This window comes from Porticoccaceae bacterium LTM1 (assembly GCA_030252795.1).
In the GTDB taxonomy this organism is placed as follows: domain Bacteria; phylum Pseudomonadota; class Gammaproteobacteria; order Pseudomonadales; family Porticoccaceae; genus SCSIO-12696.
Window position 1 is genome coordinate 1 of the sequence record CP127080.1, and the last position, 115,343, is coordinate 115,343.

Genomic DNA, 115,343 nt, shown 5'->3' on the forward strand with positions numbered 1-115,343 from the left:
TTGTCTCAGGCACTTTGGGATAAATGTCTCGGCTACTTAAGAGATGAGTTGCCAGATCAGCAGTTCAACACCTGGATTCGACCACTGCAGATTGAAGAGTCAACTGATGATGAAGCGATTCGATTGATCGCTCCCAACCGATTCGTTCAGGACTGGGTCTCCGACAAGTTTCTCAACCGTATCCACGAGCTCATCGGCCAATTGGCAGATGACAGTTTTGATGTTGTGGTTGAATCCCGTAATGTCAGGCAGCCGGCATTTTCAAAACCGGCCGTCACTATGCCTGCCAAAAAAGAGTCAGCCAGCCAGGCACCAGCCCAAACATTAAGAGTTGAGACTCAAATGGTTTCAACTCCACAGCCGAGAATTGAAGTTCCCTCCAGCACTATTGTTACACCAACACCCGAGCAGGTTGCCGAGGTGGAAGGTGGCTTGCGTCACCAGAGTAATCTCAACGCTACCTTTACATTCGACTCGTTTGTGGAAGGTAAATCGAACCAGTTGGCTCTGGCCGCTGCTCGTCAGGTTGCTGAAAATCCCGGTGGCTCCTATAACCCGCTGTTCATTTACGGTGGAGTTGGCCTTGGTAAAACCCACTTGATGCACGCCGTGGGTAATGCCTTGCGCCAACAAAAAGCCAATGCCAAGGTTATTTACCTTCATTCCGAGCGATTTGTAGCGGATATGGTGAAGGCATTGCAACTCAACGCTATTAACGATTTCAAGCGCTTCTACCGCTCAGTTGATGCCCTGCTGATTGACGATATTCAATTTTTTGCCGGTAAGGAGCGCTCCCAGGAGGAGTTCTTCCACACGTTCAATGCGCTGTTGGAAGGTGGTCAGCAGATGATTCTCACCTGTGACCGCTACCCGAAAGAGATCGACGGAGTAGAGGAGCGGCTTAAGTCCCGCTTTGGCTGGGGGCTCACTGTGGCAGTTGAGCCACCTGAGCTGGAAACCCGTGTTGCGATTTTGATGAAAAAAGCAGATCAGGCAAAAATGAAATTACCCTCTGAGGCGGCCTTTTTCCTTGCACAAAGAGTGCGTTCAAATGTGCGAGAGTTAGAGGGTGCACTGAAAAGAGTGATAGCGAGCGCTCACTTCACGGGGCGTCCAATCGACATCGAGTTGATCAGGGAATCTCTCAAAGACCTGTTGGCGCTGCAGGATAAGCTGGTTACTATAGACAATATTCAGCGGGTGGTTGCCGAGTACTACAAACTCAAAATGTCCGACCTGTTATCCAAGCGTCGCAGCCGCTCTGTGGCGCGTCCAAGACAGGTGGCCATGGCTCTCGCCAAAGAGCTCACTAACCACAGCCTGCCGGAAATTGGTGAAGCATTCAGTGGTCGTGACCACACTACAGTACTTCACGCTTGCCGCAAGGTGAAAGAGCTGGAAGAGCTGGATAGGGACGTTAAGGAAGATTTGAAAAACCTTCGCCGCTCCCTGTCTACCTGATTGTGATATCGGGGCAGCATAATAAAAAACAGCTGTTGAAGTTAGAAATCAAGACAATAAACAGAATTCACAACTGACTATATATAAAGAAGAACGCCATGAAATTTACCGTATCTCGCGAAACGCTTCTCAAACCTCTGCAATTGGTTTTGGGTGTGGTGGAACGTCGCCAGACTCTGCCGATTCTGTCCAATGTGCTGATGGTGCTGGACAATAATCGTCTCTCCCTGACCGGTACCGACCTGGAAGTTGAAATTGTCGGCCATGTCGAGCTGGAGCAAGCGGGCGAGGGTGGTGAATTGACTGTTCCGGCGCGAAAGCTGATGGATATCGTGCGCTCTTTGCCTGACAACGCAATTATCGACTTCTCGGAAAAAGATGGTCGGGTGGTAGTTAAAAGCGGCCGCAGCCGATTCACCCTGTCTACCTTGCCTGCCAGTGACTTCCCTAATGTGGATGAAGGCCCGGGTCGACTGGAGTTCAATATCGCCCAGCCGGAACTTAAATACCTGATTAACAGCACCGCTTTTGCTATGGCGCAACAAGACGTGCGCTACTACCTGAACGGTATGTTGTGGGAGGCCAGCCAGGGGCAATTGAGAGCGGTTGCTACCGATGGTCACCGTCTGGCAATGTCCACCCGTTCGCTGGCGATCAATGTTGATGAAAAGATTTCTGCCATCATTCCCCGCAAAGGTGTGATGGAGCTGTCCCGCCTGTTGGCAGAAGATGGTGATATCGCGGTTGTATTGGGCAATAACCATATTCGGGTTCTGGGCTCTGACTTCCGCTTCACCTCCAAGTTGGTAGACGGCTCTTACCCAGACTACGAACGTGTACTGCCACGCGGTGGTAACAAAGAGGTGATTGGTGACCGCGCTGAAATGCGTCAAGCCTTCTCCCGTGCTGCTATTCTCTCCAACGAGAAATACCGTGGTGTGCGCCTGACTTTGAGTGATAATCAGCTCAAGATCGTGGCCAACAACCCGGAACAGGAAGAGGCGGAAGAAGAAATCGCAGTTAATTATCAGGGCGAAGGCCTGGAGATTGGCTTTAACGTCAGCTACTTGCTGGATGTTCTGAATGTACTGCCTGGTGAGTCTACCCAGATTACCCTGTCTGATGCTAACAGCTCGGCGCTGGTTACAGACAGCCAGAACAAAGACAGCGTATACGTTGTAATGCCGATGCGCCTCTAAAGGCATGAGTGATTGCTTCGCCCAGTACTTGTCATTATGAGTGCAACGAAGCAATCCAGCGTCTTACTAAGTTAGTCAGTCTATGTATATCAAAAAGCTGGACGTGCACAGGTTACGAAACCTGGAACACGTCCAGCTTTCTTTTTGCCCTTCCGCAAATCTGTTCTATGGAATAAACGGCAGTGGCAAAACATCCCTTCTTGAATCTATCTATCTACTAGGGCGGGGCCGTTCTTTTCGCAGTCGCAATATTCGCAGTGTCATACAACATGAAGCGGGCGACTGTGTTGTGTTTGGGGTGCTGCATGCGCCAGAGGATAAGCGCGATATTCCTGTAGGTGTGCAGCGCACAAGTAAAGGAGAGTTTCGCTTCAAGGTGGATGGTACTCCAGTGGCTTCCGCTTCTGAGTTGGTGGAAGAGTTGCCATTACAGCTGCTCAACAGCGACAGTTTTGGCTTGTTGGAGGGTGGTCCGCTTAATCGGAGGCAGTTTCTCGATTGGGGTGTGTTCCACGTGGAACATACCTATCCGGCACTGTGGAAAGCCTATCAACGCTGCCTAAAACACCGCAACTCCCTGCTGCGACGTGATAGAATAGATGGCTCTGAATTGGCCTTGTGGGACTCGGAATTCGCTAGGCTTGGTGAGCAGGTTCATGAGGCCAGAAAGCGTTATTTAGGGGCCTTTAAGCCGGTTTTCGAGCAGGTGCTCGCACAACTCAGTGATGTGCCGGGGATCAGCTTTGGCTACCAGCCGGGATGGGACCACCAGACACCATTGCTGGATGTGTTGAAGGCTGGAATAGAGCGGGATCAGCGAACCCGCACCAGTAATTACGGTGCTCACCGTGCTGACCTGAGAATAAAGGCCAACGGGCGATCAGCCAGTGAAGTGTTGTCCCGAGGGCAGATAAAAACAGTAGTCTGTGCCATGCGAATTGCGCAGGGCTATCTCTACCACCAGACAACTGGTAAGCAATGTGTCTATCTGTTGGATGATTTGCCATCCGAACTGGATGCTGAACATCGCCGCAGGGTGGGCCAATTGCTACAGGAATTAGGGGCGCAGGTGTTTATCACCGGTGTCTTCCAGGATGACCTTCGGGCGTCCTGGCCAAATGAGGGGGAAGTTGCCATGTTCCACGTGGAACACGGTGTGGTAACACCACAGTAAAACAAACCAAAGGTGTTGCCAACTTCAGCCATAAAGAGCGAGGAATGCGCTCAATAACAAGCCCGTAAGGGCCAATCAGTACGACGCAAGCGAGGCATTCAGCCCACGCAGTGCGATATGGAACACTTGGAAGGTCTACAGATGAGTGAAGAACAGGAATACGGCTCCGACAGTATTAAGGTATTGAAAGGTTTGGATGCAGTTCGCAAGCGCCCGGGCATGTATATCGGTGATACTGACGACGGCACCGGTTTGCACCATATGGTGTTTGAAATTGTCGATAACTCTATTGATGAGGCACTGGCCGGCCACTGCTCCGAGATTCGCGTGGTTATTCACCCCGATGAATCCATCACCGTATCTGACAACGGCCGTGGTATTCCCACCGATGTTCACGAAGAAGGTGTATCCGCAGCTGAAGTGATCATGACCGTACTGCACGCAGGCGGTAAGTTTGACGATAACAGCTACAAAGTATCCGGTGGTCTGCACGGCGTGGGTGTTTCAGTTGTAAATGCCCTGTCAAAGAAACTGCGCCTGACTATCCGTCGCAAAGGTCAGGTACATGAGCAGATCTACCGCCACGGTGTCCCTGATGAGCCGCTGAAAGTGATTGGTGAAACCTCTGATTCCGGTACCGAAGTGCAGTTCTGGGCCTCGGAAGACACCTTCAGCAACATCAATTTCCACTACGACATCCTCGCCAAGCGCCTGCGTGAGCTCTCCTTCCTGAACTCCGGCGTCCGCATTGTGCTAAAAGACGAGCGCAGCGGTAAGGAAGAGGTATATCAGTATGAGGGCGGCCTGAGTGCGTTTGTGGGCTATCTCAACAAGAACAAGAACCAGATCAATGAAGTGTTCCATTTCAACAACCAACGCGAAGACGGCATTGGTGTTGAGGTGGCACTGCAGTGGAATGACAGCTTCCAGGAAAACGTCTACTGCTATACCAATAATATTCCCCAGCGCGATGGTGGCACCCACTTGGCGGGCTTCCGCGCTGCGCTGACCCGGGGACTGAACAACTACATTGAGAAGGAAGGTTTGGGTGCCAAGAGCAAGGTAGCCACAACCGGTGATGACGCTCGTGAAGGCCTCACTGCCATTATCTCCGTGAAAGTTCCAGACCCGAAGTTCAGCTCCCAGACCAAGGACAAACTGGTCAGCTCTGAGGTGAAAACTGCGGTAGAGCAGGAGATGGGTGAGAAATTCTCCGATTATCTGCTGGAAAACCCGGCGGAAGCCAAGTCGGTTGTTACCAAGATGATCGAAGCCGCCCGTGCCCGCGATGCTGCCCGCAAAGCCCGCGAAATGACCCGCCGTAAAGGCGCGCTGGATATTGCCGGCCTGCCCGGTAAACTGGCCGACTGTCAGGAAAAAGACCCGGCACTCTCCGAACTGTACCTGGTGGAGGGTGACTCCGCCGGTGGATCGGCCAAACAAGGCCGTGACCGTCGTACACAGGCGATTTTGCCGTTGAAAGGTAAGATCCTGAACGTTGAAAAAGCCCGTTTTGACAAAATGCTCTCCAGCGCCGAGGTGGGCACCCTGATCACCGCGCTGGGTTGCGGTATTGGTAACCATGATTTCAATCCGGAAAAGATCAGATACCACAACATCGTTATCATGACGGATGCCGACGTGGACGGTTCCCACATTCGAACTCTGCTGCTGACCTTCTTCTTCCGTCAAATGCGCGAATTGATTGAGCGCGGCTATATCTATATTGCCCAACCACCACTCTATAAGGTGACTAAAGGCAAGCAGGAACAATATCTGAAGGATGAAGCGGCATTGCAGGGATTTCTCACCAACTCTGCTCTGGACGGCGCCAGCCTGCATGTAAACACTGATGCGCCAGGTATTTCCGGTACCGCACTGGAAACCATGGTTAACGACTTCCGTCGCGTTATGAACATTATCGACCGCATGTCTCGCGTGTTACCGGAAGAAGTGCTCCATGCAATGGTTGATTTGCCGACCATTTCTGAGGAGATGTTGAAGGATGGCGACTCAATCGCGGCATGGTGTCAGAAGTTGGCAGAGACCCTTGGCGTAGACAACAGTGCAGGTAGCCACCGTTACCGCGTGGAAGCAGTCAAAGATACAGAGCGCCACCTGTTTATCCCGACCATTGAAATCGTTGCCCACGGTGTACCTCACACCTACCGGATCACCCAGGATTTCATCATCTCTGCCGAGTATGCAGCGATTGTAGATCTGGGCACCAAGCTGCAAGGCTTGCTGGAGGACGGGGCTTACATCAAACGCGGTGAACGCACACAGGAAATCAGCAGCTTTGACAATGCCCTGACCTGGTTGATGAAAGAGTCCAGCCGCGGTTACAACATTCAGCGCTATAAAGGTCTGGGTGAAATGAACCCGGAACAGCTCTGGGAAACCACCATGGACAAAGAAAACCGTCGCCTGCTACAGGTCACCATCGAAGACGCCATCGCCGCCGATCAGATGTTTACCTGCCTGATGGGTGATCAGGTAGAACCGCGCAGGGACTTTATTGAAACCAATGCGTTAGCGGTTACTAACCTGGATGTGTAAAGGTTGAATAAAGTAGCGATGGATAGCGGACCTAAATAGCTTGCCATGGATGGTGGCGAATCTAGAAGGCCACCCAGTAGGGTGGCCTTTTTATTTGTTGGGAATTTATGAACAACAGATAAATGGTTAATTAATTAAATAAATAAATAAAAGGTGGCATCCATAAAGTTACGTTAAATCTGAAAAAACTTGCCAGATGTTATTGAGTCCAATTTAACAGGAAAAAGTAAGGAAAAAATCAAAAGTTCTCACTTAGATAGTTAAGCTAACTCTTAGCAAGTTGAGCTGTAAGGTTTAATCTGTATAAGAAGATTAAAAACTTTTAGAGATATAAGAGATTTTTTAATAAATAAAGAATAGTTTTTCAAAAAGTTTAGTAGGCTAATAAAAATTACTAAGTAATGGATGTTTTGAGTTTGGTTTACTAATAAAAGAGAGCGAAAAGTGTTTCGATTAAAAGTTAATACAGAAATTAATCTTATTTTTATACAAGACTCTTTAGCTGATAGATTATTTGAAATAGTAGATAGCAATCGTGATCATCTGGGTAAATGGTTTCCATGGGTTTCTAATACTGATTCTCCTGAGCCTATCCGAAAATTTATAAAGCAAGCTATTGTTGAGTTTTCGGAAGGTGTCTCGATTGTATGTGCTATTGAATATCAGGGAAATGTTATTGGCATTACCAGTCTTCACCGAATAAATCGGGATTTGAAGAAAGCAGAGTTAGGCTATTGGTTGGCGCTGGAGTGTCAAGGTAAGGGAATAATCAACAAAGTAAGTAAGCGATTGGTCAAATATGCATTTGAAGACTTAAATCTTGAGAAGGTGCAAATACACGCTGCCGAGGGAAACACCAGAAGTCGAAAAGTTTGTGAGCGACTGGGCGCAAAGCTGGAAGGCGTGATAACCAATGCGGAAAAGATTGATGATCGAATAGTGGATCATGCTGTATATGGAATACACATTTCTGATAATCAAGATTTCATAAGTAAAGAAAAAATTAAGGATTAATAATGTCCTCTCTTGGTATTAAGCATGACAATAGTAGCCTGGTTCACCTAAAACAAAATCACGTTCTTGGTTGGATTTTCGCCCTGATGGGGGCCGGCCTCTGTTACCTCCCCCAGACCAATATTGAAAGCAATGGCCCTGTCTGGGTAGCTTATGTGGTAGGTGGCATGTTTGCGCTTATCGGGTTGGGTGTGGCGTTTTATCGTCTGGAAGTAAAACTGTTTTTGACTCAGCGTCGCTTCGAGGTTATCAAAGGCTATTGGCCAAATCCAAATAAATACAACGGCTCTTTTGATCAGCTTGAGGGATTGTTTTACGAAAAAAAGTGGCAGTCCAGTGGTGGTAAAAGCAATACCAAATATCTGGTGTGGCGAACCGGCCTTAAGCTGAAAGAACTTAAACGTGCTATTACCCTTTTTGAGAGCAAGGATGAACAACAGGGGCGGGCCTATTTTGAAAAGCGTGCCAAGCAGTTGCGAATCCCGACTTTTGATCACACTGGTGAATCTGTGGTTTCCCGAAACTGGGATCAACTGGATCAGTCTGTAAGTGAGCAGGTACAGGAAAAGGTTTTTGATGTTGTTTCGGATATTTCTCCTCCAGCTGGTTTGGAATATAAGGCATCAAGTCGTGGAATCAGTTACTGGACCAGAGAGCCTGGTTTAAATGCGATCAGTGTGATCGGTACCTTGTTTGGCTTGCCATTTTTTCTGATGGGTATTGCCGCTATGTTAATCGGCCTGGATCTGGATCAGGCATTGGGCTGGAACATACAAAAATCAGGATCGATGACTGCTGCTGTAATCACGGGGGCAGTTTTTACCTTGATTGGTGGATTTATTATCAAGGTATCTATCGGCTATGCATTTACCAGGCACGGTTTTACTTTTGGTTCTCGTGAGTTTATTCACGAGACTTACCAGTACGGAAAGCCAAGTAAAAAAACTTCTTTCAAGCTTTCTGAAATTGAGGATTTTGGTGTTAGAGAGAGCACTGCTAGCCGTGGAAACAATAACATTAAAATTGGTGGCACCGAAGTAAGGCGTCACAATAAACCCAGGAAGCCGGAACTGTTTATTCGCACTGATAAAAAAGTCACTACGATTCGTGATATGGATCTTGAGTGTGCGGAATATATAAACAACCTTTTTTATCAAAGGTTGAGAAAACAGCAATTCTGAAACAAGAAAGAGAGAGAAGTCGTGATTAGCCTGTGGAAAATTATCAATCTCAGGACTTTGCTGGTTACCGGAACTTCCGTTCTGGCGACCTGGTTCTGTATTAAAAATAATATCACTGCAGAATTCCCACTTACATTAGTGGCGACAGCGGTAGTATTCCCTGTGGTGTTTTCGATTAACGGTGCCTACAAACGCCGTGAACGTGCCTTGACCGAATACAGCTCAATCAAGTCCCATGGTCGGGCTATCTTTTTTGCTGCACGCGATTGGCTTGAAAACCCGACCCCGGAAATATTGAGTCATGCCCGTGATCATCTGGAGAGGGTTCTGGTAACCACTCGAGACTTGCTCTCGGATAAAGACAAAAACCTTAGAGTCAACGAAGAGGCTGTATATAAAGCCTTTTCAGATTTATCCAGATTTGTAAAAGAAGAGTTGCGTGGTAACGGTTTGGCCAGCGGAGAAGTGTCCCGCTGCAACCAATATATGAGCAAAATGTTTTTTGCATTTGAAAATATCAAGCACATCTATCAGTACCGAACCCCAAAAACCCTGCGTACATTCAGTGCGGTTTTTATCAGTTTGCTGCCTATTATTTACGGTCCCTATTTCGCCGCAGAAGCAGCCAATTACTCACACTATGTTACCTATGCAATGCCGGTTTTGTTTTCACTGGTATTAGTGAGCTTGGCGAATATCCAGAGTCATCTGGAAAATCCGTTTGACCAGATCGGTGAGGATGATATCCAGTTTAATGTGGATGCTTTTGTGAATCGTTTATACGATTAGGATTAAAATTGTCACCCTGTGAGCAGGGAAGGATCTCTCTGTTAATTTAGGGTATGAGGTCCTTCGCTGCGCTCAGGATGACAAAGGTAATGATCAGGATGACGGTGATAAGAATTAATTTACCGCTAAAGCAGCTTCAATTGCTTTAATCATCTCATCGCTTTCCGGTTTTACCCGACTACCGAATTGGGCGATCAGTTTGCCATCCTTGCCGACCAGATACTTGGTGAAATTCCATTTAGGGGCGCCTTCACCTTCAGCGGCGAGGGTTTTGTAAAGAGGGTGGGCATCGTCGCCTTTCACATCAATCTTTTCAAACATCGGGAATTTGACCCCGTAGGTGGATTCGCAAAATTGCTGAATCTCTGCTTCGGTACCCGGCTCCTGTCCCAGGAACTGGTTGCAGGGAAAGCCAAGTACTTCAAACCCCTGGTCGTGGTATTTCTGGTAGATGTTTTCCAGCCCTTCGTACTGCTTGGTAAAACCACATTTACTGGCGACGTTTACAATCAGCAGTACTTTGCCCTGATAGGTCTGCTTCAGGTTGACTGTTTCTTTGCCAAGTAGTGGGCGAATATCTACATCCAGAAGATCTTCTGTACCTGCTGAAACAGTTGCGGTAGCGAACAGTGAGGCGATTAACGGAATTGATTTCCAAAGTTTCATAGCTGTGTCCTTTCTTTCAGTATTGATTCAAAACGATGTAAACAGTACCCATTTAGGACCAAGTAAACCGGTGCAGAGTTCGAATTATTACTTGCCTAAGTAGCGTTGCTCGTCAAAGCTTCGCATCCAGTGGGGTAAATAGACGGTTATTGCAGTAATTACCATCCCGTTTACAAAACCTTCCGGGAAGGAGATTAACAGCATCCATGGCAAGTAGACGTCCGCGGTATCGGCCAGAGAGATATCCCCAGAGTTGTGCCACAAAAGGTAGATCAGCAGTGTAGTGACCAGCCGGGTGGCAATCGCACCGGCAAAACCGGCCCCAAGCATATAGGCAAACAGGTTTTTTTGCGGCAGACGGGAAATCAGTCCAATGCAGGCAGCGCTAATTGCGGTGGGTAATAAAACACCGATGACAAAATTCACCGCAAAGGCTGCCCAGCCGATGGCGGTAGAGATCAGTGTCTGCAGTATTAACGCGAGGGCACCGGCGATCAGCGCCGGACCGCTGCCAATCAGCATTACCACCGCTGTCATGCCAAACAGGTGCAGTTCAAAATCCAGCCCTTTGAGGTTAGCGGCTATTTTCCAGGTAAGTAGCAGGGCAATGGCTGAGCCCAAAATCAGGTGTTGGCGCAGTGGCACAGCCAGCACCGAACGAAGCGGAAAGCTCCACGTCGCATAAAATAGTGAAAAGATCAGCACGGGCCAGCAGAACCAGTGCCAGGCAGACGGAATCAGATCAACATAAAAAGTCACAGCACACTCGATCACCTGTTCAGTTACCGGTATTGTAGTGGTCGCCGCTCCAAGTGGTAAGCAGGTTAGTTATCAACCTTTATTTAAAGCAGGAAAAAGCTATTAATACGCTGGTTTTACAATCTCATCGCACACCATTGCCATCCCCTTGGCTGGATGCCTGCATCGAGTCCGTTCTTTCGTGGTCCGTGCTAAACGACTTTGAATATCGGTTTATGGGTGACGAATTTTTTGATGTGGTACCAGCGGCTTTGCTGGAGAAAACTGCTCATCTAAAAGTGATAGCCACGGATCTGGCTCGACTTAAGTGGCTGCAGCACTTTCTGGTGCAAGGGTATGACCGGGTGTTGTGGTGCGATGCGGATTTTCTGGTTTTTAATCCGGCCATGTTTCAATTGCCAAACCTGCCCTATGCATTGGGGCGAGAAGTGTGGGTGCAGCAGAAAGCCGATAGTGGGGCGCTAAAAGCCTATAAAAAAGTCCACAACGCTTTTCTGATGTTTCAGCAGGGAAATGCCTTTCTTGATTTTTATGCCGACAGCGCGGAGCGCCTATTGGCCGAAACCACCGGACCGATGCCACCACAATTTATCGGTCCTAAGCTGCTTACAGCCATTCACAACGTGGTGCAGTGCCCTGTTTTAGAGAATGCGGGAATGCTGAGTCCGCTGGTGATTCGTGATTTGGTGGCTGGAGGTGGGCGAGCGCTGGATCTGTTCAGGCAGAAGTCGCCGGAGCGGTTAGCTGCAGCCAACCTTTGTACCTCAATGACGGCGGCAGGGGAGTTGAGTGACGATGAAGTGACGGCGGTGATTGAAGTGCTGGTTACTAACAGGGCTTGTTAGTGTTACGTCACACTCGCGCAGTCGGGAGTCCATTGGTTGTGGATCCCCGCATGCGCGGGGATGACAATTGAAAGTGAGGGATGAAGAGAGACAAAGGTAGTTACCGAAGTATGTTCAAAGCACCAGCATAGCCACACCGGGTACCCCCAGCACTAGTCCAAACCACTGCTTCGGTGACAGTCGCTCACCTTTAAAAGCGGCAATCAAGGCAGCCATTAGCGCACAGGTAACAATCAGGGTCTGGGCGATGCCTGCGGGAAGTAATTTAAAGGATAATTGAAGCGCCCAGATGGCGATAAAGGTGCCTATCACAATGGCGGCAAGCAGCGATCCCCATTGGTATTTGGTCAGGGCGCTTTTGGGTTTCAGGGAGTGCCTGTTAATAATAAGTAAAATCAGTGCCAGGGATAACCCGCCCAAAAGGCGCCACAGGGCGCTGGCTTCGGCGCTGATATCTGAACTGGTAAATACGGCTCTCGAGATAACAGCACCAGTCGCTTGGCAGCAAGCCGCTAGCATTGCCCAGAGCAATCCTTTGTAGTTGAGGCTGTTATTTCGGCGACCACTGCGAAAGCTGATCACCATATCCACAGCAAAAATAATCACCACTACACCAAAAAGCTGTAGCCAACTGAGCTGCTCAGACAGTGCCAGCCAGGCGATAACAACAACCAGTATTGGGGCCAGGGTTTCCGCCACCATCAGGGTACGCGCTTCACCCAGGGTGTTTAGTGCTTTAAAAAGGGAAACATCGCCAATGCCAATACCAATGGCGCCACTGAGTATTAGCCACCAGACGGCCTCGGATGAGCCGCTGACAAAGTCACCACTGGATAAAAAAATCGCCAATCCAAACAGGCCAATCGCGATGAAATTTTTAATAAAGGTAAGTGAAAGCGGCGACCAGAAGGCACCCATGCCGCGATAAATTCGAGTAGCCAATGCCCAACAGAGGGCTGCGGTCAATGCAGCAATTACGCCCATGGATAGAAGTCCGGTCAAGTAGAGAAAGGCGCATTGTAAGGAGCTGAGGAGAGACTGGAAAGTGCGCTTTCAGAGGTTAAGAAATGATGGGAGACAAGAGTAAGTTAGTAAGCACTTACTCTTCGTGCTGCCTCCACAGATCACCGTCAGTTTTGCGGCGCCCTGGGCCTTTGCGGCGATCTTCCTTGCCTGGTTCAAAGCGAATGTCCTGACGGCGGTCACCCCCTTTACGACGCTGCTGGCGGCGGGAGTCAGGGCCGGTGTAAGACTGCTCTTTGTCATCCATAATTTACCCCCATTCAAAAGCGTTATTCTGAACTGAGTGTAGCAGCCTGTTTGTGTCCGGGTTAACAGATCACCGATGTGCGGCTGACAATCAGCGCTGATCGATCTCGGCTTGCTGGGCTTCAATCCACTGTTCCACCTGTTCGGTCAATACCTTGCTATTGCCGTCGGTGGTGTTGATTGGCTCACCGATAACCACCGTAATGGTGCCCGGGAACTTCAGAAACCGGCGACCTGGCCAGTGCAGGCCGGCGTTATGAGCCAGTGGCACGATGGGTACACCGGCTTCAATGGCCAGCGCTGCACCACTGCGGGCGTACTTGCCCTTGGTGCCGGGGTCGACGCGAGTGCCTTCCGGGTAGATCACCACATTGTTACCTTCCGCCAGGCGCTCTTTACCCTGAGTCATGATCTGCTTCATGGCGGCGCGCGGGTTGCTGCGGTCAATGCCGATCGGGTGCAATTTGTTGAGGCCCCAGCCAAATACCGGTATGTCCAGCAGCTCTTTTTTCAGGATAGTGCTCACCGGTCGAAACAGGCGTTGCAGATGGTAGGTTTCCCAAGTGGACTGGTGCTTGGCGAGGATCACCATGGGACCCTCGGGAATGTTTTCCTTGCCAATCACCTTGATTCTGACTCCACACCAGAGCCACAGCCAAAAGTTGGTGGAGCTGGCACCGAGGCTGACGATATCGTGACGGGTTTTGTAGGGCACCAACTGGCCAATGGTAAAACCACAGCTTGAGAAGAACGCCATGCAGGGCACATAGGTTATGTAAAACAGCAATGAGCGAATTGCACAGATGGCTTTGGTCACCGGGTTGAGCTTGGGGTAGGTCATGGTTTGTCTCTTTATTAGTACCAACAGGCCCTAGTTGGCCAACAGGTAGTCGGCCACGGCGGCCAGATCATCAAATACCGGCGCATTGCTGATACGAGGATCACTGTGTGCTTTTAGTTTGGCTTCGGATTTCTCACCCTTGCCGGTACGCACCAGGATCGGTTTGCAGCCGCGGGCAACGCCCGCTTCCAGATCGCGCAGACTGTCGCCGACAATCGGGGCATCGATAACCGACACGCCAAGCGTCTGTTCAATATCGTCAACCAGCCCCGGCAGTGGCTTGCGGCACTGACAGTTGTCTTCCGGTGCATGGGGACAGAAAAAGATGCCCGCCAGTTCTCCGCCAGCACCGGATAGCAGGGACAGAAGCTTATTGTGCATGGCTTCTAAATCCGCAGGCTGAAAATAGCCTCGCCCCAGTCCAGACTGGTTGGTGGCAATGGCTATCTGGTAGCCCGCCTGAGACAGCCGGGCGATAGCCTCGATACTGCCGGGTAGTGGAATCCACTCCTCGACGGATTTTACGTAGGCGTCGGAGTCTTCGTTAATGACGCCGTCGCGGTCGAGAATGATTAGTTTGGTCATGAGCGATCTTTTGTCAGTAGTCTGTCATCCTTCGCTGTGCTCAGGATGACAAATTGCTATTTGGCCGGAACCAGCAGTGAAATGTCGGCAACTTCCAAAAACAGGCTGCGAAGTTGTGACAACAGCGCAATCCTGTTGTTGCGCAATGCTTCATCTTCGGCCATTACCATCACATCGTCAAAGAAGGTATCCACCGGAGCGCGTAGCGCCGCCAGGGCTTTCATGCCAGCTGTGTAGTCGCGTGCCTGAAGTTGCGGGCGCACTGTGCTGTCCAGTTCGTTCAAGGTAGTGGCCAGGGCTTTTTCAGCGGCTTCTTGAAGCAACACATCATTCACCTGCCCGGCCTCGTAGTTTTCATCCAGCTTGGCCAGGATATTGGAAACCCGCTTGTTGGCAGCAGCCAGTGCAGCGGCTTCTTCCAACAGGGTAAAACTCTGCACTGCATTCACACGCTGGTCGATATCCAGCGGGTTGCTGAGCTGTTTGGCGGCTACCGCCATAAACACTTCGGTAGCGATACCCTGATCGGAATACATAGCGCGGAAGCGTTCTGTCATGTAAGTAAGTACTTGCTTAACAACAGTGCTGGCTTGCGGCAGATCTCTATACAGGTTGGCTGCGGTAGTCAGTACGTCACGCAGATCCAAATCGATTTTGTTTTCGATCAGCAGGCGCAGTACGCCGAGGCTGGCGCGACGCAGGGCAAACGGATCTTTGGAGCCGGTCGGTGTCATGCCGATACCGAAGATGCCCACCAGAGTATCTATGCGGTCGGCGAGAGCCAGGGTGGTGCCGGTAGCTGTGGTCGGGAGGCTGTCACCGGCAAAGCGCGGCAGGTATTGCTCGTACATGGCTTGGGCGACTTCGTCGTGCTCGCCATCGTGCTGGGCGTAGTAGCGACCCATCAGGCCCTGCAGGTCGGTAAACTCCAGCACCATTTCCGATACCAGATCGGACTTGCTCAGTTCGCCGGCGCGACGAGCATTAGCCGGTTCGGCGTTGACGTGCGGTGCCAGCCACTCGGCAAGCTTTGCGACGCGCTCGGTTTTATCGAAGATCGTGCCCAATTGCGCCTGGAAGACGATTTTTTGCAACTGTTTACGACGACTTTCCAGAGAGTTCTTTTTGTCGGTTTCGTAGAAGAAGGCGGCATCGGCAAGACGCGGGCGAATCACTTTTTCGTTACCGGCAACAACTTGTGCGGGATCTTTGGACTCGATATTTGCCACGGTAATAAACAGAGGCATCAATTTACCGTTGTCATCGAGAACGTGGAAATACTTCTGGTGCTCCTTCATGGAGGAGATCAGGGCCTCGGCGGGCACATCCAGGAAGCGTTCCTCGAATCGACCCAGCAGCGCGGTTGGCCATTCGTTGAGAGCGGTTACCTCGTCCAGAAGATCGGCATCAATTACCGCGTGGCCACCGGCATCTTTAGCGGCGGCTTCTACCTGCTGGCGAATCAGTTCGCGGCGCTCGGCAAAGTCGGCCATAACATAACCGGATTTGAGTTGTTCCAGATAGCTGGCAGGCGCTGTGATAGTAATGTCACCGGCGCTGTGAATGCGGTGGCCGCGAGTAGTGCGGCCGGATTGAATGCCCATCACATTGGCATCAATGACATTGTCGCCGTGAATTACTACCAGCCAGTGCATCGGGCGCACAAACTCAGTACGTGCCGCACCCCAGCGCATGCGCTTGGCAATAGGCAGAGACTTGAGTGCATCATCGATGATTTTTTCTACACAATCGGCGGCTTTCGCACCCTCTTGGTTGGCGCGATAGCACAATTTGTCCTGTTTGCCGTCATTCTCGACTTTCAGCTCATCTGTAGAAATGCCATTCTTTGCAGCAAAGGCTTCGGCGGCCTTGGCGGGTTTGCCTTCGGCGTCAAAAGCAATCTTGGCGGGTGGACCCCAGGCAACGATTTCCTGGGTGGGCGCCTGTTCAGCGAGGCTGCTGACCAGTACCGCCAAGCGACGTGGAGAGGCATAGGCCTTTGAGCCTTCGAAACTTAGTTGGGCGTCGGCTAAACCTTTGACTACCGCGTCGTGAAATGCTGTGGAGAGTTGCAGCAGGGATTTGGGCGGCAGCTCTTCGGTTCCGATTTCGACCAGAAAATCTGCGCTCATGACCTCTTTATTTGCGCTCATTGCTGCTTCTCCCCAGACTCGGCAGGTTTGTTGGCAGCGATGACTTCGTCCGCCAGAGCTTTTGGCGCCAATGGAAAGCCCAGCGCCATACGTTTGTTGAAGTAACTGGTAGCGGCCTCGCGGGACAGGGTGCGCACACGCAGAATGTAGCCCTGGCGCTCGGTCACCGAAATGGCGTGGCGAGCGTCGAGCAAGTTAAAGATATGCGAGGCCTTCATCACCATCTCGTAGGCTGGCAGTGGCAGGTCGGCGGCTACCAGCTTGGCGCTCTCTTTTTCGTAGTGGTCGAACTGCTGGAACAGGAAGTCCACGTCGGCTTGCTCAAAGTTGTAAGTGGACATCTCCACTTCGTTCTGGTGGAAGATATCACCGTAGGTCACCGGTGTACCGTCCGGTCCATGGGTCCAGATCAGGTCGTAGATGCTGTCCACACCCTGCAGGTACATGGCGATGCGCTCAAGACCGTAGGTGATTTCGCCGGTTACCGGATAGCACTCAAGGCCGCCGGCTTGCTGGAAGTAAGTAAACTGGGTCACTTCCATGCCGTTGAGCCAGACTTCCCAGCCTAGACCCCAGGCACCGAGAGTGGGGGATTCCCAGTTGTCTTCCACAAAACGGATATCGTGAACCTCGGGGTCGACACCCATCGCTTTCAGGGAGCCGAGGTACAGTTCCTGAATGTTGGCTGGTGACGGCTTCATTACTACCTGAAACTGATAGTAGTGCTGCAGGCGGTTGGGGTTTTCCCCGTAGCGACCATCGGTAGGGCGGCGGCAGGGTTGAACGTATGCGGCGTTCCAGGATTCTGGACCGACAGCGCGCAAAAAGGTGGCGGGGTGAAAGGTGCCGGCACCCACTTCCATATCCAGTGGCTGCATAATGACGCAGCCTTGCTCGCTCCAGTAGTTTTGAAGGGCGCTGATCAGGCCCTGGAAGGTCTTGGTATTTGCCACGGGTTCAACCTTAAAGTTACCAATACGTAAGAAACCGGCCATTATACGGGGCGCAAGTGTCGGAAGTAAGTGATTCCTTGGGCATAATGGCCAATTCCGGTAAGCTTCCGGCCAAAATCACCAATTACTTTATTGATTACTAGAGTTTGCATGAAAACAAAACTGGCGTTGGCACTGTTTCGCTGGGTTGGCCGCTGGCCTTTGGGTGTTACCCGCACCGTTGGTTCCGGTCTTGGTCGCCTGATGTGGTGGTGCCAGATTCGTGAAGCCAAAACTACCCGAATCAATATTGAGCACTGCTTTCCGGAACTGTCCGCAGCGGAGCAAAAAGACCTCGCTCGGCGCAGTGTGATTGAACTCGGTAAAGCCTTCTTTGAAGTACCGATGACGATGCAGCGCTCTGCCGAGTGGGTGCATGGCAAAGTGCTGAAGGTACACAATCAGGAGTTGCTGGATCAGGCGCTGGCAGATGAGCGCGGAGTGGTGCTGGTGATTCCGCATCTCGGCAACTGGGAAGTGATTGGAATGGAAGTGGGTCGCCAGACCAAAATGACATCACTATACGAACCTTCCCGCTACCCGGAGATGGATGACATTGTTAAAGAGTCGCGCAGCAAGCTTGGTGCAGATTTGGTACCCACTGACAAGCGCGGCGTCATGGCGCTGATCAAAGCGTTGCGCGCCGGTGGAACTGCGGCGATCTTGCCAGACCAGGAACCAGCGCTGGACAGTGGCGAGTTCGCGCCGTTTTTTGGCATGTCGGCACTGACCATGACTCTGCTCAGTAAACTGTTGCAGCGCTCCGGCGCCCAGGCACTGCTCAATTATGTGGTACGAGTGCCTGGCGGCTTTGAGGTGTTTTACCAAAAACCGGATCAGGCCATTTACGATGCGGATGTCTCAGTCTCACTGGCAGCGCTGAATGGGGATATCGAGAAAATCGTCCGTACCGCACCAGCCCAGTACCAGTGGGAGTACAAACGTTTCAAACGCCGCCCCCAGGGAATGGAGAGGATCTACCCGTAGGGTGCGCCATGCGCACCGCGAGTTGAGGAGCCAACAATGTTGAAGGTAAAACACATTGCACTGATCACTATCTGTGCGCTGTTCGCCGGTTGTGAAACCGCCTACTACAACGCCTGGGAAAAGGTCGGCGTTCATAAGCGCGATATTCTGGTGGATCGAATAGAGGATACCCAGGAGGCTCAGGAAGATACCCAGGAGCAGTTCAAAGATGCGCTGGAGCAGTACCGTGCTGTAGTTAACTTTGACGGTGGCAACCTGGAGCGACTTTACAACAAACTGAATGCAGAGTTTGAAGACAGTGAAGAGGCGGCAGGGGAAATTGCCGAGCGCATAGCTGCGGTGGAGGATGTTGCCGAGGATCTGTTTGATGAGTGGCGAGAGGAGCTGAAGCTCTACAAAAATGAACGTCTGCGCCGCGACAGTGAGCGCAAGCTAAATGCCACCAAAACCCAGTATCGAGAGTTGTTGGCCAGCATGCGCAGGGCAGAGAAAAGTGTTCACCCGGTACTGGATACCCTGCGCGACCAGACGCTTTATTTGAAACACAACCTCAATGCGCGAGCGATAGACAGCCTGAAGGGTGAGCTGACCCGCATCGATGCCGACGTCAATCGCTTGATCGCAGAAATGCAGCGTTCCATTGACGAGGCCAACCGGTTTATCAACAAAATCAAAGAAGGGTGAATTCGACCTGGATCACCGTTTCCACATTAATGGATCTACTACACTGAGCACACCTGAAAACAACTCTTGAGACTAAAAGGGAAGGATCATGAATACACGGGTTTGGGCTTTATCACTGCTGTTATCAGGTTCGGCGTTCGCCGACCATCACGACCAGTTTGCTGACGTCACCATTGAAACCATTCCGGTGGCAGAAGGGATTTACATGATGACCGGCTCCGGGGGAAATCTCGGGGTATCCATTGGTGAGGATGGCACTTTTCTGATCGATGACCAGTTTGCGCCACTGACCGAAAAAATCATGGCGGCGATACACCAGGCTGGCGGTGAAACGCCGCGATTCCTGCTCAACACTCACTGGCACGGCGACCACACTGGCGGGAATGAACACTTTGGCAATGCCGGCGCGATCATTGTCGCTCATGACAATGTCCGCGAGCGGTTGACCAAAGAGCAGTTTGTTAAGGCCTTCAACATGAAGTCAGATCCTCAGCCCAAGGCGGCCCTGCCGGTGATCACTTTTGCCGAGTCGATGACCCTGCACTGGAATAACGATGAACTTAGCCTGCAGCATCAGGCGAATGCCCATACCGATGGTGATGCCTGGGTGCATTTCCAAAAGGCCAATGTGATTCATGCAGGTGATATCTACTTTGCTGGTATGTACCCGTTTATTGATCCTGACAGTGGCGGCTCCATCAAAGGCATGATCGAAGCTGTGGGCGAACTGCTGGCAGTGGCAGACGACGAAACAAAAATCATTCCCGGCCACGGCCCGCTCTCAAACAAACTGTCTTTGAGCAACTACCGGGAGATGCTCAAGCTCGCCTACCAGCGCATCAAAAAAATGAAAGACGACGGCTTGTCACAAGAGCAAGTAGTTGCTGCCAAGCCCACCGCTGATCTGGATGAGGAGTGGGGCAATGGTTTTCTAAAACCTGATCAATGGGTCGGGATCGTTTATCAGGGGATTTAATTGACGGGAGATGGGAGAAGAGATGTGAGACGGAGGAAAACACCGGCACACTAACCATCTCCCATCTCCCATCTCTCATCTCTCGCCCTACACCTCCCGCTTAATATGCACATCCCGTTGCGGGAACGGAATGGTAATTCCTTCGCGATCAAAGGCCAGTTTCACAGCCTCCATAGTGCCAAAATAAACTTTCCAGTAATTCTCTGAAGCGCACCAGGGGCGCACCAGAATATTTATCGAGCTGTCGGCGTGGGCGCTGATAAAAATATCCGGCGTGGGTTCTGGCAAGACCTGGCTATCTGCCGATAGCACATCTGCGATTACCTGCTTGGCCTTGACTAGGTCATCCTCGTAGCTGATACCAAAAGTCATATCCACGCGACGGGTTGGCTCGCAGAAAATGTTCTTTAAGCATCCGTTGGAGAGATTTCCGTTGGGGATCACAATCTTCTCGTTGTCGCGAGTGAGCAGGATGGTGTTGAAGATCTGGATCTCCTGAACTACGCCGCGATAACCCTGGGCCTCAATCTCGTCACCAGCTTTGAATGGTTTGAACAGCAAAATCAGAACACCACCGGCAAAATTCGCCAGACTGCCTTGCAGTGCCAACCCTACAGCCAAACCTGCAGCACCCATGACCGCGATCAGCGAGGTCATTTCCACACCGACCATGGAGGCAAAAATCACCAGCAGAATCAGTTTGAGGGTGATGTTGATGATGCTGTGCAGGAATTTAACCAATGTGGGTTCGGCGTGACTTTTGGCCAACCCCTTGTCTACAACTTTAACGACACGTCCTACCAGCCACCAGCCAACCCAAAGCACGATCAAGGCGAGCAGGAACTTGGGAGCGTATTGCATCGCAAGTTCTGTCGCCGTTTCCAGATATTGCTCACTGTTTTCCATCATCTCGCTCCATTTTTCTAATTAGCCCTAATAACGTTTAGAAGAGAGATATCAGGGGCGTCAAATTAATAGTCCGCTGCCGTGATAGGATAATGGACAAGTTTCTTCTTATATTTGGTACCTCTGATTGATGAAAAAAGTCGCCATCTTTGTCGATGTTCAAAACATCTACTACACCACCCGCGAAGCCCATGGCCGCAATTTCGATTACAACCGCTTCTGGGCTCAGGCGACTGAAAACCGCGAAGTCGTTGCCGCCTATGCATACGCCATTGATCGCGGTGACGAGAAGCAGCGCCAGTTCCAGAATATCCTTCGCGCTATAGGCTTTGAAGTTAAGCTGAAGCCCTTTATTCAGCGGTCTGACGGCTCTGCCAAAGGTGACTGGGATGTGGGGATTACAATTGATGTAATGGAGCAGGCGGCTGATGTGGATACTGTGATTCTGGTGTCCGGTGATGGCGACTTTGCCATATTGATGGATAAAGTCGGGCAGGGTATGGGTAAGCAGACCGAGGTGTACGGCGTACCGGCGTTAACCGCTGATGCGCTGATCAATTCTTCCGGAAAGTTTGTGCCCATTGAAGGAGAGCTGCTGCTATGAGCGAGCAAATGATTACCAGTTCAGGAGGCTGCCACTGTGGAGCGGTTCAGTTTGAGGTGCAGACGCCGGACTCTGTTGTGGTTCACGAATGTAATTGCTCTATGTGCCAGATGGTCGGGTTTCAGCACCTGATTGTCCCCAAGTCCAGATTTAAACTGCTGCAAGGTGAAGCGGATATCACCACCTACACCTTCAATACGGGTGTAGCCAAGCACACCTTTTGCAAACATTGCGGGGTAAAGCCGTTTTATATTCCCCGCTCCAACCCGGATGGTTTCAGCATCAATCTGCGATGTCTGGACCAGAGTGGTTTTCAGAAAATTACGCTTGAGCCTTTTGACGGCCAGAACTGGGAGCAATCGGCGGGCGAGTTGGCGCACTTGTCCAAAGAATCCTGACGTTGCGCACGAAGCCCCACTGTGCAGCATGTAGAGCGTGCCGTGCGCACCACTAAAAAGGATCAACGAACAAACTTGGTTTCCAGAATGACCGAGGAGTTAGTGCGTACAATTCCATCAAGATCACCGATACGGTCGATCACCTGACTCAGCTCCTCAGCTGACTCGGCTCGCACTACGGCGATCATGTCGTACTCTCCGCTGATGGAGTAGAGTGCACTGACCTGGGTAATTTTGTTCAGGGCAACATAGGTAGCACCAGTCAGTTTCTGCTGTACCTGCATCATCACATGGGCCTTAAGCAGGCGCTTTTCGAATTCCTCATTGAATTCGATGGTGTAACCTTTAATGATGTTGTTATCTTCAAGTCGCTTGAGACGGTTTTGAATGGTCGAGCGACTGATATCCAGCTTGCGCGCCAGATCCGAGGTAGACATACGGGCATTAACCCGCAGCAACGACAACAGTTTACGATCCGTATTATCAATCATATTGATGATTCTTTATGTTAATTTGATTAAATCGATGGTGAATTTGTAAATTTTAGCGCTTTATTTTGACGTTGCAAATGGCGACCCTATTAGGCTGTTAGATAATCTACGCAACGCGGGCTCAACCTGAGTCGAATCCACGCAGAATAGAAGACATAGAGAGAGAAGTATGAGCGTTCAAAACCAACTGAACAGTGCCCTGGAAGCGATGGGCATCAATGCCGCTGCAATCAGCGGCGGCGATCTGGATGTATTTTCCCCCACCGACGGCTCCAAGCTGGGCAGTGTTAAACAGGACAACGCCTCAGAAGTTGACGCCAAAATCGCCAGCGCAACCGCAGCGTTCAAAGAGTGGCGCAAGGTTCCGGCTCCGCGTCGCGGTGAGTTGATTCGCCTGTTCGGTGAAGAGCTGCGCACTCACAAAGAAGCGCTCGGCTCTTTGGTGACTCTGGAGTGTGGCAAGATTTATCAGGAAGGTCTGGGTGAAGTCCAGGAGATGATCGACATCTGTGACTTCGCTGTCGGCCTGTCCCGCCAGCTGTACGGCCTGACCATCGCCTCCGAGCGCCCGGGCCATAAAATGAGTGAGTACTGGCACCCGATCGGCCCAGTGGGCATTATCTCCGCCTTTAACTTCCCGGTAGCGGTTTGGGCCTGGAACACCGCGTTGGCACTGGTGTGTGGCGACAGCGTAATCTGGAAACCGTCCGAGAAAACCCCGATCACCGCCATCGCTTGTCAGCAACTGCTGGCTCGCGCTATCGACAAATTTGGCAAAGACGCGCCGCAAGGCCTATCTGAACTGATCATCGGGCACGCCGACATCGGTGAACAGCTGGTAGACGACAAGCGCGTTCCGGTTATCTCTGCTACCGGTTCCTGCGCCATGGGCCGCAAAGTGGGCCCACGTGTTGCACAGCGTTTCGGTCGTTCCATTCTGGAGCTGGGCGGCAACAACGCCATTATCGTTGCACCGAGTGCCGACCTGGATATGGCCGTTCGCGCCATTCTGTTTGGTGCCGTGGGTACCTGTGGCCAGCGCTGCACCTCTACCCGTCGCATCTTTGTACACGATGACATTTACGACACCCTCGTTCCAGCCCTGAAAACCGCTTACGGCAAAATCTCCCTGGGTGACCCGATGGATGCTAAAACCCTGGTTGGTCCGCTGATCGACGAGCAGTCGTTCAACAACATGGAAGCGGCTATCGAGCTGGCCAAGCAGAACGGCGGCGATGTTATCGGTGGTGGTCGCGCCCTGGCCGACCAGTACCCGAAGGCTTACTACGTGAATCCAGCCATCGTTGAGATGAAAGGCGACATGAACAACGTGAAGGAAGAGACCTTCGCGCCAATCCTGTACGTATTCCGCTACAGCGATCTGGAAGATGCCATCGAGCGTCAGAATGACGTACCGCAAGGCCTGTCCTCTGCGATCTTCACCCTGAATGTTCAGGAAGCCGAAACCTTCGTTACTTCCGTTGGTTCTGACTGCGGTATCGCCAACGTCAACATCGGCACCAGCGGTGCGGAAATTGGTGGCGCGTTCGGCGGTGAGAAAGAGACTGGTGGCGGTCGTGAGTCCGGCTCCGATGCCTGGAAGGCGTACATGCGTCGCCAGACCAGCACCGTGAACTACTCCAAAGAGCTGCCGTTGGCCCAGGGTATTGAGTTCAACCTGGACTGATTTGAGGCATGAGACGGGGAGGGAACACAGCCTCTCCGTCATTCCCGCGTAGGCGGGGATCCAGGGTTAGAACTCCATATCCAAATGGATTCCCGCTTGCGCGGGAATGACGATATTTTTGAGTCTCGAATTAAAATAAATGAAAAACCGCGCTGAAATTGTTCACGAGAATTTCCTTAATCGGGTCATGGCCAATGACCTGCCACAACCCACCGTCAATCTGACTCCCGCCGATGTAGGCCTCGCCGATCACGAGGTGGTGGATCTTTTTGAAAGCCAGGCGATGAGCCGACTGCTGGATATTGCCTCGCGCCGATTGCGCGCTCGCGGCGAGACTTACTACACCATTGGCAGTTCCGGTCACGAGGGTAATGCCGCATTTGGCAAGGTGTTCAATGCCACCGATATGGCGTTCCTGCACTATCGCAGTGGTGCCCTGTTGATTCAGCGCATGAAGCAGTTGCCGGGGGAGACCCCGCTGTACGATATGTTGCTTTCCTTTATGGCGTCCAGTGAAGACCCGGTGTCCGGCGGTCGTCACAAGGTGCTGGGCAGCAAGACAACCTTGGTGCCGCCACAGACCAGTACCATTGCCTCGCACCTGCCCAAGGCGATGGGTGCAGGTCACGCCATTGGCCTTGGCAAACATTTGAAAAATCCCGACGCGGTGATGCCGGGCAATGCCGTGGCGATCTGTAATTTCGGCGATGCTTCCGCCAACCACTCCACCACTCAAGGGGCAATCAACACCGCCGCCTGGACCAGTTACCAGGGCGCACAAATGCCGGTGGTGTTTATCTGCGAAGACAACGGCATCGGCATCTCCACCTCGACGCCGAGCGGCTGGACCCGCGCTAACTTTGAACACCGCGCCGGTCTCAAGTACATCTACTGCGACGGTCTCAACCTTCTGGATGCAATGCGCGGTGCCCGCGAGGCTGAAGCTTTTGCCCGGAAGAATCGCCAGCCGGTGTTCCTGCATATGCGCACAGTGCGCCTGATGGGCCATGCCGGTTCCGATGTGGAGACCAGCTACCGCACACTCAAAGAGGTAGAGGCGACTGAAGCCCAGGATCCGCTGCTGCATACTGCGCGCATTCTGATCGATAACGATATTCTCAGCCCGCAGCAGATTTGCGACATCTATCGTGCAGTAGAAGAGCGCATCGAGCGGGTGGCCGAGCAGGCTATTGCCCGCCCGAAGCTGACCACCAACACTGATGTGATGGCGTCGGTTGTGCCGCCGCACTCCGGCAAGCAGATGCCGGCGATTAAGGACGAAGAAGCGCGCTTGGCAATGTTTGGCAAAGAACAGCGCCTGCTGAATCAGCCTCACCATATGGCGCGCCTGATCAACTTCACCCTCGCCGACCTGATGTTGCAGTACCCACAGATTGTGATGTGCGGTGAAGATGTCGGGAAAAAGGGCGGTGTGTACGGTGTAACCGTCGGCCTGCAGGACAAATTCAGCCGCGCCCGCGTTACCGACACTCTACTCGATGAGCAGAGTATTCTCGGCCTCGCTATCGGCATGGCACAGAACGGCTTTATCGCGATGCCGGAGATCCAGTTTCTGGCCTACGTGCACAACGCCGAAGACCAGATCCGCGGCGAAGCGGCGACCCTGTCGTTCTTCTCCAACGGCCAGTTCACCAACCCGATGGTGATTCGTATAGCCGGCCTTGCTTACCAGAAAGGTTTTGGCGGCCACTTCCACAACGACAACTCACTGGCGGTGTTTCGCGATATTCCCGGCGTAGTGATCGCAGTGCCCTCAAACGGTCGTGATGCCAGCAAAATGCTGCGCACCTGCGTGAAGCTGGCTCACGAAGAGCAAAGGGTGGTGGTGTTTATCGAGCCCATCGCGCTCTACATGACCCGCGACTTGCACGAAGAGGGCGATAACCTGTGGACCTCGGTGTACGAGCCGCCCGGTGTAAACGAGATGGAACTCGGTGATATAGGCATCAGCGGTGAGGGCGATGATCTCTGCATTGTCACCTACGGCAACGGCCATTACCTGAGCTTGCAGGCGGCTAAGCAACTGGAAGAAAACCACGGTATCCACTGCAAGGTGGTCGATATCCGCTGGCTGGCTCCACTCAACGAGCAGGCCATTCTCGACGCTGCTACAAATGCCAAACATGTGTTGATCGTCGATGAGTGCCGCCGCACAGGTTCACAGAGTGAGGCGCTGACTACCCTGTTCTACGAACAGGACAGCAAAGTGGCCAGCGGCCAAAAACCGGTTGGCCGAATCACCGCCGATGACTCCTTTATCCCACTGGCCGACGCCGCCAATCTGGTGCTGCCGAGCGTGGAAGGTATTGTCGAAAGCGCCTTGAAACTGGTGAAGAAATAGCCGTTGTCATCCTGAGCGCAGCGAAGGATCTCCATAACTTTCGACTGAGAGATCCTTCGCTGCACTCAGGATGACAGTTAAAAAATATGTGGATAGCTCCAAATAGAAAGCGGACAACCAAAATGACCAAACAACGCGCCATCGTTATCTGCCCGGGCCGTGGCACTTATAACAAAGAGGAACTGGGTTACCTCAAGCGCCACCACAGCGATAAAATCGACTTTATTGCCATGGTTGACGAATACCGCCGCAGTCACAACCAGACACCGGTTTCCGAGCTGGATGGCAGCGAGACCTTTCGCACCGCCACCATGACCAACAGCGAAAACGCATCGCCACTGATTTACAGCTGTGCGCTGGCGGATTTCCAGGCTATTGATCGCGACAAGTACGACATCGTCGCGGTTACCGGCAACTCCATGGGCTGGTATCTGGCGCTTGCCTGTGCCGGAGCGGTTTCTCTGGAAGGTGGAATCGAGATCGTCAACACCATGGGTACCCTAATGCAGAAAGAGGGCGTAGGTGGTCAGGTGATCTACCCGCTGGTGGATGAAAACTGGCACTACAGCCAGGATCTGCAAGACAAGCTGGACGCAACCCTAGTGGCGGCCGACAAAGAGCCGGGCGTGGAAGTGTACGACTCCATCTACCTGGGCGGTATGCGGGTGTTGGCGGCCAATAAACCCGGCATCAAATTCCTGTTGGAAAACTTGCCGCCGGTGCAGGAGCGCTACCCGATGCAGCTCTATAACCACTCAGCTTTCCACAGTCCGTTGCTGGCACAGGTTCCGGCTATGGCACATGGTGTGCTGTCACGTTCGTTATTCAGTGCGCCGACCATTCCCATGGTGGATGGCCGCGGCCATATCTGGCAGCCCTGGGCTACCGGGCTGGATGCCCTGTATGACTACACCTTTGGTCATCAGGTCGCCGAGACTTACGATTTCTCAACTGCCATAGAAGTAGCGATCAAGGAGTTCGCACCGGACAAATTGATAGTGCTAGGTCCCGGAACCACGCTGGGAGCACCGGTCGCGCAGCAGATGATTCGCCAGAACTGGCGAGGAACAGAGAGCAAAAAGACATTTGTTGATCAACAGAAAGCAGATCCACTGGTGTTGGCATTGGGAATAGAATCCCAGCGAGAATTAGCTGTTAAAAAGTAACTGACAGGCCATGGCGTGAAAGGTCGCAACAAAATGGTCACAAAACAGTAGCAAAAACACCGGGTAGTTGATTGCCTTCTGGTGCCGAATAGATTAAAAAAGATGACCCCTTTTTCAGGGGGTAGGTAAATTAAAACTAGAACATTATTAAAACTAGATAGTTATTAAAACATAGCCGTTAGGTACGAATACCTGAGAGTTAAGGCTAGATTGAAATTGCTGGTACTGAATAAAAGAGTGTTAATCACCATATCCAGTACCGTAGATGCAAACCGGATGGGAGCAATCAAGACTATTAATTTCTCAATGGCGGGGATCAAATCCCGTGCCTGGTATTTCCTGGAGCCTTAACGGTAAGCGGTTAGCTATACCGGGGGTTACATGAACTCAGTCATTAAACTGTCCTTTGGACAAGTTTTATTATTAGGCAAAAGCCTGGCTGAAGTTGTGATCGACGAGGGCGTCGAAGTCAATAAACGGATGATTCACAATCTTCATTTAGCGCTAGCCACTCATTTGAAAGCACCTTTTCGTGTTCTTCTCAACAAAGAAAACTCCTATTCATTCAGCTATGAGGCACAGCGGGCATTTGGGAATATGTCACAGTTTCAAAGTATTGCCATGCTTGCAAAAACCAGCTCGGGTGAATTATCAGCAAAAGTGAAATCGCAGGTCAGTGAAAGTTGTGCGGAGTTCGGCATTTTCAAATCCAGGAGTTTAGCGTTGAATTGGCTTCAGCGAGATTATCCCTATACGGGAACTGCTATCGCCAGCTAAAGATGCAATAAAGCCGTGGGGCGGATCGTAATTTCAAAATAAATATAACTAAGCGATCCCGTCACAATAAAAAGCGGTTAAGGGAGTGGGTGATGGAGGCCGATAGGCCTCCAGAGTCCACCGCGACAATCTACAAAACTCCTCAATCGACCCAACTTCCGTTATTCTTGAGTTTTTCCTGAAGGAATCAAGAATGGATTTGAGTAACTTGCCGATTTTTATTCTCTCTTCGTTGGTGCTGATCATGGCGCCGGGACCGGATGTTGTATTCCTGGTTGCCCAGAGTGTACGTCATGGTCGATTGGCAGGTTTGGCAACAGCGCTGGGACTGGCTTTGGGAAACCTGGTGCATACTCTCGCGGCGGCACTGGGTGTGTCGATTATTTTTCAGACATCTGCATTGGCTTTTATGGCGCTCAAAATAATCGGCGCACTCTATCTTCTTTTTCTGGCGTACAAAATCTTTCGGCCTGCATCACAAACAGACAGCGAAGAAATCCAGACCACCCAAATCTCAAGCCGGGGACTGCTTGTTCGTGGGCTGTTGATGAATATCTTCAATCCCAAGGTGGCACTGTTTTTCCTGGCATTTTTGCCTCAGTTTGTTATCTCCCAAGACGGCCCGGTCTGGATTCAAATGGGGTTGTTGGGGGTTGTCTTTACTTTGTTGGTGGTGCTGGTTTTTGGTGGTATCGGAATGCTGGCCGGCACCTTCAGTCAGGCCCTGAAGACAAAACGCTTTGCAAAAGCTGGACAGTGGGCGAATCGCGCCGTGGGATTGGTATTTGTCGGACTGGCAGTCCGGTTGCTGATGGTGGAGCAATAAAGGTCAAATCGTTAAAAAATAATAAGAGCTAAGGAAAGTAATATGCTAAATCGAGTTGTTCAATTATTTTTAATATGTTGTTTTTCATTTGTGGCCCACGGAGTTGAGCTAAAAGATGAAAATGGGAGGTATCGGCATGATGACCCTGAAGTTAGAGCGGAGCTTTTGAGTATTGCTCAAACATACGAAGTAAACATGAAAGCAGATAAGGCCTTAGTGCTTTATAAGTTCTTGTCAGAGAATTGGCAGAAGGAAGGATTGGAGCATTCTTTAAAAGCCGCTTGCCAGAGAATGTTTAATATTTATCTAAGGCAAGACCGTATTGGGAATTATTGGGATGAAATCCAAAGCTGCCCGCAAGATGTAAAGAAAGACATTTTTTTGAATTTTGCCGAAAACAGATTCAAAGATGAAGAAGTATTACTAATCTATAAACATCTTACGGAGCAATGGGGTAATAACGTTCCTAATTTTTCTTCGGACCTATGTAGATCGATAGCAAAAACAAGGCTAATTAGTAAGGAGCCAGAACTCTACACAGATATTATTTCTGGGTGCAAGTTAGAAGATGTTGCAATAGGTGAGCAAAAGGCTATTGACTATCAATTAGGTATTTTAAAAATTAGAAATTACGACTCTAATAAAGTTGTCGAGAAAAAAGTTTTTGGGTTGTCTGACTTTATTGCTAAAGTTGAGAAGGTTAGCCTTCAGAAAAGCAAGCCTGATTTAAGTGCTCACTTGATAATGTCTTACCTGATAAATAATCAAGAAGGAAAAATAGCTGAGCTTGAGTGCTCACGAGAAGAGATGGTAAAAGGGTATCTCGGTTGGGCGCATTTTGCGGTATTGGAAGCTGAGAATTCTCGTGCCCTGCACCGCTATAGAACGCTTATAGATGATTGGAGTGAATCGCCAGATGATCAATTTCGAGCCTGCCAGCATGTCTATTGGTTGCTTAGCCCTCTGGGCGATATAAATAAACTTAAGAAAAACATGGAAGACTGCCCTGACATGGTTTATTCGGAAAAAATATTTGGTGAAGGGCAACCGCCTCTAATGGCAGGATTTATGGAGCTAACTTATGGTGCAGGGCAAGAGAATTCTGAGTACGCTCCAATTAAAAAGGTAAGGGCTCAGTATCCACAGTCTGCATTGAGTAGGGGTGAGGAGGGGTATGTAGTACTGAGGTTTACTATTGATCGCCAAGGACTAACCAAGGATTTTGAAGTGGTTGAGGCAAAATCATTCAAGCAAAGTAAAAAGGAGCCAAACTGGATAACGGAGTTTGAAGAAAATGGATTCCGTTATATTGGTCGTACAGGTAGAGACTCAAAAATATTTAATAAAGCGGCCATAAGCGCGGCAAAACAGATGCGATACATCCCTCGATATGTGAATGGAGAGCCGGTAGAAGTCCCAGGTGTGCTTCATAAATTTACGTTTACCATGAGCAGAGACTAATTAATTATGCTAGATGCACCAGCAGAGTTGGTGCATCAAGCATTTCTTAATTCTCAGGCACCACCCTGGTTTTCCCTTCATCATTAATAGCAACAAAAATAAACTCGCCTTCCGTCACTTTAAACGGCTGATCCGATTCCTGCTCGGTGCACCAGACATCCACCAGAAAACGCATAGAGGTGCGACCCACTTCTTCCAGCTCTGTATAACAGCTGACAGTTGAGCCCACCGGTACCGGTTTCAGGAAGGCCATATTACTTATGGCGACTGTCGCCACACGCCCTTTGGCAATGCGGCGAGCATGAATGCTGGCGGCAAGGTCCATTTGTGACAGTACCCAGCCACCAAAAATATCGCCGTTAGGGTTTGTGTCAGCGGGCATGGCAATGGTTTGCAAGCTCAGTACGCCGGTAGGCGTTGGATCTGTATTTCGGTTGCTCATAGATAATATCCAATAGCTAGATTATTAATGCCCCAAGAGCTGGTCGGGCAGCCAAGTGGCCATTTCTGGCCAGAGCGCCAACATGCCAAGCAAAAGCAATTGAACTATGACAAAGGGTATCACGCCTTTGTAGATGTCGCCGGTTTTCACCGTAGCCGGAGCTACACCTCGCAGGTAAAACAACGCGAAGCCAAATGGTGGAGTCAGGAATGACGTTTGTAAATTGATCGCGATCATGATTCCGAGCCATACCGGGTCAAGACCCATGGCGAGTAGTACCGGCGCGACAATCGGCACCACCACAAAAGTGATTTCGATAAAGTCGAGAATAAACCCGAGCAGAAAGATGATCACCATCACCAGCAGAGTGGCGGCAAAGACTCCGCCGGGCAGGTTCTCAAAAATCTCCGCGACCATTTCCTCACCGCCAAAGCCGCGAAAGACCAATGAAAAGATGGCGGCGCCAATCAGGATCAAAAACACCATGGCGGTGGTATCGGTGGTGTTTCGCATCACTTCGCGCAGTCGGGTCAGGTTGAGCTGACGTCGTAACAGGGCCAGTACGGTAGCGCCCACAGCGCCAACCCCCGCCGCCTCAGTGGGGGTGGCGATTCCATAGAGAATAGAGCCGAGCACCAGCACAATCAAAGCAACAGGTGGCAGTAAGCTCTTCAGCAGTTGTCCACCGGTAATGCCATTTTCGCTGTCTGCAAGCTGCGGGGCTTTATTTGGCCTCACTTTGGCAATAAACAGCAGGTAGACGATATAAAGGACTACCAGAGCCATACCGGGAATGATGGCACCAATAAACAGATCGCCAATGGATACTGTATCCGGGGTAAAGATGCCCATGCTGAGCTGGGCTTGCTGGTAGGCGCTGGTGAGGATATCACCCAGCAATACCAGGGCGATGGAGGGCGGAATAATTTGTCCTAAGGTGCCCGTTGCACAGATGGTGCCGGCGGCAAGCGCCGGGCAGTAACCACGCTTTATCATGGTGGGTAGTGACATCAGTCCCATGGTGACCACAGTGGCGCCGACAATACCGGTGCTGGCCGCCAACAGCATGCCGACTACAATAACGGCAATGCCCAGGCCGCCCGGCAGCTTGCCAAACAGTCGAGACATACTATCCAACAGGTCTTCAGCCAGCTTGGCCTTCTCCAGCATCACGCCCATCAGGATAAACAGCGGCACGGCGATTAGGGTCTGGTTGGAGATGGTGCCAAACAGTCGGTTGGGCAGTGCTTCCAGAAACGCCATATCAAAGTGGCCAAAGGCAGCACCTACGCCGGCAAAAATCAGTGCAGTGCCACCCAGTGTCAACGCCACTGGATAGCCCAGCATCAACAGCCCGCAGACCGCAACAAACATCAGCAGGGGGATATACTCGGCAAAGGTAAGCTCAACCATTACAGTGCCCCCTCATGCCCGGACTCGTGATGACCGCCAAGGCCCAGAAAGAACAGTGTATTGCTGATAATGTCGGCAACCCCTTGCAGGGCCAGGGTTACAGGCATGATCAGAAGAAGTGTTTTCAGCAAATAAATGAACGGCAATCCGCCGGGCTCAGTAGAGACTTCCATTACACTCCAACTGGCCAGCACGTAGTCAAGGCTGAGCCAGAAGATCAAGGCGCACACTGGCAGCAGGAACAATAACCCGCCAAGTGCGTCCACCAGTGCTTGATGTTTGCCACTCATTTGGCGATAGAAGATATCGACCCGGACATGACCAGCGCGTTTGAGGGTAAACGCAGCGCCCAGCATAAACACGATACCGTGCAGGTAGGTGATACTCTCCTGTAGGGCGATGGAGTTAACCTCCAATACATAGCGCATCACCACGACAGTAGTGGTAAGTAGTGCCATGGCCAGTGTGAGCCAGGAAATTGCCCTGCCACAGCGTTCAGTAAATGAGTCGATCCCGCGGGCAAGGCGGTCGGCGGAGGTGGCAACAGTCATAAACAGTCATAGTTATTGGTTATAAAGGGGCGGATCATAGCATGACCTATGGAGACCACCTGCCTGTAATGAACTTGTCACAATCCATTCATATTATTGTCACCCTCGAAATCTAGCATTCCGCTCGAAGTAATTCATAACTACTCCAATGGAGAGACTATCGTGAAAAAGAGCATGAAACTGACACTTGCCGGCTTGGTTGCTGCTGCAACTCTGGCCAGCGTAAATGCTGTAGCCGCTTCTCGTGACTACATCAGCATCGTAGGTTCTTCTACTGTATACCCGTTCGCTACCGTAGTAGCTGAGCGTTTCGGTAAAGCCACCAAATTCGCTACCCCGAAAATCGAATCTACAGGTTCCGGTGGTGGTATGAAGCTGTTCTGTGCTGGCCTGGGTACCGAGCATCCAGACATCACCAACGCTTCACGTCGCATGAAAGCGAAAGAGTTCGAAATGTGCAAAAAGAACGGTGTTACCAACATCGTTGAAGTACTGATCGGTTACGACGGTATCGTTCTGGCCAACTCCAAAAAGTCCAAGACATTTGAGCTGTCTCGCAAGGACATCTACCTGGCGCTGGCTAAAGACGTTCCGAATCCGGATGGATCTGAAACTCTGGTAGCCAACCCATACAAAACCTGGAAAGAAGTAAACCCGGCTCTGCCGAACGTTAAAATCGAGGTTCTGGGTCCTCCTCCGTCTTCTGGTACTCGCGACGCCTTCGCCGAACTGGCTCTGGAAGGTGGCGCCAAGACTTTCTCCTGGATCAAAGACATGAAGAAAGTTGACAAGAAGAAGTACAAAGCGATCGCTCACACCATTCGTGAAGACGGTGCGTACATCGAAGCTGGCGAAAACGACAACCTGATCGTACAAAAGCTAGAAGCTAACCCGAACGCTCTGGGTGTATTCGGTTTCTCCTTCCTGGACCAGAACAGCGACAAGGTTCATGGCTCTATCATTGAAGGCAACGCCCCGACTTTCGACTCCATCGCCGACAAGTCTTACCCGGTTTCCCGTCCGCTGTACTTCTACGTGAAGAAAGACCACGTTGGTGTTATCCCGGGCATTGAGCAGTACCTGGCTGAATTCACCAGCGAGAAAGCCTGGGGCGAAGACGGCTACCTGGCGGAGAAAGGTATGATCCCGATGAACAGCTCTCTGCGTAAGCAAACTGCAGCTGATGTTCGCGGCATGAAAACTCTGAAGTCTCTGTAAGATTCTTCATCACAAGGCGCCTTGCGGAGGGCGCCTTGTAAGAAATGATCAATAAAAACTAATAACACACCGCAAAGAACTTGGCTCAGTGGGAATCTCACTGGGCCCTTTGTTTTATCGGTTATATGGTAAATGCCAGAGAATTTTGTACTGCTGTCTTAATGTCGACACAACCAGCCGACTATGATTGAGATCGCAGTCCCAAGTTTTTTGAAGGAACAGGCCTGAAATGCAAACAGCTAACTTGTTATTTTTGCTGCTAATTATGGCAGCAGTTGCCTACTACATGGGCCGGGGGCGTTCATACGCCATTGCTCGACCTATGGGTGGTATTCGTTACCTCAACTCACTACCGTTCTATTACGGAACCCAAACCGCAATCTGGTGTGCGGTACCCTCATTGATCCTGATGGGGGTCTGGTTGATGTTCGATGCCCCGATTATTGAGCATGTGGTACTGACCGGCCTGCCAGAGGCGTTGCAGCCGCATACTACCGCTGACCACAACCTGATGCTCAGCCGTATCAATAACATTGCCAGTGGAGCCCTGTCTTCTGCAGGTGAAGTGCCGGAAATTATCGCCGCTGCCGAGCGCCTTTCGAAATTGCGCAATACAGCGAGCTGGGTGATGACGGGGGCGGTGTTGTCGCTGGCAATCCTGGGTGGTTTCTGGGGTTGGGCCAAAGTCAGTGCCCAGTTCAAGGCGCGTAATCAGGTTGAAAAGGTGTTCAGTGCATCCCTGATGTTCTGCGCCATGATCGCCATCTTTACTACAGTGGGCATTGTGTTCTCAGTGTTGTTCGAAACCATTCACTTTATCAGTTTTGATGATGTTGAACTGCTCGACTTCCTATTTGGTTCTACCTGGAGCCCCCAGAGTGGTAAATACGGAGCTCTGCCACTCTTTGTCGGCACCCTGTTGATTTCATTTATTGCCATGCTGGTGGCAGTGCCAGTGGGGCTGATGTCAGCTATCTACCTGGCCGAGTATGCCCATCCCAAGCTTCGCAGCTTTATCAAGCCGACCCTGGAAATCCTTGCCGGTATCCCGACCGTTGTGTACGGCTTCTTTGCCGCACTGACTGTGGCCCCGTTCATTCGCGGTCTCGGTGAATCCATGGGTTTGAATGTGGCGTCAGAAAGTGCTCTTGCTGCTGGTGTGGTGATGGGGGTGATGATTATCCCATTTGTTTCATCTCTGTCCGATGATGTGATTCGTGCCGTCCCACAAGCGATGCGCGATGGATCGCTGGGTCTTGGCGCCACCAAGTCGGAAACTATCAAGCGAGTGATTTTCCCTGCCGCATTGCCCGGTATTGTTGGCGGAATTTTGTTGGCAGTTTCCCGCGCGATTGGCGAAACCATGATCGTGGTGATGGCCGCAGGCCTGGCCGCCAATATGACCGCAAACCCGTTGGAAGCGGTAACCACAGTAACGGTTCAAATTGTTCTGGCCCTGGTTGGTGACCAGGAGTTTAACAGTCCACAGACACTGGTGGCTTTTGCCCTCGGTCTGGTGCTGTTTGTGATTACCCTTGGACTGAACATGTTTGCCCAAAGAACGGTTAAGAAATACAGAGAGCAATATGACTGATCAGATGAAAAATTCAGCTGCGACCAGCAATATCGAGAAGGTCAATCGCACACTGGCTCGGCGCTACCGCTCCGAAAAAATGTTCAAGACTTTTGGTATTGCCTCTATTGCACTTGGTCTGTTGGCGGTAGTGGTACTGTTTACCGATATTATCAGCAAGGGTAGTGGCGCCTTTCGTCTCGCCAGCATTCAGTTGGAAGTACAGTACGACAAGGATGTATTGGGCCTGTACAGTACCGACGATGTGCTGGATAGCGAAAAACTGGCGCTGGCCAACTTTGACGGTGTGGTTAAAGATGCCCTGAAAAACCGCTTTCCAGAGGTTACCGGTCGAACCGCCAAGCGCCAGCTGTACTCAATGGCGAGTGTGGATTCCTCGTTTGTTTTGATGCGTCGTCTCGCCGACAATCCCAAACTGCTGGGAAAGAGTGAGACCATCTGGCTGTTGGCGGATGATGATGTAGACACTTACTACAAAAGTCTCGATGGCACACCGTTCACTGGAAAACTGTCTGAAAACCAGCAAGCCTGGGTTCAGGAACTGATAAAAGACGGTGATATCAAGCTGGAGTTCAACAGCAACTTCTTCAGCAATGGTAACTCCAGCGAGCCGGAATTGGCAGGTATCAAGGGTGCAGCACTGGGTTCGTTTTTTACCCTGTTGATTACCTTGGCATTGTCCTTCCCGATTGGTGTAGCAGCGGCGATTTACCTGGAAGAGTTCGCTCCCAAGAACAAGTTGACCGACTTTATCGAGGTAAACATCAACAACCTCGCAGCGGTACCATCGATTATCTTTGGTCTGTTGGGTTTGGCGATCTTTATCGGCTTCTTTGGTGTACCTCGCTCCACAGCAATTGTTGGTGGTCTGGTACTGACCTTGATGACCCTGCCGACCATCATTATTTCCAGCCGTGCGGCGATTAAGGCTGTTCCACCTTCTATTCGCGAAGCGGCAATTGGTATGGGTGCCTCGCCAATGCAGGTGGTGATGCATCACGTACTGCCGCTGGCACTGCCGGGCATGCTCACCGGTTCTATTATCGGTATGGCCCAGGCGCTGGGTGAAACTGCTCCGCTGCTGCTGATTGGCATGGTGGCATTCGTGGTGGATATTCCAGGTAGCTTAACCGACCCGGCTACCGTGCTTCCGGTACAGATCTACCTCTGGGCTGACATGCCAGAGCGGGCATTTATTGAAAAGACCTCAGCCGCCATCATGGTGCTGCTGGGCTTTCTGATTGTGATGAACACACTGGCTGTGGTACTGCGCAAACGCCTTGAGCGTCGCTGGTAAGCAATCATTCGTTTAGATAAGAGATATTCAGGTATAGTGCAATGAATACAGTAGCAACAGAACAGGCAGGCGACATGCTTCTCGATCGTTCCGGGTCTAAAGACGTGCTGAAGGGCCGTGAGGTTAAACACGGCGCCACAGTTGGCCAGGCGCTTGTTGATAACGCCAAGATGTCAGTACGCAACGCCAACGTGTTTTACGGCGAAAAGCAGGCCATTTTTGATGTAAACCTCGACATCGGCAAAAACGAAGTGATTGCCATGATCGGCCCATCCGGTTGTGGTAAATCCACATTCCTGCGCAGCTTGAACCGCATGAACGACACCGTAGAAAGCTGTCGTGTGTCTGGTGATTTGATGCTGGATGGCGAAAATATCTACGACAAGAAGATGGATGTGGTGGCACTGCGCGCCCGAATCGGTATGGTGTTCCAGAAGCCAAACCCGTTCCCGAAATCCATCTACGACAATGTTGCTTACGGACCACGTCTGCACGGTCTCGCCGACCGTCGTGCCGAACTGGACGAGATCGTTGAAACCAGCCTCAAGCGCGCATCTCTGTGGGATGAGGTTAAAGATCGACTGCATGCACCAGGCACAGGCCTGTCCGGTGGTCAGCAGCAGCGTCTGTGTATCGCCCGTGCCATTGCGGTAAGCCCGGAGGTAATCCTGATGGACGAACCCTGTTCAGCACTGGATCCGATTGCCACCGCACGCATTGAAGAGTTGATTGCCGAGCTGCGTGAAAACTACACCATCGCTATTGTGACCCACTCCATGCAGCAGGCCGCACGGGTTTCCCAGCGCACAGCCTACTTCCATCTGGGTCATCTGGTAGAAGTAAACAACACACAGAAAGTATTTACCGCTCCGGAGCATGAGCTGACCGAAGCATACATCACCGGTCGATTCGGTTAAGGGAGACAACCTATGGGTAATATGCATTTCGATACACACATCTCCCAGCAATTCAACGAAGAGCTGGAGAAGATCAAAACCCGCATGTTGGAAATGGGCGGGACAGTACAAAAGCAATTGGAAGACGCCGTTAGCGCTCTGGAAAATGCCGATTCGGAATTGGCTGAACACGTATTGAAGGTGGAAGAGCAGGTAGACGCTGCAGAAATCTCAATCGACGAAGCCTGTATTCTGCTGATCGCCCGTCGCCAGCCAGCCGCCAGTGATTTGCGCATGGTGATGGCAGTAAACAAAACCGTACGCGATCTGGAGCGTATCGGCGACGAAGCCAAGCGTATCGCCAAAATGGCAATAATGCTCAGTGAAGAGGGTTCTGCCCCACGCGGTTATGTGGAAATTCGCCACATCGCCAACGGCGTTCGCCATATGCTGGATCGTTCACTGGATGCCTTCGCACGCTACGATGTCGAATCTGCAGTAGCGACCCTGAAAGCAGATGAACAAGTGGATCTGGACTACAAAACATCACTTCGCGAATTGGTGACCTACATGATGGAAGATCCGCGCAGTATCGGTCGTGTGATGAGCATTATGTGGGCACTGCGCGCATTGGAGCGTGTTGGTGATCACTCCAAAAATATCTGCGAGCAAGTCGTATACCTGGTGAATGGTAAAGACATTCGCCACGGTCAACTGGATAAAATGGACGTTTGATAGTCAATTTACCAGGCATAAAAAAACCCGGCGAACGCCGGGTTTTTTGCTTTTAGAGGCTTTGTGTTATTTCAGCGACAGCGAAATTGCCTGGTTAGAGTGGCTCTATTATTGAGAGAGTAAAGTCATCAACTGTATTTTTTGTCGCTAAAAGTGCCGATCTTGCTCCTAATTTGAAGCTAAATCCGAGTGATGAGAGTTTTATGCCAGTAAGCTGCGTTTTTAAAGGCGACTGGTTGGAATCAGTTTGGATCAAACGAGGGGTGATTACGTAACTAATACGTCTAGCTGGGTGAGTTCTCCTTCCTTCAACTATCTTTGAGTGGTCAGGTAACACATGTCCAAGGGTCTAGGCTCGGTGGTAAAACTTGTGAAAGGCCGGGAGTGGCGAAACAAGAGGCAACTTGAACGACTGTTTGGCGAACACAGTCAGGCCTTGCTGTGCTTTATTCGGCAGAGAGCTGAATTGTGCGGGTTTGATCCTGAAGACTTGGTGCAGGAGGTGTTTACCCGATTGGCTTCAAGTCAGGAGCTGATGGACAAAATAAAGGACGGCTTGGTCAATACCCGTCCCTACCTGTTTCAAATGGCAAACAATTTGTTGGTTGATATGGTTCGCCGCAGTCACTCCCAAGCCCAATATGTTAGTGCGATTAAGCAGGAGGGTGGGGAATCCCATACTGGGGGGACAGAATTGGGCCCCGAAGCGGTGGTGATTGCCCAGAGAGATTTAGAAGTTCTGAAAAAAGTGATTATGGATTTAAAACCTACCTGGCGAGAGGCATTTCTGTTGAATCGGTTTGAAAATTTAAGCTACCCGGAAATAGCAAACCGTATGGGAGTGACCAGAAAACAGGTGGAAAATTTCATGGCTCGCGCACTGATTAGAATTCGACGTGCACAGGAAAAACTGGACAGGAGTCAGTAATGGACAAGGTCAGTGAAAAACTCAATCAATACCGGGTTGCCCGCGATATTTCTCGAGTGATGGCAAGTGAAGATGCTAATGAATGTATGGATTCATTGGCTGCTCGGGGTATCAATGACACTGAGATAAAAGAAGGTCTCGAAGCGACTTACCGTGGTTTGGCCGCCATGGAAAGCTTAAGGAATGACAGTGACATACAGGCGATCCTTAAGCGTTCGGCTGAAAGAAAGGGTGCCAGAGCCAGCCATGCCAGATATTGGATTGCAGCTGCCGCCATGCTGGTATTAACCGTATCAGCTCTATTCTTTGTCGGGCCTGTGGATGAGCAAAACTATAATGTTGATCGCTACCTGACCCGAGTAGGGGAAAGCCATTCCTATCTGTTGTCTGATGGCAGTAATTTACACCTCAATACAGGTACCGAAGTGCTGGTAGATATTAATGACAGCACAAGAGGGCTGACTCTCATTAGGGGAGAGGCTTTCTTTGAGGTTGCCAAAGACCCCGCCAGACCGTTTTATGTAGAAGTTAACGGTATCAGGGTCTCGGTATTGGGAACGGCGTTTAATGTTCGACGGGATAAAATCGGCCTGAGCATTAGCGTTACAGATGGTGAAGTTGCAGTTCACCCATCTGACGATCCTGTAATGACCGGATCAACCTTAATTCAGGATGAAGGTGATATCGTAGGATCTGCATCTGGTCAGTATCGATTGCAGGCGGGCTGGTCGGCGAAATTTGATGAGAAATATCAATTATCGACCAGCTTTACTGAGAATTTGGCGAGTTTAACGTCTTGGCGCACTGGTGTATTGAGCTTTGAGGGCGCAACATTGCTGGACGTTGTCAAAGAACTCAATCGTTACAGTCCAAAGAAAATCCTGATTGAAGATCCAGGCATCGTCGATAAAAAAATCAATGCAATTATTAAGACGGACAGCATCAATGAAGCATTGAAAGCCATCGAAATTGGTAATTCACTGAAGATTATTCACGAGTTTGACGCAATCGTTATTGTTGGCAGCCAGTAATTCAACTGGATGGAGCTGCCAGGCTGCGACGAAATCCAGCCGTTGTTGTCATATACTTTACACTTTGGGCGTAAAGAGTTTGGTGACGATGGTGCAGAGCAAAACTTTGCAACAAAAAGTTTTGACGGTGAGCGTGGCCTCAGCACTCTATTGTGCTTCTACCGGCCTTTGCTTGGGCGCCAAAGAACAAGTCCACTACCTGCAAATTAACCAGCAGAAAATCAATCACTCTTTCCTTCAAATAAGCAAAGCCTTCGATGTGCAGGTTGTGCTTTCAGAGGGCATTTCTGAGCAGATCAACCTTCCCGAGATCAAGGGAAATTACAGTCTTAGAGATGCATTGGAAAGGTTGCTGGTTGATAGCGGTCTTACCTATCAAATCGTTTCAAGTAAAACAGTTCTTATTACCCAAATAGGCAGTGTTGCTGGCCCAAATGAAGACGAGGCAGCAAAGCCGGGAGGGATCGAAGAGGTCATTGTTACCGGTAGCAGGATTCGGAATGCCAAACCAACCTCTCACTTACATGTTATTGATCGGTATGACATTGCCAGGTTGGGTGCTGCGTCAACAGCAGAAATTGTGGCTTCACTGCCTTATAACCTGAACAGCGTAAATCGGCTCTCTACCACAACCCACGGCGGTGACGATAGCACTCCGTTTGGCACATTGGGGGAGTCGGCGGCGAATCTGAGAGGAATGGGCCCGGAAGGTACATTGGTCCTGGTGGACGGGCGACGCCTCTCTTCATCGCCAGGATTTGAAGCGGATGGACGTATTAATCTGGGCACCATCCCGGTAGAGGCCATTGACCGTATAGAGGTTATGTTGGATGGAGCCTCTGCAATATACGGATCCGATGCTATAGCAGGTGTAATTAATATTGTGCTTCGTAAAGATTATGTCGGTGCTACTACAAAAGTGAGGTATGAGGAGAGCTCGCACAATGCAGATAACTTCAGCCTGAGTCAGATCTTTGGCTATTCATGGAGTTCGGGAAATGTTTTAGCGACGTTAGCTTATGCTGAATCCGAAGCCGTGAGAGCCAGGGATGCTGATTGGGAAACCGATGACTTGCGTTCACGAGGTGGGTTGGATTCGCGCTATTTAAGCGGCACTATCAGCGGTTATGTGGAATCAAGCACCGGCACATTTAATCCATTATTCAGTTACCTCAATCCAGAGGTGATAAATAATGACCGTTGGAGTTTGTCAGATTTACGCGAGGTGCCGACAACCAGTGATGAACGAGAGGCACAGAGACTACTGGTTGATGATCCGAAATTGGGGCTACTGGCTACGCCTGTTTCACAGTCGATATCAGCAACATTCGGATTCACGCAAGCGTTAACAGATGCCACTGAATTTTATGGTAATTTCATCTTTGATAAGGTGGAAGATAAGGCCTCCAGAGGGCCCATAAGTGTTTTCGGTGTTGATGTTCCAGCAACAAATCCATTTAACAAATTTGATACCAGCGTACGGGTAAATTATACCTTTTCAGATGAATACCTGAATCAGAATATGCGTGGTGTTGACCAGACCAATCAGCTGATCCGACTAAACGCTGATGCCGGGTTTCGAATTTCTTCAGGGTGGCGGAACTGGATGTTGGATGCCAGCATAGGTTATGGGGAATCTCGCAGTGATTACAATTTTTATGACATAAGTCCGTCAACATTCAATGAAGATTTTGCCAGTGCAGTTGCAGGTATAAAGTTGCAATATATAGCGGGGTCAGCGTCGCAATATCAAGCAGTACTGGATAGTAGTGGTAACCCCATACCCGTACCCGCGATCAATTTTTTTGAGCAAGGAAACAACGACGAGGGATTAAATCTTAATGCGCTGGTGAGAAGCCCTGCGGCAAGGCAGCCAAAAACCATTAATAAATACTATGACATCAGTGCCGATGGTGAACTCTTTGAGCTGCCGGGGGGAACTGTTCGCATGGCAATTAATATCAACTACCGAACTGAAATTCTGGACTGGAGCGATTCCGCAATACGTGTTGCTACGGTCGGAGCGGTTGATGACAAGCCAGGGCGAGATGTACTGGGATTTGGGATAGAATTTTCTATTCCCTTAGTGGGGGCAGAAAACTCACTCCTGTGGACGGAAGAGTTATTGTTATCGGCTGCAGCGCGATATGAAGACTACACATTCGAAGGTCGATTTTCAGGGGTGGACCAGCAAGAGGAAAAGAAATCCTTTAATGCCACCAGCCCGAGAGTGGGAATACATTGGAAAGTGAATCCTAAATGGACTGTAAGAGCGTCGTGGGGAAAATCATTTCGTGCGCCGTCACTCAGGTGGCTTTATGACGATCAACAACCGATTACAAGAACGGTCTCTGATTACTTTCACCCGGATCCGGAAAATGCACCGGGTTTTATATTTGTTCCAAGTATCAATGAAGGGTATGTTCTTACCGAAAATGTTCCGGGATTATTTGGAGGGAATCCCGATTTGAAGGCGGAAGAGGCGACCAATAAAACTGTGGGGATTATCTATCAATCAGAGGAAATAGAAGGGTTGGAAATTTCGGCTACCTGGAGTTCTATTGAATGGAAGAATAGAGTGACATTTTTGGCATTTAATAATCCAGTGGTGGCACAAAACCCACAACAATTTCCCGAGTTGGTGCAGCGTGATCCTGAAACGCAAGTTATTATATTTGCTGCCAACTTGCCCTTAAATATTGCCACGCGAATTAATGAAACACTCGATCTAGATTTTAAATACCGAAAAGAGACCCCAATAGGTGAGATAGATTTTGGCGTTTACGCCATTGAGACATTAACCCAGGAAGATCAATTGGTTCCGGGTGCTGAGCCGAAAGAGTTGGTGGGTTTTCAAAATGGTTCAGATCGATACCGAATACAGGCCTATACAGGCTGGCGCGGAGAAAATTCAGGCGTCACCCTGTGGGCAAATTGGCGCGGAGGATATAAATTGGTAGATATCGGTGGGTTCCCTACCGGGCTACCGAGGATGCCACACTCGACGACCTATGACCTGACCGGCTACGTTGAAGTCCCGAAATACGATCTGACGTGTAACTTCGGGGTAAAGAACCTATTGAACGAAAAGTTTGACTTTGTAAGTAATGTCATCGCTGGTCCATTCAGGGCGCCATGGGATCCTGCCAGGTTTGATCCCCGGGGCAGAATACTCTTCCTCGAACTCAGTAAAGAATTTTCCATTCAGTAATCGAAGGAAAGACAGACAGGCACAATTTCTGGCAACAACTCACCCAGACACGCTATTTCCCTCCAAATCCGCTATCTCCAACAGATCACTCCGCCTGTAAAGAAGCCCATCATGCATACAGTTATAAATTTTTAAAATATAGCGAGGGGTGTTTGAGGGCTGAACCCGTCTAGTGGCCGCATATGAGTAATTTCAATGCGCCAAGAGATTAAAACTAATAGGTGGGTAATATGAGAAAGAATCAGCTATTAACTCGCAAGCTTATGGCAGTAGCGGTGGCTTCCGCGTTGTCAGTAGGGCTTGCCAGCCAGGTTTTGGCAGAAGAGCAGGCTACACTCTCACTGGATATCAAAAAGCAGTCAATCAACAAGTCTCTGATGGACTTGACCAAATCCTCCGGCGTGCAGGTTGTTTTGTCCGAGGGGATCTCAGAAAACAAGGAGCTACATAGCATCAAGGGTGAATACAAACTGACCGATGCTTTGGGGAAAATGCTCGAAGGAACAGGCCTTTCGTACCAATTTATCTCTGACGAAACAGTCCTGATTACAGAAGACGGCGATGGCTCAGGAGATGGCGAGGGTAGTGCCGCTGAAAATAAGGAAGTTGAAGAGCTTGTCGTAACCGGTAGCCGAATCCGCAATACCAAACCCACCTCTCACGTCATTATGATGGATCGTGACTATATCGATCGGCTGGGTGCTGCAACAGCAGCTGACATTATTGCCTCGCTCCCACAGAACTTTAACGGGGTTAACCGCAGCTCGACAACGACTAATGGCGGTGAAAATGCCACCCCATTCGGTACGCTGGGTGAGTCCTCTGCCAACCTGAGGGGTGTTGGTGCTGAAGGTACCCTGGTATTGGTGAATGGCCGACGCACAGCTTCTTCACCGGGTTTTGAGGCCGATGGCCGCGTCAATCTGGGTACCATTCCAGCCGCTGCAATTGAGCGTGTTGAAGTGATGCTGGATGGTGCATCGGCCATTTACGGCTCGGATGCTATTGGTGGCGTGATCAACTTTATTATGCGTAAGGACTACGTAGGCGCTACCACCAAAGTGCGCTATGAAGACAGCGTCAATAATGCCGACAACTACTCATTGAGCCAAACTGTTGGGTTTTCCTGGGATTCCGGCAGCGTGTTGGGTACCCTGACTTACAGAGAAGAGGATGGCGTCAGCAGCTTTGATGCGGGCTGGGATACCAGCGACTGGCGCAGCCGCGGCGGTTATGATAACCGCAGAGTTACCAATCAGTTCTATGCGTATTATGATGCAAATGGTGTATACAACTATCTCGGTAACAGATACTTTGACCCCGCTTCTGCCGGAAAGTCATCCTATGATGTAAATACCGATCTTTTGGCTACCCCTACGGACCGAGATGCCGCTGCAGCACTCGGTTTGGTGCTTGACTATCCCAAGCTTAAACTGCAGGGAACGCCCACCACCAAAACCAAGTCGGCCACCCTCAATGTGCACCAGGACATTACGGATAACCTTGAGGTTTATGCTGATGTTCTCTTCTCCGAAGTGGACAACTATGCCATGAGAGGGCCGTTCGCTACTGGCTTCATTCGCATTCCTTCTACCAACCCGTTCAATAAATTTGGTGTAGATATACAGTCGTCAGGTTATTCATTTATCGATGAATACCTGAATGATGGCATGCGCGGTGCAGACCAATCGACCACTCAAACCCGGAAAGATTTCACGCTTGGCGTTAAATACGATCTCGGCATAAAGGACTGGCAACTGGACGCCTATGTAAGCCGCAGCACAGAGGAAAGTGAATACGTTTCTTATGCTGTCCCAACTCGTGTACCTGGAGAGGCCTGGTTTAGCGCCTTGCACGGTATTCAAATGGAGTTTGTCGGCTATAACGGCAATACTGCTGTGCATCAACCAGTGCTGGATGCCAATGGCAATACCATTGCTGTGCCGGCGTTTGACCCTTTTAACGGCAACCATGATCCGGATCTGAACCTGAATGATCTGCCGGTAAACAATGCCGGGTTTACACCGAAATCCATTACTGAACGCATCGATATCAGCGCAGACGGTGAGCTTTTCGAAATCCCCGGTGGTATTGTGAGGATGTCGGTAAACGCGAGTCATGGCCGGGATACCCTGGACTGGAGTGGTGCGCCAGTTCGAGTGAGTACAACTGGTGCCGTTGATGACAAGATGAAGCGCGATGTAACGGCGTTTGCGACGGAACTGTCCGTACCACTGGTTGGTGAAAACAATGCGCTGCCATTCATGGACTCGCTGGTACTGTCACTTGCCGCTCGTTACGATGATTACACCTTTACCGGCCATTTCTCCGGGGTTGGTCAGCCAGAAGAAGAGCGTTCATACGACAATATCAGTCCTCGAATTGGTCTTGCCTGGGAATTGTCTCCTGAGTTGACATTGCGCGCATCAAAAGGTGAGTCTTTCCTAACGCCATCCATGCGATGGATGTACGATGACCAACAGATATACCCTACAACCGTATATGATTACTTCCATCCGAGCCCCGAAACGGCGCCCAATGGTGTATACGTTGCGTCAATTGATTGGTGGTATGTGATCACCCCGAATGTGCCTATCGTTTTTGGCGGCAACCCGGACCTGAAGGCAGAAACATCGACTAACACCACGATCGGTTTTACTTATGAACCTGCGTTCCTTGAAGGATTGAAAATTTCCGCAAACTGGAACCAGATTGAGTGGGATGGACGTTTACAGCAGTTGCGTTACAACGATGTGGCAGTGGCACGTAACCCGGAATTGTTCCCGGATCTGGTCACCCGTGACCCTATTACCCAGGAAATCACCCGTGGTGCAACCATGCCGATCAATGCATACGCGCGCCTTAACGAGTCAATTGATTTGGATATCAGCTATCAGAGAGATACGGAAATCGGCTTCTTTGACTTCGGGTTGTATGCAGTTGAAACGCTTGTTCAACGAGATCAACTGGTTCCGACAATTGATCCCTACGAGCGTATTGGTCTGCAGAACGGTTCTGACCGCTACAAAGTACAGGGCCGCGCCAGCTGGAGTGGCGATAAGATGGGCTTCACCCTGTGGGCAAATTGGCGCGGTGGCTACAAGCTGGTCAACCGATTTGGTGATCCGGTAACGACCTTGCCAAGAATGCCTCATGCCACGACGTATGACCTGACCGGTCACTACGATATGCCTGAGCATGGCTTGAAGGTTAACTTTGGTGCCAAAAACATCCTCAATAGAGAGTTTGACTTTACCGGTAATGGTCCCTCTCCGTGGGATGGGTATCGCCATGAAACTCGAGGCCGAATGATTTACCTCGAGGCCACCAAGGAGTTTTCTCTGCGTTGATTGAGTCAGAGTGCACTGTTACCACTAACAGTGCACGCTACCCAGTCACAGGTTGAATTTTCCTATGGGCAGGGAAGGGTTTAGTGATCAATTACCGTTTAATTGATAGTAAATCAGCCCAACAAATAGGCCATTTGCGGAAAGCGAATGGCCTTTTTTATCAGTGAATAAAAATTGGAGGGGAGTTATGAGTAGCTGTAAGCAAAAGTGGACGTTGGCAGTAGGTGCGTTAATAATTGTTATTGGATTATTTTCAGCTTCAAGAATGAGTGGTGCCGATCTGGAAATTGAACAGATAACGCAATACTCCAGAAATGCGCCATCTGACTTGAGTCCACTATTCTTTGGAAAGTCGGCATCTACACCATTATTGGAAAAAGGTGAGAATAGCTGGGTAGGTGAAATACAGTTAGGGCTGGGAACAAAAGTTCCCTTTCAGGTAAATCTTGATGAGAGTGACCTTGAAGCAAGCAAATTGATTCTTGATCGGAATTGCGATGGAGAATTTACAGAACAAGTTATCACTTCTTCTTCTGTTCGAGAAAACAATAAAACCAAAAATCAAACAATTTCCTTCAAAACATCAATCAATACCGAATACGCTGATCTTGGGGCTGGTCGAGAGATAGGCATTACTCTTTATGTCAACTTGAGTGCAGATGGCAAAATGGATTCCCAGGCACGATTTGTGGGCGATCTTTTTGTGGCGACACAAGTTGCACTGCAAGGGATCCACCACGATATCATACTGACCGATATGAACCATGATGGCTTGTTCACTGAACAGGATCAATGGCTGGTCAAGAGAAGTAGCGATAAAGGGACAGCAGTACGTAGATTCGGTAGGGCGTTATCGGATTTTTTCTGGGTTGGAGAAAAGGCTTATAAAATCAGTCTCGCTGATGCGTATCCGTCGAAATTATCTGTTACTGAATTTGATCCGGGAATGACAAAAACACAGGATGCGATAAATCGCGATCCTCAATACGCGGATCGAAAGGCTAAAAGAGCTGAGGCCCCACTGGAGTTTTCGCATGATATCGAAACTGCAATTGAGCGCGCAAAAACCAATGGACAGCGCTATTTTCTTGATTTTGAGACAGACTGGTGTGGCCCGTGTAAACAGATGGATAAATGGGTATACAGCGCTGCTGATGTGGTAAAGGCGGCAGAAAGTATTGTCTGTATAAAAGTGGACGGAGATTTGAACGAGGAGCTGGCAGCTCAAAATAAGGTGAATGGCTACCCTACAGGAATCCTTTTTTCTGCAGAAGGTAAGGAGTTAAAGCGATTTGTTGGCTACCAAAGTGTTGAGGAGATGAAGCGTTTTTTTGATACTGACGAGAACGGTAATTGAGTTAAGACATTTCCTGTATAAAAAAAGGCAAGCCACTTGGCTTGCCTTTTTTATAACGCGGAGATCAATTAGATCGCTACGATATTCTCAGCTTGAGGACCTTTCTGGCCTTGAGTTACAGTGAACTCAACGCGCTGGCCTTCGGCCAGAGTTTTAAAGCCTGCACCAGAGATTGCGCTGAAGTGAGCGAAAACGTCCGGGCCAGATTGTTGTTCGATAAAGCCAAAGCCTTTAGCTTCGTTAAACCATTTAACGGTACCAGTAACAGTGTTAGACATAACTAATTATCCTGTAATAAACATAATTTTTGGCCTCTAGAGGCCGATCTAGCTGAAAAAATAGAGACTTAAATTTAGAAACTACAGGACGTGGTACAACTACGAAATGGAGAATTTAAACAGAGACTTACTTTTTTGCTGTCGCCACAGTACATAGGTATAAGGGCTGAGTCAACAAAGATTACACCTAGGCAGGCTACATTTATGACCGGAATGGGAATGACGGATATGTTTTAGCTGGTAAGGCCGTCATCCCCGCGTGACGCGGATGACGGCTTGAAAGGCAAATATCACTACTTTTTACTGACCCGCTTGCGCCATTTGTGCGATTCTGGAGCGCGCTTTATCCGCCAGCTCGCCACTGCCGTTGGCAACCTGCTGGAAATACTTCTGGGCGGTGGAGTAGTCATTGCGCTGGTAAGCCAGCTCACCCAGGTAATACGCTGCGGTCTGGGTTGGCAGGATCTGGTAGCTACGAAGTAGATCCTGTTCTGCTTCACGATGTTGGCCCAGTTCAAATCGCACTAATCCACGCAGGGCGTGTGGCTTGAAGTAGTCCGGATTTTTGGCAATAGCGGTACCGTAGGATTTGGCGGCATTGTCGTAACTTTTTTGCATCTCCCAGGCGTAACCGCGTAACTCCCAGAATTCCGCCTCATCTGGTTGAATCGCTACTGCACGATCGAGCTGCTTGAGTGCACCGGCGGAATCCTTGCTATTCAGCAGTTTGATGGCCTCTTCAGCGGCTTTGTAAGCCGGCGTATCCTTTTTCAGCTGTGCAATAGCGCGTTGGTAACGGTCGCGATAGCGTTGGCCCCCGCTGAGTGATTTGGCGTGTTCACGGTTGGCATTCACCCGGGCTTGCGAAGGTGGGTGGCTGGCAAACAGGGCCGAGATTGGATCGGATTGGCGACCCTGTGACAATTTCACAAAGGTCTCCTGTAATTCGACGGCACCATAGGGATCGTAACCGGCACGAGACATATACTGCATGCCATACTTGTCCGACTCCAATTCATCGTCGCGGCCGTAACGGGCCAGGATCGCCGAAGCACCGACCTGGCCAAATTCACTGATCGCGCCTTCATACCCAGAACCCTGCGTGGCAGCGCCAAGTACGGCAAGAGTGCCACCCAACAGCTGGGTTTTGGTCATCTGCTGGGCGGAGTGACGGGCAGCGGCATGGACAATTTCATGGGCCAGTACAGCGGCCAGTTGTGACTCGTCCTGCAGATACATTAACAGGCCACGATTTACGGCGATTTTGCCACCGGGCAATGCCCAGGCATTGGGCACCGAATTGTTGAGCACCGTGAACTTGTAGGGCAGGCCTGGTCGATCACTGACGCGGGCCAGTTTCTGGCCAACTTCGTTGATATATAACTGCAGATCCGGGTCTACATGGTAGCGGCCCCCCTGGGATTGAATCTGAGGATGGTAGTTTTGCTCGCCCAGCTGTACTTCCTGGGCAGCGCTGACAATAGAGAGCTCTTTTTCCCCGGTGACGGGGTTTACCGCGCAGCCAGCAGCGGTAAGTGCCCCGGCCACAGCCAGTCCCCAAATGGGCTTGAAATGGAGTTGCTTTAACATACAGGCATCCTTTTTCGGTATGACAGTAGAGTTTGCGTATAATCTTATCCCGTTATTAATAACGAAACAGTATCGGGACCGGATTTATGTACTTTGTTATCTCACCTGCTAAAACCCTCGACTTTGATACCCCTCCGATTACTGGTTCATTCACCCAATCAGATTGGCTGGATCAATCCGCACTGCTGATCGACGAGTTACGACTTCTGGCTCCCCACGATATCAGCTCCCTGATGAAGGTAAGCGACAAGATTGGCCAGCTCAATTACGATCGTTTTCAGGCGTGGCAGATACCTTTTGACAGCAACAATGCCAAACAGGCCGTGCTGGCCTTTAAAGGCGATGTCTACACTGGTCTGGACGCGGAATTCCTGAGCGAACAGGATCTGCAATGGGCGCAAAAGCATCTGAGAATTCTCTCCGGGCTGTATGGATTACTGCGACCCCTGGACTTGATTCAGCCATATCGACTCGAAATGGGTACCAAGTTCAAGAACCAGCGCGGCAAGGATCTCTACCAGTTTTGGGGGGATCAACTGACGGAGGTACTTAATGGTGAGTTTGCGAAAGAGAAACAACCTGTACTGATCAATCTCGCCTCCAATGAGTACTTCAAGGCGATCAACAAGAAAAAGCTCGATGCGGAAATTATCACCCCGGTCTTTAAGGATTTTAAAAACGGGCAGTACAAAATCATCAGTTTTTATGCCAAAAAAGCGCGCGGCCTGATGAGTGCCTATATTATTAAAAATCGCCTGACAGACCCTGAGGCGATCAAACATTTTGATACGGCCGGTTATTACTTCAGCCCGGAGCAATCCAGCGCCACGGAGTGGGTGTTCTTGCGAGATGAAGCGGAATAACAAAGAGAAATAACAGATGACAGTGATCAAGCCTTTTTCCCAAGCCTGTGAAAATAACAAGGCACCTATACTCGATATATTAAAAACGGCTTTCGAAAGCAGTACATCAGTATTGGAAATTGGCAGTGGTACCGGGCAGCACGCAGTGCATTTTGCCCCTGCATTGTCACATTTACAGTGGTACACCAGTGATCGCTCTGAAAATCATGCCGGCATCAATTTTTGGCTCAATGAGATGCCGGCTGATAATTTGCATCGCCCGATATTACTGGATGTGGATATGCCGGAGTGGCCAGAGTTGTCGATTGATGGCGTTTTTACGGCAAACACCTGTCACATTATGCCCTGGCATAGCGTTGAAACGATGTTTTCCGGTGTTGGCAGGTTGCTTTCTGCTGGCGGCATCTTTTGTCTGTATGGCCCATTTAATTACGGCGGTAATTTTACCAGTGACAGTAATGCCAGCTTTGATATGAGCTTAAAGTTGGAAGCGCCTCATATGGGTATTCGCGATTTTGAGGCGATTGAACAGTTGGCGTTTGATAACGGTTTTGCGTTAAAGGCAGATAAACATATGCCAGCTAATAATCGATTGTTGGTATTCGGGAAATAATACCCCGGGTTGCCGATTGTCATTGCGGGGTTGCGAAGCAATCGTGGCAATCCGGTGTCTTACACAGTATCAGGCCCTAATCACAGTTTGCTGAGAGGCTTTATGAAACAGCCGACTCAATTTCTTATCGCACTGTTCTTCCTGCTGTTGATGCCAATGTCGGGTTGTCAGCAATTACTGGTCGGTCCGGTGGCCACAGAAATGGGTGAGCTGCGCGCCGGGAAATATAGGCTGGATCCCGATCACACCACAGTGCTGTTTAAGGTTTCTCACTTGGGAATATCTACCTATGTGGGACGGTTTAACCAAATGACAGCCAGCCTGAATTTTGATCCTGGAAATATGGCTGTCTCTACACTGGAGGGGCGTGTCGAGACGGCTAGCGTGGACGTAAACAATTCAAATCTTGAGAAGACGCTGCAGGGTAACGAGTGGTTTGCCTGTGAACAGTTTCCTCAGGCTCAATTTGTCTCTGCGTTGGTAACGCCACTGAGTGAAAACCAGTTTCGCTTTGCAGGAAATTTAACATTACGTGGCGAGACTAAACCCATTAGCTTGATCGGCACTTTTCATGGTGGAGCCAGCAACCGCCTGACCGGATATTACACTTTGGGCTTTTCAGCAGTAGGCACTATTAAGCGCAGTGAATTTGGTATGGATAAATATTCCGGCTTGGTAGGTGATGAAGTGACGCTGGAAATTTATGCTGAATTTCAGAAGCAGTAGGGAGTGTCGTGCGCACTGTGACAACTTAGAGTTGGCAGGATTTTAAGTGTTTATAAGGCAGGTGATTTCGTGCGTCTGCCATATAAAGCTTGTTGAGACGATGCTCCTCCGATAGGAAGGCATCTATGGCCTGGTCGAAGCGGGGGTCAGCCAGCCAGTGATAGGAACAGGTTTCGACCGGTTCAAAGCCCCTTTTGATTTTATGTTCACCCTGCGCGCCCGCATCAAAACGATCCAGCTGTTCCCTGATCGCATACTCAATGCCTAGGTAGTAGCAGAGTTCAAAATGAAGTCCGTCGAACTCCTGCCTTGCACCCCAGTAGCGGCCGTAAAGGTTATCGCGATCACGGAAAAACAACGCCGCTGCTATCAGCTCACCATCTTGTATAGCCGTCGCCATCAATAATTGATCCGCCATGGTTTCGGCAATCTGCTGAAAAAAAGCTCGGTTCAAATAACCTGTGCCACCACTTCGCTTTAAGTACGTGCGGTGATACAACAAATAAAAATCGTCCCAAAATTGTTCACTGAGTTCCGAGCCGGGTTGCATTGTCATGGTAAAGCCTTGGGACTGTGCTCGAGCGCGCTCTTTTTTTATCGCTTTGCGGCGGCGAGAACTCAGTTGCTGCAAAAAGTGGTCGAAACTTTGGTAGCGCTGGTTGTACCAATGAAACTGGGTGCCGGTGCGTCGCTGCAGCGGTTGCTCGCGAAGTAGGGTGTCGTCGTAATGGCTGGGGAATAAAAGGTGCAGGCCGGACGCCTGAATGTCGATGGCGTAGGCCTGTATGGCAGTAATGCTGGCTTGAGCCACTTGATGACGGTCGGCGTGGTCTGCGGTTAACAGACGTGGCCCGCTGGCGGGGGTAAAGGGTACTGCGCTGACCAGTTTTGGGTAGTAGGGCTGGCCAATGCGCTGGTAGGCCTCGGCCCAGCTCCAGTCAAAAACGTATTCGCCCCAGGAGTGGTTTTTCAGGTAGAGCGGTAACCCCGCCTCAAGAATACCCCCCTGCTCCAGAATAAGGTGACAGGGTTGCCAGCCACTTTCGGCACAGACGCTACCGCTCTCTTCCAGTGCCAGCAAAAAAGCGTGTTGCAAAAACGGGTAGTCGCACCCCAGCAAACTGTTCCAATGCTCAGGTGCTATGTCACGAATGGAGGAGAGAAAACGTACGTCCAACCGATGCAGCCTTATCTCAAAAATAGAAGGGTATGACTAAGGATAAGCCCTTTCTGGTCAGACTGCGTTGAATTTATACGGCTCAGTCACTTCATGTACGGATTGAGGCGTTGTGCCGGGCTAATATCAATTAGTGTTATCAGGCCCTAACCCGGCTATTTGGGAATTTGCAGGTAAAGGTTGTGCCCTTGCCGAGAGTGCTCTCGATGTTGAGTGAACCATCGTGGCTGAGCAACACGTGCTTGACGATAGCCAGCCCCAGACCGGTACCGCCGGATTTGGAGGTGCGGCTGCTGTCCACTCGATAAAATCGCTCGGTTAGGCGAGGCACGTGAATTGGGTCGATGCCGATGCCGTCATCGCTTACCTCAATAATGACACCTTCGCCATTGCGGCGGGCATTTACTTCAATGCTCGCCCCTTCCGGGTTGTGCTTGACGGCATTAAACACCAGATTGGAGATGGCACTTTGCAGCTGTGAGGGATTGCCCAACAGGGTCAGCTCTTCCGGTGCTTCGATCATGATATCGTGCTCGCCCTGACTCAGGGCTCGAGCATCAATAGCAATCTGGTCAAGCATCGGCTTGAGTGACACGGGGTCTAAAGGTGCATGCTGTGTAACGGATTCCAGTTTGGAGAGCATGACCAGGTCATTGGCGAGGTTGCTCATCCGGTTGGTCTGCTGGTGCATCTGCTCCAGAGCGCGCTGGAAAGGCATTGGCAGCTGATCAGACATAGCCTCCAATGTTTCGATATAACCGGAAATCACCGTCAGCGGAGTGCGCAATTCGTGGGAGATATTGCCGACAAACTCCTTGCGCATGGTTTCCAGATTGCGCAGGCGGGTAATGTCGCGAACTACCAGAACTATTTCGTCTTTGCCGAAGCGGGCGGCAGTGAACATCAGGGTGACGTTTTTATTGCCTGGAGCGGTGATCTCCAGTGGCTTGGGATAGTCATCCTGAAGGATAAATTCTACAAAGCGTGGATCTCGAATCAGGTTGGTAATCACCTGTTCACGGTCATCGGAACGCAGGGACAGGAGTTGTTCTGCCGCCGGGTTCCACCATTCCAGGGTATTTTCGCTATCCAGAATCAGAATGCCATCGGCCAGGGCGCTGGTGATCTTCTGCACACGCACACTTAAAGACTTAAGGCTCTGCTGGCTGCGCAATGAGCGTTTTTGCAGGCGGTAGAGCTGATCGGAAATGTCGCCCCAGATTCCGGTGGCATCCGGTGGCAGGCCACGAGCGCCACCGTCCAGCCAGCGGTATATCTTGACGATTCGCCGCAGCGTCCAGAGCATGTAAATCAGGCCGCCCAACAGCAGCGTGAGCAGTACATGCCCGTTTAGATAGCCAAAGATCAGCAGGCTGATACCGATGAGCGCAATGCGCTCCAACTCGGTTTGAAAACCCCGTTGCAAGCTGAAATTCCTTGTATAGCGATGTTGTACGACGCTGGGGAATTACTCTTCCGTCAGCTTGGTGGAGAAGCGGTATCCCGCCCCGCGCACAGTTTGAATGAATCGGTCGTGACCATCAACACTCAATGCCTTGCGAAGTCGGCGAATATGCACATCCACAGTGCGCTCTTCCATGTAAACATTACCACCCCACACGTGGTCGAGTATCTGGTCCCTGCTGTAGACACGCTCCTGGTGAGTTAGGAAAAACTCTAAAAGACGATATTCAGTGGGGCCCATCGAAACCGGTTTATCGTTAATGGTCACGCGGTGGCTGATTGGGTCAAATAGCAGATCATTGACCTGAATCGGCTCTTCCGGGGCTTCCGGACCAGCGCGACGCAGCACCGCCTTGATACGGGCCAGCAGTTCACGGGGTGAGAATGGTTTGGTGATGTAATCATCGGCACCGGAATCAAAACCCTGAATCTTGTTGTCTTCATCGGCTTTGGCGGTAAGCATGATTACCGGCACTTTGGCGGTGAGCTCATGGCGCTTCAGGCGGCGAACCAGTTCGATACCGCTGGTACCGGGCATCATCCAGTCCATTAACACCAAGTCCGGGCGTTCGTCGATAATCAGGCTATGTGCATCCTGGGCATTGGCAGCCTGCAGGCATCTGTATCCGGCGACTTCCAGTGCCATCGTGATCATGTCACGAATTGGAGCTTCATCATCTACGACCAAAATATTAGCTTGTTGCATAGCTATACCATCCAGGTTTTATAACTGCTCCACATTAGATGACGGCAATATGACAGTACTATTACAGCAGTTGGGCGGTTTAATGACAACGATTAGAAGTGCAGCAGAGTAAAGAATTGACCGAGCCCGGATACGAAAACGGCTACCCCATAAATAGCGTGCTCCGCCCAACACAGCATAAGCCGTTTGGTATGCAGGTAGGTGGCAGTAAACAGTGCCCCACCTACTAAAGTCAGGGTGATGGCGACCATGTTGCTGTAGGCGATATGCAGAAAGGAGAAAGTAAGTACACTGGAGATGGCCACCCAGCGTTGTGAGCCAAACACTTTTTTATAGCGCCAGAAATAGAATCTGCGATAGAGAAATTCCTGGGGCAGTACCGATATCAGTGGGTAGATCAGCAACAGTGCCAGCCAGGGCAGACTCTGGGTACTGGGGGTGGTGAGAAATGTTTCCGGGTGCGCCCAGAATGCATAACCAAAAATAGCAGCCACCACCACTGGCATTCGCCAGGAGAGCTGAGGGGGGAAACCGCGCATTGCCGAACGGCTTTCAGCGATCAATAGCCGCTTTTTCAAAAGCAACGCCGCGACAATGGAATATAAGAACGGAATCGACAGAACCAACAGGGGGTGAGCAGGAATCAGGCCGCAAAAGGCCAGCAGCGGAAAGCCGAGAAACAGAACTACCCACTCCAGCCAGAGTTTTGCCATTGCCAGAACCTCAGCAAACGGTCACATGCTTGAAAAACCAGTGTCTTTTAGTAGGTATAGGTGACTTATTTGTAAAAGGGAAAATGGTGGAGTGAGAAAATATCAAGGCGCTGGATTGCTCCGTCACCTTTGGCTTCTCGCAATGACTGGGGCGAATTCACGCCATTGCGAGCTCGCGAAGCGAGCGCGGCAATCCAGAGATTGATTGCACAGCTAAACAGTTACCGATTCAGTAAATACGCACGACTGACCAGATAGAGCAACAAAGCGTTGAACAGGTGCCAGAGAAAATGGCTGCCGAAAGGGATTTGCTCGCAAACCGCATTGTCGATAGTGCGAAAGGTCAGTGACAGCAGAAACACGCCGCTGGCGAAAAGCAGTAGATAAGGCGCAGTTGCATGGCTAACCCGGTGATACAGCCCTAACACTAACAATGCCAACAGTGCCGGAGCGTATCCCAATGAGCCGTTGCTGGCTTCGTGTATATGCTCGGGCAGTGCGGCGGCACCGTAAATGGTTACTATAAACAGTATCAGCCCGAAGGCTACCCCATACCAGTGCAGCTCGACAACGCGGTTGAGATAGAGGCCGATAAAACAAATCTGAAACAGCAAAATCGGCAGTTCATCCAGCCACATTGACCAGCTGTTGGCAAAGGTGTGGAACAGCCCGCTGCCAATGCCGATGGCAACCAACAGAGCCGTCAGTGCGAAGCCATCGGTTCCAATACGATCCTGCTGCCTTGCCAGCCGCCATACCATAACGGCCGCGATGATAAATGCCAGATTGGTTAGTGCATTGAGCGGCTCGGCCCATAATCCCGGTTCGGTGCGTTCGCAGTAGAGGTCGATGTAGTCATGCATAAGATTGTTCCCTGAGTCTGGAACACAAACATAGCCTGTGATTTTTGACAAAACCGTGACACTCCAAATTTTGCGAAATCAAAGTTACCAGGCTTTTCCACCGAGCGAATGGATTAACAAAATTGGCCAGCTTAACGGATACAAAAAAACCGGGCCTGAGCCCGGTTTTTGCGTCGATACTGATAAGTAATCAGTGATCGTGACCGCAGCCGCCCGCTACATGGGGGTGACCGTGAGCCAGCTCTTCTTCAGTGGCGTCGCGCAGTTCGGCAACGGTCACGTCAAAGTGCAGGGTCTTGCCAGCCAGCGGGTGATTGGCGTCAACAGAAACAGTTTCGTCGGTTACTTCGGTTACCACAACGGAGATCGGGCCGTTGTCGGTTTGCGCCTGGAAACGCATACCTGGCTGCATGTCCTGGTTGTCACCAAACAGTTCGCGGGGAACCGATTGCACCATGGCATCCTGGTATTCACCGTAGGCATCAGCCGGGGCAATAGTCACTTTCAGCTCATCGCCAACCGCTTTTCCGGACAGGGCATTTTCCAGACCCGGAATGATGTTGCCTGCTCCGTGCAGATACACCAGCGGATCGGCACCTTGGGAGGAATCGATCTGCACACCGTCATCGTCGGTGAGGGTGTAGTGAATGGAGACGACGGAATTTTCTTTAATAGCCATTGCGGGTTCCCAGTGTTGGAGAATTTCAGCAGCGCCGGTGCAAGCCTGAACGCCGCGCAGAGGGGGTCATTATGAAGATGTCAGCGCTATTATCAACCGCTGACAATGACCGGCTTAAGGGTTGGATGACAACGCGTAATCGAGAACAAGCCCGATAAACACAAACATTCCAACCCAGTTGTTGTTCAAAAATGCCTTGAAGCAGCTGTCCCGATCGCGGTCGCGAATCAGCCGTTGTTGGTAGATGAACAGCAGAGCAGCTACTGCCACACCGCCGTAGTAATAGCCTCCGCGCTCGAAGTTGGCACCGGTCATCAGCAGTGCAACGATACACATCACCTGCAGGCTGAAAGTCATCACCCGGTCGTGTTCACCAAATAGTATCGCCGTGGATTTAACGCCTATTTTCAGGTCGTCATCGCGATCCACCATGGCGTAAAAAGTATCGTAAGCCACCGTCCACAATACTACCCCGGCGTAGAGCGCCCAGATGGTGGTGGGTAATTCTCCGGATTGTGCGGCAAAAGCCATGGGAATCGCCCAGGCAAAGGCCGCCCCTAAAAATACTTGGGGTAAGTGGGTGTAGCGCTTCATAAACGGATAGCAGGAGGCCAGAGCCAAACCGCCAAATGACAGCCAGATAGTCAGCTCATTGGTGAGCAGTACCAGCAGGAAAGAGCTGATGCACAATGCGGCAAACAGTAACAGCGCCTGTTGTTTGGATATACGGCCGGTGGCGAGGGGGCGTTGCGCAGTGCGCTTAACATGACCATCGATTTTTCTGTCGGCGAAGTCATTGATCACACAACCGGCGGCGCGCATAAGGGTGACGCCCAGTACAAAAATAATCAGCACGTCCCAATCGGGGAATCCGCCGGCAGCAAACCAAAGCGCCCACAGTGTTGGCCACAGCAGCAGCAGGGTGCCAATGGGGCGATCAAATCGCATCAGGCGGACGAAGTCCATAAGAGAAGCTTGATGGCCTTGGGGGTGTGATACGCGATTTTGGGCGCTGGATTTCATCAAAAACGGTCCGTTACAGCGTTAATAAGCCCTAGCTTAACCGTATTCCGGAAAGCTCGGCAAAAAGATTTCACTAACCAGTAAAGGCTTTTGGTTGAGCCAGAACACGGACCGGCGCCCCCAGAGAGGGTGATTAAACTCGCCCAGCTGTTTTGGAATAGTGGTGTTTTGCGGAGTCAGGCAGGCTAGCTCCATACCAGAACGGGTCATAGACGGGTCTCGAAACAGCAATGCTCCGAGCGGCCGGTTATCCAGCTTGCGCATCGCCCGCAGCCGGCCGGTCAGGCTGCTCATCGGTAATATACTGCGGGCATACACCCAGGGCTGATCATGGCCATACAGCAACACCTCCCTGATCAACGCTTTTTCACGAGTGCCAAGACCAAGCGCACGACATTCCGACAAGCGCGGCAATTCCCAGCACTGCTTTAACACCTCTACCCGAAATTCTCCGCCGCTGGCGATGATCAACCGCTCTGTGAGAGAGCCCTGATTCAATAGCCACGGACGCAAAGGCGCGCTGATCGCCGAACGCGGCACGCGACGATAGTGGCGCCAGGCGGGTTCGCGATGAAACAGGAAGTTGGAAAAACGCGAGGTGGGCATTAAGGCTCCGGCCAGAGGACAAAGCGGCATTCTAACGGGATGACGCAGGGAATATAAGAAGTTATCACGGCTTCGGGTATCAGATATTCCAAATCCGTAATCGCGAGCGCAGCGCTATTTACAACTTTGGGTGTCTGGAGTTGCACCCAGCAACCAGAGCACTCATTATCTGTCTGGTCAACGCTGGCACAATAGCGGCTACTCACAGCAAATAATAAGGAATGGTTTCATCATGAAACTCACAACCAAAATTCTCGTAGGCATGGGACTGGGAATGGGTGTAGGCCTGATCTTAAACTGGATGGGCGACAGCGCACCGGTTCTGGCCACCAAAATCTTTCTGGTCGATGGTGTATTTGACTCAGTGGGTCGAATCTTTGTATCCGCACTGAAACTGTTGATCGTTCCGGTGGTGTTTTTCTCCCTCACCTGCGGTGCCGCTGCCATGGGGGTGGATATCCGCATGGGGAAGATGGCAGTACACACCCTGCTCCTGTACCTGTTCACTACCGCCGTGGCAATTACCATCGCCCTTGTAGTGGCTAACCTGATCAACCCAGGCGCCGGATTTGATCTCGGCAACATGGGTACTTTTGAGCCAAAAGATGTTCCTTCTATAAAAGAGACCCTGATCAATATTGTTCCCACAAACCCGATTGAAGCAATGGTTAGTGGCAATATGCTGCAACTGATTGTTTTTTGCATATTGTTGGGTATCTCGGTTTCACTGGCTGGCGATGCGGGGAAAAAAGCACTGCAAGTGTTGCAGAGTTTTAATGATGTAATCCTGAAAATGGTTACCCTGATTATGCACCTGGCGCCTTATGGGGTGTTTTGTTTGCTGGCGAAGATATTTGCTGGCCTGGGTGCCGATGCATTCAGCGGATTGGTTGGGTATTTCTCTTGTGTGGTACTTGCACTGGCTATTCACTGCTTTGGTATCTATCCGGGGTTGTTACAGGTATTTGCGCGCCTCAACCCGATCACCTTTTTCAAAAATGTTCGTCCGGCGATGTTGTTTGCATTTAGCACAAGCTCAAGCGCAGCCACGATGCCTGTGACCATGAACGTGGCGGAAAAACGCTTAGGTGTGGATAACAAGGTTGCCTCATTAACCGTTCCGGTCGGTGCAACTATCAATATGGACGGCACCGCTATTATGCAGGGTGTCGCTACGGTATTTATTGCCCAGGCGTTTGGTGCTGACCTGGATATCAACAGCTACCTGATGATTATTCTCACCGCTACGCTAGCCTCAGTTGGCACCGCTGCAGTGCCATCAGTAGGGCTGGTGATGCTGACCATGGTATTGCATCAGGTTGGTCTTCCAGCTGAAGGTATCGGACTGATTATCGGCGTAGACCGTCTTCTCGATATGATGCGCACCGCGGTCAATGTGACCGGCGACTGTGCTGTCACCTCTATTGTTGCCAAGCACAACAATATGCTTGATGAGGTAGTGTTTAATGAGGTGTCGGATCGGGATGAGTATGAGGCCGAGCAAAAGGGATAATAAGTAGCAAGCCTTGAGAGAGAATTATGAATGCTTATATCTATGTTATCCGTCCAACTCGATTGGGTATGGTTACTGATGAGCCAACAGCAGCAGAACAAAGCGCGTTGGAACGACACTTCGAATATCTGCAAAACTTGGCTGAACAAGGGATCGCTCTTCATGTTGGTAGAAGCACAAATGAAGACGAAAATATATTTGGGCTGGTTATATTTAGGGCTGAATCAGTGGGAGACGCTCAAAAAATAATGAATACTGATCCCGCAATCAAGGAAGGTATTATGACGGGTGACGTTTTTCCTTATAAGGCTGTATTGGGTTTTTCGGCTCCTTGAATTAATAAGAAGGTAAAAGATATGAAAAAGCTTGTATTAATGGCATTAATCACTTCGCTGATGGCCTGTTCAGGTGATATCAAACTGGAACAGCACAATGGAAAGAACTTCTGTGTTGCAATCAACTCAACCGCTGGTGAAATGGACTTTGAGATTAATGCGGAAAAAGCGCCGGTTACTGCACAAAACTTTCTCGATTACATCAATGCTGGCCACTATGATGGAACGATTTTTCATCGTGTAATTGAAAATTTCGTGATTCAGGGCGGTGGTCATACTGCAGATATGACTGAAAAGTCCACTCGAGAAGCGATTGTTAATGAAGCTAACAATGGTCTTTCCAATAAGCGTGGAACTATTGCCATGGCGCGGGAGATGGCGCCAAATACCGCAACGTCGCAGTTCTACATAAATCATAAGGACAATCCGAGACTGGACTTTGTTAGTGAAAATGATGGTCGTAGCTGGGGATATGCCGTGTTTGGAAGAATTCTGGCAGGTGAAGATGTGTTGGATGCTATAGCAAAGGTTAAAACACATGACCTGGATGCAGAATTTAAAGATGTGCCAGTAGAGCCGGTTGTTGTTGAATCAATTCGAGTGATCCATTGCCCAAATTAATCAAGGGTTTTCGAAAGTGCTGAAATTAAGGCCGCCTAGATGGCGGCCTTAATGTTTGTCGAAGTACATTTGTTGATAACTTCTTCAAGCCATTTGCCACTATTCGTTCAGGTTAAGTTCAGCTTGGCGGGAGTAGGGTAGTCAGTACAAGGGGCAATCCAGGCGGATTTCACCCATACTGACAATCAGGTGGCTCCTATGAAGATTGTATCGTTACTGTTTAGCCTTACATTGCTGTTTACCGCATCAACACTGCTCGCCGAAGAGGCGCAGCCGCCGGAAACCCTGTCTGAGGCTGAGCTGTATCAGTCATTGGCCCCAATAGCGCTATATCCGGACAGTCTGCTCACCCACATATTGATCGCCAGTACCTATCCTCTGGATGTGGTACAAGCCGACCGCTGGTGGGCGGAACACCCCGATGTCGAGCCGCAGGATGCTAGCGACTGGGTCGCAGAACAGCCTTGGGACCCAAGCGTAAAAGCCTTGATGCCTTTCCCGCAGATTCTCGAACGCATGAGTACAGACCTCGAATGGACCGAATCCCTTGGTAGCGCTTTTTTAGAGGATGAACAGCGAGTATTGGCGGCCGTACAGACCCTTCGGCAGCAGGCAGACGAAGAGGGTAGCTTGGCCAAAATGGACAAACTGGAAGTGATTCACGACGAAGACGTAATCATTATCCAGCCAGCCGAGACTAGGGTAGTGTATGTCCCTTACTACGATACCCGAGTGGTATATGGTCATTGGTACTGGTATGACTACCCGCCTATTTACTGGGATTGGCACTGGGGACGTTATCACTATCATCGCAGTGGTATCTATGTTGACCTGTTTGGCTGGTATCCATCGGTTTCACTGCATACTCACCTGTTCTTTGGAGCCGTAAACTGGCACCAACACCATCTGGTGCTACTGGACTGGCATAGCGACCCACGTCGCTGGTTGCACCTCAATCACAGTGGTCGAAATTATTATCGCTACGTTGATAACCGATACGCACACCGCTGGCATTCAAACCGGGTGACCAGACACTACCGTCATCGCGACAGCCACTACAACAGAAATCATACGGATCGCGTTCATAGAATTCAGCGCCAGCTGTCCAGCCAGCGTCATGACAGAAAGCGCAATTATCGTGAGGAGTCGCCGCGCTTTACTGACCAGAGACGGTATGAGTCCGGCAGGGAAAATCGCAGGGAATACAGACAGCGCCACGAAGCCCGCCAATATCGACAAGAAGGGCGAAATCAACAAAACCGCCGGAACCTGCAGCAACATGAAGAACGTGCCACAGCCAATACGGGCAACCGGGCGCTGACCCCTCAATCCAGACGTCTGGTGCAAGAGCGCCTCCCCTCTCGACAGGAGAGAGGGAAGGCGCAGCGGGATTCACGAAACCAGGCTCCCCAGGTTATGACTCCGCGTAAGAGGGGGGATCAGGGGCAAGCTGCTAATAGCGCATCTAACCGCCCGCAAGCGCAAGCGCGAAGAAATAGCGAGTCATCCTCACGAAGGGCGAATAGACAGAGCGAGGGCCGCAGGAATGAAAACCATAGAAGCCATCGCGATAATCATCGTCGCCACAGTGATCGGTAAAGATAAGTAGGGGGATTAAAAAAGCCGTCATTCACATTACTGATGAATGACGGCTTTTTTTTCAGGTTAATCAGCCTCAGCTGAAAATACCCTTGAACAGGAAGAAGAACAGAATGGCCAGGCCGGCACCGGCGGGCAGGGTTACTACCCAGGACATAAAGATCGAGCCGATGGCACCCAGGTTGAGTGCACCAATACCGCGAGCCAGGCCAACACCCAGAACCGCACCCACCAGAATCTGGGTAGTGGAAACAGGCAGGCCTGTGCCAGAGGCAACTACCACAGTACCCGCAGCGCCCAGCTCAGCGGCAAAACCGCGGCTTGGAGTCAGTTCGGTGATCTTCTTGCCGATGGTGGCCATAACCTTGAAGCCAAAGGTCGCCAGACCCACCACGATACCGATACCACCGAGCAACAGAATCCAGCCCGGCATTGCCGCTTTGGCAGCAACCGCACCGGTAGACAGCACTGAGTAAACAGCAGCCAGTGGGCCAACGGCGTTGGCTACATCGTTGGAGCCGTGGGCAAATGCCATGGCACAGGCGGTAAAGACCATCAGAACCGCAAACACCTTCTCGACACTGGCAAAACGGTTTTTTTCATCCGCCTGCTCATCGCGTTTAACGCGGTTCAGCATCAGCTTGCCGAAGATGGCCACGATGATGCCGACGCCGGCGGCGTACAGAGCCGCTTCGCCAAAGCTGAAACTGATGTCGTGGGATTTAAAGACGTGCTTGAGGCCTTTCAGAATTGTCACCATCGCGATCAGGAAGCCAACCCCGAACATGTAAATCGGGATGTACTTTTTCGCTTCGCTGAACGGATCGCGTTTGGTGAGAATCAGTTTCTGAACACTCTTGAACAGAATAAAGGAGATGGTACCCGCCAATACCGGGGCGATAATCCAGCTTGCCACCACGCTGCCAACCTTGCCCCACTTCACCGCTTCCATGCCAATACCAACGGCAGCGAAACCGACGATGGCGCCGATAATGGAGTGAGTGGTAGAGACCGGCCAGCCGCGCATACTGGCCACCAGCAGCCAGGTTCCTGCCGCCAGCAGCGAAGCCATCATACCGAACACCAGCAGTTCCGGATTGGCGACAAACAGATCGGCGTCTACCAGGCCTTTGCGGATGGTTTTGGTCACTTCGCCACCGGCAAGGTAAGCACCGGCAAACTCAAAAATCATCGCGATGATAATGGCTTGCTTAACAGTCAGGGCCTTGGAGCCGACCGAGGTGCCCATGGCGTTGGCAACGTCATTGGCGCCCACGCCCCAGGCCATAAAGAAGCCAAAGCAACAGACCAAAATAAGAAGTATCGAGTTATATTCAGTAATCAGTTCCATGGGAGGGATCTCTTCAGGTTCTTCACTTAACGCGCCAGCAGACGCTGCAGACGACCGCCAATGCTCTCGGCGCGGTCAGCCAGTTCGCCGATGTTGTCGATGGTCTGGTACAAAAACATCACATCGATCGGCGGCAGTTCGCTTTCCAGGGCGAACAGTTGATGGCGAAGATCCCTTTCCAGTTGGTCGGTTTTGCGCTCCAGTTCATCCAGCGCTTCAACCATGTTTTCAATCAGGTCGATTTCGTTGCCTGCGAAACCACTTTCCAGCAATTCGTCGAGCTCATTAATGGCTTTCGACGCCTGCTGAACCACAGCGATTGCGGCACTTACCAGCTCTTTCATCTGAGGCTGCAATTGGGCAGGAACTGCCATTTTGCGGCCCAACATCAGACCGGAGATGTCCTTGGTGCGGTTGGCTACCTTGTCCTGTACTGAAAGAAGCTCCAACAAGTCAGAGCGTGACACAGGCATAAACAGGCTCTTGGGCAGGTGCAGGCGCAGCTGTTTTTTCAGCTCGTCGGCCTGTTGCTCAGTGCTGTGAATCTTGTCGTGAATCTTGGCGGCGGCTTCCCAGTCACCGGACGTAGATGCGTCCATAAACGCACTCAGTTGCTCGGCACACTCCAAAACAACGGACATATGCTCCTGCAACGGTTTGATTGGGGATTTACCAAACAGGCTGGCTAAAGGGTTGTTGATCATAAAGACCTCCATTATTTGGGCGCGAGTATAGGGGGGCAGGTGCTAGTTGTCACATTTTTGCAGTATATCTGTCTCATATTGGCGAAAATTTAGCCTTTTGGGCGAAGCTGGTTTAGACACTACCAAACTGTTCACTGCCAGACAGCCAGCGCTGGATCAGTGCTGGCACCAATTCAGGATTATCGCTACTGAGCTTTTGGGCGCTGAATTTTATCTGGGTGAGCAGTTCGCTATCGCGTTGCAAATCGGCGATACGCAGGTTCATTTCGCCGGTCTGTCGAGTACCGAGTACTTCACCGGGACCGCGCAGTTGAAGGTCTTTTTCGGCGATTTTAAAGCCATCGTTGGTTTCGCGCATGATCTTGAGGCGCTCGACACCAGCGTTGGAGAGCGGGGTGCTGTAGAGCAGTACGCAGTGGCTGGCGATTTTGCCACGGCCAACCCTGCCTCGCAGCTGGTGGAGCTGGGCGAGGCCTAGGCGCTCGGGGTTTTCGATAATCATCAAGCTGGCATTGGGGACATCAACACCCACTTCAATGACGGTAGTGGCCACCAGCAAGTCGATAGATCCAGACTTGAATTCGGCCATTACCTGCTCTTTTTCTTTCGGTTTGAGGCGACCGTGAATCAGGCCGATATTGAGTTCCGGTAATAGCATGTGCAGTTCGTCGGCGGCGGCTTCGGCGGCCTGGGCCTCAAGTAATTCAGACTCCTCAACCAAAGTGCAGACCCAGTAGGCCTGACGCCCCTCCTTACAGGCGTCCCGCACCCGCTGAATCACATCGTTGCGGCGGGTGTTGGCCACTGCGACGGTGTTCACTGGAGTACGACCGGGGGGCAGCTCGTCGATGATTGAGCAATCCAGATCTGCATAGGCGCTCATCGCCAGGGTGCGGGGAATAGGAGTGGCGGTCATGATCAATTGGTGGGGAACTACATTACCGCCGCGACCTTTTTCACGCAGTGCCAGCCGCTGGTGCACACCAAAGCGGTGTTGCTCGTCGATAATCACCAAACCCAGATCGTGAAACTGGACCTCGTCTTGAAACAGCGCGTGAGTACCAATGGCAATCTGGGCACTGCCGTCGGCAATGGCGGCCAGTTGCACCTCGCGGCCTTTGCCTTTCAGTTTGCCCGTCAACCAGGCCAGGCGAATGCCCAATGGCTTGAGCCAGCTTTCGAAATTATTGCGGTGCTGCTCAGCGAGAATCTCGGTAGGCGCCATTACCGCCACCTGTTTGCCGGCGTCGATGGCCGCCAGCGCAGCCAGCGCAGCCACCACAGTTTTACCGGAGCCAACATCGCCCTGCACAAGTCGCAGCATAGGGTATGGCTTGGCGAGATCGGTACAGACTTCATCACGAACCCGCTGTTGGGCACCGGTTAGCTCAAAGGGGAGCTGATCCAGAAAGTCGCCATGCAGTTTATCCGGTGTTTCCAGAACCGGTGCGTGGTGTCTTTGAATTTTGTGGCGCAGGCGCAGCAGACTGAGGTGATGAGTGAGGAGCTCTTCAAAAGCGAGCCGCTGCTGTGCTGGATGTTTACCAGCGGCAAGCAGATCAATAGGTGCATTAACCGGCGGCTGATGGAGATAGCGCAACGCGTCGGCCAAGGCTATGTCACTCTGTGGGCGCAGTTCTTCCGGTACCAGTTCAGCGAGGTTGTGGCCGGTCATCATCGCCAGTGCCTGATTGGCCAGGGAGCGCATCCGCTGTTGGGTCAATCCCTCGGTAGCTGGGTAGATGGCTGTCAGGGACTGCTCAAGCGGGGCCGGCTCGCCCTTGCTGAAGAGGTGGTATTCCGGGTGATAGATTTCAAAGCCGGAACTGCCGCGGCGTACTTCACCGTAGCAGCGAATACGGGTGCCCGGCTTCAGGTTATTTTTCTGGGCGGCGGAAAAATGGAAGAAGCGCAGGGTGACAGTACCGGTGCCGTCCTGAACACGGCACATCAGGCTGCGGCGCTTGCCAAAAACGATATCACTGGCGCGAACTTCACCTTCAATCACTACATCGGTTAGCGGCCGAATTGACCCGATGGGAGTAATACGAGTCCGGTCGATATAACGCAGGGGCAAGTGGAACAGCAGATCCTGAACCGTGCGCAGTGACAACTTGGCCAATTTGTCAGCCAGGGACTGACCGACGCCGTGAAGTTCGATAACCGGGACCTTGTCCAGTGGCTTGCTGAGGGTGATCGCCATATCAGTCCAGTCCAGGCAGCGGGCTCTTTAAAATGGCTTCGCGCAGAGCATCAATCGCCTTGTGGCGAGGAAAGCTGGCGCGCCAGGCCAGCGCAGCGGTGCGCGAAGGAACCGGATCGGCAAATGGTCGGGTTACCAGGGTGCTGCGGTAAGAGTCACTACCCAGTGCGGCTGACATCGGTAGTACACTGATTCCCAGACCGCTGGCGACCATATGTCGCATGGTTTCCAGTGAGCTGCCTTCGGTGTGGGTGCGGATGTTGGTGCTGTCGGGTTTGGGTTCACGCAGATTTGGCAGCGCCTCCAATACCTGATCGCGAAAACAGTGCCCCTCGCCCATCAACAGAACGTTTTCATTGTCTAGGTCCTGGGGTTTGATGAACTCTTGATTGGCCAGCGGGTGTGATTCTGGCATTAACACGACAAAGGGCTCTTCATAGAGCGGTTGGGTAACCACATCCGGTTCAGTAAAGGGCAATGCAATAATGATGACATCCAGCTCACCATTGCGAAGGCGTTTGCGCAAGGTCGCGGTAAAACCCTCTTCCACCACCAGTGGCATTTGTGGGGTCAGTTTGCGCAATTTGGGAATAAAATGCGGGTAAAGGTACGGACCGATGGTAAAGATCGCGCCCACGTGCAAGGGTGTGATCAACTGGTCGTGGCCCTCGCTGGCGATATCATGAATGGCAGAGGTTTCCTCAAGCACCCGCTGCGCCTGGGCGATGACCTTTTCGCCGGTGGGGGTGGGGCGGACACTGTTCTTGGTGCGTTCAAACAGTTCGATACCCAACTCCTGTTCCAGCTTTTTAACAGCAATACTCAGGGTTGGCTGGCTGACATGGCAGCGATCAGCTGCTCGGCCAAAATGCTGCTCCTGAGCCAGGGTTACGATATAGCGCAGTTCTGTTAAGGTCATCGACTTGTCCCGTATTTGATAGGCAAAGGATATTACATTTGAGCAGACGATTAAAAATACTGTTGCTTGGTTTCGGCGATATCGCCACTCGCCTGACGCGCCAACTTTCTCCAGAGCAATACGATGTGGTGGGTGCCCGGCGCAGGCCACCAGAAGATTCCGGAGTGACGGTGCTGGCGGCAGATGCCTGCGATGTCAGTCAGGTAACAGATTTGTTACGAATAGGTTTTGATGCTGTGGTCGTCACCATGACCCCCTCACAGCGCAGCGAACAGGGTTATCGTGATTCCTATTTGCGAAGCATTGAAACGCTGCTGGCGGCCAGTAAAAAGACCGGGGCACAGCCATTTGTGCTCTGGGTATCCAGCACGGGAGTGTATGGCCAGAACAGTGGAGAGTTGGTCGATGAGCAGTCGCCCACCGAGCCGGCGAACTTCAGTGGTCAAGTTTTGTTGCAGGCCGAGAGGTTACTTCAATCCAGTGATCTGCCCAATTGTATAGTGCGCTTTTCCGGTATTTACGGGCCGGGTCGTCAGGCAATGTTGCGGGCAGTGAAAGAGGACAAACCACTGACCAGCCCATTTGGCTGGACCAATCGCATTCATAGTGAGGACTGTGTGGGTGTTTTGGCTCATCTGCTGGATTTATATCGGAGAGGAGAGCCTCTGGCGCAGGTGTATTTGGCTTCAGACGACGAGCCGGTAATGCAGTGGCAACTGAGGGCCTATTTAAAAGAGTTGCTGGGTGTAGAAAGTGAACCGTTTAACAGGGTGACTATCGAGGAGACCGGTAAGCGCTGTAGCAACCGGTTATTGAAAGAATCCGGATACGGTTTGCGTTACCCGGATTATCGCTCGGGGTATACTCACGAAGTTAACAACCAACAAGAGAACTGACAATGGCTGGACAGGGTTCAGGTGGCAATGTGTTGGCCGCCATTTGCAATATTTTTATTCCGGGTTTGGGGCAACTGGTTCAGGGGCGCTTAGGGGCAGCGCTGGGATTTTTCCTGATGGTTACTATTGGTTATGCAATGTACTTTTTGGTGATTCCCTGGATTGTGGGAGCAATTTTCCACCTTTGGGCGATTATTGACGCTGCCAAATTCAAGCCCAGAAATTAAATGACCGCCGTGATTCGAAAAGCCATTCCAGCCGATGCAGACTTTATTGTTGAGTCCAACTGCGCCATGGCACTGGAAACGGAGCAAAAAGAGCTTTCCAGGGATGTGGTCAGCCGCGGTGTACGCACTCTGCTGGACCGACCCGAGTTAGGGTTCTACCTGGTGGCGGTGATTGATGGACAGCCAGTAGCTTCACTGATGATCACAACCGAGTGGAGCGATTGGCGCAATGGCTTGTTCTGGTGGGTACAAAGCGTTTATGTGACGCCAGATTTTCGTCGCCAGGGCATATATCGGCAAATGTACAGGCAGGTGCAAATCCTGGCTGAAGAGCAGGGTGGTGTGTGCGGCTTTCGCCTCTATGTGGAGCGTGAGAATCGCCGCGCCCAGCAGACCTACCAATCACTTGGTATGAGTGAGTGCGATTATCGGCTATACGAACAGTTGAGTTGAGCGGGTTCGGACCTTAATCATTCAGTATCCTAATCATTGGTTATACTTGGATAACATTTGGTGGTTTATTCAGTCAGTTGGCAGGAGGCAAAATGATTTTGCGCAAGGCAGTGGTTTTATCGGCGCTATGTTTGCTGATGGCGTGCAGTACGATCAATGTGCACCAGACAGCTGGGACGGCATATGACTTGAAGGGGTACAGCAACTATCGCTGGAAGTTAGCGCCACTGGATGATCCTGGAAAATATGCCGAACGCGCGGTGATTCTGGATAAAGCCATGCGCGATACCGTCGGCGCAGAGATGAGCAAGCGTGGAATCAGCCGTAAGGCCTTTAATGAACCGGCTGAATTGGTGTTGGACTACAAGGTGCTGTTTCAGCCGGAAAGCTACGCGGACATGGATTCAGACAATTTCGGTTGGGTCTGGCAGCGCGATGACTCCGGTAAGATGCAACGCCATACCGTAAATCCGGCGGATGAAAACGTGGTACTGCAACGGGCAAGATTGGTACTGACTGTGACCGACGCCAGTCAGAAGGAAATTCTATGGGAGGTGGAGGCCGACCGATTGATGGATCAGGGGCGCGAAGTAGATGGAGATGATATGCGCCAATCTCTCGGTAAAGTAGTGGCTAAAATGTTTGAACTGTATCCAAAAGGTGAATAATTGGTGACACGTTTCAACTCTGAAATAAAAAAGCCGCTCACTAAGCGGCTTTTTTATTGGGACTGTCCCGTCCTGAATAACGTTGACACTGGTTAAACGACCGCTATACCGTCCATTTCCACCAGTGACCCTTTGGGTAACTCTTTAACACCTATGGCTGCACGAGCGGGATAGGGTTTGCTGAAGTGTCTCGCCATGGCCTCGTTTACAGCGGCAAAGTTGCTGAGGTCGGTCAAAAAGATATTCAGCTTAACAATTGACTGCAGGTCTCCACCGGAGGCCTGGCACACTGCAGACAGGTTTTTGAACACTTGTTCTACCTGGGCGTCAAAACCACCCTCAACCATCTCCATTGAGACTGGATCCAGCGGAATTTGTCCGGACAAGTAGACGGTGTTATTCACTTTCACCGCTTGTGAATAAGTACCGATAGCGGCGGGTGCGTTATCGGAATGGATAATGGCGCGATTTGGCATGAGGTTTTCCTTTAGGCCTGTAAACCTAGTTGCGACTGCGAACCACCCGTTGTACCGCTTTCATGCTGCGCAGGCGCCGCAAGATATTGGCCAGGTGAACGCGATTTTTTACGCCGATCACAACCTGCACAATACTGGTATGGGCGTTGCGATCGTTAATAGTGATCTGGTCTATGGTGGCTTCCTGCTCGGTGATACGTGAAGCCAGCGTGGCGATAATGCCGCGCTCGGTGGCCACTTCCACTTTGCACTCCACCGGGAATTCACCTTTCACATCTGGTGACCAGTTGACCGGCATGCTTTTCTCGGCATTACCGCGAATATCGGCCAGATTTCGGCAGTTTTCGCGGTGAATCACCAGTCCGCGGCCGGAACTGAGGTGGCCGATAATCAGGTCGCCGGGAATTGGTCGGCAGCACCGAGCATAGCTGATCAGCATGTTTTCGCCAGCATCCACGGTAATTGGCGAATTGCTGTTGGTTGGTTCTTTTTTCCGCATTGACGGCGGTACCATCAGATTGGCGGCGGCAAAGGGCATACGTTCACCAAGGCCAATCTGCTGCAGCACCAACTCAAAGGTATCGGCGCCAGTCTCTTTCAGCAGGCGCTGAATCCAGGATTTGCGCACCTCTTTGTAGTTGGTGCCAAAATTTTGCAGTGCCCGGTCCAGCAAACGCTTGCCGAGTGCAACAGACTCTTCATGCTCCTGGTGTTTCAGGAAGTGACGAATAGCGCTGCGCGCTTTGGCGGTCACCACAAAGTTCAGCCAGGACGGATTGGGCTGGGCGGACTTGGCAGTAATAATGCGAATTTTCTGGCCACTTTGCAGAGGCTCTGAGAGAGATGCCAGCTGACCGTCAACTTCACAGGCAATGCAGGAGTTACCCACCTGGGTGTGCACGGCGTAAGCGAAATCCACCGGTGTAGCGCCTGAGGGCAGATCGATAATCTGGCCTTTGGGAGTGAATACGTAAATCTCGTCGGGGAACAGGTCGGTTTTGACGTGTTCAATAAATTCCAGCGGGTTACCGGCTTTTTGCTGAATCTCCAAAAGTCCCTGAACCCAGCGGTTGGCGCGAGAGTGGGTGCTCAGCGGGGTAAATTCATCACTGGATTTGTACAGCCAATGAGCGGCGATACCATAGTTCGCCATGGCATCCATATCGCGGGTGCGAATCTGTACTTCTATGGGTACGCCGTGCATGCCAACCAGCACAGTATGCAATGATTGATAGCCGTTGGCCTTGGGAATGGCGATGTAATCCTTGAACTCACCCGGTACCGGCTTGAACAGGTTGTGCATCAGGCCGAGAGCCCGGTAACAGTTATCCACGGTGTCTACGGTGATACGAAAGGCGAACACGTCCATGATCTCTTTGAACGATTTTTTCTTCGCCTGCATCTTCAGGTAGATGCTCCACAGGTGTTTTTCCCGGCCGATCACATCGGCGTCAATTTTTTCCCGTTCCAGCTGCAGCTCAATGGCCTGCTTGATTTCCGCCACCAGCTCTTTTCGATGGCCGCGCGCTGCCTTCAGGGCCTCGCGCATGCGTTGGCTGCGCAACGGGTGCAGGGCCTTGAAGCCCAGCTCTTCAAATTCAACGCGAATATCGTTCATGCCCAGTCGCTGGGCAATGGGGGCGTAAATTTCCAGGGTTTCGCGAGCAATGCGGCGCATCTTCCTGGGGTTTAAAACGCCTAGAGTGCGCATGTTGTGAAGACGGTCTGCCAATTTGACCAGCACTACGCGAATATCGCGGGCCATGGCCAGGGTCATTTTCTGGAAGTTTTCCGCCTGCTGCTCGGCTTTGGAGGCAAACTCGATTTCGGTCAGCTTGGAAACACCGTCTACCAGTTCGGCGATGGTGGGGCTGAACAGCTCCGCCACCTGATCTTTGGTGGCGTCGGTATCTTCGATTACATCGTGGAGCAATGCCGCCATCAGGCTCTCATGATCCATGTGCATATCCGCCAGGATATGAGCCACGGCAACCGGATGGGTGATATAGGGATCGCCACTTTGCCGATACTGTCCTTCATGACATTTGTCGGCAAAGTGGTATGCGTCTACGACCTTTTGAACCTGACCAGGATCAAGGTAGGAGGAAAGTTTACTGCGTAGCGGATCTATCAGTGACAACGCCTTCCTCCTAATATACTTCAGGCGTCAGTGATTTCGGTATTTTCGGATCCTGCAACACCTTGCTCAAGAGCATCCAGTGACAGCAGACTGTCGTTGGATTCCTCTTCAACCAGGATGTCCGAAGTCACCAGGCCTTCTTCGATTTCCCGCAGGGCAACAACGGTTGGCTTGTCGTTTTCCAGAGCGACCATAGGCTCCTTGCCGCCTACCGAGATCTGGCGAGCGCGTTTGGCGCCAACCAAAACCAGCTCAAAGCGGTTATCAACGTGGTTCAGACAATCTTCTACCGTAATACGTGCCATAACTGTTTCCGTAACTAAACTAGCCCTGTGGGCGATGTTGGAGATCTGTCGCAACCTGCTTTAACAGGCGGCGGAACTGGCTATTGTATAAAATTTCGCCTCACATGCTCAATCTCGGAGGAGATTATTTTTCGCTGCCATCGCGATTGAGCAGATCCTGTAACAATTGCTGATGGCGAACCTGCTGGCTGGATATCTTCAGGCGCTGGCTGGTTATAAGGGATTCGAGCTGAGCAAGGGCAGTTTGAAAGTCGTCATTGATCACCAGATAGTCCGCTTCCGGATAATGGGACATTTCGTTGTCCGCCTCTGCCATGCGTTTTTCAATCACCGTCTCATCGTCCTGTCCACGACCCGTCAGACGCTCACGCAGAGCAGCACGCGATGGCGGCAAGATAAAAATGCCTACAGTTTCAGGCATCAATCGACGCACCTGGGCAGCACCCTGCCAGTCGATTTCCAGAATCACATCCGTGCCTTGCTCCAGGGTTTCTTCAACCCAGTGCTGTGAGGTGCCGTAATAGTTGCCAAACACCTCGGCGTGTTCCAGAAATGCTCCTTCATTGAGCATTTCAATGAACTGCTCTTTGCTGGCAAAGTGGTAGTTCACGCCATCCTGTTCCCCGGGACGCATTGCCCTGGTGGTGTGGCTAACGGAAACCTGCAGGTGATCACAGCGCTCGATCAGCGCCGCCACCAAGCTGGTTTTCCCCGCCCCGGAAGGCGCGGAAACGGTGTAAAGAGTTCCCCGTGCGGACATTAACTGGATTCCCGAGTTAAAAGGTAATTATTCGATATTTTGAATCTGCTCGCGCATCTGTTCAATGAGTACTTTCAATTCCACCGCCGAATTGGTGGTATCGGTGGCAGTGGATTTTGACGACAGCGTGTTGGCCTCGCGGTTGAGTTCCTGCATCAGGAAATCGAGGCGCCGACCGATAGGGGCAGTTTGACCCAGGGTTCGGCGAATTTCGCTGAGGTGTGCTTCCAGACGATCCAGCTCTTCGTCGACGTCGGCACGCTGGGCCAGGTGTACCAGTTCCTGCTCCAATCGGTCGTTGTCCACTTCGCCTTTCAGCTCAGACAGTTTGTCGCGAATTTTCTGTTGTTGGGCAGCCATCAGCTCCGGAAGTCGCTGGCGTACTTTGACCACTTCTTCGGCGATCCCATCGAGGCGCTGCTCAATGAAAGCTTTCAGTTTTTCGCCTTCGCGCTGGCGCGCTTCGCACAGCTGCAGCAAAGTGGCGCTGAACAAGGTTTGTACTTCTGCTTTCAGCATATCGTTATCTACTTCCGGCTCGGCCAGCACGCCCGGATAGCGAAGTACATCCAGGGGCGATACCGGAGCCGGGTTGGTCATCAATGCACTGACCTGCTCGCTGGCGGTGACGTAGCGTTTGGCCTGCTCGAGATTCACTTCGACATCGGCACCGCCCTTTTCCATTTGCAACTGAAGGTAGCAGCCAACCTTGCCACGATTAAGCTGTTTGCGTGCCTGCTCGCGCAGGACCATCTCCAGCTCTCTGGCGGTTTCCGGCAAGCGCAGATCCAGTTCCAGATAGCGGTGGTTTACGGAGCGCACCTCCCAGGTGATGGTTCCCCAGTCAAACTGTGCTGACTGGCGAGCAAAAGCGGTCATACTGCTTGGCATAATTAATCTCGGCTTTAAATAAATCTATGTTAACAGTTAATTGTGTGTGTGGGGAAAGCAGGGCGTGGGAACAACGGATGGTAATTAGCGCATACACAGCGCTATGGTTGCGTTAGAATGCCCGCCTTTATCGAGTACCGTTGACCAAGGAAATTGCTATGTCACGTCCCAGCGGCCGCCGCCCTGAACAGCTTCGCCCCGTCAAAATCACTCGCAACTATACCAAGCATGCCGAAGGTTCGGTGCTGGTGGAGTTTGGCGACACCAAGGTGATCTGTACCGCCAGCGTTGAATATGGTGTGCCTCGCTTTTTGCGTGGTACCGGACAAGGTTGGGTGACCGCCGAATACGGTATGTTGCCGCGCTCCACCGGAGAACGAATGGGTCGGGAGGCCGCTCGCGGCAAGCAGGGTGGTCGCACTTTGGAAATTCAGCGCCTGATCGGTCGTTCACTGCGAGCTGCAGTGGACCTGAAAGCCATCGGCGAAAACACCATCACCATCGACTGCGATGTGATTCAGGCCGACGGTGGCACGCGCACAGCGTCAATCACTGGTGCCTGTGTTGCGCTGTCGGATGCCATCGAATTTCTTCGCAAGGACGGCAAGATCAAAGCCAAAGCCAGTCCGCTGACGACGTTGATCGGTTCAGTATCTGTGGGTATCTATAAAGGCACGCCGGTTCTGGACCTGGACTACGCTGAAGACTCCAACGCCGAAACCGATATGAATGTGGTGATGAACGCCAATGGCGGCTTTATTGAAGTGCAGGGCACCGCAGAGGCGGCACCGTTCACCGCTGAAGAGATGACCCAGATGATGGAGTTGGCGTCCAAGGGAATCAGCCAGCTGATCAATATCCAGAAGATGGCGCTGGCACAATCGTAAGCTTGTTGTCGCGCGTGCCACGCAAAGAACAAAGCTGTAATTCGGGTATATGCCCGAATTACAGCTCTTCGATATCGTAGTCCACGATCACCGGGGAGTGACTGGAAAAAGTCTTGGCTTTGTACATGACGGCGTATTCGACCTTGGGTGACAACTCTCTGGAGATAACCTGGTAGTCCACGCGCCAGCCATCCCCTTCACCATGTTCGCCGGAAGGCCACCAACTGTACTCGTCAGTATCGCGATTGCCGATTCGAAACGCATCGGCATAACCAAGCCCCCTGAACAGGGTGTCCATCCAGCGTCTTTCACTGACCAAATAACCGGACGTTTCCTGGTTGCTGTCGGGGTTTTGTAAATCAATCTCACTGTGTGCCATGTTCCAGTTGCCACAGATGATGTAGTTGCGACGCTTGTGTGAAATTTTTTCCAAGTGAGCCTGTAAATCCTGGAAAAACTGCCGCTTGATATCTTGCGATGGCTCACCGGTTACACCGGAAGGAGCTAGCAGCGAGCCAATACTGATATCGCCAAAGTCGGCTTGCAGATAGCGGCCCTTCATATCTTCGCCACTGGAAAACCCAAAACCATACATCAGGGCTTTGGGCATGGCTCGAGTATAGATAGCAACTCCATTTGATTGTGGCTCGGAGTCGCCAAAGAAATAGGCAAAGTAGCCGTCCAGTTCAAACTGCGGCTGCCACTCCAATTCATGTTCCTGGGCCTTGAGATTCTGCAGGCAGATAACGTCGGCGTCCTGAGAAGTCAGCCAATCATACAAACCTCTCTGGGCTGCCTGATGAATGCCTTCTAAACACAGACTAATGATGCGCATGGTCGCCCCTTATTTTTAGAGCGTGTATCATACCCGACTCTCTCGATTTCAAAAGAGAGAACTGTGATATGTACCTCGAAACCGCCAGCGAGATAATGTTTGGCATATGTTTCCCGGTGTTTTTTTATTGTGATTAGCATTAAAGGTAGAACAATGCAGTCCTATCAGCAGGAATTCCTCGATCTGGCCATTGCCGAGAAGGCACTTAAATTTGGCGAGTTCACCCTTAAGTCCGGGCGCGTCAGCCCCTATTTCTTTAATGCCGGAGAGTTTCACACCGGCGCTGCACTGGCCGCACTGGGCCGTTTTTATGCGGCCGCGATTGAACGCGCTGGCATTGATTACGACCTGATCTTTGGCCCTGCCTACAAAGGTATTCCGTTGGCCTCCACTACTGCAGTGGCACTGGCGGACAAGTTTGGCAAAGATGTACCCTATTGCTTCAACCGCAAAGAAGCCAAGTCTCACGGCGAAGGCGGCACCCTGGTGGGCGCACCTTTGCAAGGTCGTGCGCTGATTATTGACGACGTGATTACCGCCGGTACCGCGATTCGCGAAGTCATGGAAATTCTCAAGGCTCAGGATGCCAAGCCCGCAGCAGTAGTGGTGGGCCTGGATCGCAAGGAGAAGGGGCGCGGTGATTTGTCTGCAATTCAGGAAGTGGAAGCCGAGTTTGGAATTCCGGTAATCAGTATTGTGTCTATCGACGATATCATCCAATATTTGAAAGAGAACTCAGACAACAGTGACGTTGTCGATAGAATCGTGGAGTATCGCACCAACTACGGGGTGTAAATGGATATGAAACCTTTATTGTTTGTTCCGGGTTTGACGCTGTCGGCGGTGTTGGCTATGGCTTTATTCAGCGAGTCCTATGCTGCTGATAAGCTGTATCGCTATCGCAACTCGGAGGGCGTACTGGTAATCGACTATCAGGTACCTCCGCAGTACGTTTCTAACGGTTACGATGTTCTGAGTCCTACAGGACGGTTGCTTGAGAGGATACCGCCTTATGTCAGTGATGCCGGCGATGCGACTGAAAAGGCAAGAGCTGTGCAGCGAGCGGAGGATAACTTCCTGTTGCGCAGCTACAGCTCGGTTGAAGAGATTATCGAGGCAAGGGATCGCAAACTGAAAACCCTGCAAAGGGAAATCGATAACATTGAGCGCAACATCATTGATACTCAAGGCCAGCGCCGTATCCAGGAACGCAAGGCGGCTGATCAGCAGCGTGCAGGTCGTGAAGTGCCCAAGTCATTACTTGAGCAGATGGAGGGCTTGCGCGAGCGAGAAGAAGATGCGGCTATGATGTTGGGTGTGCGCCGCTCCGAGCTCAAGGAAGCAGAGCTGCGCTTTGCCAACTACATCAGTCGTTACGGGGAGTTGATTGAAGATTTGTCAGTTGACACCGAAACCAGCGAACAGGCCGCCAGCAATCAGTGACCATTGTTCTGACCAGTTTTCGGTCGGGTTTCGCTTAAAGCCGCTACGCACAAACTGACCGATACGCCCCTCTGCCGTTGCCAGCATCAGGTTGGCCGCCATCCCCGGCGGTAGTTGCAGACGTATAGCTTCTGCAATCTCCGCTTCCCGCAGCAGTTGCTTGAGCTGCGTTTCCAGACGATCAAACAGTTGCACCACCCGCTGGTGCAGGCGCGCTGTTTCACCGGTCAGGGCGTCACCGTTCAGGATGCGGGTGATACCCGGATTGCGCTCGGCAAAAGTCAGTAACAGGCTCAAAATACGCTGGCAACGTGATTCGGCACTGGCGGAGTCGGAGACAATTCGGTTTATACGGGAAAACAGCGTCTCCTCGATAAAATCAATAAGCCCCTCATACATCTTGGTTTTGCTGGGAAAGTGACGATACAGGGCAGCTTCTGATACACCTACCTCACGAGCCAATGCAGCGGTGGTGATTCGCGAGCCGGGCGAAGTCTCCAGCATTCGTGCCAGAGATTGGAGAATCTGCTGGCGACGATTTGGTTTATTGTTAGTGTTATCTGTCATGGCTGTCCCCGGCTGATTAATTGGGGTTGGTGATCAATGTACCGACGCCTGCGTCAGTAAATATTTCCAACAGTACGGAGTGTGGCACTCGACCATCAATGATATGGGCTGTTTTCACGCCGTTCATCACTGCTTCCAAAGCACAGCGAATTTTGGGAAGCATGCCGCCGTAGATGGTACCGTCCGCAATCAGTGCTTCTACCTGCTCAGTGGTCAAGCCGGTGAGAATGTTGTCCTGCTTGTCTTTTAGTCCGGAGACATTGGTCAGCAGCATCAATTTTTCGGCGTGGAGTACTTCGGCGAGTTTTCCTGCAACCAGGTCAGCATTGATGTTATAAGAAGCTCCGTCTGCACCTACCCCGATTGGGGCGATCACTGGAATAAAATTGCCCTTGGTAAGCATGTCGATCACATCGGTGTTGATGTTCTCCACCTCGCCAACATGACCGATGTCGATAATTTCCGGCGCGGACATTTCCGGTGTTTGGGCGGTAACCTTGAGCTTTTTGGCTCGAATTAACTGACCATCTTTGCCGGTGACACCTACTGCACTGCCCCCAGCGGTATTGATCAGGCTGACAATCTCTTTATTCACAGCGCCGCCCAGAACCATTTCTACGACGTCCATGGTTTTGCTGTCAGTTACACGCATGCCGTTGATAAATTGCGAGTTGATGTTCAGCTGTTCCAGCAAGGTGCCAATCTGGGGGCCACCGCCATGTACAACAACAGGGTTCATACCAACCAGCTTCATCAGTACGATGTCGTGGGCAAAATTGCGTTTTAAGGCTTCGTCGACCATCGCATTGCCACCGAACTTCACCACAATGGTTTTGCCGGTAAATCGTTGTATGTAAGGCAATGACTCGGTCAGAACTCGAGTAAAATTGACGGCTTCGTCAAGATCCAGGGACATATAGCGTCCTCCGCTCAGTTAATCATTCAAACTTAAATTAAGATCAGGGGCGACTTTTTGCAGTTGTGACATCAGCAGGTCGCGTGCGTTGTTCAGTGCCTCTTTGGTGTCGCCCTCAAAACGCAGCGTCAATGCTGGCGAGGTGTTTGAGGCGCGCACCAGGCCCCAGCTATCGGCAAAGTCGATTCTCAGCCCATCGATCCGGGTGATTTTCGCGTCTGCGAATTCCCCGTTTTCTAATAACTCATCAATCAGGGCAAACTTTCGCTCTTCCGGAACATCCAGCTTGAGCTCGTCGGTGCTGACGCACTCGGGCAGGGTGCTGATTATTTCGTCCAGGGTTTGTTCTCTCAACGAAAGAATTTCAATCAGGCGCGCAGCACTGTAAATGCCATCATCAAAACCAAACCAACGATCCCTGAAAAACATATGGCCGCTGAACTCGCCGCCCAGAGGTGCATTCAGTTCTGTGATTTTACTGCGCATGTGGGAGTGACCGGTTTTCCACATGACAGGGCGACCGCCATAACTGCCGATAACCGCGCCAAGACGACGTGTGCACTTTATATCAAACACAATGTCCGCGCCCGGTTGGCGAGTCAGTACATCCCGGGAAAAGATCATCATCAATTCATCCGGCCAGACTATGCGGCCAGAGCCGGTAACTGCTACCAGACGGTCGCCGTCCCCATCCAGTGCCAGCCCCAGATCGGCCCCCTGATGCTTGACGATATTGATCAAGTCTTGCAGGTTCGCCGCAATGGAGGTATCTGGCAGGTGGTTGGGGAAATTACCGTCCACATCGCAGTACAGTTCCGTCACATCGCAACCCAGTTGTTGGAGAAGCTGCGGAATAATAGGCCCGGCAACGCCATTGGAAGCATCGACCACCACTTTCAGGTCGTGGGCCGGAACGATGTCGTCGGCAATGCGATCAATGTAGCGGTCTACCATATCCAGGGTCTGTTTCTGGCCGCCACCGGGTTGTTCCTGATCGGAAATCATGCGTTCTTTCAGCGCATCCATGTCATCGCCACCAAGAGGATGACCGGCAATTGTCATTTTGAACCCATTGTACTCTGGCGGGTTGTGGCTGGCAGTTACTGTAACCCCGGAAAAAGTGTCAGGTAGCTCGTTGAGGGTGAAGTTGACCAGCGGTGTTGGCGCCTGACCCAGAGCAATTACGTCACAACCGCTGGCGAGTATGCCTTTAACCAGCGCATCGAAAAGCTTCGGGCTACTGATGCGGCCATCGTGTCCGGCGACTATGACGTGGTCTTCTTTTTCCAGTGCCATATGTCCCAGAGCTAAACCAAGCTTTTCGGCAAATGTTTCATCAATCTGATTTTTGTAAAGACCACGTATGTCGTAGGCCCGAAACACAGAGTGAGGGATCGTATCGTTAGGCCCTTCCTCTGGCAGTTGCAGGTCAAATACCTGCTCGTCTGTGTCGCAATCACCAGGCTCCGAGGCTGAGGGGTTGGAAGCTGCTTCACTGATTTTTGCCAAATAAGAGGATGCCGAAGCCAGTTCCAACTCGGCTTGTTCCTGCTCATGTTTACGTTGTTTCTCAGCTTCCCGTAATTGATGGTGGTGTTGATACAGTTTGAAAACCCGATAACCGAGCGTCACAAGAAGGCCCAGTAATATGGTTGTCATCAGATATAGAAGAATTTGTGCGAAAAGCCCCGGCTTGTGCGCGTCCACTGTGGATTGTGGTGGTGTGTACTCAAGCTGCCAGCGCGGGCTGGCGGCGTTTACCCTGACCGAGGGCGCATTGGCAGCACCATTGCCCAGAGTAAGAAAGAGAGGCGTTCCATTTCTGGCCTGTTGGTAGAGCTTGACCTGGCCCGCAACGCTTTTTGCTTTTTGAAGATGATCGGTCAATGCGCTGACGGGAAAGCTGACAAGCAGGCAGCCAGACCGGTCGCCTGCGACTGGTTCAGCCATCAAGACGGACCAGTCCTGATTGTGCTTCATGGCTTCCGGCGACACGGTCTCCCCTTCAAATGTGCGGTGTGCCATATCTTTGGCGACAAAGCTCAGTGAATCATCATCGATACTTTCCTGATCCACTAATTTGAGGTAGTTAGATCCCGGTAGTAGTTGAGCAAGACTGTGTTCAATTCGAACTCGCTCCTCGGCTTTGGCATTGAGGGCGGCGGATGCCAGTGACTGGCTGGCCAATTGCTGCAGCTGTTTGCGATGTTGTTGCAGGAATTGATCAATGTCATCAGCAATTTGGCTTGCTTGCACAGTAGCGGCACTTTGCACGCCAACGGTTGCCGGTTCAGTAACCAACTTTTGGTAGGTCCATTGGGTTAAAAGCAATAAGCAGAGAAAGCCAACCAATAGAGCAGCGTTGAGAATGTTCGGTTTGTTATTCGCAAACCGGGCAATAGGCGCTTGAGTCACGTTTTTGAAAGCCTGTTAGTACTTTTATTGGGGCATCAGCTCTGCGATATGGCGAATTAACTCGCGGGCTAATGTCTGTTTATTCATTTTTGGCAGCAGCTGGGAGCCATTGACTCCAACCATCAAAACCTGATTTTCATCGCTGTTAAAGCCAATGCTTTCATCGGCTACATTATTGGCAATAACCAGATCCAGTCCTTTACGAGCCAGCTTGTCGCGAGCGTACTGCTCCAGCTGGTTGGTTTCTGCTGCGAAGCCAACAGTAAATGGGCGGTCTTTCCGTGTGGCAATGCTGGCCACAATGTCCGGATTTTTGATCAGGCGCAGGGTGATTTCATCCCCGCTTTTCTTGATTTTCTGCCGGGAAACATCGACTGGTCGGTAGTCGGCCACCGCAGCTGTGGCGATAAAAAGGTCCGCACCAACAGCCTCTGCCTGAGCGGCATCGTACATTTGCTGGGCACTGGTAACGTTAACCACTCGAACCCGATCGGGAGCTGGCAGAGTTACTGGGCCACTGATCAAAATTGTCTCGGCACCAGCTTCTGCGGCGGCACTGGCAATCGCATAGCCCATTTTTCCGGAGCTGTGGTTACTGATGTAGCGTACCGGATCCATTGCTTCGCGTGTTGGACCGGCGGTGATCACCACGCGGCGCCCAGCCAGCAAGCCGGTTTCAAATAGTTGTGATGCCATCTCTGTCAATTGGCCAGGCTCCAGCATTCGCCCGGGGCCGATATCGCCACAGGCCTGGGAACCTTCCGCGGGGCCGAAAATGTGGATATTGCGCTCAGCCAGTATTTTGAGATTATTTTGCGTTGCCGGATCGCGATACATGGCTTGGTTCATTGCTGGCGCGACGGCTATTGGTGCAGGGCAGGCCAGACAGAGGGTTGCCAGCAGGTCATCGCCCTGGCCATTGGCGATGCGAGCGATAAAGTCAGCTGATGCTGGCGCCACCAGCAATAAGTCTCCCCAGCGCGCCAGCTCGATATGCCCCATTGCCGCTTCGGCTTCAGTGTCCAGCAGATCCAGGTGTACCTGCTTGCCTGACAGCGCCTGCATGGTGAGCGGGGTAATGAACTCAGTGGCTGCACGGGTCATAACTACTCGCACATCTGCACCAGCGTCCTGTAAGCGACGCACCAGATCAGCGCTTTTATAGGCGGCAATACCGCCAGTTACACCCAATAAAACGCGTTTGTTAGCCAGTGAACTCATGGAAAACCTGCAAAACCTGATATAGGTCGCTAAGATACCTGTTACGTCGCGCTCTGAAAAGACGTGACGTGGCACAGGAAGTGAATAGTTACTGACAAGGAGTGTTTATGAGTATTCGGGAATGGCCTGAAGGTGAACGTCCGCGTGAGCGAATGATTGAGCTCGGGGCGGGTGCGTTGTCCGATGCCGAGTTGCTGGCAATTTTTTTGCGCACGGGAAGTCACGGCTTATCAGCGGTAGATCTCGCTCGAGAGTTGCTGACTAATTTTGGTGGGTTGGCGCCACTACTGGAATCTTCACGCGAGCAGTTTTGTGGCCATCGCGGGCTGGGAGAGGCCAAGTACACTCAATTGCAGGCGGCGCGCGAGTTGTCCAATCGCCACTTGCAGGAACGTTTGCGCAGGGAAGAAGTGTTTACCAATCCGGGTGCGGTTGTCTCTTATCTGCGGCTGCGCATGCAAGGATTGCGTCAGGAGGTGTTTGCGGTACTGTTTATGGATAGTCAACACCGCCTGATCAATTACGAAGAGTTGTTTCGAGGTACCATTGACGGTGCGGCTGTGTATCCTCGTGAAGTGGTGCGTCGCGCGCTGGAATTAAATGCTGCCGCTCTGATTCTGGCCCACAATCATCCATCTGGCATTGCGGAGCCAAGCGAAGCAGATGTACAAATAACCGATCGGCTGAAACGGGCGCTGGAGCTGATTGATGTTCGAGTACTTGATCATATAATAGTCGGCTCGGGAGAGGTGGTGTCGCTGGCAGAGCGAGGCAGGTTGTAGCGAAATTGGATAAAATTTATACCAAAATTTGCAGAATTATTTGCGTGCAGAACTGCTTTCTGGTATAAATCGCGCCTCTTTGCGGGCTGGCCCCGCTACTTCCCGTGGTAAATACGGTCAATTTATGTTCATCGCCCCAGTGGCGAGGTTAAAGGGTATAGAGGCAAAGCCATGTCCAAAGTATGTCAGGTTACCGGCAAGCGTCCGATGACTGGTAACAATGTATCACACGCCAAAAACCGCACTCGTCGTCGGTTTGAGCCAAACCTGCACACTCACCGTTTTTGGGTGGAAGCAGAGAAGCGTTTCGTGAAACTGCGCGTTTCTACCAAAGGTCTGCGCACGATCGACAAGAAAGGCATCGAGCAGGTGCTGACTGAAATTCGCGCTCGCGGCGAAAAAGTTTAAGCGCCCCGGCGTCACTGAATCGAGAGAGGAGCTAGCCGATGGCTAAGTCAAATCGTGACAAAATCAAGCTGGTATCCAGTGCTGGTACTGGTCACTACTACACTACTGACAAGAACAAGCGTACTACTCCAGACAAGCTGGAAATGAAAAAGTACGATCCGGTTGTTCGTCAGCACGTGATGTACAAAGAAGCCAAAATCAAGTAATTGATGGCTTCGCAAAAAAACCCGCTTCGGCGGGTTTTTTTGTGCCTGGAAATTATAGAGCCAGCCAAATCCAGGGTTTCAGTCAGGCAATAAAAAAGCCCGCCATTGGCGGGCTTATGAATCAGTGAAGCGATTATTTTTCTTTGGTGGTGTTCAGAGCAATGTCGTAAACACCCGCTTCTCGAGCCTGGTCTGCAATCTGGATATAGATCTCAGTGCTGGCATGTGGTGATGCCTGAATAATCACCTTGCCTTCTGGATTCTCGGCTTTCATCCGCTCGACGTTGGCGCGAACAGCCCGAGCGTCAATACGACGACTGCCAACAAAAATTTCGTCATTGGCAGTAACCCGCAAAGTCAGGTTTTTAAGTTTTGGTTGTTCATCACTTGGTGGTGCTGCCGGCGGGCGATTTACCTCAATGCCGGATTCCTTCACAAAGGATGCTGTTACGATGAAGAAGATCAGCATAATAAACACGACGTCCAACATGGGCGTCAGGTCAATCTCTGATTCTTCTTCGACCTTTCTTCTCTTGCCTAAGGCCATAAGGTACCCCTACCTCTAGATGCGTGAGTGATATCGACATCTGACAAAACGCCAGTGTGCACACTCAATAATATTGTCATGGATGGATCAACTCCTTAGTATGCCAGAGGTATTTATGTTTTGTCACCAATCGTCCTATAAACAATGCCCGAATTACCTGAAGTAGAGACAACCCTACGCGGAATAGAGACTTATGTATCCGGTCGTTCTGTAAAGCAGGTTGTAGTGAGGAATTTCAGCCTGCGATGGCCGGTACCTCGAAACATCAATGCCGTTTTGGCTGGCCAGAAGGTACATAAGCTGTGGCGCCGCGCCAAATATTTACTCTGGCAGTGCGAGTCAGGACATATGCTGCTCCACTTGGGCATGTCCGGCAGCCTGCGAGTGGTGCCCGTGGGCAGTCCGGCGGGCAAACACGATCACGTTGATATCGAGATGGATAATGGTCAGGCAATTCGCCTTACAGACCCGCGGCGCTTTGGTGCGCTACTGTGGCTGGAGGGTGATCCTGAACAGCATACGCTGCTGGCGCAACTGGGACCAGAGCCTTTAACGGGTGCTTTTGACGGTGAGAGACTCTATCGAATGTCTCGCAATCGAAAAGTCCCGGTTAAAACTTTTATTATGGATAACAAAACAGTGGTAGGGGTTGGCAATATCTACGCCAACGAAGCGCTGTTTGAAAGCGGCATTGATCCCCGACGTGCAGCAGGTCGAATTTCCAGGGAGCGTTACCTGAGGCTGGCTGACACGATCAAAGAAGTATTGGCTCGCGCGATTGCCCAGGGAGGAACAACCCTCAAGGACTTTGTCGGCGGTGACGGCAAGCCAGGGTATTTTGCTCAGGAGTTAAAAGTGTACGGGCGGAGCGAGCAGCCCTGCGTGCATTGCTCAAAACCATTACAGGAAATCAGGATGGGGCAGCGCACCACGGTGTTTTGCAGCCACTGCCAGACCTGACTATTTGTTGAATTTCTCTTGAAGTGCCTTGGCTACTGCCGGGTGAACAAAGGCGGAAATATCTCCACCCAGAGAGCCGATCTCGCGAACCAGGGACGATGAGATATAGGAGTGTTTTTCTGCCGGCGTCAGGAAGATGCTCTCGGCATCTGCAGACAACGCCCTGTTCATATTGGCAAGCTGAAACTCGTATTCAAAGTCTGACACAGCGCGCAAGCCCCGAAGCACGGCCTGGGCGCCGCACTGGTGCAGGAAGTCCACCATCAGGCCCTCGAATCCCAAAACCTCGACTTTATCGCCCAGGTGAGCGAGGGCCTCTTCGGCAAGTGCAATGCGCTCTTCCAAGGTAAACAGCGGCTGTTTTTTCTCATTGCTGGCAATCGCTACCACAATTTTGTCAAACAGGCGGCAAGCACGTTCAACCAGATCGATATGGCCATTGGTAATGGGGTCGAAGGTGCCGGGATAGATGATCTTTCTCATACGATTTTTTGGCCTTGGGGCGATTTGTTTCGTGGCGATAGTAGTCAACTCGGTTAACAGGTGCAATTCAGACCGAGCGTTGGTAGAGGCGACAAGTCACCTGACCGGAGTGCTTCTCTTTGATCAGTTGCCAGTTGTCGGGAAGTTTAGGCGCCTGATGCAGAGGGGTCTCCACATAGATCAGGGCATTTTCGGTGAGCCACTGGCGTTGTTCCAGTAACTCACATGCTGGTTCAAGCAGGGGTTGGCTGAACGGTGGGTCGAGAAACACCAGGTCAAATTTCTGGTTGGCTGACTGGTCGAGCCACTTCAGGGCACTGTTGTGAACCACGATGGCGTTATCGGCACTGAGGGTCTGGCAGTGCTGTTTGAGATGCCTTGCTGCATTGTCGTTGAGCTCTACCAATGTGGCGTGTGCGGCTCCCCGGGATAGTGCCTCAAGCCCCAGCGCACCGGAGCCGGCAAACAGATCCAGGCAATAACTGCCGGGCAGTTCGAAATTGACCCAGTTAAACAGCATCTCTCGCAGCCGATCGCCGGAAGGGCGCAGTCCGTCTACGTCGGGAAAGGTCAATTTGCGGCCGCGCCATTTGCCACCAATGATGCGCAATTGATTGCTGACGCGACGTTGCTGGGTGCGCGCTTTGGTCAAGAAGAACTCCAATAACAGCTGATTGATCACAGATGGTGGCCGTTGCTACTCCAGTCCACCGTAAAGAGGTGTTAGGATACACCACTTTGCGCACCTGACCGACTGGCGGCAGGGCGATGATTGCCAAACAGAACTTTCCAATGTCCGATTCTTCACAAAGTAATCCTGAAAATTCCGAGCAGACTTCCCGCAAAAAAGGTGGGTTGTTTGGTCTTTTTCGTCGCAGCGAGCCGGTGTCGCAACCGGAAGCTGTCACAGAAGCAGAGGTTGTGCAGCAGGAGCTGCCTGAGCAGCCAGCCGGTGTTGAGACTACGGAGTCGCAAGCCGTTGAGCCAGATATTGTCCAACCGGAAACCACCGAAAAGCCCAAGGCCAGTTTTCGCGAGCGCATACGCCGCGCCTTGGCGCGTACAGGCTCTGGATTGGGCAATCTGTTTCTGGGTCGCAAGACCATCGACGATGACCTGCTCGACGAACTTGAAACCCTGCTGTTGATGGCCGATGTCGGCGTAGAGGCCACCAGTGAGATCATCGAGACCCTCACCGAGCGGGTCAAGCGCAGCGAATTGAAAGACAGTGACGCCCTGCAAAAAGCCCTTCAGGATCTGCTGCAGGATCTGCTGGTGCCTTGCGAGCAACCGCTGGTGTGCGAAACCGGCAATAACACTCCATATGTTCTTTTGGTGGTGGGTGTGAACGGTGTCGGTAAAACCACCACTATTGGCAAGCTCGCCAAGCGTCTGCAATCCGAGGGTAAATCGGTGATGCTCGCTGCGGGCGATACCTTCCGCGCCGCTGCAGTAGAGCAATTACAGGTTTGGGGGCAGCGCAACAATGTCCCGGTGGTAGCCCAACACACCGGTGCCGACAGCGCCTCGGTTATTTTTGACGCCATTCAGTCCGCACAGGCGCGTAATGTCGATGTGATCATTGCCGACACGGCCGGCCGTCTGCACACCAAGAGCAATCTGATGGAAGAGCTCAAAAAGGTACAGCGAGTCATTCAGAAGCTGGACGGAACTGCGCCCCATGAAGTCCTGCTGGTGCTGGATGCAGGTACTGGCCAAAATGCCCTGTCGCAGATGCAGCAGTTCCACAATGCAGTCGCAGTTTCCGGTATTGCGTTAACCAAGCTCGATGGTACCGCTAAGGGTGGTATCGCCTTTGCGTTGTGCCGCAAGTTTGGTGTGCCGATTCGCTTTGTCGGCGTCGGCGAGGGCGTGGACGATTTGCAGCCCTTTGAAGCGAAAGAATTTGTTTCCGCGCTGCTGCGCAGTGATCGGGACGCCGTTTAAGAGCCAGGATTCAACGGCAACACCACATAAAAATAACAGGTCAGGAAATGATCAAATTTGATGGAGTCAGCAAGCGATATCCCGGTGGCAAGGAGGCGTTAAAAGGCGTCTCTTTTCATCTCGAGCCGGGTGAAATGGCGTTCCTTACCGGCCATTCCGGCGCGGGCAAAAGTACCTTGCTGAAATTGATCATGGCGATGGAGCAGGCTACCCGTGGCCAGGTGCTGATCAATGGCAAAAACCTCGGTCGCCTGCACCGCAGTCAGGTTCCCTATTATCGTCGTCATGTTGGCGTGGTTTTCCAGAATCACCAGCTGCTTTTCGATCGCACCGTGTTTGACAACGTCGCCTTGCCGTTGCAGGTGTCTGGCCATTCTCCGCGGGATATTGCCAAGCGGGTAAGAGCGGTACTGGACGGTGTCGGCCTGCTCGATAAGGAGCGCCAGAACCCCATTGCCCTCTCCGGCGGCGAGCAGCAACGGGTTGGTATTGCCCGGGCACTGGTTCACAAACCCCGCATTCTGTTGGCGGATGAGCCCACCGGTAACCTCGACCCGCAATTGTCTGCCGACATTATCAATCTGTTGAAACGCTTCAATGAGGTGGGTGTAACTATGCTGATCGCCACCCACGATATTGCTCTGATTTCACAGATGGGCGAGCGTGAGTTGATTCTGCGCGAAGGTCAGATGATTCAGGGTGCGGAGCGGGAGAGCAGCTATGAATAGTCGAACCGCCACCCGCAAAGAGGTCGCGAGGGGTGCCCGTGAGAGTCGTACAGGTCTTTTCACTCGCCTGCACAGCTGGTTACATCACCATCGCCAAAGCGCCCTGAATGCATGGAAGAAAATGGTACTCGCGCCGGTTCAGGCACTGATGACGACGCTGGTAATCGCCATTGCCCTGTCGCTGCCCACAGCGCTTTATGTGGTGGTAGAAAATATTCAGCAGTTCACCTCTGGCATTGAAAGTACCGCTCAAGTCACGCTGTACCTAAAGCAGGGTATCAAGCAGGATGCGGTGGATGGACTGATGAAAAAGCTCGATGCACATGAATCGATTTCCCAGGTCACTTTTATATCGGCTAACCAGGCACTGAGCGAGTTCCAGAATTTGTCGGGTCTCGGTGACAGCCTGCAACTGCTGGAGAGCAATCCACTACCTGCAGTAATTATGGTGCAGCCGACCCTTGCGGATAATGCTGCGGTGATCGAAACCCTGGCCGAAGAGTTGCGCCAGTGGGGCGGGATTGACGATGTGCGACTGGACATGAAATGGGTGCAGCGCTTGCACGCGATTCTGGAAGCCGGTCGCCGACTTGCCGTGGCACTTGCCATAGCCCTTTCATTAGGTGTGTTATTGGTAGTGGGCAATACGATTCGCCTGGCGGTGCAGAACCGTCGCGATGAAATCGTGGTAGTGAAACTGGTGGGCGGCACCGACGGCTACGTGCGGCGCCCCTTCCTGTACACCGGGCTCTGGTATGGCGCGGTCGGTGGAGCGTTAGCATGGCTGCTAATCGGAGTCAGTATGCTCTGGCTCAGCGGTGCGGTGTCAAAGTTGAGTGGCCTCTATCAAAGCGGTTTTTCGTTGAATGGCCCTGGCATGGACGAATTGGGATTACTGCTGTTTGGCGGCGCGCTGCTAGGGCTGCTGGGTTCCTGGTTGGCGGTGGGTCGACATCTGCGAGAAATGGAACCGGGTTGATCCAGACCACTTGCGGTGCTCAATTTGATGGTGAATGAGTGAACTTTTGGGGGTGGTTGCCAACTAACGGTGAGATGGTACACTAACTTCCCGTTTTACCTGTATGAGATGGCCTGAGACCCTTATGAGCAAAGAGCTACAGTCAACAGCCTGGATGTCACCCGGTGCCAATATCGGCGCTTATATTCAAGGTGTAAACACTATTCCGGTTCTGTCGGCCGAGGACGAAACTGCCCTGGCCGAGCGTCTCTATTACCAAGAAGATCTCGATGCTGCCCGCCAACTGGTTATGTCCCACCTGCGTTTTGTGGTGCATATCGCGCGCAGTTACAACGGTTACGGCCTGAACATGGCCGACCTCATTCAGGAAGGTAACGTCGGCTTGATGAAAGCGGTTAAACGCTTCAACCCCGAAAAGGGAGTTCGTCTGGTCTCCTTCGCGGTGCACTGGATCAAGGCCGAAATTCACGAATACGTGCTGCGCAACTGGCGCATCGTTAAAGTGGCTACCACCAAAGCCCAACGCAAACTGTTCTTCAACCTGCGCGGTCAGAAGAAGCGTTTGGCCTGGTTGAATCACGACGAAGCCGTTGCGGTTGCAGAAGATCTGGGGGTCGAAGTGAACCAGGTCTACGAAATGGAAAAACGCCTGGCTGCCCAGGACACCGGTTTTGACGCCCCGGAAGGTGATGACGACAATGCCTATCAGGCACCCGTTTACTACCTGGAAGACAAACGCTCTGACCCTGCCATGCAACTGGAGCAAGCCGACAGTGAAGCGGACAGCTACCAGCGTATGGCTGCCGCCATGGCACAACTGGATGAGCGCAGCCGAGATATTCTGCAGCAACGCTGGCTCAATGACGAAAAAGCCACCCTTCATGATCTGGCCGACAAGTACGGCGTTTCCGCCGAGCGCATTCGCCAGCTTGAAAAAAATGCAATGAATAAAGTGCGCGCTTCCATGGAAGCCTGACAGCCGCCTTTATTCAACGCTACAAAGCCGCAATCTACATTGCGGCTTTGTTCGTTTAACAGGACTCAATGTGACACACTCCGACAACCACTGGTTTTTCTGGGCAGCCATCAGCGGCTTTCTATGTGTGGCCCTGGGCGCGTTTGGTGCCCATGCTTTAAAGGCCAGCGTCAGCGCTGCAAATCTCGAAGTTTGGAAAACCGCTGTCCAGTACCAGATGTTTCATACCCTGGCGCTGATGCTGTTGAATGTGTTGAGCGGCAAACTGAGTCAACGGGTCCTTTGTTGGATTGGCCGTTTATGGTGTGCTGGCCTGGTGCTGTTTTGCGGGTCGCTCTATGTATTGGTGCTGACCGATCTGCGCTGGTTGGGTGCCATTACCCCATTGGGCGGTACATTGTGGCTGATCGCATGGGCTCTGCTGGCCATTGCTGCCTTTCGGCAACGACGTATGCAATAACTGTTTTATTTGGTCTGGAAACTGAACGTGGAAATCAAACCTGAGTTTAAAAAGAAATCGATTCGCAGCTTTGTGGTGCGCGGAGGTCGAATTACGGAAGGTCAGCGCAACGCCTTTGAGCGCTGGTGGCCACACCTAGGACTGAGCCTCTATGACGGCAAACTGAATTGCGCCGAGCGATTTGGACGCGAGGCACCAGTGGTGCTGGAGATAGGTTTTGGTATGGGCGATTCACTGCTGGCCATGGCCCAGAACGAGCCCGACAAAAACTTTATCGGTATCGACGTGCACCCGCCGGGCGTGGGCCGGTTGATCAACAACGCTGGCAAAGCTGAAGTGACTAACCTGCGCTGCTTTCTTGCCGACGCCAATGATGTGTTGGAAGACTGTATACCCGATGGCAGTCTGGCGCGAGTACAACTCTATTTTCCAGATCCCTGGCACAAGAAAAAACACCACAAGCGTCGCATTGTGCAACCGGCCTTTGTCGAACAGATTCGCAAAAAACTCGCCATCGGTGGCGTATTTCACCTGGCCACGGACTGGGAGAACTACGCAGAACATATGATGGAAGTAATGGAAGCGGCCGAGGGCTACGACAATATCGCCGGAGCTGGCCAGTATTCACCTCGCCCGGATTTCCGCCCGGTCACCAAGTTTGAAAAACGCGGCGAGCGACTGGGCCACGGCGTTTGGGATTTGATGTACACGCGCAGTACATGAAGTTGAAAGGAGATAAAACATGAGCAAACGAGTAGCAGTTGTTTTGTCTGGCTGCGGTGTATTTGATGGCTCTGAAATATACGAAACCGTCATCACCCTGTTGCGGCTGGATCAGCAGAATGCAAAGGTTCAGTGCTTTGCCCCCAACGTGCCGCAGATGCACGTGATCAATCACCTAAACGGTGAAGTCTGCGAAGGCGAGACACGCAATGTATTGGTGGAAGCGGCACGATTGGCGCGTGGAGATATCAAAAACCTTGCCGATGCCAACCCCGCTGACTTTGACGCCCTGATCGTTCCCGGCGGTTTTGGTGCAGCCAAAAACCTTAGTGACTTTGCCGTCAAGGGCGCTCAGATGAAGGTTAATGACGACCTCCAAAAACTGGTGCAGGGCATGCATCAGCAGGGCAAACCGGTAGGTCTGGTATGCATCGCTCCGGCGATGGCCGGAGTACTCTTTGGTAAGGGCGTACAGTGCACTATTGGCAATGATGCTGATACGGCGGCTGCGATTAATGCCACCGGTGCAGTGCATCGCGACTGCTCAGTGGATGAAATATGCATCGATGAAGCAAACAAGCTGGTAACCACACCAGCCTATATGCTGGCCGGTCGTATCAGTGAGGCAGCCGTTGGTATCAACAAACTGGTGGATGAAGTTCTGGTGCGCACTTGATGAGTGATGACAATCCGTTTTGGGATTACTCGCTGCGTCTCTACCCGCACATTGAGACTTGGTGCCTGCAGCAGCAAGCGCGGGGTTGTAATGTGAACCTCTTGCTGCTGTGCTGCTTTGTTGGCAGCCGTGGCGTAGTGTTGAGTGATGATCAACTGACGCATGCCAAAACCTGTATTGAACCCTGGGACACCAAAGTAGTTGTACCGTTACGAACACTTCGGCAGGCATTGAAGGCACGACCCTTAAACGGGGACAGTGAAGCTGTACGGCAAGCAATAGCGAAAGCGGAGTTGTTGGCAGAACAACAGGTTCAAAAGCAGCTCTATGATTGGTGGCGAAAGGAATCAGGGACGATCAATGCAACGCCTGAACAAGCGATAAGTGACAACTTAATGCTTGCGGGGGCTGAACAAATTACCGATTTTATTGTCCAGCAATCAACCCAAAGCCAGTCATAGAGCTGCATTGGGCGATAGGCTAGAATGCCGGGTCTTTGCTGGACCTAATTATGAACAGGAAAATGAACAGGATAGCGAGTATGAAGTATATAAAAACAGCGTTGGCAGTTGCGATCATTGCGCTGGCCGGCTGCAAAGAGGAAGCGGCACTGAACGCTGATGAACACAGTCATGGACCGGTAGAAGATGGCGTGGTACTGGAAACTCACCAGCAAAAAGTAAGCTACCTGGCGGCCCTTGAATTTGCCGACAAGTATCACTCGCAAGGCATTCCCCTGGATGCCAATGCGGTTGCGGCGGCCGTACGTGACATTATGGCTGGCGCCGAAGTTCGCATGGATGAGGACGATATACAGAAAACCTTTGAGCGTTTCCGCGATGATCAACTGAAGCGCCAGCAGGAGCTGGCTGCTATGCAGGCAGAGGCCGCGGCAGCGCTTGAAGCACAGTACGATCAGCTGTCTCAAGAAAACCTTAAGGCTGGTGAAGCATTCCTTGCAGAGAATGCCGACAAGGAAGGTGTTGAAAGCACTGGCAGCGGTTTGCAGTACAAAGTGCTCCAGACCGGAGACGGTCAAGTTCCGGTCGCAAATGACACAGTGAGCGTTCACTACCGTGGCAAGCTTTTGGATGGTACCGAGTTCGACAGTTCCTACAAACGCGATGTGCCAGCAACCCTGAAAGTAAATGAGGGCCTTCCTGCCTGGACTGAAGCTCTGCAAATGATGCCGGCAGGATCCAAGTGGGAGCTCTACGTGCCTGCAAGTTTGGGCTATGGCCCCGGTGGTATTGAAGGTGTTGGCCCCAATGCGACACTGATTTATGAACTGGAATTACTTGAAATTGTGCCGTCGAAATAATTCGCCGATTTAAAACAGACAATAATTCGATTAGGAAAAACTATGAAAAAGAAAATTTCACTATTGGCTGCGGTGATTGCAGCTGCCGCACTCTCTGCCTGTAACCAGGGTGAAAAATCCTCCGAGCAGGCCGCAGTGGACCTGACCGACAGCCAGCAACAACTGAGCTATCAGGCGGGCTATCAGCTGGCCAAACAGATGCAGCGTGACAGCATGACGGCCAACGCTGATGCGGTTGCCCAAGGGGTGCGCGATGCTTTGAACGGCGCCGATTCAAAAGTGGCCTCTAAAGAAGTGGATACTCAACTGGATGGGCTACTTTCTGGTTACCTGATTCTGCGTCAGGACATTATTGCTGAAGAGCGCAAGCTGAATCACCCGAATTACCAGGCAGGTAAAGCTTTCCTCGAGGAAAACGCCACCAAAGAAGGTGTGGTGACTACCGATAGTGGCCTGCAATATAAAGTGGTCAAGGAAGGCGAAGGTGCCAGCCCAGCTGCCACTGATACGGTAGAAGTTCACTACCACGGCACTTTGGTCGATGGCACTGTATTTGACAGCTCAGTTGAGCGTGGCGAAACCATTTCATTCCCGCTCAATCGGGTGATTTCAGGTTGGACCGAGGGCCTGCAACTGATGAAAGAAGGTGGAAAAACGATCTTCTACATCCCTTACAACCTGGCCTATGGTGACCAGCAGCGCAGTGCTGAGATCGGCCCTTATTCAGCGTTGATCTTTGAGGTAGAACTGTTCAAGGTTAATCCCTGATCAGATCTATACCCAATAAAAAAGCCCGGCTGCGATAACAGCCGGGCTTTTTTATTTCTGAGCATCCACTTTACGAAGCCACAATTCCCTGGTGAGCATTGTGCAAGACCTCAATCATGCGATCTTCCACCTCAAAGCGAGACTCCAGTGTCTCTCCCAGCTCAGACAAGTCTTTGGCCAGTGACTCAAGGTCATCGGTTTCCAGATACTTGTCGTTAAAATCCAGTGCGGATTGAGTTGCCACGTGAATCTGGGTCAGCAGCTCATGCGCTTCATTCAGGGCATCCTGATCACCGAAAGCGCGTCCCTCTTCCATCAGCTGTTGGTAAACCTCGAAGTGCCCGGCGGAAATGTAGTCCACCAGCAATTCACACATTTCCTGCAGCTTGACGCCGTGATCGGAATTGTCGCTATCAAAAGCGGGGGTGTTGCTCAGCTCAATGTAGCTGACCAATATCTTTTTACGAGCTTGCAGCCAGCGGTCAATGATCTCACTGACCCCACCCCAGCGCTCTTGCAGGCTTTTGCAGTTATCTAACATAGATTTGTTTCCTCTCCCTCAACCTCTAAGTGTTTGCAGCCTATGCCGCACGCCTTTATTGTTTTTGTTAGACGATACGGCTGATTTTAATGGGTTTTTCCGTTGAGGGTAAGCTGTATAGTTACCTTTTGGCGCGTGCAATTTGCCAAACGGCTATTACAGCCAGACCAATGAAACAGATCAGCATCCAGCCCGGAATGCTCAATCCCAAAAATGTCCACTGAACATCTGCACAATTGCCGTCACCACGGAGCAGTTTGGCCAGCGCATTGCCAAAGGTTTCAACTTCAAACAGGTAGGACACTGAAGCGCCGCAGTCGGGTATATAAGGACTATCCTTTGGCAGGCTTTGCAACCAGAGTTGCTTGCCAGAGAAAAAGCTGCCACCCAGTGTGGTGAGGACAATCAGGCCGCCGTAGATACGCTGCCCCAATACTTTTGGGTTATGCAAGGCAGCCAGTAGTGCAACGGTGCCGGTGGCAATTACAAACACACGCTGCAGCATGCACATGTAGCATGGTTCCAGGCCCATCCCATGCTCCATATAAAGAGCGGTGCCGATAAGGCCGGCGCAGACAATGGCGATCAGCAAAAAAACGGTTCGAGTACCGGGTAGTGTCATGGTTATTTTTCCCTCACAGATAATCTTGAAATCAGGCACCACGGAAACTGGTGTGGCGCAGGCGGGGGAAAGTATGCAGATTGCCTTGCCGGGATGCAATCGTAGTACAGCTTAAAGGGTTCTCAGCTGACTATCGGCAAAAACACACAGACGGGGAAACAGGGTTTCAAACTCCCGCTCCAGGGCTGGCCAGTGCTGGTGGATCGATGGCATGGCTCCCGCCAGGTTAACCGGGCGCTTGAGGCGCCGGCTGATGCGGTTAAGTGCGAGTTCAATGGCGCCTTCGTTTGCATAGCCTTCCAGCAGGCGGTGCACAGGAGCCGTATCAGCGAAGCGCTGGGCCCGATCAGGGAGCAGGTTGTAGTGTTGCTGCAGCTGGCTGTAGAACGCCTTCGCGTAATTGCCCAGTGCCTCGGCGTGGAAGTCAGACCAGCGTTTGGCCAGCAGGTGGTCGTAGCAGATATCGACAATGACACCACCAAAGCGGCGAAATGGCGGGTGGAAGCGCTGGACTGCAGCGAGCATTTCCGGCTGGTCATCAACCCAGGCATCAATGTAGCGATGAAGGGCAATGCCGCGCTCTATGTCAGTCGGGTACTCACCACGCAGTGGCCCTTTGACGAAGTCACCCAGCAAGCCGCCGATCATCACCTGCGGCTCGTCACCGGACAGAAATAGATGGGCCAGGTAGTTCACGGCAGCCTCGAAAAATTTGATTCAACATCCTGCCAGGTTCTGACTTGCTTACCTCAGCGTAGTGGGAAGTCGTAGCGCTGGTAAAACTCTGCCAAAAACTGCTCGAACGGCACCTTGTCAGATTGCTCGATATGCTTTTGTTCTTCCAGTGACTGGGCCGCCTGGGCTCGAAACTGCTCATCCAGTGCAGGGTCCAGTGGCTTGTCCAAAAAGTACTCGCGGTGCTGCCTGGCGTAGCCAAGGGCAGTCTGGAAGTAGGTGTCGCAATTGCTCTGCAGTTCATTCAACAAGATGGATGACGGGGTCAATTCGGGCTGGTTGATACGACGACCAAAGTGATTGAGTGCATCACTGTGCTCACTACCTCCGCTGGCGGCATCCATCATCTCGGCTATAGGGGCCATGCCATCAAAGAGTTTTTGCGCCCAGTCTTTGAGTGGCGTTTCGCCACCGTTATTGCGCAGCATCAGGCCTGGCTCGCGACCGCGATACACCATGCGACGCTGGTTTTCGAGAATATTATGATATTCATCCGTATGGGTCTTGGGGCTGTCGCTCAACAGGCAGTACACCAGGAAAGTATCGATAAAATGCATCTGCATCGGCTCGATCCCAACAGGCAGCAATGGGTTGAGGTCAAGGCAGCGAACTTCGATGTATTCCACGCCGCGTTCCCAAAGTGCAGCTACCGGCGGTTCGCCTGAGTGGGCGGTGCGCTTGGGACGAATGGAGCTGTAGAACTCGTTCTCGATCTGTAGGAGATTGTTGCTCAGCTGGCGATAGTTGCCCTGATCATCCTTCAGGCCAATTTTTTCATAGCCGGGGTAGGATGTAGTCAGTGCGCCGCGCAGGGTTTCGATGTAGTTCTCCAGGTTGTTGTAGCAGACCACCAGAGAATCCTGTGCCTTGCTCTGGTAACCGAGGTCGCCCATACGCAAAGAGGTGGCGTAGGGGCTGTGCAGGCTGTGATCGTCACAATTTACCGGCTCCAGACTGTGGTTACGGTTGCGCACAAAGCTGCGACACACCGCTGGTGATGCGCCAAACAGATAGAGCAGCAACCAGAAATTACGGCGGAAGTTACGAATCAGGCTGAAATAACCGGTGGTTTTGTAATCCTGCAGGGAGCCAGTATCACCATCCTGTTGTTGCAGCACTTTCCAGAAACTGTCCGGCAGGGAAAAGTTGTAGTGAATGCCGGCGATGGTCTGCATCAGTCGGCCATAGCGGTGGCCGAGGCCGATACGATAGATACGCTTCATACGGCCGATATTGGAGCTGCCGTATCGGGCTTCGGGAATATCGGTGTCGTTATCGTGGCCGAGCATACAGGGCATGCTGTTTACCCACAGCAGTTCATCACCGATCTGGCGATAAGTATACTGATGCAGAGCCTCCAGGTTGTCATAGACGTGCTTCACCGAGCCGGATGGCGGGGTGATAAATTCCAGCAAAGCCTCGGAGTAATCGGTAGTGATTTCCGGATGTGTCAGAGCTGAACCCAGTGCCGCAGGGTGGGGCGTTTTAGCCAGCAAACCCTCCGGAGTAACTCGCAAGCTCTCTTTCTCGATACCGCGAACAACACCGGCTAACAACTGGTTGTTTTCGGGACGACTCAGCAGCGCCAGACGCTGCTGAAACTGCGAGAGACTTTTCATGGCATTGGGTGGGATAACCTGGGGCAAAAGCGTGCTTCCTGCTCAGTTGTCATGGGGTGTGGTTTACGCGCACACTGTGTCGGACTCGGACTCGGACTCGGACTCGGACTCGGACTCGGACTCGGACTCGGACTCGGACTCGGACTCGGACTCGGACTCGGACTCGGACTCGGACTCGGACTCGGACTCGGACTCGGACTCGGACTCGGACTCGGACTCGGCGTCAGCTGTCGCCTCGACTTTTACTTCCGGTTCCGGCGTAGCGAAAAGATCTTCTTTCAGAATACAGTCCGCTTTGGCAATAGCGCTTTCCGGATTGTCTTCGGGCAGGATTGGCCGCCCCTTACTGTCCAGCTCACAGCTCAAAACCACAGCGCGCAGGGTGTAATCCTTGGCATTCAGTTCAATCAACTGATTCAGGGCGACATCGTAGTGGTTGGCTCGAAACAGGGCACCGGCTTCACCGCTGGCGACCCATTCCTTGTCCTTATTGAGAAACTGCTGGTGCTGATTCTGCAAAATGAACACAGGCATACTTGACTCAACTTCATCAAAGCGAAACGATTGGACTACAGTTTACCGTAAAAACCCAAGGTAGGAACCCTTATGAGCAAGCGCGTATTGATCCCGGCTGCCGATGGCAGCGAAGACATGGAGCTGGTGACACTGGTAGATGTACTGCGACGTGCCGGCGCTGAAGTAACTGTAGCCAGCGTGATGGAGAATGGTCGACAGCAGATCACCGCGTCCCGCGGGACCGTAATTACTACCGACAGTCACATTCAGGGCTGCACCGCCAGCGAGTGGGACCTGATCGCTGTGCCCGGCGGTATCCCCGGTGCCGAGCACCTGCGCGACAGCCAGGAGCTGACCTCACTGCTCAAAAAACAGGCCGCCGATAACAAACCCTACGCCGCAATCTGCGCAGCACCGGCTGTAGTGCTGGCTCATCATGGATTACTGAAAAACCGCAAAGCCACCGGCCACCCCGCCTACCAGCAAATGGAAGGGGTAAATGTCGATAACCAGTCTCGCGTGGTGGTGGATGGCAACTGCGTCACCAGTCAGGGGGCGGGTACTGCGCTAGAGTTTGCTCTGGTGCTGGTGGAGATGCTGTACGACAGTCGCAAGCGCGGGGAAGTGGGTGAGCCGATGGTGGCGGAGCCGATTTATTTGTAGGGGTAAGGAGAGTGTGAGGCTGTGGGCCAAGTGTGGGTCTAAATAGGGCATATGGTAAGGTGTGGGCAAGTCAATATTTGACAATGCGCGATATTCAAATAATAGCTGTTACCAAGGTATGAATCTTGATATCTAAACTACCAAAATGGATTGAATATGGTGCATTTGTTTTGGCTTTTGTGGCCGGGTGCATAAATGCAATTGGTTTACTTGGATTCGAACACCAATCGGTTTCTCATATTTCGGGGACGGCAACTTTATTTGGTGTAGGTTTTCTCGGAAAGTCTTATGAGAGTACCCTTCATTTGGGGGGTGTGCTGTTTTCTTTTTTTGTCGGGGCGTCATTTTCAGGTTTCTTACTACATGGAACAACATTAAAGTTAGGGCGTCATTACGACACCGCATTGGTAGTGGAATCCTTATTAATATTCATGTCGTTTTATTTGTTGTCAAAAGGTTCGTTTTATGGGCACTTTGCTGCATCTTCTGCATGTGGTATGCAAAATGCGCTAGCTACTAAATATAGTGGGGCTGTAATTCGAACGACGCACCTTACTGGTATATTCACTGATTTGGGTATTATGTTAGGTTCAGTGTTGAGGGGAGAAGCGTTTGACAAAAGAAAAGCAATTCTATTCTCATTAATCATTGTTGGATTTATTGTTGGTGGTTTATCGGGCTCCTATTTATTTGACTTGTTCAAGTTTAAGTCTTTGTTGATTCCGGGCTTTATCTGTTTGGGGTTGGCCGGTTGTTATCGGCTGTATTCCCAAAAGTACAGATAACAAGCGATGGCGATTCATAAATAACTGATTGTCTACTTTGGGAAAGTTGGCCTGGTCCTTAAGCACTGCAACAAAATATACACATCCCTGCAACTTCCCCGTCATTGATCTTTCATAGAGTCCTCGCTATACATGCGAGGACTAAACGATGAAAGTTACTATTTTTGGCAGTGGTTATGTTGGCCTGGTGACCGGCGCCTGTCTTTCTCACGTCGGCCACGATGTGGTCTGCGTCGATATCAATCCCGAAAAGGTTGAGCAGCTCAACCGCGGTGTCAGCCCGATTTTTGAGCCGGGGCTGGAAGAATTCCTGAAAGAGGGGCTGCGTGAGCAGCGCCTGCAGTTTACTACTGATATTGCCAAGGCCGTGGCGCATGGTGAGGTACAGTTTATTGCTGTGGGTACGCCAGCGGATGAAGACGGATCAGCGGATATTCGCTACGTACTGGAAGTGGGCAAATCTATCGGTCAGCACCTCAATCACCCGGCAGTAGTGGTGACTAAGTCCACTGTGCCTGTGGGTACTTCTGACCGTGTTCACAATGCGGTGGCAACTGCGTTACAGGCTCGCGGTGTTAAGCCGGCCTTTGCAGTAGCGTCCAACCCGGAGTTTTTGAAAGAGGGTGCGGCGATTAATGATTTTATGAAGCCGGATCGCATTGTAGTGGGCACCGACTCCGAATGGGTGGAGCGGATTATGCGCGAGTTGTACGCGCCGTTTAATCGCAACCACGAACGCTTGATGGTGATGGATATTCGTTCGGCCGAGCTGACCAAATACGCCGCCAACGCCATGCTTGCTACGAAGATCAGCTTTATCAATGAGATCGCCAATATCGCCGAACAGGTGGGTGCCGATATCGAGCACGTGCGTCAGGGAATTGGTTCCGACCCGCGTATCGGTTACCACTTTATTTATCCCGGCTGCGGTTACGGCGGTTCCTGTTTTCCGAAAGATACCCGCGCTCTGGAAGCTACTGCACTGCAGGCCGGTTATCGCCCGAGCTTGTTGCAGGCTGTGGGTCAGGTGAATGATCGCCAGAAGCGTCGACTGTTTGAAAAAATTTCCCGTTACTTTGACGGTAACCTTGAAGGCAAAATTATTGCGGTTTGGGGGTTGTCGTTTAAGCCAAACACCGACGATATGCGCGAAGCGCCGAGCCGTGATTTGATGGAAAGACTGTGGCGCTGTGGAGCCAAGGTTCAGGCTTTTGATCCGCATGCGATGGAAGAGTGTCAGCGCATTTACGGTGACCGCAATGATCTGGTGTTGACCGGCACCAAAGAGGCAGCGATTCGCGATGCGGATGCATTGGTAATTTGCACCGAGTGGAAGAACTTCTGGGCGCCGGACTTCGAATTGCTCCGCGAGCAGCTGAAAAATCAGGTGATTTTTGATGGCCGTAATTTATACGATCCTGAGAAAATGCAAGAGCTTGGTTTTGAATATATTGGTGTAGGTCGAAGCAGCAAACAGGAAAAACCACTGGCGGTATCGCAAGTGGCCTGATGATTGATTAAATAAAAAACCGGAAGTCTGTCTTCCGGTTTTTTTATTGCTTGTATGTAAAGACGCTGGGTTACTTCGTCGCAGTGCTTCTCGCAATGACGAGGATATAAAAGGTGTCATTGCGAGCCGTCAAAGGCGGCGTGGCAATCGAGTGTCTTACAACATTATTTATTGGCGATTCTCAATTCACGGCTCTTGCTGCGCATCGGCAGGGTAGATACCAGTGAGTAATTGTCGTTGGCTGCAGGCTCGGTTTTTATCGCCTGCTTGTAATCACCCCAGTGCAGCAGCTCCAAACTGCCATCTACATTTTCTACCAGAGCGGTACAGCTCTCCAGCCAGTCTCCATCGTTGCAGTACAGGGTGTCGCCGTAATGGCGCATTTCCGGCTGGTGAATGTGGCCACAGACAATGCCATCCAAACCACGTTTATGTGCTTCAGCTGCAGCAGCGCGCTCGAATTTTTCTATCGCAGAGCGGGCATTTTTCACTTTGTTTTTAATGTAGTAAGCCAGCGACCAGTAGGGCAGTCGCAGCCATCGGCGAACCCGATTGTTAATTCCATTTATGCGCAGCAGGATGCTGTAAGAGCAGTAGCCGATAATTTTTTGCAACGGTCCGCAAATTACCGCCGAATCAAATTGATCGCCATGCACTAACAGCAGCTTTTTTCCGTCAGCTGTGGTGTGGGTGTATTCCATATGAATTTCCACATCCATAATGCGGCTGTCGACAAAGTCACGCATTGGAGAGTCGTGGTTACCAGGCACATAAACAATACGAGTGCCATCGCTGGCCATCTGAATCAGTTTCTGCAGTACGCGCTGGTGACTGGCTGGCCAGTGAATGCTGCTTTTCATCGCCCACAGATCGACAATATCGCCGATCAAAAACAGGGTTTTACAATCCACTTGATTGAGCAGATCCAAAAGGAAGTCGGCTTTGCAGTCTTTGTAACCGAGGTGAATGTCAGACAAAAACAGAGTGTTGCAATTGAGTGGTCGCTGCAGGCTATTAATCACGGCTTTGCTCCGAGGTTTTCGCAAAGGTTATGGCGTCACCGTGACGCTAACTTGACGAAAAAAAGAACAGTTTGTGACAAATGGGCAGCAAAGCGAAGGCGGGCGAAGCTCGAGCGCCAGTGATGGCGCGAGTCACTAAAGCTTCAATCCATAAAGAGATTCTTCGAAACGCTCAGAATGACAGGGCCGCTTTTACCGTTCTTTACGCTTTCACCACCCTACTTAACATTGCGTGTCTCCATAATAGGAACCGTAAACATTACGAACTGAGTCGCTCCGGACTCTGCCATGAGGAGAACAGCCATGTTGATGATTGCAGCTTTTACGATTACCGGTCTGTTGATTTCTGCTATCGCGGCAGATGATCTGAAAGCAGCCCTTTCGTAATCGGAACTTTCTCAGTTAAGAGAGTGTCCAACGATTTACCTACCCTTGATGTGTTTTATTGATTGCCCCGCTGGAATACAGCGGGGCTTTTTTTATCTGCATCAAAAAGAATAAAGAGCTTAAAAATCTGGCAAGTAGAGCCACTCACCCAACAGATTCTCAGCAAACTGGCCGGAGTCCGGGCAACTGGATTGCTGCCAAAGTTTTGTGGCCAGTTGCTGGGTGTCGGAAAAATCACCTTTGGCGATCCATTGAGCGACTGCGTTAGCAACATCGGGGTAGCGCACCTGACGGGCGCGCCAGTATTCCAACCAGTGGCGCAGGGCAATACGATCCAGATGCTCCATTGCCTGAGCCAGTTCCAGCAGCTCCAAGGCAAGTGCATTAGAATACTGCTCTGGTTGGCCGGCGAGCGGTTTAACCAGCAACTTTTTGCCCCACTGCAGCGCTTCACTGGCAAGGCCGAAACCGGCGTTTCCGATTACCCCGGCGGCTTTGGCCAGCACTTCCTGAAACCCATCCCGCGATGGCGCCCGGTACATCAGGTTATCGTCATCACGGTCGCTGGCTTCCGGGTGGAAGATGGCAAAGCGATATTGTGGGAAGTACTTCAGCATTTCTTCGATTGCCCTTAGGGATTCAAAAGGCAGATAGACCAGGTAGAGGTCTTCCTCGATTTTGGTCGGGATTATTTCAACCGGGGCAATGGGCGGCAAAATAGCGCGGTCAAAGTGGTGCCAGTGCAAGCCCAACCGCACATCTGCAGGCGCAAAAAAGCGTGTAACCAACCGGCCCAGGGGATTGCCGCGATGCTGGGGGATCGGGTGTAAAAAGGCGTACTGGTGACCGAGTCCGACAACCTGTTTGCCGGCAAGTTTTCCGGCCCATGCGGTGACTGGTTCAAAGTCGGTCAGTATTAAGTCATATTCGCTGACATCCAGCTCGCGCACCTCACGAATAAACCGCGCTGGTTTGATTTTGCGAATGGTCGGCAGCAGGGCAATCTTACCTTCGCGGGTACAAAAGGTCAGACCATCTCGGCTGCGGAAGTCGCCAAAGGGCTCCATATCAAAGAGCTTGTCACGGGAGCGTCCGGAGAACAGGAAATCAACTTCCAGGTCGGCTTCTTTCAAAGCGGGTGCCATTGCCCGTGCGCGGGTGATATGACCGTTACCGGTGGCCTGAACCCCGTAGAGAATTTTCATTGCAGTTACAGCTCCGTAGACGAGCTGACTGCTTTCCGGTTACACCCAGGAAAGAATCAGCAACGCAATACTGCTGCCCATCACTGCGCCTGCCAGAATATCGGTGGGGAAGTGAACGCCGAGAAATACCCGCGAAGCACCCACCAGACAGGCCCAGGGGTAGAGCAACCAAATTAACGGTGCGTAAAAGTGACAGAGCAGCCCGGCCATTAAAAAAGCCGCAGAGGTGTGCCCGGAGGGCAGGCTGAATTTGTCGGAAGGAATGATGTAACTTTCGAATTCGGGCAGTGCATCGGCTGGGCGATTGCGCTTAAGCAGGTTTTTCAGGGTGAAATACGCTGCACGCTCAATGGCAAAACCAATAATGATTGCCCAAAAGATTGTCTCCCCCCGCGCCTCATTCAGCCACAACATCGCCAGTGCAATTACCGGGTAGAAGTAGCCATCGGCAGTTCGGGAAATCGTTCGGCTCAGCCGCGACCATAGAGCTACGCGCTTGCGTCTCATACACCACATGAACGCTCGCACGTCGAACTGGTGAATCGCCTCAAAAACTTTCATGCTGCTCCGAATGCTGGGGGTGTAAACCTCCGATCCGTCAGCTCCACACTTTTCTCGCATCATTCGGCGAGAATAGAAAGGAGCTGTGACCGCAGGATAACGAAATTATGACAGATCTGTGTCGGCCCTGTTCTTGTTACAGGCCCGCCTTTGCTCGCATTTTTGCTACCAGGCCGAGTTCTTTGTCGAGGATTGCGGCAAAGACAGGGCTTTGGAAATGGTAGTCGAGGTAGCGGCTGAGGTTGGGCCAGCGATCCCGGTCAATTTGTTCTCCACTATAGTGATAGCAGATGAATTGGGAAACCACCGCCAGGTCGGCAAGGGTAAATTGGTTGCCGACCAGATAATCGTTATCGCCAATTTGTTCCTCAAGGTAGTTGAGCAGTGGCGGCAGTTCTTTATCGAGGCGTGCGTGTACCTGAGCAGTATCAACCTCACGCTGCATCACTGGGAAAAGCAGGAGCAGACGAAATGCCTGAAAAGTGAGCAGGGGTGCCAGCTCGTAATCGGCAAATTTTTCAAACCAGTCTACTTGCGATTGCAGGTAAGGGTCGTCGAGAGAGAGTTTGTGTTGTGGAAAAACACTGTCCAGATATCGGCAGATAACCCCGGAATCGGCGATGGCGCGATCTTCGTGCTTAAGCACCGGAATACGCTTGAGTGGATTGAGCTTCTCAAATCCATCCGGAATGCTGAACGGGCTCACCGTATGATCCAGCTGAAACTCGACCTCTTTGAGTCGCAGGCTGACGGTGACTTTTCGAACATAGGGGGAGAGCGGGGAGCCCAAAACGGTCAAACTCATGACACTTATCCATGTTATTGCAAGATAAAACGGAGCAAGATGTTAGCAGTGGCGATGCGTTGTCACAAATGAAAATACACGGGTTATTCATGCATGATGTATGTGTGGACTGTGTAAAGCTAAGTAAACAAGGTTTAAAAGTGGTGGGTTTATTGGGTAACCTCAGCCAATTTTCAGCCGTTTGTCTAATGAGAGTGCTATGAGTTCTGCTAAACAGCGAAAGTTGTTACCACTATTGATCCTGGTTGTAGTCGCGGCTGCAGCAATATTGTTGCTGACCATGAGGCCGGCACCAGAGGCGCGCCCTCAGCAAAAACCAAAGCCACCGGCACTGTCGGTAGTCTATGCAGAACCCACTCAATTACAGGCGGTGGTTCGCACTCAGGGGACTGTGCGCCCTAAATGGGAAATTGATCTGGTGGCAGAAGCTTCTGGTCGAGTAATTCGTGTGACGGATAATTTTGTCAATGGCGGTTTCTTCGAAAAAGGCGACGAGCTGATACAGATTGAGCCGGTGGAATATGAGGTCGCACTGGCCCGTGCCGAGGCTGCAGTTGCCCAGGCCGAGCGTAATCTGGCACAGGAGCGTGGTCAGGCCAGGCTGGCTCAGCGGGAGTGGCGTGAGCTGGGTAACAGCGAAGCCAATGAACTGTTCCTGCGCAAACCGCAAATTGCCGCCGCTGAAGCGGAGTTGAAAAAAAGTAAGGTAGAACTGGCTAAGGCCAAATTGGACCTGGAGCGCACTACGGTTCGCGCTCCGTTTTCCGGTCGCCTGTTGGAAGCCAATGTTCAGGTCGGCGACCAGGTGGGCAATGGTGCCAATCTCGGCAAGGCATTCTCAACGGATGTGATGGAAATCCCCCTGCCGCTCACCAGCGGCCAGATTGGTCTGGTGGACTTGCCGCTGCACGCCAAGGCAACAATTGATATTCCGGTTCGGTTTACCGTGGAGGTGGGTGGCCGCAGCCATCACTGGCAGGGCCACATAGTGCGCACCGAAGCGAGCTTTGATACCCAGAGCCGGGTGGTTTACGCCATTGCTGAAGTGGCAGGTGCTTACATGGCTCGCGAAGACGGTGCTCCACCGCTGGCGCCCGGCATGTTTGCCTACGCCGAAGTGGAAGGGAAACTGTTTCAAAATGCCATAGAGGTTCCTCGCAACGCCCTGTATGAGCGCAATAACCTGTTGACGCTGGACGAGCAAAACCGTCTGCAGGTCACGCCGGTTACCGTGGTGCAGTCCGAGGGTGAAAAAGCTTTGGTGGTCGGTATCAGCGCAGGAACGGCGGTGTTGCTCGAAAAGCCGACATTGCTGATTCACGGTATGGAAGTGCGTCCGGTGGGAAATGAACAGACCGCTCGTGAAGCTTCACTCGGTCTTCGGGGTGCCTGATGAGTAATTCTCACGCCAATGGCGTAATTTCCTGGTTTGTTCGCAACCCGATTGCGGCCAACTTGTTGATGCTTTTGTTGATTCTGGGCGGGATTTTCAGCTTGCCCAAGCTCAATATCGAAATGTTCCCGGCGAGCCCCGCAGACTCTATCTCGGTCAATATTTCCTATCCCGGTGCAGCACCAGGTGAAGTTGAAGAACAGATCAGCCTGCGCCTGGAGGAGTCGGTCAGTGACCTGGATGGCATTGAGGAGCTGATGACGCGCTCTTCTCGTGGCAGTGCCTACATGGAAATCACGGTGATCCCCGGTTACCCGGTGGAGGATATGCTTAATGAGGTTAAGGCACGTGTCGATGCCATTAATAGCCTGCCAGGAGATGCCGAGCGACCATTGGTTAAAGAGCGGATCTGGCGACGGGATATTATGGAGGTGGCAGTTGCCGCCGAAATGGATGAACGTTCCCTTAAGCAACTGGCCGAACAGGTACGCGATAGTCTTACGGTGATACCGGGTGTGGATTATGTGGAGATTGAGGGATCGCGCAGTGGAGAAATTTCCATTGAGGTCTCTGAGCAAGCTCTGCGACGTTACAACCTCACCTTTGAAAGGCTTTCCAGTGCCATTCGCCGCTCATCAGTAAATATGTCGGCGGGGCAGGTTCGCACTGAAGAAGGATCCATCCAGCTGCGAACTACTGGTCAGGCCTATACCGCAAAAGATTTTGAAGAAATTGTAGTGCTGCAAAATCCCGATGGTACAAGGGTGTTGTTGGGTGAGGTCGCAAAGGTCACTGACAGTTTCGAAGATGTGAAAACCCGCACCCGCTTCAATGGCAAACCGGCGATGTTTGTCGAGGTGTTCAATGTTCACGACCCGGATGTGATTGAAACATCCGACAGGGTTAACGAAAAAGTTGCCCAGCTGCAAAGCGAACTGCCGGCAGGCGTTGACCTGACAATCTGGCGCGATCGCTCGGTCTATCTGCAGGATCGTATCGAGCTTTTGGCCAAGAATGCGTTGGGAGGGCTATTGCTGGTATTTATCCTGCTGATGCTGTTCCTGAGGCCGATTCTGGCTTTCTGGGTAGCTGCTGGTATCGGTGTGGCATATCTGGGCACACTGGCGCTGATGCCAATATTGGGGATTAGCATCAACATTCTTACCCTGTTCGCCTTTCTGCTGGTGCTCGGTATTGTAGTGGACGATGCCATAGTCGTCGGCGAAAGCATTCATGCTCATTATGAGCGTGGCATGCGCGATGAAGACAGCGCCATTGTTGGTACCCGCAATGTTCTCAAACCGGTGGTCGTAGCGGTGGTTACCACGTTAATGGTGTTTGGTGCCATGCTGTTGCTGCCCGAGGCGAGTGGCATGCGTCTGTTCCAGGTAGTGCCGCTGATTGCTTTGCCGGCGCTAGCACTGTCGCTGTTGGAGTCGTTCTGGATATTGCCATCTCACCTGCGGCACATGAAACCGGAGCGGGTGCCGGTCAATCCGATGATGAAAGGGTTACATGACACCCGCATGAAGTTCTCCCACGGTATGAGCTGGTTTGCCAATAACCCCTTTGCCCGTTTTGTGACCATCGCGGTTAACCAACGCATTACCACCATCGTCAGTTTTGTCGGCGTACTGGTGTTGTTATTGGCGGTGGTCTCTGGAGGATGGGTGAAGACCAATTTCTGGCCACAAATCAGCGGTGAGACTGTCCGTGGGGATATTACCCTGCAGGATGGCCTGGCCTGGGATGATGTTCAGCAGACCGCTTTACAGATAGAAGCAGCTATAGCCACCTTGAAGGATGATCCCAAATTCTCAACCGAAGATGGCCAGTCTGTAGTCAAAAATGTTCGACTGCGTGTACGCGATAGCAGCATCGACTACCGTTTGGAGATGCTCAGTGCCGAGCTCCACAATATTTCTTCGCGCACTCTGGAACTGAGGCTGCGGGAGTTAATTGGCCCCATGCAGCACATTGAGAAGTTTGAATCCCGCTCCTCCATGGGACGCCGTCCCAGTAAGGATATGAGCTTTGAATTGTCTGGTCCGGAGAGCGCTACTCTCAAGCAGGCAACGGCGATGGTACGCGACTATTTGAGCCGTATGCCGGGTGTTGGCGGTATCGAGGACTCTATTCAGAAAGGGGTTCCCGAGCTGGAATTTGAGCTGAAAGACGGAGCTGAGACCCTGGATATCGGGCTTTCTGATATCGCTCGCCAGCTTCGCCAGGGGTTCTATGGTGAAGAGGTTCAACGCATTCCGCGCCTGCGCGAAGACGTGAAAGTGATGGTTCGCTATCCGGAGTCGGAGCGTCAGGATCTGGAAACCCTTAAGGAATTCAGGATTCGCACTGGCGATGGCCGCGAAGTGCCTCTGGAGGCCGTCGCTGAAGCGCGCTATACCACCGTGCCGCCTTCGATTATTCGCAATGACCGCAAACGCACGGTGACCATCAGCGCCGACCTGGTTGATGACACCCAGGTGGTTGGCGAGATTTCTGCTGAGATTATTGATTACTTTGAAAGTCAGGTGCGGCCGCTGTATCCCCGCGTTGATATCAAGCTCGATGGTGCTGAGGAAGACCGCAAGGAGTTTGAGGGGCAATTCGTGCTGATGAACGGCCTGGTGGTGTTGGGAATATTTGGCCTGATTGCGGTGCTGTTCCGTTCCTACTGGCAACCCATTCTGGTGATAACCGCGGTGCCGTTCGGTTTGGCTGGCGGTGTGTTTGGCCATCTGGTGCTGGACCTGCCGCTCAGCATGATGAGCTTGATGGGTATGTTGGCCGCAGTCGGGGTTGTGGTAAATGACAACCTGGTACTGATTGACCGTATTAACCAGCTGCGTGAGGAGGGTTGGGATGCCTACAAGGCAGTGATTCAAGCCAGCCGCGACCGTTTCCGTCCGATTGTGCTGACCTCGATCACCACATTCTGTGGCCTGATGCCAATCTTGCTTGAGAAAAGTACTCAGGCGCAGTGGCTTATTCCCACAGCAGTTTCACTGGCTTGGGGTGTAATGGCTGCCACGTTTGTCACACTGTTGTTGGTGCCTTGCCTCTACATGGTTGGTGAAGATGTAAAAGCCGCATTTCATCGCCAGTTTGGCCAGCGTGAGCCGCAGTCAGTTGAAGAGTAATTTAATTGTAGAGGGGGTCAGTCGCTGACCCATGCCACGGCATCGTGATAGTGGTCGGTGCTGAATAGTTTGACCTCGCCCTTGATCAGGAACGCGGCCACTTTCACGGCCCGTTCCATCCAGGGAACATCGCAGACCATAGCAACCTTGCCCCACTCTGAACGGTGAGTCAGCCCCACCTTGGCGTCGTCCCACAACGCCCCTGCTTCAAAGCCGCAAAACTCTTCCGGCAGGTGGTATAGAAAGTTGACCTTGTCGTGGCGTTCCAGCTTGTCCTCCACTGTGGGTATTAATACAGATTCATAATCCAGAGCGGTGATATAGCCGGTGCCCATAAAGCCTGCCACGTGATCGGGGAGTTTGGGAATTTCACTGATCATTTGATTCTCCAGCAACGGTCTTTTGATTTCTTTTCTCAGTCTTTAAGAGTGTAGACGCTCTGCAAATGAAGAGTGGTGTGGCTGCCTGGAGATAGGCTGGCGGTCCCGAAGGCCTCTGTAATAGAAGTACACACCGAGTGCGGCAAATAGATGTTTGATAGTGTGGCCGCTGATAAAACCCAGGGCTTCAAATATCTCGGGGTCAAAAAATTCGGTCAACTTGGCAGCCAGGTAGCAGGCCAGCAGTGCCAATAGAGACCGGGTATCGTTGTAGCTGGAGGGGTAAAACCAGAGTATTAGAGGGATGAGCAGAATCGGTAGAAACTGAACCAGTGCATAGAGACGTAAATCACCTTGTCCCTGCAGTTCAGTGACATGCCAGTAGAGCACGGAAAATAGTCCGGTCAGCATCAGGGGCCATAAAAGCCGGCGACCAATGTGCAGTGATATCCGCTCGGCAATCAGGATTGAAAACAGGCTCATAAAAGCCAGTGTCATCGGCAACCGGTCCCACAGCAGTGTTTCGTTTGTCGGATTGAGATGGTAATAACCGGAACCGAGGCTAACCAGTGCAACACCGGCAAAAAAGATCAGGTAGTGAATTTTCAGGGGGGCGTTGATAGTGGCCATACCCTTACGGTTAAGCCAAAGCAGCCCAGTCAAACCTACCCAGGCGAATGGCAGGTTGGACATCACATCGCCAAAGTTGGCTATACCCAGCCAGGGGCGAGAGTCGGCAAAGTGGTGGTAGGCAGGGTCCTGTGGAATGGCTGGCACAAACCAGATGCCGATACAGGCAATTGCTGCCACGGTGAACAGCAACCACCTACGCAAGTTTTTAGGGCCTGTCGACACTAATTGACTATTTGCTGCTGAAGGTCATTTTTTGGGCCAGCAAGGCAGAAGGAGTGCAGTGTAGTTATTCTACATAAGCGACTGATAACGCTGCTGGCCGAAAAAATGGCCACAGCCCTATGGGTTGAGGCTAAAAAAACGCCACTCTGCGTTATTCGTCGTTTATTTGGAATGACCAAACTGCTCTCCTCATGCCTTGATTGGCGCTTTTTTAGCCTCAACAGCAAGTAATCAATTAGTGTCGACAGGCCCAATACCATTGAGTGACCTCCTTGTTTTGGGCCAGTCTACATCAGGCCGGGCCTGTAGCGAATTCATTTAGTTCCGAAAACGACCAAAACTGTTCTTCGGTTGGCGTACACTGATGCTATGAAAACAGACGCCCCTCCACTCAGTACTGACCGCTGTAGCCGAGCCCGCTTATCGCGAGACGTGCGATTTGATGGCCTGTTTTTCGTTGCGGTGAAAACTACCGGTATATTTTGCCGGCCCATCTGTCCTGCCCCGGCTCCGAAGGAGAGCAATGTGCAGTACTTCAGTTCGGCACTGGAGGCCAGTCAGGCGGGGTTCAGGCCCTGTTTGCGCTGCCGGCCTGAAGCAGCGCCGGGTTCACCAGCATGGCGTGGGACCGGAACCACTCTGGCGCGTGCGGTGCGCCTGATTGATGAGGGGGCATGGTGCGAACAATCCCTGTCGGAGTTTTCTGAACGACTGGGGGTGTCTGATCGCTACCTGCGCAAACTGTTTCAGGATGAGTTGGGCTTGTCACCGCTGCGTTACCTCAATTTTCGACGAGTATTACTCGCCAAGCAGTTGCTACAACAATCGTCCTTGGCGATCGGTGACATAGCGATCGCGTCCGGTTTTGGCAGCGTGCGACGATTCAATGCCGCTTTCAATCAATTGATGGGTATGGCTCCTCGAGAGGTGCGTCGCAGTGGTGGCAGCGACGAAATGAAAATGGGCGGCGAAGGTGCATTACTGTTTTTGTGCTACCGCCCGCCGTACGATTGGTCGTGGCTGCAACGATTTTTGGCGCAACGTGCCATTGAGGGGCTGGAACAGGTGACTGATGACAGTTACCGCCGCACGATCCAGATAGGCAATGCGCGCGGAGCATTTGTGGTAACGCACTGTGCGGAGCGTCATGGTTTCAGGGTTCAATTGTGGTTGGATCGACCAGAGCTTACCGCCGCTGCGATTGCCCAAGTGCGCAGGATACTGGACCTGGATGCAGATCGAGACACAATTGCCAACCACTTGGGAAACTGCCCGGCCTTGGCGCCAAGGGTTTCGAAAGGGCTACCATTGCCGGGAATCTGGTCTCCATTTGAGGCTGGTGTGCGTGCGATATTGGGTCAGCAAGTGTCGGTGTTGGCGGCGCGGCAACTGGTGGAAAAACTGGTGTCAGAACTGGGTGAGCCATTGAATGACAGTGAGCGTTTATTCCCTGCGCCTGGGAAAGTGGCCTCCTCGTCATTGTCATTTCTGCGTATGCCCAATTCGCGAAGGGAAACCCTGCGAGACTTCGCCGCCTATCTGGCGAATGGTGGCGAAGAAGACCCGAATAAGTGGTTGGCTCTGAAAGGAATTGGACCCTGGACTGTTGATTATGTGCGGATGCGAATGGGCGACCCGGATATCTGGCTGGCAAGCGACTTGGGGGTACGCAAAGGATTGGAACTTTTGGCTGGTGAGCCAGATCCGGAACAGTGGCGGCCTTGGAGCAGTTATGCCAGCCTGCAGATGTGGCGTTTGTTAGAGCAAGATTGTGGAGAAAAGTCGTGACTGATTATCGAGTTATTTCAACGCCTCTGGGTGAATTATTGGTGCGTGGTGATCATGGCGGATTAACCGAGGTCCGCTTTTGTGACGAAGAATCGGTACCGGTCAATGGTGTGAAGAGCAATCCAATTGTCGAGCGAGCTGTGGAACAGCTGGAAGATTACTTTGCCGGCCGCAGAAGCAATTTTGATCTGCCTTTAAACCCATCAGGTACTGAGTTTCAAAAACAGGTGTGGCAACAATTGTTGAGCGTTCGATACGGTGACACGGCAAGTTATGGAAAAATCGCTCAAGCTATTGGTAAACCCACCGCTTCGCGAGCAGTGGGAGCGGCAAATGGCCGTAACCCAATCGCTATTATTGTTCCCTGTCAC

The 115,343-nt window shown here is 51.6% G+C and carries 115 protein-coding genes (1 of these 115 running past the window's edge); 64 read left to right on the forward strand and 51 right to left on the reverse strand.

Annotated elements, in window-relative coordinates:
• The 7 genes from dnaA (at position 1) to QP938_00035 (ending at position 9,377) form a co-directional block, all read left to right on the forward strand.
• Complete coding sequence (dnaA, locus tag QP938_00005; GenBank protein ID WIO74321.1) at positions 1-1,461, forward strand: chromosomal replication initiator protein DnaA; 1,461 nt, start codon at positions 1-3, stop codon at positions 1,459-1,461.
• A gap of 98 nt (positions 1,462-1,559) precedes the next feature.
• Entirely contained in the window at positions 1,560-2,660 is a 1,101-nt protein-coding gene (gene dnaN, locus QP938_00010) for a DNA polymerase III subunit beta (protein WIO74322.1), read from the forward strand.
• A gap of 82 nt (positions 2,661-2,742) precedes the next feature.
• Positions 2,743-3,834, forward strand: coding sequence for a DNA replication/repair protein RecF (gene recF, locus QP938_00015; GenBank protein WIO74323.1), 1,092 nt, complete (start codon positions 2,743-2,745; stop codon positions 3,832-3,834).
• A gap of 141 nt (positions 3,835-3,975) precedes the next feature.
• The gene (gyrB, locus tag QP938_00020; protein ID WIO74324.1) at positions 3,976-6,393 is read left to right on the forward strand and encodes a DNA topoisomerase (ATP-hydrolyzing) subunit B; all 2,418 of its coding nucleotides are present in this window, start codon (positions 3,976-3,978) and stop codon (positions 6,391-6,393) included.
• 444 nt (positions 6,394-6,837) lie between these two features.
• Entirely contained in the window at positions 6,838-7,407 is a 570-nt protein-coding gene (locus QP938_00025) for a GNAT family protein (protein WIO74325.1), read from the forward strand.
• A gap of 2 nt (positions 7,408-7,409) precedes the next feature.
• Positions 7,410-8,588 (forward strand): hypothetical protein, encoded by a 1,179-nt coding sequence (locus tag QP938_00030; GenBank protein ID WIO74326.1) that lies wholly within the window; start codon positions 7,410-7,412, stop codon positions 8,586-8,588.
• A 21-nt stretch (positions 8,589-8,609) separates the two neighbouring features.
• Positions 8,610-9,377: a hypothetical protein gene (locus tag QP938_00035; protein WIO74327.1), complete on the forward strand. Its 768-nt coding sequence runs from the start codon at positions 8,610-8,612 to the stop codon at positions 9,375-9,377.
• Between the two features lie 114 nt (positions 9,378-9,491).
• Here the strand turns inward: QP938_00035 and QP938_00040 are convergent, their stop codons facing one another.
• Together QP938_00040 and QP938_00045 are read right to left on the reverse strand one after the other, a co-directional pair.
• The gene (locus tag QP938_00040) at positions 9,492-10,043 is read right to left on the reverse strand and encodes a glutathione peroxidase (protein WIO74328.1); all 552 of its coding nucleotides are present in this window, start codon (positions 10,041-10,043) and stop codon (positions 9,492-9,494) included.
• Positions 10,044-10,130: 87 nt separating this feature from the next.
• Positions 10,131-10,802, reverse strand: coding sequence for an energy-coupling factor ABC transporter permease (locus tag QP938_00045; GenBank protein ID WIO74329.1), 672 nt, complete (start codon positions 10,800-10,802; stop codon positions 10,131-10,133).
• 215 nt (positions 10,803-11,017) lie between these two features.
• On the opposite strand from QP938_00045, the gene QP938_00050 reads away from it, so the two are divergent.
• A complete protein-coding gene (locus QP938_00050) occupies positions 11,018-11,647 on the forward strand; it encodes a hypothetical protein (protein ID WIO74330.1) in 630 nt (209 codons plus the stop codon).
• Between the two features lie 114 nt (positions 11,648-11,761).
• Here the strand turns inward: QP938_00050 and QP938_00055 are convergent, their stop codons facing one another.
• The 6 genes from QP938_00055 to glyQ form a co-directional block, all read right to left on the reverse strand.
• On the reverse strand, positions 11,762-12,631 hold the full coding sequence (locus QP938_00055) for a DMT family transporter (GenBank protein ID WIO74331.1): 870 nt from the start codon (positions 12,629-12,631) through the stop codon (positions 11,762-11,764).
• A 115-nt stretch (positions 12,632-12,746) separates the two neighbouring features.
• Positions 12,747-12,917 (reverse strand): hypothetical protein, encoded by a 171-nt coding sequence (locus QP938_00060; GenBank protein WIO74332.1) that lies wholly within the window; start codon positions 12,915-12,917, stop codon positions 12,747-12,749.
• Positions 12,918-13,007: 90 nt separating this feature from the next.
• Positions 13,008-13,757: a lysophospholipid acyltransferase family protein gene (locus QP938_00065; GenBank protein WIO74333.1), complete on the reverse strand. Its 750-nt coding sequence runs from the start codon at positions 13,755-13,757 to the stop codon at positions 13,008-13,010.
• Positions 13,758-13,787: 30 nt separating this feature from the next.
• Positions 13,788-14,342: a D-glycero-beta-D-manno-heptose 1,7-bisphosphate 7-phosphatase gene (gene gmhB, locus QP938_00070; protein ID WIO74334.1), complete on the reverse strand. Its 555-nt coding sequence runs from the start codon at positions 14,340-14,342 to the stop codon at positions 13,788-13,790.
• Positions 14,343-14,398: 56 nt separating this feature from the next.
• On the reverse strand, positions 14,399-16,474 hold the full coding sequence (gene glyS, locus QP938_00075; GenBank protein WIO75674.1) for a glycine--tRNA ligase subunit beta: 2,076 nt from the start codon (positions 16,472-16,474) through the stop codon (positions 14,399-14,401).
• A 17-nt stretch (positions 16,475-16,491) separates the two neighbouring features.
• On the reverse strand, positions 16,492-17,448 hold the full coding sequence (glyQ, locus tag QP938_00080) for a glycine--tRNA ligase subunit alpha (protein WIO74335.1): 957 nt from the start codon (positions 17,446-17,448) through the stop codon (positions 16,492-16,494).
• A gap of 132 nt (positions 17,449-17,580) precedes the next feature.
• Here glyQ and QP938_00085 point away from each other — a divergent pair, with 132 nt between their 5' ends.
• From QP938_00085 to QP938_00095, 3 genes are all read left to right on the forward strand, one after another.
• Positions 17,581-18,474 (forward strand): lysophospholipid acyltransferase family protein, encoded by an 894-nt coding sequence (locus QP938_00085; GenBank protein WIO74336.1) that lies wholly within the window; start codon positions 17,581-17,583, stop codon positions 18,472-18,474.
• A 36-nt stretch (positions 18,475-18,510) separates the two neighbouring features.
• Complete coding sequence (locus QP938_00090) at positions 18,511-19,158, forward strand: DUF2959 domain-containing protein (GenBank protein ID WIO74337.1); 648 nt, start codon at positions 18,511-18,513, stop codon at positions 19,156-19,158.
• 88 nt (positions 19,159-19,246) lie between these two features.
• On the forward strand, positions 19,247-20,134 hold the full coding sequence (locus QP938_00095) for an MBL fold metallo-hydrolase (protein ID WIO74338.1): 888 nt from the start codon (positions 19,247-19,249) through the stop codon (positions 20,132-20,134).
• Between the two features lie 87 nt (positions 20,135-20,221).
• Here QP938_00095 and QP938_00100 read toward each other — a convergent pair whose 3' ends face one another.
• Complete coding sequence (locus tag QP938_00100) at positions 20,222-21,043, reverse strand: mechanosensitive ion channel (GenBank protein ID WIO74339.1); 822 nt, start codon at positions 21,041-21,043, stop codon at positions 20,222-20,224.
• Between the two features lie 127 nt (positions 21,044-21,170).
• On the opposite strand from QP938_00100, the gene QP938_00105 reads away from it, so the two are divergent.
• The gene (locus QP938_00105; GenBank protein WIO74340.1) at positions 21,171-21,644 is read left to right on the forward strand and encodes an NYN domain-containing protein; all 474 of its coding nucleotides are present in this window, start codon (positions 21,171-21,173) and stop codon (positions 21,642-21,644) included.
• Positions 21,641-22,042 carry a GFA family protein gene (locus tag QP938_00110; protein ID WIO74341.1) on the forward strand — a complete coding sequence of 134 codons (402 nt, stop codon included), beginning with the start codon at positions 21,641-21,643 and terminating at the stop codon, positions 22,040-22,042. Before QP938_00105 ends, QP938_00110 begins: the two co-directional genes overlap by 4 nt.
• Before the next feature lie 62 nt (positions 22,043-22,104).
• On the opposite strand, the gene QP938_00115 is transcribed toward QP938_00110, so the two are convergent.
• Positions 22,105-22,533: an Lrp/AsnC family transcriptional regulator gene (locus QP938_00115; protein ID WIO74342.1), complete on the reverse strand. Its 429-nt coding sequence runs from the start codon at positions 22,531-22,533 to the stop codon at positions 22,105-22,107.
• 169 nt (positions 22,534-22,702) lie between these two features.
• Here QP938_00115 and QP938_00120 point away from each other — a divergent pair, with 169 nt between their 5' ends.
• From QP938_00120 to QP938_00145, 6 genes are all read left to right on the forward strand, one after another.
• Positions 22,703-24,220: an aldehyde dehydrogenase family protein gene (locus tag QP938_00120; protein WIO74343.1), complete on the forward strand. Its 1,518-nt coding sequence runs from the start codon at positions 22,703-22,705 to the stop codon at positions 24,218-24,220.
• Between the two features lie 139 nt (positions 24,221-24,359).
• Positions 24,360-26,582, forward strand: a complete 2,223-nt coding sequence (locus tag QP938_00125; protein WIO74344.1) for a thiamine pyrophosphate-dependent enzyme — start codon at positions 24,360-24,362, stop codon at positions 26,580-26,582.
• 122 nt (positions 26,583-26,704) lie between these two features.
• Positions 26,705-27,748 (forward strand): ACP S-malonyltransferase, encoded by a 1,044-nt coding sequence (locus QP938_00130; protein ID WIO74345.1) that lies wholly within the window; start codon positions 26,705-26,707, stop codon positions 27,746-27,748.
• Positions 27,749-28,129: 381 nt separating this feature from the next.
• Positions 28,130-28,525: a hypothetical protein gene (locus tag QP938_00135; protein ID WIO74346.1), complete on the forward strand. Its 396-nt coding sequence runs from the start codon at positions 28,130-28,132 to the stop codon at positions 28,523-28,525.
• Positions 28,526-28,718: 193 nt separating this feature from the next.
• Positions 28,719-29,351 carry a LysE family translocator gene (locus QP938_00140; protein ID WIO74347.1) on the forward strand — a complete coding sequence of 211 codons (633 nt, stop codon included), beginning with the start codon at positions 28,719-28,721 and terminating at the stop codon, positions 29,349-29,351.
• Between the two features lie 42 nt (positions 29,352-29,393).
• Positions 29,394-30,812: an energy transducer TonB gene (locus QP938_00145; protein WIO74348.1), complete on the forward strand. Its 1,419-nt coding sequence runs from the start codon at positions 29,394-29,396 to the stop codon at positions 30,810-30,812.
• Between the two features lie 46 nt (positions 30,813-30,858).
• Here the strand turns inward: QP938_00145 and QP938_00150 are convergent, their stop codons facing one another.
• Genes QP938_00150 through QP938_00160 form a run of 3 tightly spaced genes read right to left on the reverse strand, consistent with a single transcriptional unit; the run spans position 30,859 to position 33,218 of the window.
• Positions 30,859-31,254, reverse strand: coding sequence for an acyl-CoA thioesterase (locus QP938_00150; GenBank protein ID WIO74349.1), 396 nt, complete (start codon positions 31,252-31,254; stop codon positions 30,859-30,861).
• A 24-nt stretch (positions 31,255-31,278) separates the two neighbouring features.
• A complete protein-coding gene (locus tag QP938_00155) occupies positions 31,279-32,667 on the reverse strand; it encodes a TRAP transporter large permease subunit (protein WIO74350.1) in 1,389 nt (462 codons plus the stop codon).
• The gene (locus QP938_00160; GenBank protein WIO74351.1) at positions 32,667-33,218 is read right to left on the reverse strand and encodes a TRAP transporter small permease subunit; all 552 of its coding nucleotides are present in this window, start codon (positions 33,216-33,218) and stop codon (positions 32,667-32,669) included. Before QP938_00160 ends, QP938_00155 begins: the two co-directional genes overlap by 1 nt.
• Before the next feature lie 174 nt (positions 33,219-33,392).
• Between QP938_00160 and QP938_00165 the strand changes: the two genes are divergently transcribed.
• The 10 genes from QP938_00165 to QP938_00210 all read left to right on the forward strand — a co-directional run bounded on the left by QP938_00165 (position 33,393) and on the right by QP938_00210 (position 48,835).
• The gene (locus tag QP938_00165; protein ID WIO75675.1) at positions 33,393-34,436 is read left to right on the forward strand and encodes a PstS family phosphate ABC transporter substrate-binding protein; all 1,044 of its coding nucleotides are present in this window, start codon (positions 33,393-33,395) and stop codon (positions 34,434-34,436) included.
• Between the two features lie 229 nt (positions 34,437-34,665).
• Positions 34,666-36,030, forward strand: a complete 1,365-nt coding sequence (gene pstC, locus QP938_00170; GenBank protein ID WIO74352.1) for a phosphate ABC transporter permease subunit PstC — start codon at positions 34,666-34,668, stop codon at positions 36,028-36,030.
• Positions 36,023-37,327, forward strand: coding sequence for a phosphate ABC transporter permease PstA (gene pstA / locus QP938_00175; GenBank protein ID WIO74353.1), 1,305 nt, complete (start codon positions 36,023-36,025; stop codon positions 37,325-37,327). The genes pstC and pstA overlap by 8 nt, the downstream gene beginning before the upstream one ends.
• Before the next feature lie 170 nt (positions 37,328-37,497).
• On the forward strand, positions 37,498-38,244 hold the full coding sequence (pstB, locus tag QP938_00180; GenBank protein ID WIO75676.1) for a phosphate ABC transporter ATP-binding protein PstB: 747 nt from the start codon (positions 37,498-37,500) through the stop codon (positions 38,242-38,244).
• Positions 38,245-38,256: 12 nt separating this feature from the next.
• Positions 38,257-38,958, forward strand: a complete 702-nt coding sequence (gene phoU / locus QP938_00185) for a phosphate signaling complex protein PhoU (protein WIO74354.1) — start codon at positions 38,257-38,259, stop codon at positions 38,956-38,958.
• Between the two features lie 337 nt (positions 38,959-39,295).
• Positions 39,296-39,886, forward strand: coding sequence for a sigma-70 family RNA polymerase sigma factor (locus QP938_00190; GenBank protein WIO74355.1), 591 nt, complete (start codon positions 39,296-39,298; stop codon positions 39,884-39,886).
• A complete protein-coding gene (locus tag QP938_00195) occupies positions 39,886-40,917 on the forward strand; it encodes a FecR domain-containing protein (GenBank protein ID WIO74356.1) in 1,032 nt (343 codons plus the stop codon). The genes QP938_00190 and QP938_00195 overlap by 1 nt, the downstream gene beginning before the upstream one ends.
• An 88-nt stretch (positions 40,918-41,005) precedes the next feature.
• The gene (locus tag QP938_00200) at positions 41,006-44,128 is read left to right on the forward strand and encodes a TonB-dependent receptor (protein ID WIO74357.1); all 3,123 of its coding nucleotides are present in this window, start codon (positions 41,006-41,008) and stop codon (positions 44,126-44,128) included.
• A gap of 230 nt (positions 44,129-44,358) precedes the next feature.
• A complete protein-coding gene (locus QP938_00205) occupies positions 44,359-47,478 on the forward strand; it encodes a TonB-dependent receptor (protein ID WIO74358.1) in 3,120 nt (1,039 codons plus the stop codon).
• Positions 47,479-47,665: 187 nt separating this feature from the next.
• On the forward strand, positions 47,666-48,835 hold the full coding sequence (locus tag QP938_00210; protein ID WIO74359.1) for a thioredoxin family protein: 1,170 nt from the start codon (positions 47,666-47,668) through the stop codon (positions 48,833-48,835).
• A gap of 68 nt (positions 48,836-48,903) precedes the next feature.
• Here QP938_00210 and QP938_00215 read toward each other — a convergent pair whose 3' ends face one another.
• Entirely contained in the window at positions 48,904-49,113 is a 210-nt protein-coding gene (locus QP938_00215) for a cold-shock protein (GenBank protein ID WIO74360.1), read from the reverse strand.
• A 300-nt stretch (positions 49,114-49,413) separates the two neighbouring features.
• Complete coding sequence (locus QP938_00220) at positions 49,414-50,703, reverse strand: M48 family metalloprotease (protein ID WIO74361.1); 1,290 nt, start codon at positions 50,701-50,703, stop codon at positions 49,414-49,416.
• 86 nt (positions 50,704-50,789) lie between these two features.
• Between QP938_00220 and yaaA the strand changes: the two genes are divergently transcribed.
• The 3 genes from yaaA to QP938_00235 all read left to right on the forward strand — a co-directional run bounded on the left by yaaA (position 50,790) and on the right by QP938_00235 (position 52,905).
• A complete protein-coding gene (gene yaaA, locus QP938_00225; GenBank protein ID WIO74362.1) occupies positions 50,790-51,566 on the forward strand; it encodes a peroxide stress protein YaaA in 777 nt (258 codons plus the stop codon).
• A 16-nt stretch (positions 51,567-51,582) separates the two neighbouring features.
• Positions 51,583-52,179, forward strand: coding sequence for a DUF938 domain-containing protein (locus QP938_00230; GenBank protein WIO74363.1), 597 nt, complete (start codon positions 51,583-51,585; stop codon positions 52,177-52,179).
• A 102-nt stretch (positions 52,180-52,281) separates the two neighbouring features.
• A complete protein-coding gene (locus tag QP938_00235; protein ID WIO74364.1) occupies positions 52,282-52,905 on the forward strand; it encodes a YceI family protein in 624 nt (207 codons plus the stop codon).
• 25 nt (positions 52,906-52,930) lie between these two features.
• Here the strand turns inward: QP938_00235 and QP938_00240 are convergent, their stop codons facing one another.
• The 8 genes from QP938_00240 to QP938_00275 all read right to left on the reverse strand — a co-directional run bounded on the left by QP938_00240 (position 52,931) and on the right by QP938_00275 (position 60,136).
• On the reverse strand, positions 52,931-54,082 hold the full coding sequence (locus QP938_00240; protein ID WIO74365.1) for a GNAT family N-acetyltransferase: 1,152 nt from the start codon (positions 54,080-54,082) through the stop codon (positions 52,931-52,933).
• 139 nt (positions 54,083-54,221) lie between these two features.
• Positions 54,222-55,508 (reverse strand): phosphate regulon sensor histidine kinase PhoR, encoded by a 1,287-nt coding sequence (gene phoR / locus QP938_00245; GenBank protein WIO74366.1) that lies wholly within the window; start codon positions 55,506-55,508, stop codon positions 54,222-54,224.
• A gap of 42 nt (positions 55,509-55,550) precedes the next feature.
• Entirely contained in the window at positions 55,551-56,252 is a 702-nt protein-coding gene (gene phoB, locus QP938_00250; protein ID WIO74367.1) for a phosphate regulon transcriptional regulator PhoB, read from the reverse strand.
• A 92-nt stretch (positions 56,253-56,344) separates the two neighbouring features.
• Positions 56,345-56,965 carry a CPBP family intramembrane metalloprotease gene (locus QP938_00255; GenBank protein ID WIO74368.1) on the reverse strand — a complete coding sequence of 207 codons (621 nt, stop codon included), beginning with the start codon at positions 56,963-56,965 and terminating at the stop codon, positions 56,345-56,347.
• A 221-nt stretch (positions 56,966-57,186) separates the two neighbouring features.
• Positions 57,187-57,828: a ceramidase domain-containing protein gene (locus QP938_00260; protein ID WIO74369.1), complete on the reverse strand. Its 642-nt coding sequence runs from the start codon at positions 57,826-57,828 to the stop codon at positions 57,187-57,189.
• A 190-nt stretch (positions 57,829-58,018) separates the two neighbouring features.
• The gene (locus tag QP938_00265) at positions 58,019-58,507 is read right to left on the reverse strand and encodes a peptidylprolyl isomerase (protein WIO74370.1); all 489 of its coding nucleotides are present in this window, start codon (positions 58,505-58,507) and stop codon (positions 58,019-58,021) included.
• A 114-nt stretch (positions 58,508-58,621) separates the two neighbouring features.
• Positions 58,622-59,473, reverse strand: a complete 852-nt coding sequence (ubiA, locus tag QP938_00270; protein ID WIO74371.1) for a 4-hydroxybenzoate octaprenyltransferase — start codon at positions 59,471-59,473, stop codon at positions 58,622-58,624.
• A 93-nt stretch (positions 59,474-59,566) separates the two neighbouring features.
• On the reverse strand, positions 59,567-60,136 hold the full coding sequence (locus QP938_00275) for a chorismate lyase (GenBank protein WIO74372.1): 570 nt from the start codon (positions 60,134-60,136) through the stop codon (positions 59,567-59,569).
• A 232-nt stretch (positions 60,137-60,368) separates the two neighbouring features.
• Here QP938_00275 and QP938_00280 point away from each other — a divergent pair, with 232 nt between their 5' ends.
• The 4 genes from QP938_00280 (at position 60,369) to QP938_00295 (ending at position 64,204) form a co-directional block, all read left to right on the forward strand.
• On the forward strand, positions 60,369-61,649 hold the full coding sequence (locus QP938_00280) for a dicarboxylate/amino acid:cation symporter (GenBank protein WIO74373.1): 1,281 nt from the start codon (positions 60,369-60,371) through the stop codon (positions 61,647-61,649).
• Positions 61,650-61,675: 26 nt separating this feature from the next.
• Positions 61,676-61,984: a YciI family protein gene (locus QP938_00285; protein WIO74374.1), complete on the forward strand. Its 309-nt coding sequence runs from the start codon at positions 61,676-61,678 to the stop codon at positions 61,982-61,984.
• 141 nt (positions 61,985-62,125) lie between these two features.
• The gene (locus QP938_00290) at positions 62,126-62,605 is read left to right on the forward strand and encodes a peptidylprolyl isomerase (GenBank protein WIO75677.1); all 480 of its coding nucleotides are present in this window, start codon (positions 62,126-62,128) and stop codon (positions 62,603-62,605) included.
• 198 nt (positions 62,606-62,803) lie between these two features.
• A complete protein-coding gene (locus QP938_00295; GenBank protein ID WIO74375.1) occupies positions 62,804-64,204 on the forward strand; it encodes a DUF3300 domain-containing protein in 1,401 nt (466 codons plus the stop codon).
• Positions 64,205-64,280: 76 nt separating this feature from the next.
• Here the strand turns inward: QP938_00295 and QP938_00300 are convergent, their stop codons facing one another.
• The 4 genes from QP938_00300 to QP938_00315 all read right to left on the reverse strand — a co-directional run bounded on the left by QP938_00300 (position 64,281) and on the right by QP938_00315 (position 69,381).
• Positions 64,281-65,555, reverse strand: coding sequence for an anion permease (locus QP938_00300; GenBank protein WIO74376.1), 1,275 nt, complete (start codon positions 65,553-65,555; stop codon positions 64,281-64,283).
• Between the two features lie 26 nt (positions 65,556-65,581).
• Positions 65,582-66,259, reverse strand: a complete 678-nt coding sequence (locus QP938_00305) for a TIGR00153 family protein (protein ID WIO74377.1) — start codon at positions 66,257-66,259, stop codon at positions 65,582-65,584.
• A 112-nt stretch (positions 66,260-66,371) separates the two neighbouring features.
• Positions 66,372-68,462 (reverse strand): ATP-dependent DNA helicase RecG, encoded by a 2,091-nt coding sequence (gene recG / locus QP938_00310; protein WIO74378.1) that lies wholly within the window; start codon positions 68,460-68,462, stop codon positions 66,372-66,374.
• Position 68,463: 1 nt separating this feature from the next.
• Positions 68,464-69,381, reverse strand: coding sequence for a LysR substrate-binding domain-containing protein (locus QP938_00315; protein WIO74379.1), 918 nt, complete (start codon positions 69,379-69,381; stop codon positions 68,464-68,466).
• A 38-nt stretch (positions 69,382-69,419) separates the two neighbouring features.
• On the opposite strand from QP938_00315, the gene QP938_00320 reads away from it, so the two are divergent.
• The 4 genes from QP938_00320 to QP938_00335 all read left to right on the forward strand — a co-directional run bounded on the left by QP938_00320 (position 69,420) and on the right by QP938_00335 (position 71,625).
• Entirely contained in the window at positions 69,420-70,277 is an 858-nt protein-coding gene (locus tag QP938_00320; GenBank protein WIO74380.1) for an SDR family oxidoreductase, read from the forward strand.
• 2 nt (positions 70,278-70,279) lie between these two features.
• Entirely contained in the window at positions 70,280-70,504 is a 225-nt protein-coding gene (locus QP938_00325; protein WIO74381.1) for a hypothetical protein, read from the forward strand.
• Positions 70,505-70,957: a GNAT family N-acetyltransferase gene (locus tag QP938_00330; protein ID WIO74382.1), complete on the forward strand. Its 453-nt coding sequence runs from the start codon at positions 70,505-70,507 to the stop codon at positions 70,955-70,957.
• Positions 70,958-71,049: 92 nt separating this feature from the next.
• Positions 71,050-71,625, forward strand: coding sequence for a DUF4136 domain-containing protein (locus tag QP938_00335; GenBank protein ID WIO74383.1), 576 nt, complete (start codon positions 71,050-71,052; stop codon positions 71,623-71,625).
• Between the two features lie 92 nt (positions 71,626-71,717).
• Here the strand turns inward: QP938_00335 and QP938_00340 are convergent, their stop codons facing one another.
• The 5 genes from QP938_00340 to QP938_00360 form a co-directional block, all read right to left on the reverse strand.
• Positions 71,718-72,101, reverse strand: a complete 384-nt coding sequence (locus QP938_00340) for a RidA family protein (protein ID WIO74384.1) — start codon at positions 72,099-72,101, stop codon at positions 71,718-71,720.
• Positions 72,102-72,126: 25 nt separating this feature from the next.
• Positions 72,127-74,241, reverse strand: coding sequence for a RelA/SpoT family protein (locus QP938_00345; GenBank protein ID WIO74385.1), 2,115 nt, complete (start codon positions 74,239-74,241; stop codon positions 72,127-72,129).
• 20 nt (positions 74,242-74,261) lie between these two features.
• The gene (gene rpoZ, locus QP938_00350; protein ID WIO74386.1) at positions 74,262-74,546 is read right to left on the reverse strand and encodes a DNA-directed RNA polymerase subunit omega; all 285 of its coding nucleotides are present in this window, start codon (positions 74,544-74,546) and stop codon (positions 74,262-74,264) included.
• A 124-nt stretch (positions 74,547-74,670) separates the two neighbouring features.
• A complete protein-coding gene (gmk, locus tag QP938_00355; GenBank protein ID WIO74387.1) occupies positions 74,671-75,306 on the reverse strand; it encodes a guanylate kinase in 636 nt (211 codons plus the stop codon).
• 27 nt (positions 75,307-75,333) lie between these two features.
• On the reverse strand, positions 75,334-76,197 hold the full coding sequence (locus QP938_00360) for a YicC/YloC family endoribonuclease (protein WIO74388.1): 864 nt from the start codon (positions 76,195-76,197) through the stop codon (positions 75,334-75,336).
• 158 nt (positions 76,198-76,355) lie between these two features.
• Between QP938_00360 and rph the strand changes: the two genes are divergently transcribed.
• Positions 76,356-77,084 (forward strand): ribonuclease PH, encoded by a 729-nt coding sequence (rph, locus tag QP938_00365; protein WIO74389.1) that lies wholly within the window; start codon positions 76,356-76,358, stop codon positions 77,082-77,084.
• Positions 77,085-77,142: 58 nt separating this feature from the next.
• Here the strand turns inward: rph and QP938_00370 are convergent, their stop codons facing one another.
• Complete coding sequence (locus QP938_00370) at positions 77,143-77,919, reverse strand: exodeoxyribonuclease III (GenBank protein WIO74390.1); 777 nt, start codon at positions 77,917-77,919, stop codon at positions 77,143-77,145.
• Positions 77,920-78,072: 153 nt separating this feature from the next.
• Here QP938_00370 and pyrE point away from each other — a divergent pair, with 153 nt between their 5' ends.
• Together pyrE and QP938_00380 are read left to right on the forward strand one after the other, a co-directional pair.
• On the forward strand, positions 78,073-78,714 hold the full coding sequence (gene pyrE, locus QP938_00375) for an orotate phosphoribosyltransferase (GenBank protein WIO74391.1): 642 nt from the start codon (positions 78,073-78,075) through the stop codon (positions 78,712-78,714).
• Positions 78,715-79,362, forward strand: a complete 648-nt coding sequence (locus tag QP938_00380; protein ID WIO74392.1) for a hypothetical protein — start codon at positions 78,715-78,717, stop codon at positions 79,360-79,362.
• On the opposite strand, the gene slmA is transcribed toward QP938_00380, so the two are convergent.
• Genes slmA through coaBC form a run of 4 tightly spaced genes read right to left on the reverse strand, consistent with a single transcriptional unit; the run spans position 79,318 to position 84,481 of the window.
• Positions 79,318-79,929 (reverse strand): nucleoid occlusion factor SlmA, encoded by a 612-nt coding sequence (slmA, locus tag QP938_00385; protein WIO74393.1) that lies wholly within the window; start codon positions 79,927-79,929, stop codon positions 79,318-79,320. The two genes, QP938_00380 and slmA, sit on opposite strands and share 45 nt — an antisense overlap.
• A gap of 16 nt (positions 79,930-79,945) precedes the next feature.
• A complete protein-coding gene (argB, locus tag QP938_00390; protein WIO74394.1) occupies positions 79,946-80,845 on the reverse strand; it encodes an acetylglutamate kinase in 900 nt (299 codons plus the stop codon).
• 18 nt (positions 80,846-80,863) lie between these two features.
• A complete protein-coding gene (locus QP938_00395; GenBank protein ID WIO74395.1) occupies positions 80,864-83,260 on the reverse strand; it encodes a phosphomannomutase/phosphoglucomutase in 2,397 nt (798 codons plus the stop codon).
• A gap of 24 nt (positions 83,261-83,284) precedes the next feature.
• Positions 83,285-84,481, reverse strand: coding sequence for a bifunctional phosphopantothenoylcysteine decarboxylase/phosphopantothenate--cysteine ligase CoaBC (gene coaBC / locus QP938_00400; protein WIO74396.1), 1,197 nt, complete (start codon positions 84,479-84,481; stop codon positions 83,285-83,287).
• 107 nt (positions 84,482-84,588) lie between these two features.
• On the opposite strand from coaBC, the gene radC reads away from it, so the two are divergent.
• The 3 genes from radC to rpmG all read left to right on the forward strand — a co-directional run bounded on the left by radC (position 84,589) and on the right by rpmG (position 85,877).
• The gene (radC, locus tag QP938_00405; GenBank protein WIO74397.1) at positions 84,589-85,263 is read left to right on the forward strand and encodes a DNA repair protein RadC; all 675 of its coding nucleotides are present in this window, start codon (positions 84,589-84,591) and stop codon (positions 85,261-85,263) included.
• A gap of 171 nt (positions 85,264-85,434) precedes the next feature.
• The gene (rpmB, locus tag QP938_00410) at positions 85,435-85,671 is read left to right on the forward strand and encodes a 50S ribosomal protein L28 (protein ID WIO74398.1); all 237 of its coding nucleotides are present in this window, start codon (positions 85,435-85,437) and stop codon (positions 85,669-85,671) included.
• A gap of 38 nt (positions 85,672-85,709) precedes the next feature.
• The gene (rpmG, locus tag QP938_00415; protein ID WIO74399.1) at positions 85,710-85,877 is read left to right on the forward strand and encodes a 50S ribosomal protein L33; all 168 of its coding nucleotides are present in this window, start codon (positions 85,710-85,712) and stop codon (positions 85,875-85,877) included.
• 133 nt (positions 85,878-86,010) lie between these two features.
• Here rpmG and QP938_00420 read toward each other — a convergent pair whose 3' ends face one another.
• On the reverse strand, positions 86,011-86,424 hold the full coding sequence (locus tag QP938_00420) for a biopolymer transporter ExbD (GenBank protein WIO74400.1): 414 nt from the start codon (positions 86,422-86,424) through the stop codon (positions 86,011-86,013).
• Between the two features lie 144 nt (positions 86,425-86,568).
• Here QP938_00420 and mutM point away from each other — a divergent pair, with 144 nt between their 5' ends.
• Positions 86,569-87,384: a bifunctional DNA-formamidopyrimidine glycosylase/DNA-(apurinic or apyrimidinic site) lyase gene (gene mutM / locus QP938_00425; GenBank protein WIO74401.1), complete on the forward strand. Its 816-nt coding sequence runs from the start codon at positions 86,569-86,571 to the stop codon at positions 87,382-87,384.
• On the opposite strand, the gene coaD is transcribed toward mutM, so the two are convergent.
• Positions 87,385-87,867 (reverse strand): pantetheine-phosphate adenylyltransferase, encoded by a 483-nt coding sequence (coaD, locus tag QP938_00430; GenBank protein WIO74402.1) that lies wholly within the window; start codon positions 87,865-87,867, stop codon positions 87,385-87,387.
• Between the two features lie 67 nt (positions 87,868-87,934).
• Complete coding sequence (gene rsmD, locus QP938_00435; GenBank protein ID WIO74403.1) at positions 87,935-88,519, reverse strand: 16S rRNA (guanine(966)-N(2))-methyltransferase RsmD; 585 nt, start codon at positions 88,517-88,519, stop codon at positions 87,935-87,937.
• A 140-nt stretch (positions 88,520-88,659) separates the two neighbouring features.
• Between rsmD and ftsY the strand changes: the two genes are divergently transcribed.
• The 10 genes from ftsY to QP938_00485 all read left to right on the forward strand — a co-directional run bounded on the left by ftsY (position 88,660) and on the right by QP938_00485 (position 96,445).
• Positions 88,660-89,814, forward strand: a complete 1,155-nt coding sequence (gene ftsY, locus QP938_00440; GenBank protein ID WIO74404.1) for a signal recognition particle-docking protein FtsY — start codon at positions 88,660-88,662, stop codon at positions 89,812-89,814.
• A 47-nt stretch (positions 89,815-89,861) separates the two neighbouring features.
• Entirely contained in the window at positions 89,862-90,542 is a 681-nt protein-coding gene (gene ftsE, locus QP938_00445; protein ID WIO74405.1) for a cell division ATP-binding protein FtsE, read from the forward strand.
• Entirely contained in the window at positions 90,535-91,521 is a 987-nt protein-coding gene (ftsX, locus tag QP938_00450) for a permease-like cell division protein FtsX (protein ID WIO74406.1), read from the forward strand. The genes ftsE and ftsX overlap by 8 nt, the downstream gene beginning before the upstream one ends.
• Positions 91,522-91,645: 124 nt before the next feature.
• On the forward strand, positions 91,646-92,497 hold the full coding sequence (gene rpoH / locus QP938_00455; protein ID WIO74407.1) for an RNA polymerase sigma factor RpoH: 852 nt from the start codon (positions 91,646-91,648) through the stop codon (positions 92,495-92,497).
• Positions 92,498-92,567: 70 nt separating this feature from the next.
• On the forward strand, positions 92,568-92,957 hold the full coding sequence (locus QP938_00460) for a DUF423 domain-containing protein (GenBank protein WIO74408.1): 390 nt from the start codon (positions 92,568-92,570) through the stop codon (positions 92,955-92,957).
• Between the two features lie 33 nt (positions 92,958-92,990).
• Positions 92,991-93,680, forward strand: a complete 690-nt coding sequence (gene trmB / locus QP938_00465) for a tRNA (guanosine(46)-N7)-methyltransferase TrmB (GenBank protein WIO75678.1) — start codon at positions 92,991-92,993, stop codon at positions 93,678-93,680.
• A 19-nt stretch (positions 93,681-93,699) separates the two neighbouring features.
• The gene (gene elbB, locus QP938_00470) at positions 93,700-94,356 is read left to right on the forward strand and encodes an isoprenoid biosynthesis glyoxalase ElbB (GenBank protein WIO74409.1); all 657 of its coding nucleotides are present in this window, start codon (positions 93,700-93,702) and stop codon (positions 94,354-94,356) included.
• Positions 94,356-94,817 (forward strand): TIGR02444 family protein, encoded by a 462-nt coding sequence (locus QP938_00475; GenBank protein WIO74410.1) that lies wholly within the window; start codon positions 94,356-94,358, stop codon positions 94,815-94,817. Before elbB ends, QP938_00475 begins: the two co-directional genes overlap by 1 nt.
• 80 nt (positions 94,818-94,897) lie before the next feature.
• On the forward strand, positions 94,898-95,677 hold the full coding sequence (locus QP938_00480) for an FKBP-type peptidyl-prolyl cis-trans isomerase (protein ID WIO74411.1): 780 nt from the start codon (positions 94,898-94,900) through the stop codon (positions 95,675-95,677).
• A gap of 42 nt (positions 95,678-95,719) precedes the next feature.
• Positions 95,720-96,445, forward strand: coding sequence for an FKBP-type peptidyl-prolyl cis-trans isomerase (locus QP938_00485; GenBank protein ID WIO74412.1), 726 nt, complete (start codon positions 95,720-95,722; stop codon positions 96,443-96,445).
• 70 nt (positions 96,446-96,515) lie between these two features.
• On the opposite strand, the gene rsd is transcribed toward QP938_00485, so the two are convergent.
• From rsd to QP938_00510, 5 genes are all read right to left on the reverse strand, one after another.
• A complete protein-coding gene (gene rsd, locus QP938_00490; protein WIO74413.1) occupies positions 96,516-96,986 on the reverse strand; it encodes a sigma D regulator in 471 nt (156 codons plus the stop codon).
• A 121-nt stretch (positions 96,987-97,107) separates the two neighbouring features.
• Entirely contained in the window at positions 97,108-97,608 is a 501-nt protein-coding gene (locus tag QP938_00495) for a disulfide bond formation protein B (protein ID WIO74414.1), read from the reverse strand.
• Positions 97,609-97,719: 111 nt separating this feature from the next.
• Complete coding sequence (locus tag QP938_00500; protein WIO74415.1) at positions 97,720-98,304, reverse strand: ACP phosphodiesterase; 585 nt, start codon at positions 98,302-98,304, stop codon at positions 97,720-97,722.
• A 53-nt stretch (positions 98,305-98,357) separates the two neighbouring features.
• Positions 98,358-99,962, reverse strand: a complete 1,605-nt coding sequence (gene gshA, locus QP938_00505; protein ID WIO75679.1) for a glutamate--cysteine ligase — start codon at positions 99,960-99,962, stop codon at positions 98,358-98,360.
• Positions 99,963-100,025: 63 nt separating this feature from the next.
• Positions 100,026-100,496: a hypothetical protein gene (locus QP938_00510; protein ID WIO74416.1), complete on the reverse strand. Its 471-nt coding sequence runs from the start codon at positions 100,494-100,496 to the stop codon at positions 100,026-100,028.
• Positions 100,497-100,568: 72 nt separating this feature from the next.
• On the opposite strand from QP938_00510, the gene QP938_00515 reads away from it, so the two are divergent.
• From QP938_00515 to QP938_00525, 3 genes are all read left to right on the forward strand, one after another.
• On the forward strand, positions 100,569-101,141 hold the full coding sequence (locus QP938_00515; GenBank protein ID WIO74417.1) for a DJ-1/PfpI family protein: 573 nt from the start codon (positions 100,569-100,571) through the stop codon (positions 101,139-101,141).
• A 125-nt stretch (positions 101,142-101,266) separates the two neighbouring features.
• A complete protein-coding gene (locus QP938_00520; GenBank protein ID WIO74418.1) occupies positions 101,267-101,926 on the forward strand; it encodes a YoaK family protein in 660 nt (219 codons plus the stop codon).
• Positions 101,927-102,074: 148 nt separating this feature from the next.
• Positions 102,075-103,436, forward strand: coding sequence for a UDP-glucose/GDP-mannose dehydrogenase family protein (locus QP938_00525; protein ID WIO74419.1), 1,362 nt, complete (start codon positions 102,075-102,077; stop codon positions 103,434-103,436).
• A 164-nt stretch (positions 103,437-103,600) separates the two neighbouring features.
• Here QP938_00525 and QP938_00530 read toward each other — a convergent pair whose 3' ends face one another.
• From QP938_00530 to QP938_00545, 4 genes are all read right to left on the reverse strand, one after another.
• Entirely contained in the window at positions 103,601-104,458 is an 858-nt protein-coding gene (locus QP938_00530) for a UDP-2,3-diacylglucosamine diphosphatase (protein WIO74420.1), read from the reverse strand.
• Positions 104,459-104,964: 506 nt separating this feature from the next.
• Positions 104,965-106,050, reverse strand: coding sequence for a glycosyltransferase family protein (locus QP938_00535; GenBank protein WIO74421.1), 1,086 nt, complete (start codon positions 106,048-106,050; stop codon positions 104,965-104,967).
• Positions 106,051-106,089: 39 nt separating this feature from the next.
• Positions 106,090-106,611, reverse strand: coding sequence for a phosphatase PAP2 family protein (locus QP938_00540; GenBank protein WIO74422.1), 522 nt, complete (start codon positions 106,609-106,611; stop codon positions 106,090-106,092).
• Positions 106,612-106,747: 136 nt separating this feature from the next.
• Complete coding sequence (locus QP938_00545) at positions 106,748-107,416, reverse strand: glutathione S-transferase family protein (GenBank protein WIO74423.1); 669 nt, start codon at positions 107,414-107,416, stop codon at positions 106,748-106,750.
• A gap of 199 nt (positions 107,417-107,615) precedes the next feature.
• On the opposite strand from QP938_00545, the gene QP938_00550 reads away from it, so the two are divergent.
• Both QP938_00550 and QP938_00555 read left to right on the forward strand, forming a co-directional pair.
• Entirely contained in the window at positions 107,616-108,809 is a 1,194-nt protein-coding gene (locus QP938_00550) for an efflux RND transporter periplasmic adaptor subunit (protein ID WIO74424.1), read from the forward strand.
• Positions 108,809-111,949, forward strand: a complete 3,141-nt coding sequence (locus tag QP938_00555; protein ID WIO74425.1) for an efflux RND transporter permease subunit — start codon at positions 108,809-108,811, stop codon at positions 111,947-111,949. Before QP938_00550 ends, QP938_00555 begins: the two co-directional genes overlap by 1 nt.
• A 17-nt stretch (positions 111,950-111,966) precedes the next feature.
• Here QP938_00555 and QP938_00560 read toward each other — a convergent pair whose 3' ends face one another.
• Complete coding sequence (locus QP938_00560; protein WIO74426.1) at positions 111,967-112,329, reverse strand: STAS/SEC14 domain-containing protein; 363 nt, start codon at positions 112,327-112,329, stop codon at positions 111,967-111,969.
• 42 nt (positions 112,330-112,371) lie between these two features.
• Positions 112,372-113,163 carry a ceramidase domain-containing protein gene (locus QP938_00565; protein WIO74427.1) on the reverse strand — a complete coding sequence of 264 codons (792 nt, stop codon included), beginning with the start codon at positions 113,161-113,163 and terminating at the stop codon, positions 112,372-112,374.
• Positions 113,164-113,553: 390 nt separating this feature from the next.
• Between QP938_00565 and QP938_00570 the strand changes: the two genes are divergently transcribed.
• Together QP938_00570 and QP938_00575 are read left to right on the forward strand one after the other, a co-directional pair.
• Positions 113,554-114,972 (forward strand): AlkA N-terminal domain-containing protein, encoded by a 1,419-nt coding sequence (locus QP938_00570; GenBank protein WIO74428.1) that lies wholly within the window; start codon positions 113,554-113,556, stop codon positions 114,970-114,972.
• A protein-coding gene (locus QP938_00575) for a methylated-DNA--[protein]-cysteine S-methyltransferase (GenBank protein WIO74429.1) crosses the window boundary here: on the forward strand, positions 114,969-115,343 show its 5' portion. 93 nt of this gene lie beyond the right edge of the window; the window shows 375 of its 468 coding nt (coding positions 1-375); its start codon is at positions 114,969-114,971; the stop codon falls past the right edge of the window. Before QP938_00570 ends, QP938_00575 begins: the two co-directional genes overlap by 4 nt.

Bases quoted from the DNA above. Each gene is read 5' to 3' on its own strand.
- QP938_00130 (WIO74345.1), top strand. From the start codon at position 26,705: ATGACCAAACAACGCGCCATCGTTATCTGCCCGGGCCGTGGCACTTAT.
- radC (WIO74397.1), top strand. From the start codon at position 84,589: ATGAGTATTCGGGAATGGCCTGAAGGTGAACGTCCGCGTGAGCGAATG.
- QP938_00145 (WIO74348.1), top strand. From the start codon at position 29,394: ATGCTAAATCGAGTTGTTCAATTATTTTTAATATGTTGTTTTTCATTT.
- QP938_00195 (WIO74356.1), top strand. From the start codon at position 39,886: ATGGACAAGGTCAGTGAAAAACTCAATCAATACCGGGTTGCCCGCGAT.
- rpmB (WIO74398.1), top strand. From the start codon at position 85,435: ATGTCCAAAGTATGTCAGGTTACCGGCAAGCGTCCGATGACTGGTAAC.
- QP938_00285 (WIO74374.1), top strand. From the start codon at position 61,676: ATGAATGCTTATATCTATGTTATCCGTCCAACTCGATTGGGTATGGTT.
- QP938_00200 (WIO74357.1), top strand. From the start codon at position 41,006: ATGGTGCAGAGCAAAACTTTGCAACAAAAAGTTTTGACGGTGAGCGTG.
- gshA (WIO75679.1), bottom strand. From the start codon at position 99,962: ATGAAAAGTCTCTCGCAGTTTCAGCAGCGTCTGGCGCTGCTGAGTCGT.
- QP938_00510 (WIO74416.1), bottom strand. From the start codon at position 100,496: ATGCCTGTGTTCATTTTGCAGAATCAGCACCAGCAGTTTCTCAATAAG.
- QP938_00275 (WIO74372.1), bottom strand. From the start codon at position 60,136: ATGCCCACCTCGCGTTTTTCCAACTTCCTGTTTCATCGCGAACCCGCC.
- recG (WIO74378.1), bottom strand. From the start codon at position 68,462: ATGGCGATCACCCTCAGCAAGCCACTGGACAAGGTCCCGGTTATCGAA.
- QP938_00125 (WIO74344.1), top strand. From the start codon at position 24,360: ATGAAAAACCGCGCTGAAATTGTTCACGAGAATTTCCTTAATCGGGTC.
- recF (WIO74323.1), top strand. From the start codon at position 2,743: ATGTATATCAAAAAGCTGGACGTGCACAGGTTACGAAACCTGGAACAC.
- QP938_00315 (WIO74379.1), bottom strand. From the start codon at position 69,381: ATGACCTTAACAGAACTGCGCTATATCGTAACCCTGGCTCAGGAGCAG.
- QP938_00295 (WIO74375.1), top strand. From the start codon at position 62,804: ATGAAGATTGTATCGTTACTGTTTAGCCTTACATTGCTGTTTACCGCA.
- QP938_00100 (WIO74339.1), bottom strand. From the start codon at position 21,043: ATGATGGAAAACAGTGAGCAATATCTGGAAACGGCGACAGAACTTGCG.
- QP938_00300 (WIO74376.1), bottom strand. From the start codon at position 65,555: ATGGAACTGATTACTGAATATAACTCGATACTTCTTATTTTGGTCTGT.
- ubiA (WIO74371.1), bottom strand. From the start codon at position 59,473: ATGGACTTCGTCCGCCTGATGCGATTTGATCGCCCCATTGGCACCCTG.
- mutM (WIO74401.1), top strand. From the start codon at position 86,569: ATGCCCGAATTACCTGAAGTAGAGACAACCCTACGCGGAATAGAGACT.
- QP938_00380 (WIO74392.1), top strand. From the start codon at position 78,715: ATGGATATGAAACCTTTATTGTTTGTTCCGGGTTTGACGCTGTCGGCG.
- QP938_00560 (WIO74426.1), bottom strand. From the start codon at position 112,329: ATGATCAGTGAAATTCCCAAACTCCCCGATCACGTGGCAGGCTTTATG.
- pyrE (WIO74391.1), top strand. From the start codon at position 78,073: ATGCAGTCCTATCAGCAGGAATTCCTCGATCTGGCCATTGCCGAGAAG.
- QP938_00160 (WIO74351.1), bottom strand. From the start codon at position 33,218: ATGACTGTTGCCACCTCCGCCGACCGCCTTGCCCGCGGGATCGACTCA.
- QP938_00260 (WIO74369.1), bottom strand. From the start codon at position 57,828: ATGCATGACTACATCGACCTCTACTGCGAACGCACCGAACCGGGATTA.
- gyrB (WIO74324.1), top strand. From the start codon at position 3,976: ATGAGTGAAGAACAGGAATACGGCTCCGACAGTATTAAGGTATTGAAA.
- argB (WIO74394.1), bottom strand. From the start codon at position 80,845: ATGTCCCTGGATCTTGACGAAGCCGTCAATTTTACTCGAGTTCTGACC.
- QP938_00090 (WIO74337.1), top strand. From the start codon at position 18,511: ATGTTGAAGGTAAAACACATTGCACTGATCACTATCTGTGCGCTGTTC.
- QP938_00515 (WIO74417.1), top strand. From the start codon at position 100,569: ATGAGCAAGCGCGTATTGATCCCGGCTGCCGATGGCAGCGAAGACATG.
- QP938_00205 (WIO74358.1), top strand. From the start codon at position 44,359: ATGAGAAAGAATCAGCTATTAACTCGCAAGCTTATGGCAGTAGCGGTG.
- dnaN (WIO74322.1), top strand. From the start codon at position 1,560: ATGAAATTTACCGTATCTCGCGAAACGCTTCTCAAACCTCTGCAATTG.
- rph (WIO74389.1), top strand. From the start codon at position 76,356: ATGTCACGTCCCAGCGGCCGCCGCCCTGAACAGCTTCGCCCCGTCAAA.
- slmA (WIO74393.1), bottom strand. From the start codon at position 79,929: ATGACAGATAACACTAACAATAAACCAAATCGTCGCCAGCAGATTCTC.
- QP938_00050 (WIO74330.1), top strand. From the start codon at position 11,018: ATGGGTGACGAATTTTTTGATGTGGTACCAGCGGCTTTGCTGGAGAAA.
- QP938_00330 (WIO74382.1), top strand. From the start codon at position 70,505: ATGACCGCCGTGATTCGAAAAGCCATTCCAGCCGATGCAGACTTTATT.
- rpoZ (WIO74386.1), bottom strand. From the start codon at position 74,546: ATGGCACGTATTACGGTAGAAGATTGTCTGAACCACGTTGATAACCGC.
- phoB (WIO74367.1), bottom strand. From the start codon at position 56,252: ATGCAACAAGCTAATATTTTGGTCGTAGATGATGAAGCTCCAATTCGT.
- QP938_00340 (WIO74384.1), bottom strand. From the start codon at position 72,101: ATGCCAAATCGCGCCATTATCCATTCCGATAACGCACCCGCCGCTATC.
- gmk (WIO74387.1), bottom strand. From the start codon at position 75,306: ATGTCCGCACGGGGAACTCTTTACACCGTTTCCGCGCCTTCCGGGGCG.
- QP938_00210 (WIO74359.1), top strand. From the start codon at position 47,666: ATGAGTAGCTGTAAGCAAAAGTGGACGTTGGCAGTAGGTGCGTTAATA.
- QP938_00095 (WIO74338.1), top strand. From the start codon at position 19,247: ATGAATACACGGGTTTGGGCTTTATCACTGCTGTTATCAGGTTCGGCG.
- QP938_00485 (WIO74412.1), top strand. From the start codon at position 95,720: ATGAAAAAGAAAATTTCACTATTGGCTGCGGTGATTGCAGCTGCCGCA.
- QP938_00220 (WIO74361.1), bottom strand. From the start codon at position 50,703: ATGTTAAAGCAACTCCATTTCAAGCCCATTTGGGGACTGGCTGTGGCC.
- QP938_00165 (WIO75675.1), top strand. From the start codon at position 33,393: ATGAAACTGACACTTGCCGGCTTGGTTGCTGCTGCAACTCTGGCCAGC.
- QP938_00550 (WIO74424.1), top strand. From the start codon at position 107,616: ATGAGTTCTGCTAAACAGCGAAAGTTGTTACCACTATTGATCCTGGTT.
- QP938_00215 (WIO74360.1), bottom strand. From the start codon at position 49,113: ATGTCTAACACTGTTACTGGTACCGTTAAATGGTTTAACGAAGCTAAA.
- QP938_00360 (WIO74388.1), bottom strand. From the start codon at position 76,197: ATGCCAAGCAGTATGACCGCTTTTGCTCGCCAGTCAGCACAGTTTGAC.
- QP938_00120 (WIO74343.1), top strand. From the start codon at position 22,703: ATGAGCGTTCAAAACCAACTGAACAGTGCCCTGGAAGCGATGGGCATC.
- QP938_00150 (WIO74349.1), bottom strand. From the start codon at position 31,254: ATGAGCAACCGAAATACAGATCCAACGCCTACCGGCGTACTGAGCTTG.
- QP938_00420 (WIO74400.1), bottom strand. From the start codon at position 86,424: ATGGCCTTAGGCAAGAGAAGAAAGGTCGAAGAAGAATCAGAGATTGAC.
- QP938_00135 (WIO74346.1), top strand. From the start codon at position 28,130: ATGAACTCAGTCATTAAACTGTCCTTTGGACAAGTTTTATTATTAGGC.
- ftsY (WIO74404.1), top strand. From the start codon at position 88,660: ATGTCCGATTCTTCACAAAGTAATCCTGAAAATTCCGAGCAGACTTCC.
- QP938_00110 (WIO74341.1), top strand. From the start codon at position 21,641: ATGAGCGAGCAAATGATTACCAGTTCAGGAGGCTGCCACTGTGGAGCG.
- glyS (WIO75674.1), bottom strand. From the start codon at position 16,474: ATGAGCGCAGATTTTCTGGTCGAAATCGGAACCGAAGAGCTGCCGCCC.
- QP938_00235 (WIO74364.1), top strand. From the start codon at position 52,282: ATGAAACAGCCGACTCAATTTCTTATCGCACTGTTCTTCCTGCTGTTG.
- QP938_00570 (WIO74428.1), top strand. From the start codon at position 113,554: ATGAAAACAGACGCCCCTCCACTCAGTACTGACCGCTGTAGCCGAGCC.
- QP938_00265 (WIO74370.1), bottom strand. From the start codon at position 58,507: ATGGCTATTAAAGAAAATTCCGTCGTCTCCATTCACTACACCCTCACC.
- QP938_00535 (WIO74421.1), bottom strand. From the start codon at position 106,050: ATGAAAATTCTCTACGGGGTTCAGGCCACCGGTAACGGTCATATCACC.
- QP938_00230 (WIO74363.1), top strand. From the start codon at position 51,583: ATGACAGTGATCAAGCCTTTTTCCCAAGCCTGTGAAAATAACAAGGCA.
- QP938_00115 (WIO74342.1), bottom strand. From the start codon at position 22,533: ATGATTGATAATACGGATCGTAAACTGTTGTCGTTGCTGCGGGTTAAT.
- QP938_00475 (WIO74410.1), top strand. From the start codon at position 94,356: ATGAGTGATGACAATCCGTTTTGGGATTACTCGCTGCGTCTCTACCCG.
- coaD (WIO74402.1), bottom strand. From the start codon at position 87,867: ATGAGAAAGATCATCTATCCCGGCACCTTCGACCCCATTACCAATGGC.
- ftsX (WIO74406.1), top strand. From the start codon at position 90,535: ATGAATAGTCGAACCGCCACCCGCAAAGAGGTCGCGAGGGGTGCCCGT.
- rpmG (WIO74399.1), top strand. From the start codon at position 85,710: ATGGCTAAGTCAAATCGTGACAAAATCAAGCTGGTATCCAGTGCTGGT.
- pstB (WIO75676.1), top strand. From the start codon at position 37,498: ATGTCAGTACGCAACGCCAACGTGTTTTACGGCGAAAAGCAGGCCATT.
- QP938_00140 (WIO74347.1), top strand. From the start codon at position 28,719: ATGGATTTGAGTAACTTGCCGATTTTTATTCTCTCTTCGTTGGTGCTG.
- QP938_00155 (WIO74350.1), bottom strand. From the start codon at position 32,667: ATGGTTGAGCTTACCTTTGCCGAGTATATCCCCCTGCTGATGTTTGTT.
- QP938_00030 (WIO74326.1), top strand. From the start codon at position 7,410: ATGTCCTCTCTTGGTATTAAGCATGACAATAGTAGCCTGGTTCACCTA.
- QP938_00370 (WIO74390.1), bottom strand. From the start codon at position 77,919: ATGCGCATCATTAGTCTGTGTTTAGAAGGCATTCATCAGGCAGCCCAG.
- QP938_00255 (WIO74368.1), bottom strand. From the start codon at position 56,965: ATGGCAAAACTCTGGCTGGAGTGGGTAGTTCTGTTTCTCGGCTTTCCG.
- coaBC (WIO74396.1), bottom strand. From the start codon at position 84,481: ATGAGTTCACTGGCTAACAAACGCGTTTTATTGGGTGTAACTGGCGGT.
- QP938_00065 (WIO74333.1), bottom strand. From the start codon at position 13,757: ATGACCTACCCCAAGCTCAACCCGGTGACCAAAGCCATCTGTGCAATT.
- QP938_00495 (WIO74414.1), bottom strand. From the start codon at position 97,608: ATGACACTACCCGGTACTCGAACCGTTTTTTTGCTGATCGCCATTGTC.
- ftsE (WIO74405.1), top strand. From the start codon at position 89,862: ATGATCAAATTTGATGGAGTCAGCAAGCGATATCCCGGTGGCAAGGAG.
- rsd (WIO74413.1), bottom strand. From the start codon at position 96,986: ATGTTAGATAACTGCAAAAGCCTGCAAGAGCGCTGGGGTGGGGTCAGT.
- QP938_00280 (WIO74373.1), top strand. From the start codon at position 60,369: ATGAAACTCACAACCAAAATTCTCGTAGGCATGGGACTGGGAATGGGT.
- pstC (WIO74352.1), top strand. From the start codon at position 34,666: ATGCAAACAGCTAACTTGTTATTTTTGCTGCTAATTATGGCAGCAGTT.
- rpoH (WIO74407.1), top strand. From the start codon at position 91,646: ATGAGCAAAGAGCTACAGTCAACAGCCTGGATGTCACCCGGTGCCAAT.
- QP938_00525 (WIO74419.1), top strand. From the start codon at position 102,075: ATGAAAGTTACTATTTTTGGCAGTGGTTATGTTGGCCTGGTGACCGGC.
- QP938_00060 (WIO74332.1), bottom strand. From the start codon at position 12,917: ATGGATGACAAAGAGCAGTCTTACACCGGCCCTGACTCCCGCCGCCAG.
- phoU (WIO74354.1), top strand. From the start codon at position 38,257: ATGGGTAATATGCATTTCGATACACACATCTCCCAGCAATTCAACGAA.
- QP938_00290 (WIO75677.1), top strand. From the start codon at position 62,126: ATGGACTTTGAGATTAATGCGGAAAAAGCGCCGGTTACTGCACAAAAC.
- gmhB (WIO74334.1), bottom strand. From the start codon at position 14,342: ATGACCAAACTAATCATTCTCGACCGCGACGGCGTCATTAACGAAGAC.
- QP938_00545 (WIO74423.1), bottom strand. From the start codon at position 107,416: ATGAGTTTGACCGTTTTGGGCTCCCCGCTCTCCCCCTATGTTCGAAAA.
- elbB (WIO74409.1), top strand. From the start codon at position 93,700: ATGAGCAAACGAGTAGCAGTTGTTTTGTCTGGCTGCGGTGTATTTGAT.
- QP938_00540 (WIO74422.1), bottom strand. From the start codon at position 106,611: ATGAAAGTTTTTGAGGCGATTCACCAGTTCGACGTGCGAGCGTTCATG.
- QP938_00040 (WIO74328.1), bottom strand. From the start codon at position 10,043: ATGAAACTTTGGAAATCAATTCCGTTAATCGCCTCACTGTTCGCTACC.
- QP938_00105 (WIO74340.1), top strand. From the start codon at position 21,171: ATGAAAAAAGTCGCCATCTTTGTCGATGTTCAAAACATCTACTACACC.
- yaaA (WIO74362.1), top strand. From the start codon at position 50,790: ATGTACTTTGTTATCTCACCTGCTAAAACCCTCGACTTTGATACCCCT.
- QP938_00190 (WIO74355.1), top strand. From the start codon at position 39,296: ATGTCCAAGGGTCTAGGCTCGGTGGTAAAACTTGTGAAAGGCCGGGAG.
- QP938_00335 (WIO74383.1), top strand. From the start codon at position 71,050: ATGATTTTGCGCAAGGCAGTGGTTTTATCGGCGCTATGTTTGCTGATG.
- QP938_00055 (WIO74331.1), bottom strand. From the start codon at position 12,631: ATGGGCGTAATTGCTGCATTGACCGCAGCCCTCTGTTGGGCATTGGCT.
- QP938_00305 (WIO74377.1), bottom strand. From the start codon at position 66,259: ATGATCAACAACCCTTTAGCCAGCCTGTTTGGTAAATCCCCAATCAAA.
- QP938_00555 (WIO74425.1), top strand. From the start codon at position 108,809: ATGAGTAATTCTCACGCCAATGGCGTAATTTCCTGGTTTGTTCGCAAC.
- QP938_00325 (WIO74381.1), top strand. From the start codon at position 70,280: ATGGCTGGACAGGGTTCAGGTGGCAATGTGTTGGCCGCCATTTGCAAT.
- pstA (WIO74353.1), top strand. From the start codon at position 36,023: ATGACTGATCAGATGAAAAATTCAGCTGCGACCAGCAATATCGAGAAG.
- QP938_00480 (WIO74411.1), top strand. From the start codon at position 94,898: ATGAAGTATATAAAAACAGCGTTGGCAGTTGCGATCATTGCGCTGGCC.